Raw genomic sequence first — 115,343 nt, forward strand, 5'->3', positions numbered from 1 at the left:
CTACAGCGGCGGGGCACCACCTCTTCCCATTCCGAACAGAGAAGTTAAGCCCGCCAGCGCCGATGGTACTGCGTAACAGTGGGAGAGTAGGTCGCTGCCAACTTTATTAAAACCTGGTTCCTAAAGGAGCCGGGTTTTTTTATGCAATAAACTTTGTTTAGGAATAACTCCTTACGTACAGCTTGTAATTATCATGTCTGGTTCGGTTAATAAATGCAAAAAGTGCCTGTTCAATGGCACTCGCTTCAATGCTTTTCTTAGTTTTGTGCTGTTAACGTTAAGTTATATGCAAAAGATACTTATAGCTTTTTTTATTATATGTGTTTTCCTGTTAACGTCCGTAAGTACGTTTGCTCAGTCTGATTTGGATTTTCGCTCTGGCAGTGGAGCGCCGCAGGAAAGTAAGACCAAGACTGATTCGATCAAACCCGAAATCGGACTCTGGTATTTAAAGGGATACGGAGCGTTTATCGACTCTACCAAATTGGATACGCTGCAAGATTATGTACACATATTTCACCCGGTTTATAAAAACAATGTAATTACGGCTTCTTATGTGGGGAACTATGGTACACCCGCATTGGATAACAATTTCTTTAATCGTAACTACAAAACGAACTTCTTTTTTGCACAAACCAGGGATGCTTATATTTTGTCGCCGTCAAAGCTGCAATACATCAATACCCACACACCTTATACGCGGCTTGATTATACGCAGAGCGAGAATAAGTCGAAGAATAACGAGACAAGGTTTAATGTGATTCATTCCCAAAACGTAAAGCCGTGGTGGAATTTCACATTTAGGGTCGATCTCGCAAAATCAGACGGACAGTACATTTCGCAGGAAGCTAAAAACAACTCAGTAGCATTGTATTCGAGTTATACCAAAGATAATTTATTTGTGCATGCGGGTTTTATTACCAACTCGATGGATAATAACGAAAACGGTGGGTTGACCTCCGACTCGTTGCTCCTAGATGAACAAGATGCAGAGTACTGGAACGTTAACCTAAACTCTACCCAATCGCATTTTGCCAGTAGCTATTTCTTTGCCAACGGCGAATATCGTTTAGGAAAGTTTATCGAAACCGAAGAAGATGGGGAAGAAGTATTTCGTCCGATATTGGGGGCGATGTACAATTTTGAGTTGAACTTTAACCGGCAGGAGTTTGTCGAGGACGAGAAGCTTAGCAATACATTCTTCCCGGTTTCTTATTATCCCGACACTTATACAAAAGATTCGATTCGCTACAACCGGTTGACGAATATATTTCAACTGAAACAGTACGAAAATGCCAACAAAAAATACAGCTTTGGCAAGCGCGCCTTTTTGGGAGTTGAAATCAACAGAGGTTCAATGCCGGGGGTATATGATTTTGTAGAGCGTAATTCACAATGGGAGTATCCGTCTCACCTTTTGGGAACGCCGGTTCCGGATAGCATGGTTTATCGAAACGACATTAAATATTCAAACACTTTTGTGGGTGGTGGAATCTTTAGGGAAACCGGTAAATTCTGGAAGTGGAATGCGGAAGGGAGGATCTACTTAACCGGAAGAAACGCCGGACAGACCGAATTGAGGGGGATTATTTATAAGCCGATGAATTTTATGGGAGATTCACTGGCTTCGATAAGTTTTTCCGGGGCCATCGAGAATTTGGAGCCCGATTACTTTCAGGAAAAGTTTTATTCGAACCATTACCGTTGGGACCAGAATCTGAAAACGGAGCAACGCTTAACCGCCGGTGGAACCTTTAAAATGCCCGGGAGAAAGCTGGAACTCGGAGCAAAATACGCTGTAATTAACAACTACATATACAACGATACGCTGGGGATTCCGAACCAGACTAGTAACGAAATCCTGGTTCTGTCGGCTTACATCGATAAAGACTTCAATTACCGGAATCTGCATTTTCGTACACGGGTGTTGTGGCAAAAGGCTTCGGAAGAAAAATACATTCATTTGCCCGAATGGTCGGCTTTTGTGTCGGCGTATTACCAGTTTACCATTTCAAAGGTGCTGTTAACGCAAATTGGATCTGATGTTCGTTATAACACCAAATATTACGCAGATGCTTATGCTCCGTCAACCGGAATGTTTTATCTGCAAAATGAAAAAGAATACGGCAATTACCCTTACATCGATGTGTATGCAAGCCTTCGCCTAAAACGAACCCGTGTGTTCTTTAAATTTGTGAACATCGGAACAAGATTCCTGAATGGAGAATACATGACTGTGCCGCATTATCCAATGAATCAGTCAACATTCAGACTCGGGGTTTCGTGGGCGTTCTACGATTAAATGTGTTTTTCTTCTGCAATGTTCTGAAGTACATCGTAGAATTCCGAAAGAATCATGGCTGTGGCTCCCCAGATAATCTCATCTTTATAAATGATGCAGGGAACATCCAGCTTCCCGGTTAACGTTTCCAGTTGAAGTTGCTGATAAGGAGGCCGGAAAAGTTCGATGGGGAAGTGAATGATCTTTTCCACTTCTTCGTTGCAGAGCCGACAGGTGGGCGTTTCGTGCAACCAACCTACAATGGGCTTTATCTGAAAACGACTTACTTCCACATAAAACTCCGATAGTTCTCCCAGTATCTCAATGGCTCCCTTTTTTATCCCGATTTCTTCCCATGTTTCACGCAAAGCTGTATCAACAGCAGTTTCGCCCGGTTCAATTCTTCCGCCCGGAAGAGCCATCTGGCCGGCATGGTGTTTCATGTGTTGCGGGCGTTTTATCAGCAGCACATTTAAACGGTTTTCTTCCTCAAAAAGCAGGAGCAAAACACTGCTGTCCTTTATTCTGCTTTTGTCTTCCGGAGCTGCCTTCAGCGTGCGGTTGGGAGGCAGCAATTTGTAATGCGATCCCAGGCCCGGAAGTTTCTTGTGCAGTGCATCTTTTATATTGTCTTTTAGGAAGTTCATAGAGCAAAAATAATCAAATCAGCTTCATTTGGGCAATTATAAAGTACGCTTCTTACTTTTGGCTACTGATCAAATATCCTTCGGTAAATTTTGCTTTCAATTTAGTGGTTAAACCACTGCAAATTTGCCTGCCTCTCGTCTGGTTTTAGGGTAACCTGATAGTTTTTATAAGTTAGAATGCCGGACAATGAATGAAGAGACACATTTTTTCCCAACTGTTTTTGTACAATCTACAATCGTTAGTCAATATTCATCATTCATCTTGCACAGAAACCTGACTTGCCCGCATTAATCAAAACGAATGGTTTTGTCGGGCGAAATACGGCTGATCAGCCAGCTCGGAATAATCAGAATTAGCGAGGTGATGGTGATGGTTCCCAGGTTCAGCAACACCAAATGCAGTACCGAGAAATTCATGGGAACATAATCAACATAATAAGCGGCAGGATCGAGTTTGATGATGTGAAAAATGCCCTGAAGCAGCACAATCGAAATTCCGATGACATTTCCCCACAACATGCCCCGGCTTGTCAGAAATACTGACAGATAAATAAACACCTTCCGGATACTCCAGTTGGCACTTCCCATGGCTTTTAATACCCCAATCATTGAGGCCCGTTCGAGGATCAGCACCAGCAAGCCGGAAACCATATTAAACGAGGCAACAATTACCATTAATAAAAGGATGATCCAGACATTCATATCAAGAACCGAGAGCCAGTCGAAGATTTGCGGATACAGTCGTGTGATACTCTCGGTGCGCATTATATCCGCGTCGGCATCCCGAAACTGGATGACGCTGTTACGGATTTCCTGCTCAATATTATCAATCTGGTTGAAATTATTGATGCCCACCTCAAAACCACTGATCTGGTCGCTTCGCCAGTCGTTAAGCCGTTGCACCTGTTTCAGATCACCGAGAATGAATACTTTGTCGAATTCCTCAAAACCACTGCGGTAAACACCGCAAACGGTGAATTGCAGCAAGCGCGGGATAGCATCTTTTTCGTTGATAAAATAAACAACCACCCGATCGTTCATTTTTATATTCAGGAGTTTGGAAAGGTGTTCCGAAAGGATGATCTCGTTTACCCGGCTGCTGTCGTTAAGATTGGGAACATGCCCGGCCACCAGGTTTTTGGCAAAAAAATCCCAGTTGTAATCTTTGGTTACCCCTTTGAAAATAATTCCCTGGTGATACTCGTCGGTTTTGATCATCCCGGGTTTTGTGGCAAAAGGCTGAACATATTTTACTCCTGCAAGGGAACGAACGGTTTCAAGAAATGGCTGATCGGCTGATACCGGACGCGTTTCGTACGAATTATTCGAGTCGTAATTAATGATTTGTATGTTGGAGCCAAAGCCGATTACCCGGTCGCGGATCTCTTTTTTGAAGCCGGTCACCACGGCTACAGAAACAATCATTACAGCCAGACCAAGGGCAATCCCTATTAAGGCAATGCGAATAATACGCTGCGAAAGCAACTTACGTGTAGCCTTATCCGAAAAAAGGCGTTTTGCTATAAAAAGCTCGGTATTCATGGGGCTGAATTTACATTTTTATCAGCACAAAATCCTTGTTTATATCTGTACTTTCTGAATTTCCATCACATCCTTCCTACGGTTTATAAAGGGCAAAACCAGCAGCGAGATAATGCCGATAAAAATGATCATAACCGTCATGGATGTATGCGCAACAAAGGCGAAAATAATACCGTTTTCGTTGGCAACTCCATACAACGACAGCGCTTCTTTGGCCATAAAATGCCAGGCTCCGATACCTCCCTGCACGGGTGCAACCATTCCGAAACTGGCCAGTACAAAGGTGGTCAGCCCGGCAATCGGAGTTAGGTTCGACGTAAAATCAAATGCAAAAAAGATCACATAAAGCATCAGGTAATACATAAACCAGATAAAGGCCGAATGAAAAAAGAACCAGCCCTTTTGCTTGATGTTACGTATGGAAATAAAGCCTTCCTTAAAGTTTTGGATCACTTCCATCATTTTCCGGAAGATAGCTGTATGCTTAAATGCTTTTCGGAACACAATAAACAAAATAACGGCAACTACCAACGCAATAAGCAAAACAGGTGAAGTGATCACCGCCATCAACTTATCTTTAATCTCCGGGTTTGCCTCAATAAAATGAAGCATTTTCCCAAATTGCGAGAAAATGACGACACCCAGTAAAATCAACAGTGAAATCATGTCGACCAATCGCTCGGCCACCACTGTTCCTATTAGTTTTGTAAAAGAAATCTTTTCATAGCGAGCCAGAACCCCGCAACGCGACACTTCTCCCATGCGCGGAAAAGCCATGTTCATCAGGTAGCCGACCATAACTGCCAGAAAGGTATTGATAAACCTGGGTTTATGCCCAACCGGCTCTATCATAAGCCCCCAGCGCAGGGTGCGGCTGATGTGGCTAAGCAGTCCCATAAAAAGCGACAGCCAAACCCAGCCGTATTTAACATCGTTTTTTAAGACCGATTTAATGTGTTCAATATCCTGATCTTTGTAGATGAGCCAGAAAATAAAAGCTCCCGCTGCGAAGAAGGCCAGAAACTGGAGAATCTTTACAATCGTTTTTTTCAAAATACAGATTTTTTAAGCTTTCTATTGCTAACAACCCATACTCCTTAAATTTTTACTACTTTTGGGCTGCAAATTTACCGTCTGGTAATAGCTGTTCGTAGCGAACAAAAATAAAAATTTGTTTTATTAATCGACGAAAAAAAGAACAAGAAGTATCGAATAGAAATGGACGACACGGAAAGTAATGAGTTTTGTCAAACCCAAAAAAGGTCTGGGTCAGCACTTTTTGACGGATCAGAATATTGCCCGTAAAATTGTTGACAGCCTGGGGAGCGATGTTCCGGATATCTTGGAAATCGGCCCCGGAATGGGAGTACTGACTCAATATCTCTTGCAGCGTCCCGAACTAAATGTTCATGTTATCGAGATCGACCGGGAATCGGTCGCCTATCTTCAGCAGCATTTTCCTACACTCCAACATATTTGGTCCGAAGATTTTCTGAAAGCGGATGTAGCCGGCAGGTTCGATGGGAAATTTAACGTGATCGGAAACTTTCCTTATAATATTTCCTCGCAGATATTTTTTCGTGTTCTGGCCTGGCGGAACCGGATCCCGGAAACGGTTGGGATGGTGCAAAAAGAGGTGGCAGAACGAATTGCAGCTTCGAACGGCTCCAAAGTTTATGGCATTTTAAGTGTTTTGCTACAAGCATTTTTTGATATCGAGTACCTGTTTACGGTTTCTGAAAACGTATTTAACCCGCCGCCAAAAGTAAAATCAGCAGTTATTCGTTTACGGCGAAACCAGGTAGAAACACTTCCCTGTGACGAGAATTTATTCGTCCAGGTAGTGAAGGCAGCTTTTAACCAGCGGCGAAAAATGTTGCGGAATTCGTTAAGGGATTTTTGCGAAGCACTGCCCGCCGAATTTGCCGAAAAACGCCCCGAACAGCTTAGTGTGAGTGATTTTATCCGGCTGACCGGAATGATTGAGAACCTTAAAAACAATAAGGCATGAGCTTCGAAAATACAAGAGAATTTGTAGATCGGCTAAAGACTCTTATTGAAGAGGACAACCAACAAGGCGTAGCTGAATTACTGGAAGATCTTCACCCGGCTGACATTGCCGAGATGATGGAAGACCTGACGATGGAAGAGGCGAAGTTTATTTACCGTTTGCTGGACGGTGAAACCGCTTCTGACGTGTTGGTGGAGATGGACGAAGCTGACCGAAGACGACTTCTTCGCGAACTGCCTTCTGAGATTATTGTTAGCAAGTTTATTGAGTTCATGGATTCGGATGATGCCGCTGACGTGGTAGCCGACCTGGACGAAGATCAACAGCGCGAGGTTCTTAACGAAATCGGGGACATTGAGCAAGCCGGCGATATTGTCGATCTGCTGGAATACGACGAAGATTCGGCCGGTGGTATTATGGCAAAAGAGCTTGTGAAGGTGAACGAGAACTGGAACGTTGCCACTTGCCTGAAAGAGATCAGCAAACAAGCCGAAGAGGTTGACGAGATATTTTACATTTATGTGACCGACGACGATGATAAACTAAAAGGTGTATTGTCGTTGAAAAAACTCATTCTGAGCAACACCAACACTAAAATTGCCAATTTATACAATCCCGAAATCAAAAAAGTGATTACGGATACACGCCAGGAAGAGGTGGCTGAAATCATGGACAAGTACGACTTGGTTGCGATTCCCGTGGTAGACGATATTGGCCGTTTGAAAGGAAGAATTACCTGGGACGACGTGATCGACATTGTTCGTGAAGAAGCCGAACGCGACTATCAGATGGTGTCGGGTATTACCGGCGACGTGGAGTCGAGCGACAAGGTTTGGCCGCTGATCCGCGCACGTTTCCCCTGGCTGATGGTGGGTTTGTTGGGGGGAATTGTGAGTGCTACCATTTTGAAAACACACGGAGATTCGCTTTCGAAAGTGACCCAGCTTGCCTTTTTTATTCCCTTAATTGCTGCGATGGCGGGGAATGTGGGAGTTCAGTCATCGTCGATTATTGTAAAAACTATCGCCAGCGGGGTGAAAGACATGGAAACGCCCACGCGTAAATTGCTGAAAGATATTTCGGTAGCTTTTCTTACCGCTACGGCTTTTTCATTGCTTATTTTTATTTATAATTTCTTTACCGCAGGAGACTTGCGCTTAACGTACGCTGTTTCCATTTCCCTTTTTATTGTGATTTTGTTTGCTTCGTTGTTTGGAACGATTATTCCTTTGGTTTTGCACAAGTTCAAGATAGATCCGGCTTTGGCAACAGGACCGTTTATCACCACCATGAACGACATTTTGGGAATGTTTATTTACTTGGGGGTGGCAAGCCTGTTTTTTAATCTTGGTTAAAGCGAATTTATGGCGATTACCGGGTCGAGCCGGGCAGCCGAACGAGCCGGCATAAATCCGGCGAGAAATCCGATAACACTTGAGATTACAAGTCCTTTGATGATGTTCACTACCGTGAGTGTTATTTCAAATTCGGTGGAATAGGTAATGATCAGGGTGCCGATGTAGATCAGCAGCAATCCCACAAGCCCTCCGATTACGGATAAAACAATGGCTTCAAATATAAATTCAAGCAAAATGAAATAGCGTTTGGCTCCCAGCGATTTCTGAATACCGATAATTTTGGTACGCTCTTTTACCGAAACAAACATAATATTGGCAATTCCAAAACCTCCCACCAGGATGGAGAAGCCTCCAATGATGGCGCCTGCCATATTAAATACTTTAAAAAACTGATCGAAGCGTGACGAGATCAGGCTTACTTCATTCAGTGCAAAGTCGTTGTCTTCCACTGGTTTTAAACGGCGAAGTGTGCGCATAATGCCTTCAATTTCAGCTTTAAAACGTTCGCTGTCTACATTGGGGCGGGCTTTGATGCAAATGGTTTGCCCGATGTCGCGGTTGCGAATGTCCACCATGTTCATGGATTTCATCACCGATATGTGAATGTTTTTGTCCATGGTGTTTCCAAAGGCATCCTGTCCCTTTCTGCGGTAAACGCCAATAACCCGGAATTTGTGCCCCTGGATTTTCATTACCCGGTCCAGCGCATTCATTCCCGAAAACAACTCTTTTTCAATGTCGGCGCCAATAACGGCAACCGGTGTACCGTTTCGCATTTCCGATTCAGTGAAATAGCGGCCTTTTTCCACATCCAGGTTCCACACATCGTACATAGCATGCGTAGTGGCCATAACGGTAACGTTGTCCATGTTGTCGCTTCCGGCCTGAACGGTACGCGAAAAACCAAACAAAAATGCTGCATTTTCAACCGTATTGGCGCGACGTACAATTTCTTCGGCTTCTTCCAGTTCGGGAGAAGGGCGGTTCATGTATCGCCACCAGGGATACTCGGTTTCTCCTTCGGGAGGTGTCCATGGCCACTTGGCAACATAAATCATGTTACTCCCCAGGCCTGAAAGCGATTCGCGGATGCCCCGTTCCAGCGAGTCGATCACTGTGAAAACCGAAATAATCGCAAAAATACCGATGGTGATGCCCAGTAATGACAAAAGAGTGCGAAGCTTGTTGGCCCGTAACGAATTGAAGGCAAACGATAAACTCTCAAATGTGAGGCGAATCAGCAGCATCGATTTAATTTATTTCTGTAAAAATAGCACTAGTTTTTTTATAAAAACGTTTACACCTAAAATCCTTTGGCATGTTTTATTAGTGTCGAAATAAATAAATGATTACACTTTTCGTTCTAAATAAGAATTGCCGTATAATAATATTTTTAAAGTACTGTTATAATAGTAAATAAACGGTTTTTTTTATCTTTGCGAGCGAATCCGAAAAATCCAATAAATGGCTGATAATAAAAAAATTAAGACTGCGTTGGTTTCAGTCTTTCACAAAGAAAATTTAGATAAGATTATTTATAAACTAAACGACTTGGGTGTTAAGATTTTAAGTACCGGGGGGACAAAAAGTTTTATCGAGTCGTTAAATGTAGAGGTAACTTCGGTAGAAAGTTTAACAGGTTATCCGTCTATTTTGGGGGGGAGAGTAAAGACTTTACATCCGAAAGTATTTGGGGGGATTTTGTCGCGCCGTGATAATCAGGGCGATGTGAGCCAGCTGAACGAATACGAGATTCCGGAGATCGACCTTGTAATTGTAGACCTTTATCCTTTTGAAGATACAGTTGCTTCGGGAGCCGATGAACAGGACATTATTGAAAAAATAGATATAGGCGGGATTTCGTTGATCCGTGCCGCCGCCAAAAATTTCAAAGACGTGGTGATTGTTCCTTCGCAAAAGGAATACCAGCCGCTGTTGAATCTTTTGGAAGAGAAAAACGGAGAGTTTTCGCTGACGGATCGTAAGTGGTTTGCCAGCCGGGCTTTCGGGGTTTCTTCACATTACGATTCAGCGATCTTTGGATATTTCAACGAAGGAATTGGAGAAGCTACCGAGCGCGTTAGCTTGAACAACGGGCAGGTTTTGCGTTACGGCGAGAACCCACACCAGGCGGCTTCGTTCTATAAATTCAACAATGGCGGAAACTCGGCAACCTTGGCCGACGCCGAAGTTTTACAGGGGAAAGCGCTTTCGTACAACAATATGTTAGACGCCGATGCTGCCTGGAAATCAGCCAGCGATGCTTACCATGCGGTTACACATCTTGAAAATAAAGTGGCCGTTTCGGTGGTAAAACACCTGAACCCTTGTGGTTTGGCAGTGACCAATAACATTATGGAGTCGCTGGAACTGGCATGGGCCGGTGATCCGATCAGCGCTTTTGGTAGCATCATTTGTTTCACCGATACCGTAACGGGAGAAGTAGCTGAATGGTTTGGGAAAAAGTTTGTGGAGATTTTAATTGCTCCGGCTTATACCGACGAGGCGCTGGAAGTTTTGGGCAAGAAAAAGAACCTGCGTGTATTGGTGACACCCATTCGTGAAGCAGTTCCGGGGGAGAAACTGTACCGCTCAATCAGCGGAGGTATGTTGGTACAGGACGAAGACGAAGGTTTGGATCAGGAGTTCAACACCGTTACCGAAAAAGAATTTGAAGGATCAAAAATGAACCTGGCGAAATTTGGGACCATCGCCTGCAAACACCTGAAAAGTAATGCAATTGCAGTGGTAACTGAAAATGCTGACGGAGGATTCTGGTTAACCGGAGCAGGAATGGGACAACCCAACCGTTTGGATAGCTTGCGTTACCTGACCATGCCGCGCTTCGAGTTAAAAGGAGGGCTGGACATCTCCAGTTCAGTGCTTATTTCAGATGCATTTTTCCCGTTCCGCGACAGCATTGAAGCAGCCAACGAATACGGTGTGAAATACATTGTTGAGCCGGGAGGAAGCATCCGGGATGATGAAGTGATTGCAGCCTGCAACGAATTTGGCATTGCCATGGCATTTACAGGAAGAAGACATTTCAGACATTAATATTAATTATATCTTTATAACATCAAAACCACATAGATAAACAGCAAATTAATGGGTTTATTTTCATTTTTAACACAGGAAATTGCCATTGACCTTGGCACTGCAAATACCATTATCATACATAATGATAAAATTGTAGTGGACGAGCCCTCGATTGTTGCCATCGATCTGAAATCGGAAAAGATGGTTGCAATTGGTGAAAAGGCACGGCAAATGCAGGGGAAGACACACGCCAACCTGAAAACAATCCGGCCTTTACGCGATGGTGTAATTGCGGATTTTAACGCGGCGGAACAGATGATTCGGGGAATGATTAAAATGATTAACCCAAAACCGAGGATGTTCTCGCCGGCGCTAAAGATGGTGGTTTGTATTCCTTCCGGGAGTACAGAAGTGGAGATCCGTGCGGTACGTGACTCTTCGGAGCATGCCGGCGGACGCGAAGTGTATATGATTTATGAACCTTTGGCTGCTGCCATCGGGATTGGCTTGGATGTGGAAGCTCCCGAAGGAAACATGGTGGTGGATATCGGTGGCGGTACCACTGAGATTGCGGTTATTTCGCTCGGAGGTATTGTTACCAATAAATCGATACGCATTGCAGGAGATGACCTTACGGCCGATATTATGGAGTACATGCGTCATCAACATAATATTAAAATCGGGGAACGTACAGCGGAGGAAATCAAAATTCACGTAGGATCGGCACTTTCTCAGTTGCCTGAACCACCACAGGATTTTGTGGTACAGGGGCCGAACCAGATGACCGCTTTGCCGATCGAGGTGCCGGTGTCGTACCAGGAAATTGCGCACTGCCTGGAGAAATCGATTTCAAAGATTGAAACAGCAGTGTTGAGTGCCCTGGAGCAAACACCTCCCGAATTGTATGCCGACATTGTTACGAAAGGAATCTGGCTGGCAGGTGGTGGAGCGCTGTTAAAAGGTCTCGACAAACGTTTAACCGATAAAATAGGAATTCCGTTCCACATTGCAGAAGATCCGTTGCGTGCGGTGGTTCGTGGAACCGGTATTGCCTTGAAAAACGTAGATAAGTTCTCGTTCCTGATTCGATAAAGCCTTCTTGATACCGTAAATGCGAAGTTTATTCAGACTACTGGTTAAAAACTATCCGTTTCTTCTATTTCTTTTTTTAGAGGTTGTATCAGTTGTGTTTATCGTAAACTACAACAGTTTTCAGCGGTCAAGGTTTCTGAATACGTCCAATGCTGTTAGTGCATCGCTTTATAGTTCCTATAGTGCGGTGGTGCAGTATTTTGGGTTGAAGAAAGTGAACCGGCACCTGATGGAGGAGAACTCCTTTTTGCGGAATCAGCTGGATCGTTACGAAAATGTGTTACCAGACTCGATACCGGGACTCGTGCCCTCCGACAGTACTTTCCATTACATTTCGGCAAGGGTGATCAACAATTCGGTGAACCGGCAGCAAAATTATATTACGCTTAACCGGGGGCGAAAACACGGGGTGAAACCCGACCAGGGCATTATCACCACTACCGGGATTGTAGGGATCATAACTTCGGTTTCCGAATCATATTCGATGGGATTGTCGGTTTTGAACCCGCGGTGGAGTGTTTCTGCAAAGCTTAAAAAGAATGGTTACTACGGATCGTTGATTTGGGATGGGAAAGATCATAAGTTTGCCGATCTTAACGAAATCCCGTTTCATGTGGATGTAGCCGTTGGCGATACCATTGTAACCAGTGGTTATTCGTCGGTTTTTCCTGAGGGAATTATGGTGGGAACGGTGAAATCGTTCACTCAACCTCCCGGCGAGAATTATTACGTGATCAATGTGGCGCTTTCAACTGATTTTAAATCGGTGACCTGGGTGGAAGTAATCGATGGCCTCAAATCGGAGGAATTGGAAAAATTAAAACAGGCAACATTAAATGGAGAGGCTGGGATTTAGATATTTTGTAATGTTTATTGTGCTGCTGGCAGTTCAGGTATTGTTCCTGAACCAGATTCAGTTCAGTGGTTACATAAATCCCTACATTTATGTGCTTTTCATTATGCTGCTTCCGGTAAATATGCCAAAGTATGCACTTATGCTGCTGGCGTTTGCACTCGGAATCAGTGTCGATATTTTTTCCAACAGCCTCGGAGTTCATTCGGCGGCATCGGTTTTTGTAGCCTATTTGCGGCCGGTGATTATCCGGGTGATTACCAACCGCGAAGAAGATTTGAGCGAATATCCCGGATTGGCACAAACCGGTTTTCAGTGGTTCCTGGGTTATGCGGTCATTATGATCCTGTTGCATCACCTTGCTTTGTTCTACCTCGAAGTATTTACCTTCGCTAATTTCCTAAACACATTGTATCGTGCAATTTTAAGTTCTGTATTTTCGTTTTTTGTGATAGTTTTAAGTCAGTTTATCATTTTTAGAGAGTAGGGAACAAAAAGTGAACGATTATTCGAGAAGGAGTTATATAATCATTCTGGTTTTTATACTTGTAGCATTGGTATTCCTCATCAGGTTATTCAACTTACAGGTAATGGATTCCACGTATAAACAATACGCTACCAACAACGTATTGCGCGAAGTGGTGCAATATCCTGCACGCGGACTTATATACGACCGTAACGGCGAGTTGCTGGTGTACAATAAAACCGCTTACGATTTATTGGTCACTCCGCGCGAGGTAAAACCGTTTGATACCACGTTGTTTTGCCGTTTGCTGGATATTACCCGTGAAGATTTGGAGGCCGGGATTCAAAAAGCCCGGAAGTATTCGTCGTACAAACCTTCTATTCTGGTGAAGCAAATTTCGCCTGAGAATTATGCCATACTTCAGGAGCAACTGTATAAGTTTGAAGGATTCCATTCACAAACCAGGACCTTGCGCGAATATTCTGCGCCGGCTGCGGCTCACGCTTTAGGGTATGTGGGCGAGGTTACCCAAAACGACATCAACAAAGATGCATATTACAAACCCGGTGACTACATCGGGGTTAACGGAATTGAAAAAACATATGAAGAACAACTCCGGGGGACCAAAGGGGTGAAGAAGAACCTGGTGGATGTTCACAACCGGATTCAGGGCAGCTACCTGGAAGGGAGCGAAGATGTTCCGGCGCAAATAGGAAAAAACTTAACGACTACGCTCGACCTCGACCTTCAGTTGTATGCTGAAAAACTATTCAAAAATAAGAAGGGGGCAGTGGTTGCGATTGAGCCGTCAACCGGCGAGGTTCTGGCCATGGTAAGTGCTCCGGTTTACGATCCCGGTTTGCTGGTGGGAAGGGTGCGTGGTGCCAATTACAAGGCGCTTGAGTCCGATTCTTTAATGCCTTTGTTTAACCGGGCACTTCAGGCAAAATATCCACCGGGCTCTACGTTTAAAACCATAAATGCGTTGATCGGTCTGCAGGAGCGCGCCATTACGACTGAAACCCGTTTTTCCTGTGCAGGCAGAGGTTCCACCCCGATTCGTTGTACGCACGATCACATCAGCCCGGCGAACGTGGTGGAGGGGATTCGCGAATCGTGTAACCCTTTTATGTGGAACACTTTTCGAAGTATAATTGGCCGCGCAAAGACTGCTGCCGAAGGATTCAGAACATGGCGCCAGTACGTTCAGAACTTTGGGCTTGGAACCATATTAAGTGAAGATTTTGCCAATACGCTGAAAGGTGATTTACCCAGCGAGGAACTTTACAACAGGATCTACGGAAAGGGTCGCTGGAATGCACTTACGGTACGTTCGTTGTCAATCGGACAGGGCGAGCTGGGAGCTACTCCGCTGCAAATGGCCAATGTGGCCGCCATTGTTGCCAACCATGGTTTTTACTACGAGCCGCACATTGTAAAGGAAATAGAAGGCGACACGATTCGGAGTTCGTACAAGAAAAAGCACGAGGTGGGTATCGACGAAAAATATTTTGCCCCGATTATTGAAGGAATGCGGCAATCGATTAAAAATTATTATTACATCCCGGGATTGGAATATTGCGGCAAAACCGGAACGATACAAATTGGACGGGGACTGGAACACGGAGCCTTTGAGGCTTTTGCACCTAGGGAGGAACCTAAAATTGCGGTTTTTACCTATGTTGAAAACAGTAAGTGGGGGTCTCAGTATGCAGCGCCCATTGCAAGTCTTATGATCGAGAAATACCTGAATGATACCATAGCCAGTAACCGGCTTCATATTGAAGAACGAATGTTGAATTCCAATCTTTTGGATCCTAACAAAATTGTAATTACAGATGGTGCAGCGGAGTAAAATATGGGCAAATATCGACTGGGTGACCGTACTCTTGTACCTGGTGCTGGTTTTTATGGGCTGGTTCAATATTTACGCGGCTGTCTACGATTCTGATCATCAGAGCATATTTGATATTTCGCAACGGTATGGTAAACAGCTTTTATGGATTGGTGCAGGCGCTGCGCTGGCAATAATCATCATGTCGATAGAAACCAACTTTTATGTGTTTTTCTCTTATGTTATCTATGGTGTAATGGTTTTTTTGCTGCTGCTTGTGCTGTTAATTGCCAATGAAGTAAATGGTGCCCGGTCTTGGCTTGAGATAGGCGGATTTAAAATACAACCCTCCGAGTTTGCCAAGTTTGCAACGGCCCTGGCATTGGCGCGGTACATGAGTACCTTCGACTTTAAATTAAAGAACTTTAAGTCGCTGGCAATAATGGCCCTGATAATTTTTACACCTGCCGCACTTATCCTTTTACAAAACGATACCGGCTCGGCGCTGGTATATTTTTCGTTTGTGCTGGTCTTGTTCCGCGAAGGACTTTCGGGGCTGGTGTTGTTTCTCGGAACCTTGATTGCCACTTTGTTTATCCTGGCATTGATCCTGTCTAACTTCACGCTGATATTGGTATTGTTGGGTGCCGGAATTTTGATGTACCTGATCCTGAATCCCAAGTTTAACCAATTTCTTCGGGTTCTTATGTTTTTTGCAGGTGGTGTTTTGTTGACCTTTCTGCTAAATGCAATTATGGGGAGGAAGTACGAGAGTGCGGATGTAGTTATTTTCGGAACTGTTTTGGGAGCACTGGGAACTTTGGTGTATTCGCTTCAAAAGAAATTTAAAAGCTATGTAGTTATATCGCTCTTTTTTATTGGTTCTGTGGCGTTTACCAATTCGGTTGGCTATGCTTTTGATAATATTCTCGAACCACACCATCAGGTCAGGATAAAAGAACTTTTGGGGATCGAATCCAATCCGTATGGAGCTGGCTACCACGTAAACCAAAGTAAAATAGCCATTGGCTCGGGTGGAATGTGGGGGAAAGGTTATTTGAACGGTACACAAACCAAGTTCAACTTTGTGCCCGAACAAAGTACCGACTTCATTTTCTGCACGGTTGGTGAAGAATGGGGCTTTGCCGGGACCTTTATCGTGATTGCCCTGTTTGTATTTTTTCTAAGCCGGCTGGTTTGGCTGGCCGAACGACAACGATCCGTTTTTTCGCGGATTTATGGTTACTCCGTGGCGGTAATCCTGTTTTTTCACTTCATGGTGAACATTGGGATGACCGTCGGCATCATGCCCGTTATCGGGATTCCCTTACCTTTTTTTAGCTATGGAGGTTCTTCTCTGTGGTCATTTACCATTCTGCTTTTCATTTTTATCCGGCTGGATGCAAGTCGTTTAGAAAACTTCCGAGACAGTCGAAATGCCTGATTCATTGTGAGTTCTTGGTCGTCTGCCTGTTTTTTGTTATATTCGCTGGGCTTTTTAAAAATCGAAAGATTTTTAATCTTATTAGGGTAATATAGACAAACAGATATTATAGAGTAGTTCTTCTTTGATCCTGAGGGAAATGCAGAACCACTTTTTTTCTAACTTTTTTGTGGATACTTTTTGAGTGTTCCGGATTTGAACGCTTGCAGGTGTGGTATCCCATTAAACTAAAATTTAATGCGATGATATACAAACCTTATTCTCTTCATAACTTCAGACAAATACCGCAAATGTCGTTTTTGACAGATGAGCAAAAGCTGGAAATTGAGGTGGTGGGAACAGTGCTCCCGTTTAAAACAGATAACTATGTGGTGGATGAACTGATCGATTGGTCGAATTTTGAGAAAGATCCGTTTTTCCATCTTACTTTTCCGCAGCGGGAAATGCTTCATGAAAAAGATTTTAGCCGGATTGCATCTCTGCTAAGAACGAATGCATCAAAGGAGCTTGTCAAAGAAGAGGTAAACAAGATTCGGCTGAAATTGAATCCCAATCCGGCCGGACAGGAAAACAATGTTCCTGTTTTTAATGGAAAGCGTTTAAACGGAATTCAGCATAAATACAGGGAAACCATGCTTTTCTTCCCAACCCAGGGACAGACCTGTCATGCCTATTGCACGTTTTGTTTCCGGTGGCCTCAGTTTGCCTTAAACGAGTTCAAGTTTGCAATGAAAGAGGCCGATCAAATGGTAGAATACCTAAAAGCGAATCCTCATATAAGCGATGTTTTGTTTACTGGCGGCGATCCGGCAGTAATGAAAACACGGTTTTTTGAAAGTTACTTCAACGCTTTGCTGGAAGCCGATATTCCGCATCTGAAAAACATTCGGATCGGTACAAAATCGTTGGCGTACTGGCCTTACCGTTATACTACCGACCCCGATGCAGATGATTTATTGCGTTTATTTGAAAAGGTGAAAAAGCGTGGAATAAATGTGGCATTGATGGCACATCTTAATCACCCGGGCGAGTTGAAAACAAAGGCCGTTCAGGAGGCCGTGCAGCGTCTGTTGAATGCGGGTGTGCAGATACGTTCGCAATCGCCGGTAATGCGCAACATTAACGACCGGGCCGACATTTGGGCTGAAAACTGGAAAGAACAGGTGCGGCAGGGAATTGTACCCTACTACATGTTTGTGGCACGCGATACAGGTGCGCAGGATTATTTTGCCGTTTCGTTGAATCGGGCCTGGCAAATATTCAGAGGTGCCTATAATCAGGTGAGCGGAATTTGCCGGACGGTGAAAGGACCTAGCATGTCATGTAGCCCGGGCAAGGTGCAAATTGTGGGTGTTTCCGAGATTAAAGGACAGAAAGTGTTTGTGCTGAACTTCCTCCAAGGGCGCGACCCGTCGTGGGTTGGAAAGCCGTTCTTTGCGAAGTTTGATCCCAAGGCAGTTTGGTTTGATGATCTGGAGCCTGCATTGGGCGAATCGGGATTCTTTTTTGAAGAGGCTTATCTCGAAATGCTGGCTTAAGGATTTTGTTGCCCCGAAGCCAGGGGCAGTTCCAAAGTCACATCGAATTCTGTTGTTACATAGTGGATCAATTCCTGCATAAAAGCTTTGAAATTGAGGCCAAGTGTTTCGTAGTTTGCACGTAAAATGCTTTCGGCAACGGGAGCTTTCGAAGGTAGCGATGAATACTTGCCCATGATGTGCATCGACTGTATGATTCCATCTATGGTGGCGTACGACTCCAGTCTCCGGTTTTGAATAAGGAAGGGCAAAAAGCCTTGTACCCGTAGTGGGAGATGTTTGAAGTTCGACAACAGTACAGAATGCGAGCGTTTGGCAAACCAGCGGAGTGATGTATCGGAATAGCTGGTCCAGTTGACGGCCAGAAAATGGTCGTAAATAAAATCGACTACAATTCCGGCGTAATGCCCAAAATCTTCACGAAACAAAATTTTTGCTTCTTTGTGCAAAGGGTGAATATCGGTAAAATGATCGATGCGGCGATGCAAAACAATCCCTGCAGCAATTTCGTCCGGATAGCTTTTGTATTGCCTGCCTTTTACGTAGTCGCCGATAAAGTTGCCAACCAGCATTTTTTCTGATTCGCCCGATAAATACAGATGTGCCAGATAATTCATATGCAATAACTCTCAAACGAATACACTCCCGAAAAGTTTTGGATGATCGCCTTTACTTTGGGTGAATAAAGAAAGAAAAATAGTTTTTCGAGCCCGTTAAAAATCCTTTAAAATTATGTTGTGTCCGAACTTTGATGCCGATTTATTAATCGTTATTTTAGCGGCCGAATTACAAAAGCTATGGCAAAACGGATTGTGGCATTTGGAGAGATCGTTTGGGATTTGCTACCTCACGATCGGGTTTTGGGAGGAACTCCTCTGAACCTTGTTTTCCGTTGCAATTCGTTTGGGGAAGAGGGGCATCTGCTTTCAAGGGTAGGCGACGACGAACTGGGAGAGGCCGCATTGGATAAGCTTGTTGAGCTTAAAATATCGGATAAAAATGTGCAGGTTGATTCTGAATTTCCGACCGGAGTTGTCCGCGTAACCTTCGATAAAAAAGGGGAAAGCCGTTACGAAGTGAAAGAAGACGTAGCTTTTGACCACATTGAATTCACTGCCGAAGCATTGATTCTGGCCCGGCAGGCCGATTGTCTGTTTTTCGGGCTTCTGCCGCAGCGATACGGCCTTTCCAAAAATACCATTCGCGAACTGATTAAGGAAGCACCCGATTCGCTTCGTTTTTTCGACCTGAAATTGTTTGAACACTTCTTCAACGTGGAAGTGGTAGAGCGTTTGCTTAACTGTGCGCACATTGTCCGAATCAAAGAAAAGGAGATGGAGTTTCTGGCAGACAAGTTGAAAATGAACTACACCGGCCTGGATGATTTTGCCGAACAGTTGTCAATAAAATACAAGATCGATCTGGTAATCATTACCCGTGGCGACAGTGGTATTTCTGCTTTTCATACTAAGAAAGGGCAGTTTTACGATCCTGGTTATTTGGTTGAAATGGAAGATAATATCGGTTCAGGAATGGCTTTTTCTGCCGGTTTTCTACATTACTACCTCAACGGAAAGTCGATGGAGGAATCAATTCATTTTGGAAACGCAGCCGGAGCGCTGAATACCACCAAACGCGGAGCCACCGAATTTTTTGATAAAAATGAGGTGCTGGAGTTCATGAAAACCACTTCTCAGCAAGGCTGATTATTTACAAAGTTTTTCTTAACAAAACAATACTTTTAAACATCTGCTTTAAAGTAACTTAAATGCCTGTTCGGGTGTTTAATATTCAAAAAGAGCAATTCAGCAGAGCCTGATTTGCCGTAGATAAAAATCATACTGTTCAGTGCATATCTCGTCTGGAAGCAGAACTTTGATGGAATTCAGCAGGTGATGAAAGTTGAGGAAATCAGGCGTCGATGATCAATTCTATCATAAGAAAGGGTTAAAAGTGAGTAAACAATAAAAGTTGTAGAGATGAAAATGAAAACAAACGAAATTACGGCCATGTTGCTGGAGAACCTGTGGAACAGATATATTTCAAGGGTTTCTTATGCGAAAAAATATGTGGAACTGGTGCTGGAAAAAGGAGGGAGAGTTGTAAACGACCATATTGCATTAAGAACATTTAATACGCACACGGGCGAACAACCAGGGGGAATCAGGGCTATTAAGCACATTCTGAATTATTTGGGGTATGTACCGGTTGGAAAATACGAATTCAAAAAGAAGAAGCTGACTGCCATTCACTTTGAGCATCCAAACGAAACATTTCCCAAGATCTTTGTGAGCCAACTGGAAGTGGAGCAACTACCAACGTGGGCGCAGCAGGTCATTAACCAGACAGTGGTGGATACGCCTTATCTCATTTCTGACCGAAGCCTTGAGTTGTTGGCTGTACTGAAAGAAGAAGGGGAAATACCTAAGGTAGCCGCAGAGGCTTTGGTGCTCGATCTGGCGCAATATTTCAGGCGCCCCTGGAACGCGCCGGTAAAAGAAGATGTGTTAAAGATAAACGACGTTTCGCAATATGCTGCCTGGACGCTTTTGCACGGAAATTCGGTGAATCATTTTACGGCTTTTATCAATCACCAGGAAGTAAAAGAATGGCTCGATCTGGAAGCAACCTGCACGGCTTTGGAGGCCGCCGGAATTCCGATGAAAGACAGCATTGAAGGTGAAAAGGGGAGTAAGTTGAGGCAATCGGCAACACAGGCAGTAAAAGAAGATGTGGAAGTGATGGGAGAGGATGGCCCCGAGAAAATTACCTGGACCTACGCTTATTATGAACTGGCCGAGCGAAATTATGTGGAGGAGGATGGAGTGCGCAAACTCTTTTCCGGATTCCTGGGAGAACAGGCTTCTCATTTGTTCGATATGACAAGAACCCGGGATAACTGATTTTATTCTGCGATTTCTTAATAAACCGAAGGTACAAAGGTCATTTCTGAAATGGGGGGGCGGACATAGCCTTTGCTGTCTTTTCGTGGCGGTAGTTCTATTGTTTTGTATTCAAGTTCTTTGTACGGAACCATTGACAGTAAATGATGAATGCAGTTCAGCCGGGCGCGTTTTTTATCATCGGCATCCACCACATACCAGGGACTGATCTTGGTATCGGTGTAAGCAAACATATCGTCTTTTGCTTTTGAGTATTCCACAAAAAGCTGCATCGATTTTATGTCCATCGGGCTGATTTTCCATCGCTTGGTAGGGTCTTCGATGCGCGACCGGAAACGTTTTTCCTGTTCGTCTTCACTAACCGAGAACCAGTATTTTACGAGGATGATTCCGGAGCGGATCAGCATTCGTTCGAAATTGGGGCACGAGCGCAGAAACTCCCAGTATTCGTCAGTGGTGCAAAAACCCATTACTTTCTCCACCCCGGCGCGGTTGTACCAGCTTCGGTCAAAAAGAACCATCTCGCCGGCTGCCGGCAAATGGGGAACGTATCGTTGGAAGTACCATTGTGTTTTTTCGCGTTCGGTGGGAGTTCCCAGTGCTACTACCCTGCAAATTCTGGGGTTCAGGTACTGTGTAATACGCGCAATGGTTCCGCCTTTTCCGGCAGCATCGCGGCCCTCAAAAATAACGACTACTTTAAGGCCTTTGGCTTTGATCCATTCCTGTAGTTTTACCAGTTCAATTTGCAGCTTGTTTAGTTCTTTTTCGTAGAACCGGGTGTTGATTTTCTTCCTTTTAGGTTGCTCGTTTGATTCCATTTTGTAGCGTTTGCAAACATTTAAAGGTAAGAAAAATCGAGTAATTCCGTATTGGCAGGTTTTAGGGCGCGATAATATAAGCGCCAAATTTGCTGTCGTTGTCGACATCGGTGAGTGCAAAAAAGCCGGAAGCAATTTTATCGTTTTTTAGAACAAGCGGATGTTTTCTCTCCATCTCAGACTGAAACTCCAGGAAGCTTTTTCCGCCGCCATACCAGGTTTGGTACAGTGCCTTTTGTCCGGGCACCAGAAGCTTTTCTAAATGAAGCGAAAGCAATCCCATGTTTTGCCGTAAGTTAATTTCAAGGCAGGGATTAACGGCTAGTTGATTACCGGAAGTTTTAAAAATCAGGGTATCCACCCCTAAATTTCCTTCGTATGCTAAAGCCAGTTCGCTGTTCTCCAGTATGCGGATGAGCGGAGAAATGATTCTGTCGGGAAGGCTTTCCGCAAATAGTTTTAGTTCCGGATCCATATCATCGGGAAGGCCGTTCAGCCGATTGCCGGTATATTGTCCTTTGCTGTCGGTCATAAAATTGCTGATCCCCAGAAACGTGACTTTGCGGTTTCTTAGCTCAAACTGAAAGGCGATATCCAGCTGCTTGTCAAGAAGTGGCTCAACAATTACGTAGCCCTGGTCTTTGATGATTCCCAGGATTTTCTCCCATACTTTTGGGTGAACCGGTGTTTTGGTAATGGGTTGAAGTCCTCGTCCGGAGCTACTCCATGGAGCTTTTATCATCAGCTTTCCCCAACGGCTGAGCAGGGACTCAATCTGTTGCTGCCCGTAGCAAACTTGTCCTGAAAGTTCTTTCGGAATAAAAATCGTGTCAGGAAATTCCCGGATCATTTGTTGAAGAATGCCGAGCGCAAATTTTTTGGAATACAAATCCCGTATTTCCTCCGACCAGTTAAAAACAGGCGATTTTTGAAATGCCTCCGAACATCTTGTTTTTAAAGGAGCCAACAATTTATGTGTTGCCGGACTCCAGCCCCAGGGCTTTAGTGAATTTATGCTGTTGAAAGGATTGGTTTCGGCATTTAAAGCTTTTTGAAGCTTCATAAGAGCGGGGATGTCTATATTCTGCTTTCCAATGGATTTCAAATAGTTTTCAGAAGGAAGCTGTTCTGTTAAAACAACATCTTTTGAAGTTCCCAAAAACAGAGGGAGTATACTTAAATCGGCCTCCATCTTTTTTAGCAGCTTATTGGGTTGCCAATTGGGACTTCCGTTGCCAATTGCCAGGTCGCAGGTGGGGTTGAAAAGGTATATGTCGGGAAAATATTCCAATTGATATGCGTTTAGAAAATGAACGAAAAAAGTTACTTTCTTCTCTTGAAAACCCCCGCCTGTGCCATTGCCATAATCAGAACACCCAGAACAGTTATAAAACCGCCAATCAGCTGATGGCGGAGTGGAAGCGTTCCAAAAAACAGAAAGGCTCCGAGCAGCACACAAACACCCTTCGTGCTTTGTACAATGGACGAACGAGATGCTTCAATGTAGCGGAACGAGTAATAAACGGTTAAAATGGCGGTAAATTCCAGAACGGCTCCAATCATTGTATTTTTGACGGCCGTTGCTGAAAAGACGGTAGATTCTCCCATCACAAAAAACATAATAACAGAGAAGGCAAGGAGCCATATCGAACGGTTCAGGTTCAGTAGCTCGGGACTAAGTTTTTGCACGTGGACTTTTACAACAAGCGTTGTGATGGTGGCAAAAATGGCATTGAAAAAAACCACTCCCGTACCTTTGATGAAAATGGTTTCGAGTGTGGTGCCGCCGCTGTAACTAATTACAAAAGCGCCGGCCAGTGCCAGAAAACCACCCAATATTTCGATAGGCCCAAAACGTTCGTGCAAAATAAAAATGCCGCCGAGCATCACCATCACCGGGTAAAGGTTTCCAAGAAAAGAGGTGACTGACGGATCGGGGATGATATGAATGGACAGGAAAAACAGCGTAGTAGTGGCAATTTCAAGCAGACCGAGCGTTAGCAGGGTAAAGGCCTGTTTACGGGATAAGTGTGCCACTTGCGTTAGCTTTTTGTTGAAAAGAGCAAACACAAAACAGGAGAAGGCAACCACCAGGTACCATAAACTTCCAAACTGCGCCAGCGGTATTTCATTCAACGCCGCCTTGCTGAAAATGTAAACATTCGAAAAGGCCAGGGTCGCAATCAGTGCAAAGAAATAGCCCTTAATGGTGTTCGACTTCATTTGGTAAGAATTGAGGTGATAAAGATAGAAAAAATGAATTCGGGGTGACTCCGGGAATTTTGATTGGGGGCGACAAATTTCCTTTTTGTTTCAGAACATTAGAAATAGATAAAACTCCGTGTGCCTCTGTGATAAACTCCGTGTCGTCCGTGGTTAAAAGTCAAAAAAAACACAAAGTAAAACAGAGCGAAAAAGAGATTCAGCAGGGAGTAAGATTTGCCATACTCTTCCAATTGTAGTAGGTGAGCTTAATTTGACCGGCTGATTTTAAACTGATTTTTAAACCTTCAGTAAGCCGGGGCTTGTATGTAGCAGTAATTTTCAGATTACATTATCTTTGTTGGAAATTAGAAGTGGGAGCAACTTTCGTTTGTGACTCCTTTAATCCTGATAAATAAATCATTATGTTACCGAAAATTAATCCGATAGAGACAAAAGCTTGGCAGAAACTCGAAGAAATGTACTTTGATTTCGAAGGCACGCATATGAAAGACCTGTTTGCCAAAGATGCCGGTAGGTTTGAAAAATATTCACTTAGGTTTGAAGATATCCTGGTTGACTTTTCCAAGAACATTTTGGACGAGGAGGTAAAAGCAACATTGATCGAACTCGCAGAAGAGTGTGGTTTGAAAGATGCAATTGAAAGCATGTTTGCCGGAGAGAAAATCAATGCAACAGAAGATCGTTCGGTGTTGCATGTTGCTTTGCGCAACCGGAGCAATACTCCTGTTCTGGTTGACGGAAAAGATGTGATGCCCGAAGTAAATGCTGTGCTCGACCAAATGAAAGCTTTCTCTGAAAAAGTAATTTCGGGAGAATGGAAGGGCTATACCGGAAAAACAATTACGGATATTGTTAACATTGGTATCGGCGGTTCAGACCTGGGCCCGTTGATGGTGACCGAAGCCTTGAAGCCGTACAAAAATCACCTGAAGCTGCATTTTGTTTCGAATGTGGATGGGACGCACATTGCCGAAACCCTGAAAGCGGTTGACCCGGAAACTACCTTGTTTATTGTGGCTTCCAAAACTTTTACCACGCAGGAAACCATGACCAACGCCAATTCGGCCAAAGACTGGTTCCTGGCATCAGCAAAAGATATTTCGGAGGTGGCAAAACATTTCGTAGCGGTTTCTACCAATGCCGAAGCTGTTGCTGCTTTTGGAATTGATACTGCCAACATGTTCCGTTTCTGGAACTGGGTAGGAGGCCGTTATTCGTTGTGGTCGGCAATTGGTTTGTCGATCGTATTGGGTATTGGTTTTGATAATTATGTAGCTTTGCTCGAAGGTGCACACGCGATGGATAATCATTTCCGTGAAAGTGATTTTGATAGAAACATTCCGGTAATTCTGGCTTTGATAGGCATTTGGTACAATAATTTTTACGGTGCCGAAACCGAAGCTATTTTGCCTTATGATCAGTATATGCACCGTTTTTCAGCTTATTTCCAACAGGGAAATATGGAAAGCAACGGAAAATATGTTGACCGAAACGGTGAGCAGGTGGACTACCAAACCGGACCAATCATCTGGGGAGAGCCCGGAACAAATGGTCAGCATGCTTTTTACCAGTTGATTCACCAGGGAACCAAGCTGATTCCTTGTGATTTTATTGCTTCGGCTATCAATCACAACCAGTTGGGTGATCATCACAAAAAATTGCTGGCAAACTTCTTTGCACAAACCGAGGCGATGATGGTGGGCAAAACCGAAGAACAGGTAACGGCCGAATTAAAAGCTGCCGGGAAATCGGACGCAGAAATCGCTGCATTGTTGCCATTCAAAGTGTTCCTGGGGAATATCCCAACCAACTCAATTCTGGTGAAAAAACTGACGCCGCATGTGTTGGGCGCTTTGATTGCCATGTACGAACATAAAATATTTGTACAGGGTGTTATCTGGAACATTTACAGTTTTGATCAGTGGGGAGTGGAGCTAGGCAAGCAGTTGGCCAACGCTATTTTACCGGAGCTCGACGGTGATAGCAAAGTTACCGGACACGATGCTTCTACCAACGGTTTGATCAATGCATGGAAAGCTATGAAATAAGTTTCTGAACAGAAACGTTTCAAAATATATGGAGACTGGCTAATATTTTTAGTCAGTCTTTTTTATTTCCGCCAAAGAGTTGTTGCTTAAGCAAGTTTTGTAGTCAGCTTTTCAAATGTCTTTTTACAGGACGCGCCTTCGTATAAAATTTCATAAACCGTTTCTGAAATTGGCATATCTACCTTGTATTTCTGATTGATTTTATGAATGGAAGCCGCACCATAATAACCTTCTGCAATCATGTTCATTTCCCATTGCGCTGCTTTTACCGAATAACCTTTCCCGATCATGGTTCCGAACATACGGTTGCGGCTAAACTGCGAGTAAGCAGTTACCAGCAGGTCACCTAGGTAAGCCGGACTTTTAATGTCGCGGTTAATGGGATGAACGGCGTCTACAAAGCGTTTGATTTCCTGGATGGCACGCGAAATAAGAACTGCATGGAAATTATCGCCATAGCGTAATCCGTGGGCAATTCCGGCAGCAATGGAAACCACATTTTTTAGTACCGACGAATATTCTGTTCCCCAAATGTCGTCGGAAAGGGTAGTGAAAATGTATTCGCTTTGAACCAGCTGCGCAAATTTCTCGATGCGCTCGTCATCGGTTCCGGCAATGGTCAGATAAGATAGTTTTTCAAGCGCTACCTCCTCGGCATGGCATGGGCCGGTTATCACGCCCATCATGTCGAAAGGCACGTCAAAGTGCTTGTTCAGGTATTCAACAACCAGCAGGTTTTCTTCCGAAACAATTCCTTTTATGCCCGAAAGAATGTATTTATCGCTGAGGTCGGTTTTTAAGCCTTCAAAAATAACGGGTAAGAAGGCCGACGGAATGGCCAGCACCAGAATGTCCGATTCGTCAGTGATTTTATTGATGTCGCTGTAAAAGGTGATTCTTGAAGTGTCAAACTCCACATCTCGTAAATAACGCGGATTGTGACTGTATTTTTGAAAGGCTTCGATGGTTTCTTCTTTTCGGATAAACCAGTTTATCTCCCCCACATTTTCCAAGAGCATTTTAGCAATGGCAGTAGCCCAGCTGCCGCTCCCAATAACGGCAACCTTGTCTGTTTTAATATTCATCTCTTATTCCCTTTGGCGCAAAAGTACAATTTGTAACGCCAAATCAAGAATGATTGCAAGGAAACAACCTCGTTTTATTGATTAATAAACCACGAGTTGTTAAGAAAGAAATCCCGCCGGGTGGCTTGAATTACCTCATAAAATGTATATTAACGGTCCGAAAATAACGCCAATAAATAATCACCTATGGAGAAATATATTTTGTCGCTCGATGCGGGTACCACCAGTAGCCGGGCCATCCTTTTTAATCATTCCGGAGAAATAATAGAAGTCGCGCAACAGGAATTCGAACAGATTTATCCAAAGCCGGGCTGGGTAGAACACAATCCTGAAACCATTTGGGAAACGCAGCTGAAAGTGATGAAGGAAGTGATCGGGAAAGCTGCGATACAAGCAGAGCAGGTGGAGGCCATCGGGATAACCAACCAGCGCGAAACAGCGGTTGTTTGGAACCGCGAGACTGGGAAGCCAGTGTGCAATGCGATTGTTTGGCAAGACCGCCGCACGGCTGAATTTTGTGATGAACTAAAAGCAAAGGGATGGGAGAAAAGCGTGGCCGCGAAAACCGGGCTTGTAATCGATGCCTATTTCTCGGGGACAAAAATCAAATGGATTCTTGACAACGTAGAAGGTGCGCGTGAACTGGCAGCCAGCGGAAAACTGGCTTTCGGAACCGTTGACACCTGGTTGATTTGGAAACTTACAGGCGGAACACAGCACATTACCGATGTGAGCAATGCCAGCCGAACCATGATCTACAATATTCACGAGCTGAAATGGGATGCAGAATTACTGGAGTTGTTAAACATTCCCGAAAGCATTTTACCCGAAGTGAAACCGAGCAGCCAGGTTTACGGGAAAACGTCGGTGGATTGTTTGGGGATTGAAATTCCGATTGCCGGAATTGCCGGCGATCAACAGGCGGCCATGTTCGGGCAAATGTGCATGAACGAAGGGATGGTGAAAAATACCTACGGCACCGGTTGTTTTGTGATGATGAATACCGGGGAAAAGCCCATTGCCTCCAAAAACAAACTGCTGACCACCATCGGTTGGCAAATAGGCGATAAAGTTATTTATGCACTTGAGGGTAGTATCTTTATTGGTGGTGCCGTGGTTCAGTGGCTGCGCGACCAGTTGGGAATTATTAAATCTTCGTCGGAAATTGAGGCGCTTGCCCGTGAGGTGGATGATAACGGCGGAGTTGTATTTGTGCAGGGATTTGTCGGACTTGGAGCACCGCACTGGGACCAGTATGCCACCGGAGCCATTATTGGGCTGACACGCGGTACCGGAAAGGCGCACATTGCGAGGGCGGCGCTCGAAGCCATTGCTTTCCGCTCCATGGAAGTAATCAATACCATGGTGCTTGATTCAGGAATTGCCCTGAATGAACTGCGCGTGGATGGAGGCGCTGCGGTGAACGACCTGCTGATGCAGATTCAGGCCGATTCGATCTCAACAACTGTGGTGCGCCCGAAAGTAACCGAAACAACAGCCTTGGGTGCTGCTTACCTGGCCGGCCTGGCAACGGGCTACTGGAGCGATATCGAGGAGCTGAAAAATCAATGGCAGGTGGATAAAAAGTTTGTCCCTTCCAACGACACGCGTTTTATGGAAAAGACCATAAGGAACTGGAACAAGGCTGTGGAGCGCAGCAAATCGTGGAGCATGGAATAATTGCTATTGACTATTAAATTTGAAAACTATTAGAACCAATTTATATGTTAACTGAACTTTTTGGCGAGTTTCTCGGAACAGCCATTCTTATTCTGCTCGGAAACGGAGTGGTGGCCAATGTTAATCTGAAAAATACAATTGGAAACGGCAGTGGCTGGATTGTTATAACCACGGGATGGGCGCTGGCCGTTTTTACCGCCGTTTTTATGACGGCCGATTTAAGCGGCGCACATCTGAATCCCGCTGTAACCATAGGCCTGGCAGTTGCCGGTCAGTTTGCCTGGGTAAAGGTGCTTCCTTTTATTCTTGCACAAGTGGGCGGAGGTATGTTTGGGGCGCTGATGGTGTATTTGTTTTACATCGATCATTTTAAGATAACCACTGCTCCCGGAATGAAAAGGGCCTGTTTTTGCACGGCTCCGGCCATTGCCAACACCAAAAGCAATTTCTTCTCAGAGGCTATCGGAACTTTTGTACTGGTGCTGGGGGTGTTGCTGATTACCGTTCCTCAATTCCAAATGGAGGGAATGAACGCCACAAAAGTGGGGTTGGGATCACTGGGAGCCATGCCGGTTGCCCTGGTGGTTTTTGTTATTGGCCTTAGTTTGGGAGGAACCACCGGGTATGCGATCAACCCTGCCCGTGATCTCGGTCCGCGGATCGTTCACGCTCTATTGCCCTTGAATGTAAAAGACGACAATGGCTGGAAATACGCATGGGTACCAATAGTGGGACCGGTTGCCGGATGTTTCCTGGCCGCTTTTACACATATGTTGATATTATATTTGCTACGGTAGTGAGCTTTTTTCATCCATGGTTGTTACTGTGTTAAACTTAGAGTAAAATAATATGCCACACAATTTAAGCGACAGTTCGATTCGTTTGAGAGAAATGATCGAAAAAGCGATTGAAGATCACAAGATCACCCGCGATGAGTACGACAAGATCCTCAACATTGCCACAGAAGATGGTTTTATTGATGCGCACGAACAAGCCCTGCTCAACGAACTCCAACAGATGATCGAAGACAAGGTTGTGCGTTTCGTAATCTGACAACAAGTATGAAGCGTTTTCTGAAAAGAATTGGAATTTTGCTGACATTGCTGATGTTGGGTGTATTGGCTTATACCTACATCAGCTTTAATTTTTATGCCCCAAAAGATCCGGATGTAGAACCAGATGCGGGTAGCCTGGCTTATTACCAGGATTCGTGGGGTGAATGCCGCGATGCGTTTCGTCAGCAGGCAGAAAATCTGAAAAGCCGTTTCGATAGTGTTGAGGTCTTTTCTGTTTCTTTGGAAAGCGCTACAGACGACGATCTCACGATCGATTTTTGCTATGTTCCTCCCCGCGATACTACCGAAAAACTGGTGGTGCTTGTTTCAGGTACACACGGTATTGAAGGTTATGTGGGCAGCGCCGTTCAGCAAATGTTAATGTCCGAATTCTTTCAGCCTGAAATGTTTTCGAATACGGGTCTCTTGCTCGTCCACGGGCTGAATGCCTGGGGTTTTAAACATCAACGGCGCTTTTCGGAAAACAACGTAGACCTGAACCGGAACTTTAGTCTCGATCGTTCGTTGTTCGAAACGCAAAACGGTGGCTTTGTAGCGCTTTACGATATGCTGACCCCCAAAGGGGAGCTGGATATGAACAGCATCGGCAATCGCTTTTTTATGTTGAAAGCCATTCGTAAGATTGCGCAAAAAGGAATGCCGGCCTTGTTGCAGGCTTTTGCCCAGGGGCAATACCAGTATCCCGAAGGAATTTATTTTGGCGGGCAGAACTTTGAACAACAGGTGGAAATTCTGACCCGGGTTTTATCTGAAAAAGCAAGTCCTTTCCATATGCTTCTGAATCTTGACCTTCATACCGGTTTTGGCGAGCGTGGCGAATTGCATCTTTTCCCAAATCCGGTGGATGATTCGGTGCTCAAACACAGCATGGAGAAAGTGTTTGATGGTTACCGCATCGATTGGGGAGATTCCGATGATTTTTATACGGTTCACGGACAGATGGTGGAGTACATCAGCAGTTTGTTTCCCGGGAAATTATCGATGCCGATGCTGATGGAATTTGGAACGTTGAATACGGGAAGCACCGTGGGAGCTGTTAAATCGGCACATATTTCCATTGTCGAAAACCAGGGGGCACATTATGGTTACAAAACACAGCAAGACAGTTTAAAGGCGAAAGCCGGCTATTACGAAATGTTCTATCCGCCGTCGGAAAAATGGCGTACCAATGCACTCCACGTTTCCAAAGCAATGATGGGAAATATCTGGAAAAACTTCCAGGAATTATAGGGACTGTTTTCGTTTTATTGGATTGTAAGGAGATTTGACATTCTAAGTTTTGACCCTTTTCATCTGGATAAAAGCATACCGATCAGCAAGAGAATTAAGCCTTGATTTCGTTAGACTCTTAAAACTCTTCAATTGTTGTCGACATTACTTTCAGTATTTCAGCATGCTTTCATCGTTTTGCTTAAGGCTCACCCTGAAAAATAAATGATATAATTTAAATCGAACTAACTTTACTGTTGTGTTATTGATATAAGTTCTATCGACCAGTTATTGTTATTCTTCCCCTTTCGCAATACCGAGAGTTCGGTGCCCTCATTGTTCGAGAAAACATAATGTGCCTCAACTTCATATGCTGCTGCTTCTGTATCGGGTTGATAGAAATCATCATACACGTAGGTTGTTACAACTGTGTAATCATTATCTTCAAACTGGTAAATAATGGAAGAGGTGGTTCCATAGTCTTGTTTTGTTAGTCCAAAAATTGAATGAATCGTATGGCAATAATCAATCCAAGGAATTGCATAGTAGTTGTAAGAGGGATATTGTAATTTACCAATTGTGCTAATGTATTCCGGATTTCTTCCGGAAGGAGTAACAACTGCACTTGTTCTGTACACATTTCCACTAGACTCAAACATGTATTCTCCGTCAGACGAAAACCAATAATCTCCGATGCTTTGGTGCCGATAGTTTTTTTCCAACTTAGTATCAATATCAAATACAGTTATTCCTGAAGGGCTACTATATCTTCTGGCGGCAATAACATATGGCTGGTTAGTTACCTTTTTCAAGTAAGTGCCTTCGTCCATTTCGTTGTCGTCGCTTTCTGCTGTTTCCGAAGTTGACGTATTTATCCAAAGTAAATTGTTCATATAAGTCCCTGCTTTTGTATAGCAAAACCAGTCGTCTTTTGCCCACTCCATGTCGTAAATAGTATAACCATATTCAAAGGTTTTCACAACAGAATAACTATTCAGGTCTATTGCGCTAATCATTCCGCCATGGCCAACAGCTGCTTTTGTATAATCTTCTGAGATTGCCAGACAGGTAGGGGCTTTTCCCAACTCAATTTCATGAACAACACTTTTGGTTGCCACATTGTACGCTATTAACTTATTGGGTTGACTGGTTGCATAATACAGGGTATTTGTATTTTTATCAAACATTGCATCAACAATATTCCCTTCCAGCGCACTAACGTTTGCATTGCTTCCTGGTGTACGAACTTTAATGCTGATGGGATAGGAAGGATTGTTCGGATCATTGGATTTCAGATAAACAGTTGCCATGTTTAGGCCGGGCTCCAGCTTGCTACGATCACAGGTAAAGTTGATTTCATGCCCTGAATAGCTATAAGTCATCCCACTTTGTGGCGAAACCGTCAGCCAGTCAGGAAGGTCTTCGAATCGCCAGGAGAGGATTCCGTTTCCGTTGTTGTAAAAATGCAGTGCTTTGCTGGATGCTGAAGTCCCAAAATCTACCGGCAAATTATCTGAATAGATTTCCAGATTCGGTGTCCCCAGGTCAGCTGAAACGGCAATTTCAATCATTGGCCTGTTTTTATCATTCGTTATTAAAATGATCGTGCCATTCGGGGTACTTTTTATTGCTGTTTCTGCATTTAAGATAAAAGGGATTACGGCCTGCGCTCCTTGTCCCAACATAATGGAGGGAGCATAGAACTGGTTCATATCGACCGAAAGCCAATCAGGCAAGCTGTAAATGTCCCAAAGCAAAATTCCATCACCCGAATTTGAAAGTTGCAACTGGTTGTTATAATTATTGAAAGTGATTTCTAATGTTTGGTTTATTTCAATTTTTGGCTCTCCTTCCACAATATAATAAACGGGGACAGCATATTTTTTGCTTTCGGAAATTACGATCATTTGATCGGTGTATATGCCTGTTTTAGAGTAAAGAGAATTGACCTTAGCTTTGCAGTGGATAGTGGCAATTGTATTTGCAAAGCTGCCCGACAGATTTTCAATCTCCATCCATTCGGGGTGGCTTTCGATCTTAAAATGATTGCTTCCCGTTCCTTCACATTGAAACTGGTAATCATCAGGCTCCCAATCAGGAGAGATAATGACCGCTGAGGCAGCTACCCCGGAAACATTGATTTTGTCATTTACAAATTCGTCACTGCAGGAAAATATAAGAAGTGCAATTACCCAAAGGGAGATATATTTTTGAAATTGTTTCATAGTGAGCAGTTTAATAGTTGGGTTAATTAGAAGCTGAAACGGAAAATAAAGCCATAATCAATATGTGATACATCAATATCGTTTTCAAGTTCCTGATCATTAATTTCATTGTCGGAACTTTTGATTGATATTTTGCGAAGTTTTGCCCATGTGTAATTGCATGTTACACCTGCAGAAATTTGCGGAGTAAAGCAATACTCTGCAGACAAACCACCTTTTACCGCAAATGTTTTACTGTGGTTTAATGTGTTGTAATAATCGAGGTAATAGGGTGGTTCTCCTTCGTAAGAGGTATTGTTACCCCAATAAATCTGGTAGGTGTTGCTTCTGCTTTCATTACGGAATAAAAGGAGTCCGGGAGCTATTGATTCCGAGATTCTTAGGACTCCTTTGTTCCCTATTGATTGTTTGAACAGAAGAGAAGCTCCAATGAAATTAGAGAATGTTTTATCTCCTTGATTGTAACGTACATAAGCCGGAACATTCATCGGAGAATATCCCATATTCATAAAATCATCTTCTGACGAAGAATACATGAACGAGTAATCAATACCAACACCCATGTAGCTGTTAAGTAGATAATGGATACTGGTGTTAAAGAAATACCCGTTTTTAAGTTTCTTAATATAATCGTCGGCTGCTGAGGCGGAATTGCCCTGACTGGTGAGAAAGGTCTTAAAGTTTCCGTAATCGGTAAAGGAATGGGAGAGACCACTTTGTACAGAAAAAAGAAAACGATGTTCCGGAATTTGATTGGGGCGCCTTAGTTTGTATGCGGCCAGAGCTGTCTGCTGCGTATCGGAGCGGAGGTATTGCAATACCTCGGAAGTTGCTATCGTTCTTCCGGAAACTTTGTTGTTGCCGATCTTTTGTTCGTAACTTATTCGGTCGGCATTAACCGATATAATTCGGCACTCTATGGTGTCTTTTTGTGTTGTAATAATTTTGTCTTGCGCGTAAGTGGCACAAAAAGAAATTAGTAGTATTAAGGTTAATAGTAGGTTTTTCATCGGGAATGTGTTCTAAAGTTATTCTTTGTGAGGGCCGAATATAGTGCAATGCCGTCTATAAATGTGCAATGTAGTAGCTGTTTAAAAGCATATATGATAATAAGTTTAAACTGCATCTGGTATCAAAAATACAAGTAATACCAATTCAAATTATTATTGGGAGTCTTCCACTCTTTTGAATGTGTGCTTTGAAAAAAATGTTCTGGCGTTAGCGGTATTTCAATTTCTTTACCTGCCTGCATCCAAAATCACCTAAGCAATTTATTTCTCGGTGGTATGCCGGAACCCGTCGAAACTTTTTTGTCGGTTGGTTGATGTGAGGTTTAAATGCAATGGTATCCTGATGATAATGAATAACCGAATCTTCCTATTTGTGGTAAAAATACTGTTGAAAAAGAATCTTTATCGATGGACATAGTAGGATGAGGATCCGAAAAAAGGGAATGGGTAAATATTATGTATGATGGGAAATATCTGGAAAAACTTCCAGAAATTGTAATGTTTCTGATTTCTACTTGAGAATATAAGCGACAATTACACCCAGGTAGTTTCCTACGGCATAACCCGCAATCCCTACAAACATACCGGTTAAAATTACTTCCCTGTTTTTAAGCGCGGTGGCTACCACCGGAACAAACGGAGGCGAGCAGATCAGTGCACTTCCGGATATGATCACCGTGTCGGCATCGATCTTAAAAATACGGGCAATGGCGGCGTGGAGGAAATGCGAGCCAAACATGGCAATTCCCACGTAGTAAAACAAGGAGATCGAAATATCGGCCAGCTTGCTAATGTCGGCCATGGATGCAACCGCCACACAGAAAATAAGGATGAGGTACATGCCCAGCTGAAAGGTTTTTTTGATTTTTCGGATACGCGGAACAAACGACAGCGCAATTCCAAAAGTGGTGACAAAAATAACCACGGCGGCATTGGCAAAATCGTCGGAGAAAAGCTTGCTAAGCAGAAAACTTACGCCTAAAATAGCGACCGAAATACCAAAGGCACCCAGCAAAGGCCAGAAAACGTCTTTCTTAAAAAATCCGTCGTATGATTCGTAATCTTCTGCAAGATCGATTTCGCCAACTTCTATCTGTCCTGTATTCTGCGATTTATAGGGTGGAAGAAACCACAAAAACACCTTTTGTCCAATGGTGAAAATGAATATCAGGTAAATGGCGCCAAGCGTCATTTCGTAGGTATGTGTGAGGATGTAAATTTCCTGTGAAACATTAAGGGCAGTTTTTATGGCTGCCATGTTGGGCGTTCCGCCTGTATACACACCTACGAGCATTCCCGAAACTTTCCAGATTTCTTCAATACTTCCCCTGAACATCCAGAACCCGACAAAAACCATCAGCAAAACAGTAAACAAGCCGATGAGCAGCGAGCCTACCGCATCTTTTGCCTGGCGCATCCATTTTTTTACATCCAGCGAAAACAGGATCAACGGCAGACAAAGCATAATGGGGATACTGGAAAACAGGTCCTGTAAAAACGAGATGGTATTTCTGGACATATCCTGCCGTGTCACCAATCCTTCGGCCAGGTATTCGCGCATTTTGCCAAAGGGGATATAAATCGATCCTTCCACCAGGGCATGGTAGGCTGGAGAAACTTCGGGGAGTATGCCCACATTTCCGATAAAAATCCCGAGCCCGTAGCAAATCAAAACGGCTCCGATTTTTTTGGCCAGCGAATAGTTACTTTCCAGGTAAATAATAATGACGGGGGCTACAACAAACAGAAAGATGATCAGAAAGAAATGTGTATCCATCCTAAAACGTTCAGTTTAATGGGGTGTAAAGATATTAGAAAGAGTGATTCGCACAAATTTTTATCACAGAGAGCACGGCTATTACTTGTTTGAAAAGTATTACTAATTCACGGTTTTCAATATCCAGTCGCTTATCGATTTTAAAACTTCGGGATCTATGGTTTCTTCAATCTGTGCATATTCGGACGTTGCCCCGCTTGTACAATGCTGAAACAAGTGATTGTGCGCTTCAAAACGAAGCGTATCCACCTGCGTGTTTCCGCCCGAAGTGATTGCCCCGTAGATTTTGGAAAGGTTGGAAGTCGGCACCTGAACATCTTTGCTCCCGTTCAGTGCCAGCACGGGGCATTTAACCCTGGCAAGCGTTGGTTGCGGATCGTAGGTCAGGAAATAACGGAACCAGCGGGAATTTACATAGGCAATCTGATCATCCACCTGTCTTTTCAGACCATCATTCATTCCTGCATACATTCCCTGGGTGAGTTTTGTGCGCAATTGTTCGGCGGCTTTGCCCTCGTCGGGTTCATTTTTGAGCACATCGAACATCAGTTTCTGCACCATTTTATTTTGCTGAATCGAAAAATCGGGCATGCCTTCCGCTTTTAACGAGAGGTCGTTTTGCTCGTACAGAACTTGTTCTCCCGTGATTCCAGGTGCTGCCAGCAGAACGATAAAAGCTACATCGTTGGAAGATGTTGCCGCCATGGGGGCGATCAATCCTCCTTCGCTGTGACCTATCAGCCCGATTTCTTTTGGATTGATTTCTTTTCTGCTTTTCAGGAAATAAACGCCTGCCAGGGCATCGGTGGCAAGCTCCTGACTGGTGGAAGAAAGGATATCTCCTTCGGAGCCGCCCACTCCGCGGTCATCTACCCGCAAAACGGCAATTCCGTGCCGGGTGAGGTAATCGGCAATTACCGCAAAGGGTTTGTGCCCAAGAATCGTTTCATCGCGGTCCTGTGCTCCTGTTCCGGTAATCAGCACTACTGCCGGATAATTTTTTTCATTCCAGGGCAGCGTGAGAGTCCCGGCCAGTTTTAACCCCGTTCCCGGATGCGTGTATTCAACTTCTTCCGAAAGATACGGGTATGGCGGAACGGGTGTTTGCGGCCGCTTTGGTTCTGCAACTTCCCCTGCTTTTTTCAGATTCAGGTTGAGCGAGAGCCCGTTTTGTTGCCACTTGCCGGTTATGGAATCAGCAGAAACAAACTTCCCGGTGTAATTACCCCGAATGGTGGGGATGTTCATTTCAATGCTGTCGCCTTTGGTGGTGATTTCACCCTCAATGTTGGCTGCCCCTTGAAGTGGAACATCCATCTTTACATCGTATTTTCCGTCGGCCTGGCTTATTTTGAAAATAAGTTCTAGTTTTCCGGTTGGCAATGACAGTTTTCCCGACCAGTTTCCGGAAATATCAGAACCCTGTGCCTCAACCGTTTTGGTGAAAACGATGGTAATTGCAATGGGGAGCAACAGACAAAGGAAGCGTTTCATCTGTAAAAAGTTTTTGCTGATTATTGTTTTTTCAATGATTTTATCTCCTTAAGCAGAAGTTCGAGGGCCGGAGAAGCCATGCCTCCGTGATCAAATCCATCCAATTCCAAAAGCTTGGTGTGTTGATGTCCGGCCACCTTCATCATGCGGTACATATAGGCATTTTCCTCGTAACGCCCGAGCATTTCCAGTTCGCGGTCGCCGGTGATTAGTACCAGCGGTGGAGCGTCGGCACGAACAAAATAAAGCGGCGCCAGTTCGTCAACAACGGGCTGGGTTCCCTCAATTCCTCTTTCTTTTCGCACCGTAAAATGCGTGATGGTATGCCCGCTAAAAGGCACCAACAAAGCAATATCATTGGCGTCGATGTTGAACTTTGCCAGGTAGTGCTTGTCCAGTCCGATCATTGAGGTGAGGTAACCTCCGGCCGAGTGCCCCGAAACAACTATCTTCTCTTTACTTCCACCGTATTTTTCAATGTTGTTGAAAGTCCAGGCAACAGCCGCCGCAGCATCTTCAATGTAAACCGGGCTTTTTACTTTGGGTGACAGACGGTAATTTACCGCTACCACCGCAATGCCTTTTTCTTTTAATGTTTTGGGAATCGATTTTTCGCCGCCTGTTAATCCGCCGCCGTGAAACCACACCACGGTAACAAAGTCGTTTTGGTTTTCTGGGAAGTACAGATCCAGTTTACACCGTTCGGCAATGTAGCTATTCGAATTTTGTTCCTCAATTGTTCGGTAAGGAATGTCTTTTTCTGTTTTATAAGTTGTTTGCGCGTAGCTGGTGTAACTGCCCGCGTTGATCAGCAGAACCAGCAGAATGTAAAATAATTGTTTCACTTGTATTGATTTTAAAGAAGAATAAAGATACATGAATTTGTTTCAAGGCAAGAAAACGTAGGGATATTATCGGTTTTGCGATAAAAAAAGAGGTTACAGCAACTGCAACCTCTTTTCTGTGTTAAATGCAAAATTCTTTATTGTGTAAGTCTTTCCAGACGTTTCATGATCGTAAAAATGAAAGCGGCCGAGAGCAGACAGCAAACCACAAAAATGGCCCACAACTGCCAGATCTCGATTTTGTCCCAGAAGAAACTTCCGATTCCAAGCAGTTTGTTCCCAACGGCGGTGGCAAGCAACCAGCCCCCCTGCATCAAGCCCTGGAAGCGTGGAGGAGAAACTTTGGATACAAACGAAAGTCCCATCGGGCTCAGGAATAATTCTGCCACGGTAAGGATGAGGTAACTGTTCATCAACCAGTAAGGCGATATTCTTGAAGAATCAGGAACCGGGCTTCCATTCAGTTCAAACGGCGAAACAATATCTAATGATCCCACTACCATTAACAGGAATCCGAAGGCAGCAATGATCATTCCGATACCAATTTTGCGCGGTGTGGATGGTTCTTTGCCACGGTCAGAAAGCCAGGTGAAAATACCCGAAACCAGGAAGGTCAGCGAAACAATAAATAACGGGTTAAACGATTGGAATACTTCGGGTTGAATGTCGTTGTTTCCTGCTGCTTTGTTGTAGAGGAAAAAAGCAAGAGCGCCGAATGCAATGGTCATTGCCAGCCCTATCATGCGTTGTTTGGAAGTGCCTTTGCGAACCAGTAGCACAATACCGGCGATTAAGCCAATAACTGACAATATATTTTCGAGTTCGAAAAACAAATAAGTAAATGGTCCAACTGCTTTAACTGTGTAGTCGCGGGCAAAGAAGGTCATCGTAAGTCCGTTCTGGTGGAACGACATCCAGAAGAAGATCACCACCCCGAAAACCAGCAACAACGCTGTAATTCGCGGTCTTTCCTCTTTGGTTGAGATACTCACAATCCAGGTAATAAAGGCAGCAAATAAACCCACTGCAAAGCCAATTCCGGTGTCGATTCTCAGGATAAAGAACAACGAAGTAACCGCCGCCATAACTGCCAGTGAAAGGAAGACCTTCAATAAGCTAACATTGGGCTCGTTTTTGTTTTCTGATTTCACCACTTGCTTGTTCGGAAGAAGACGGTTAAAGAAAATATAAACCGCCAGCGAAATAAGCATGGCACCGGCAGCAACGGCAAAAGCATAATTATATCCTTTTGCGAAAACATCGATGTAATTTTGGGCAAAAGCCGCAAGATCGGTAACCGGTCCGTTTATATTGGCCGCGTTGGCAAGCTGCTGAAAAGTTTCGGTATCTTTAATCGTACCGTTCAGCATTTGGTGACACATGGCCGGTAAGCTTCCATCGTGATGAAGACCGTTTGTTTTTAACCACCAGTTACGGGCTGCATTGGCTGCAAAGGGGGCAAAAAAGGCACCCACGTTAATACCCATGTAGAATAACAAATAGGCTTTGTCGCGTAACTTTTCGTACTGCGGATTATCGTACATCTGGCCTACAACAGCCTGCAGGTTACCTTTAAAAAGGCCGTTCCCCAAAGCGATGGTAAACAGGAAGATAACGGTGGTGGTCAGACTCATTCCGGGAATCGCCATCATAACGTAGCCCAGGAACATAACCACAATCCCCACCATAATAACCAACTTGTAACGTTTGGTTGCATCGGCAATAATACCTCCCAGCAACGCCAGTGCATAAATGGCGAAATAGAACCAGCTGTAAATACTGCCGGCTGTTTCTGCATTTACATCGTATTTCGCCTGGAGGAAAAGGACCAGGATGGCCATCATGGTATAGAATCCAAAGCGTTCTCCCATGTTGGCAAAAAAGGCTACAATAAGCCCCTTAGGATGATTTTTGAACATATAGGTATGGTTTTTGATTTTTATTACAACTTTTCAAAATCGAACAAATATAAAACTCTTTTTAAGTTGATACACTGGGTAAAGGTCAGCTTCCATAAATTTCCTGAACCTGATGCCTATATTTTTGTAATTTTGATAAAAAAGCCGTCGATGAAACTTTTCTCCACAAGACAAATTGCCCAACTGGATCAATACACCATTCAAAACGAACCCATTGCTGATATCGATCTGATGGAACGTGCCTCGCTGCAAATTACCAACTGGATTGTTCATCGTTTTTCCACCGAACAAAGGATGATGATTTTTGCCGGGCCGGGAAACAACGGAGGCGACGCGCTGGCCATAGCCCGTCAGCTGGCCGGGTTGGATTACAATTGCGAAGTTTATTTACTCGATTTTGGAAAGGAACTCAAAGGTTCTCGGGCGATTAATTGGCAGCGGCTTGAGGAACAGGGCCGGGTGAAATTGTCGCACATTCGGGAAGTGGAAGATTTTCCTGAGTTGCAGGAAGCAGATGTGATTTTGGACGGTTTGTTTGGCTCCGGGCTGAGCCGCCCATTAGAAGGTTTTCCTGCAGAAGTTGTTGATTTCCTGAATCAGACCACCAACACCATTATTGCCATCGATATTCCCAGCGGATTGATGGGAGAAGACAATACCGGCAATACGGAGCATATTGTCCGGGCCGATTTTACACTGACCTTTCAGTTTCCAAAAATCAGTTTTTTGCTGGCTGAGAACGAGCAGTACGTGGGGCGGTGGAAAGTGTTGCCGATTGGTTTACATCCCGATGGAATTGAAAAAGAAGAATCCCTTTTTCATTGGCTGGAAAAAGAGGAGGTGCAGGAAATGATCCCGGTGCGATCAAAGTTTGAGCATAAGGGAACCTTGGGGCATGCCTTGCTGATTGCCGGAAGTTTTGGTAAAATGGGGGCAGCTGTGCTGGCTTCAAAAGCCTGTTTGCGGGCGGGCGTTGGTTTGCTGACCACGCATATTCCTCGGTTGGGGTATTCCATTTTACAAACAGCGGTGCCCGAGGCAATGGCCAGTGTCGATCAGCACGATTCGGTTTTTACCGAGTTTCCCAAACTGGAACCTTATTCTGCCATTGGTGTGGGGCCCGGGCTCGATCAGAAACAAAACACGTGGAAAGCTTTGTGTGCCTTGCTCGAAAGTGCAAAAGTTCCCCTGGTGATAGATGCCGATGCTTTGAACATCCTTTCCCTGCAAAAGGAGTGGTTGGAGAAACTTCCCGAAGGTTCAATTCTGACACCGCATCCGGGAGAATTTCGAAGGTTGGTGGGAGAAGCTGAAAACTCATACCAATATATTCATAAGCAGCTGGATTTTTCAAAAAAGTACCGTTGCGTGGTGGTTTTGAAAGGCGCCTGCACATCGGTTTCACTGCCCGACGGTCGGCTGTTTTTTAATTCAACCGGCAATCCCGGTATGGCTACCGCTGGCAGTGGCGATGTGCTCACGGGCGTAATTCTTGGCTTGCTGGCCCAGGGAATGTCGCCGGAAGAAGCTGCCCTGACGGGCGTTTTTCTTCACGGTCTTGCAGGGGATGTGGCTGCTAAAAAACGAACCGAATTTTCGTTGATTGCCGGAGACCTTGTTGAAGAAATGGGGGAGGCTTTCCGGAAAATAATGGATTGAAAATATATTATTTTTCCCCCTTCCGCGTTTAACAATAAAATTGTGAACAATACTTAATCGATATATTTAAAACTTCTAAAAATGCAAAAGCAAGGCGTTGTATTCGACTTTAACGGGACACTTTTCTGGGACACCGAACTTCAGAACCGATCGTGGGATGAATTTCTGGTCAATTACGGATTGGAACTTAGTGCTGAGGAAAAAGATACCTGGATGCACGGAGTAAATGCAAAAGATACTTTCGAGTACCTGTTTAAACGCCCTTGCAGCGAAGAAGAAGTGGATCGTTTGACCGAAGAAAAAGAGGTGATTTACCGCAGAATGTGTCTGGAAGAAGGCATGGAATGGGCACCCGGAGCACTGGAGCTGATTCACTTTCTGAAAGAAAACAATGTGCCGCTAGCCATTGCCACGGCATCGGCCAAAAACAATGTCGAGTTTTTTATTCAGCACATGGGTTTGCTGGATTATTTCAGCCGCGATCGTATTATTTTCAACGACGGCACCAGTCGCGGAAAACCGCATCCCGATCTTTTTAACAAAGCCATTCATGCACTGGGACTCTCGGCTCCCGGTGTAACCATTTTCGAAGATTCAATATCGGGTGTGGAGGCTGCCCGCAATGCCGGGGCTGGCAATGTTGTGGTGGTAAACGGCACGTCCGAACGATTCGGTAAATACAATTATTCCATCATTACGCACTTTGAACAGGTTGACCGGAATGTTTTTATGAATTAGGGCCGGTCGCAAACTTGCCTGATAGCAGTTAAGTTTTGTTGCATTCAGGAAAAAATGAACCCAACTGAAAAGAATGCATCCTTCGACTTCGCTCAGGATGACTGTCATACATAGCGGAGTCGAAGTTTGTCACCGCTTTTCAATCTGCAATCGTTAATCGGTATTCATCATTCATCGCTCCTTTCTGATTCAACAGACTTCAGCGGTTTCGTTCATCTTTCTCGAAGATGATTTTTGTATGTTGCTTTTGCTTACATTTGCCTCTCTGTTAAGCAGAACATGAACGATAAAAATTACATAGCCAAAACCCGGGCTGCCTGTTTTTACAGGGAGAAGATGCTCATGTTCATGTTTATCTTTTCCGAACTCTGATTTCCCGGTTCCATTTTCTTACCCCCATTTTTCATTCGTTCATTCTTAAATACTGAACTGTTTTTATGGAACCTTATTACAACTGGTTGAATTCGCTGGTGAACAGGAACAAAACCGAATTTGCTGCGTGGAGTGACTTGAAATGGCTGAATACCTACAACGCCCGCGAAGCCCAGGAAAAAAGAGATGAACTTACCGCTAAGCTGAACGGTAACCTGCTTTTCAAGGACACAAAACCTTACTACAACCGGATTTCGGGTGGTTGCAAATTGTGCGGCCTGGGGCAGTGGAGTTGTTTGTTTATAACCGGCAAGTGCAATGCTTCGTGTTTTTACTGTCCGGCCTCGCAGCTTTCTGATGATGTACCCACCACCCAGAATCTGACATTTGCAAATTCGCAGGCTTATGCTGAATACATCAATCATTTCAATTTTAAAGGTGTGAGTTTTAGCGGGGGAGAACCTCTCTTGTTTTTCGACCGCACGCTGGAATATTTAAAACAGGTAAGAAAGAGGTGCAAGCCCGAAGTTTACACCTGGATGTACACCAACGGTATTTTGGGTGAAGCGCAGAAGTTCAGGAAACTGGCGGCAGCCGGGATCAACGAGGTGCGTTTTGATATTGGAGCTACCGGATTCAGCCTCGACAAGCTAAGGTTGGCCAAAGGGATCATTCCCAATGTTACCATCGAAATTCCGGCGGTACCGGAGCGAAAAGACCAGCTGATAAAGTTGCTCCCGCAAATGATCGAAGCCGGGGTGACCAACCTGAATCTTCACCAGTTGCGTTTAACTACGCACAATGTGAAACATTTGAGCAAGCGGAACTACAGCTACATTCATGCTGAGCATCCGATTGTGCTGGAATCGGAGTTAGCCGCACTTGAAATACTAAATGCTGCGCGCGAAAAGAGCCTGGATATCGGTATCAATTATTGTTCATTCTATTTCAAAAACCGCTTTCAGAAAGCCGGTTTCAGAACACGGCTGGCGCATGCTTTGGCCGGTCCCGATGAGGTGCTCACCCAAAACGGTTACATTCGAGAATACGACGGGAAAGCTATTTCCTACAAAGCTTTCAGAATATTTGATGTGAAGCCCGAAACAAATACCGTGACTGAATTTGAACTGGCAGGGAAGAAATATTTCTACTTAAAAGAGCGAGTTCTGAAACCTACTTTGATTGACGATGAAGACCGAAAGGCGGTAGAAGATTTACTGGCCCGTGAACCGGAACAAATTCCAACCGATCCTTTGTTGTTCCGAATCTGGCAACTGGAATACATCGAAAAAGGGCTCAGAGAATATTGATTATTTATTCGGGTGTGCGTTTTAATGCATGCTTGTCTCTACACCAAATCGGTCCATTTGCCTTGCAGTGATTCTTTCTGACTGGCAACTTCCAGCATTTCGAGGAAGTCTTTTCGGGGAATGGGTCTGGCTCCCAAGCTTGCTAAATGATTGGTGGGTTGCTGAGCGTCGATAAAAGCAAACTGGTGTTTCAGGACAAATTGCACCAGGTGATAAAAGGCTACCTTGCTGGCATCGGATTTGGTGAAAAACATCGATTCTCCAAAAAAGCAGTTGCCAAATGAAAGGCCGTATAAACCACCTGCCAACTCTCCTTCAAAATAGCTTTCAAAGGAATGGGCGTACCCCAGCTCGTGCAGTTTTACATAGGCTTCAATAATGTCGTTCGTGATCCAGGTTTCATCCTCGTGACTTCTTTTGATCTTGCTGCAGCTGGTAATCACTTCCCTGAATGCGGTATCAACCCGCAATTCAAAAGTTCCTTTATTGATGACTTGCCGCAAACTTTTATTGAGCTTAAACTCCTGGGGCAGCAATACCATTCGGGGATTGGGCGACCACCACAGAATAGGTTCGTCTTCGCAAAACCACGGAAATATTCCCTGGAGGTAGGCGGATAGCAGGAACTCGGGCGTGAGTTCTCCGCCCATGGCTATCAGTCCTTCATCATCGGCTAAATTCGGATCGGGAAATTCTATCATCATGCGCAAATATAGGAAATCGGGCTGCCAGTAGGTAGCGCAACCGCCTGGTTTTTGCTTTTAACCGTTGTCGCTTTGAATTTTCGTGGCCGCATCAAAATAATTTTGATATTTTTGGTGTTCTACTACAACATATCTTGTCTCGGCGTTAAACGGGTGAGATAAAGTAAGGTAGCGTAAACCGAAGTTCAGATAACAAAAAATGACAGAGATGTACAGAATGAATGCAAAGAAATACCTGGTGCTCGCGCTGGCACTGCTGATTGTTATTCCGTCTTTTGGACAGAAAAAGAAGAAAGAAGATGAAACAGGCGTAACGCCTTATTTTGTGGAAGGAATTACCTACGCTTTGCCGCGTACCGGTATAAAGTTGCAAATAGAGGCTGTGCGCGAAAAGTTCGAGCCGGGGCCTTATGCTGCCTATGCCGAACAACTGCTGGGAATTAAAGATGCCCAAACGCGTCCTTCTACCAAATGGGTGATTTCGGAAGTGAAAATCAAAACTTTTTCAGAACCCGATCCGGAGCAGGTACACAAGGCAATGGGAGATGGCGCTTTGTTAGTGAGCTTAGCTGCCAACGGTTGTATTGCCGGTATTAACTCCGCTAACACAGAAGCACTTCCCGAGGTCTGCATGTCGAACAAAGCGGCTCAAAAACCCGATCGTGAAGATGGTTTCTCTTTTGATTATTTTTCCGATACGCCTTTTGTGATCCAGGGAGATTCGTCGAATAATTTCAGACCCACAAAGGTGAGTGTGGAGCAGAAAGCAGCCGAAGCTGCCCGCCGGATCCTGAATGCCCGCATGAACCAGTACGACCTGGCAGCATTGCGGATCGACGGTGAATACCCGGACGGGAAAGCCTACGAGGTAAGCCTGAAAGAACTGAAAAGAACAGAACAAAACTACATTACGCTGTTTGTGGGAAGAACCACGTATAAAAAAGAAAGCTTTAGTGTTGACTATGTTCCCGGGACAAAAGACAAAAATCCGGCGGTGGTTTTCCGCATTTCCGATGAAAACGGGGTGGTTCCTGCCACCGATTTATCCGGAAAACCGGTGATGATCGAGTTGGAAGCTGTGCCCGGTTTGGCCGAACAGTATACAAGCAATGCAAAATCAGATAATCCCGATGCAGGAAGCAGCGGTGTTTATTACCGGATGCCGGGTGTGGCCAACATCAAAGTTTCTTACGAAATGAATACGCTGGCAACCGCCCGCGAAACCATCGCACAATTGGGCGTGGTGGCGCCTTTGCCCGAGGAACTGCTAAACGGCGCTTATGCAGTCAGTTTTCATCCCGAAACAGGAGCGATCAAATCAGTTGAAAAGAAATAAGAACAACAAAGGGTAGTCGGAAGGCTACCCTTTTCTGTATCGTCATTTTGGCGGTATTTAATTTTTCTTATTTTTATCTGCTCAGAAAAATTCATTTAAAATTATAGGTATGACAAATGCGATTAAGCAGACTCTTCGCGATTCGAAGAAGGCAAGATGGACTGCCCTGGTAATATTGTCGTTTACAATGTTCGCCGGGTACATGTTCACCGAGGTAATTTCGCCTCTTAAACCAATAATGGAGCGTACGCTGGCCATGAACAGTTCCGACTTTGGTTTTATAACCAGCGCTTATGGTTTATTCAACGTATTTCTGATGATGTTGGTGATCGTCGGTATTTTACTCGACAAATTCGGAATTCGTTTTAGTACCATTAGCTCGGCACTGATCATGATCATTGGTGGGGCCATTAAATTCGCCGCCTTTAAAGGATTGATCGGAAGTCCGGATGAGATCATTCATATTCCGCTTGTGGATCTGGATTTAACCACCCAGGTTTTCTGGGCCGGATTTGGATTCGCCGTTTTTGGCGTGGGTGTGGAATATGCCGGGATCACCGTTTCGAAAGCTGTGGCCAAGTGGTTTAAAGGAAAAGAAATTGCCCTTGCGATGGGTATGCAGGTAGCGATTGCCCGCGTAGGTTCGTTTGCTCCGCTCGCATTTGGTGCCAAAATCGCCAATACATACGATGTGCCTACTACCATTCTTATTGTGGTGGTGTTCCTGATTTTAGGCCTTGTCGGTTTCTTCTATTACAACATCATGGATAGAAAACTCGACGCAGAAATTGTGGAAGAAGACGGCGCTCACGGCGATGACTTTAAATTCTCTGATTTGCTGGTGATCGTTGGAAACTGGGGTTTTTGGCTGATTGCACTACTGTGTGTATTCTTTTATTCCACCGTTTTCCCGTTTTACAAATACGGTCCCGATTTGATGGTGAACAAATTTGGCGTTAGTGAAGACTGGGCAGGGTTCTTGCCAAGTTTGGTGCCTTTCGGAACCATGTTGCTGACACCGATCTTCGGAAGTATTTACGACAAAAAAGGAAAAGGTGCTTCGATCATGATTCTGGGAGCTGTTTTGCTGATCATCGTTCATGGAATTTTCTACCTGCCTTTTATTACCAACGTGGTTGCTGCCTTCTTTAACGTAATTCTGTTGGGTATTGCATTTTCGCTGGTGCCTTCTGCTATGTGGCCATCGGTTCCGAAAATTATTCCTGAAAGACAATTGGGAAGTGCTTATGCCTTTATATTCTGGGTACAAAACTTTGGTTTGTGGGGAATTCCGCTGGCAGTAGGTATTGTGCTCGATAAAACCAACCCGGGAGTAGCCGAAGCAAAAGCCGCAGGCGAAGCTATCAATTACGATTACCAGACTACCTGGACCATTTTTGTGGTGCTGACCGTTTTGGCACTGATTACCGCGCTTCTGCTGAAATTGGAAGATAAACGCAAAGGCTACGGATTAGAATTGCCCAACATCAAACAATAATGAATGTTGGAGGTTTTAGATAGACAAACATTTTAAATTACAGTTTACATGACACAAATTAAGGATATACAACCCACCGAGGTTTGGAGTGTTTTTGACCAGATGCTGCAAATCCCTCGTCCGTCGAGGCACGAAGAAAAAATTCAGGAATGGGCGGTAAAATTTGGTGAAGACCTGGGACTGGAAACCATCAAGGATGCAGTCGGAAATGTGATCATCAAGAAACCCGCAACACCGGGAATGGAAAACCGGAAAACGGTAGTGATACAGGGGCACCTGGACATGGTTCCGCAAAAAAACAGCGACAAGGAACATGATTTTGTGAACGACCCGATTGAAGCCTACATTGATGGCGAGTGGGTAACCGCTAACGGAACCACTTTGGGAGCCGATAACGGAATCGGTGTTTCATCGGCGATGGCGGTGCTGGCCTCGACTACGATCAAGCACGGGCCCATTGAAGTGTTGCTGACTGCGACCGAAGAAACCGGTATGGACGGAGCCAACGGTTTAAAAGCCGGCTTGCTGGATGCCGATATACTGATTAATACCGATACCGAAGACGAAGGCGTTTTTAGCGTTGGATGTGCCGGAGGTATCGATGTAACCGCTACTTTCAAAAACAAAACAAAAAAGGCCGACAAGAAATACGCAGCCTATAAACTGAGCATTACCGGATTAAAAGGCGGGCACTCGGGCGTGGATATTCACCTGGGCCGCGGAAATGCCAACAAGGTATTCTTCCGTATTTTGAAAGCTGCCGGTGAGCAGTTGGGCGTAAAACTGGCCGATATTCAGGGCGGAAGCCTGCGCAACGCCATTCCGCGTGAAGCCTTTGGTGTGGTGCTGGTTAAACCGAAAAAAGCCGAGGCACTGGCTGCCCTGGTGGCCGAAATCGGTGAAGCGGTAAAAGCCGAACTGATCAACGTGGAGCCGGGCTTGTCGGTAGCGCTGGAAGAAACAGAGTTGCCAAAAACAAGAATGGCCGGATCGTTGCAGAAAAAGCTGACCAACGCTGTGTGGGCGGCTCCTAACGACGTGGTTCGGATGAGCGACACCATGCCCGGAACCGTGGAAACATCTACCAACCTGGCCATTGTGAAGTCGGATGATCAGAAAGTGGTGGCTTCCTGTCTGGTTCGCAGTTTCTCTGAAACCGCAAAACTGGCGCTGGCTACCCGTTTGGAAGCTGTATTCTCACTGGCAGGTGCCAAGGTAGAGCTGACAGGCAGCTATCCGGGATGGCAACCCAATGTGAATTCGGAAATCCTGGAAGAAATGAAAGGCCTGTACGAAAAACGCTTTGGCAAACAACCGCAGCTGCTGGCGATGCACGCCGGACTGGAATGTGGTATCCTGGGGGCTACTTACACCAACTGGGACATGATTTCGGTGGGGCCAACCATCAAGTATCCGCACTCTCCGGATGAAAAAGTAAACATCGAAACCGTACAGAAATACTGGGATTTTCTGGTGGATACACTGGAGAACGTTCCTGTAAAATAAGGAGATTCGATTTTCAATCGCATCCGATTTGGTGACTTAAAACCGCCAAATCCTAAAAAAGATGTCATTCGTCAAGCGATGAATGACATCTTTTTTGTTTGCCTACCCGCTTCTCATGCATGGCGACGAGTCATTTTTGCGTTCCTACAGGGCATTTTTGCATTCCTTCAAGTCACTTTTGCATTCCTACGGGGCATTTTTGCGTTCCGACCGGCCTCTCATGCGTTCCGCCGGGTCGCTTTTCAATTCCGCCGGGTCGCTTTTGTATTTTTTGCCGTCGATCGCGCGTTTTTTTGCCCCTCAGCCAGTTTTACGGAAGCGTTTGCCCGCTTGATTCCCCGAAAAGTACGGTGCCCTGCGAAGGAATCAGCACTCCGAGGTTTTCGTCGCGCCCCTGCAAAAGGTACGTGGCGTTGTTGTGCTGGTAGCTGTCAACCGCATTTTCCGACAGTTTGCCCAGGAGTTTTTCTTTTCCTTTCAACCGGTTAAAAATCAGGCCGGCTTTCAGGTCTTCAAAGTCTGCCAGCATGTCCTGGTCGCCTTCGCTGTCACCGGCAATAAGCACCGGCCCGTAGCCGTACCTGCCGTTTTCGCCTGCCAGGAAACGCGTAATGGCAGCTGTTTTTCCACGCCCCTGTGTTTGAAAATAGTCCTTGCGGAATTCCGGTAAAATGACCCCGGCCGAGTCGCGCTCCAGTTCCATGGCAATCACATGCGAGGCATCGAGGTTGTACCCGAATTCAGGAAAAGAAGCAATTCCTTTCACCACATCCACAAACGAGGCCGAGCATACCCAAACATCAAAACCTGCATCCCGCAGCTGGTGATAGAGCTCCTGCATTTCGGGTACCAGCCGCAACCCGTTTTTCCAGGTTATTTTTACCTGCCCGGCCGATTGCCCCGCGAGTTCTTCTGCCCCGGGACTTACCCAGCTTATTTTTTCGATGGGCTGGTTTTGCTGCCACTTAACGGTTTCAATGGTCATGTTTGTAACACGTGCCGAATCGAGCCCGGAAAACAGGTAGGTCACCCATGGATACGAAACATCGGCGCTGAAAGTATTGTATATGGCGTCGTAGAGAAAACGTACTTTGGTGGTGAAATTCGCATAATGCGGGTTTTCTTTTACCTGTTCGAGCGAAAGCGAACCGCTTCCTCCCAGCTCCGCGTAGTTGGCAAAAAGCCAGTTGTAACTGGCAAGAATATCCGTAATAACCTGCTCGGCAGTGATGCTTTCTCCCGCTTCGTTCTGGTCGGCAAGCGCTACCTTGGTGTCAATGCCGGTGCGTAACGCTTCTTCAAGAACCTCCGGCGTACAGCCAAAGTGAAAGTGCTCGAGCTGATAGATCAGCGTTGCCTCCTGTATGTCGAGAAAGATCGAAGTATTGTCCCAGTCAAAAACCGCATAAGGCGGTTGGTCGGGATTGTAATCGCCGGAGTTTTTCCCGTATTGATTGATCAGGTTTTCCAGTTGTTGCCGGTTAAAGGCATCCCAGTTGCCGCCCAGTTTGGCCGATTGTTTTGCTGGCTGCGAGCAGCCAAAGTTGATCGCAAAGGCGGCAAGTAAAAGATAGAATGTGAAAGTTCTCATTCGATTAGTATTTTTTTGGTTTAAAGTTTCAAACTGCCTTGTTCATCAAATTCCCAGAACGGCGCCCAGGCTATTTCCCACGAATGCCCGTCGGGATCGGCAAAGTAGGCATCGTAGCCACCCCAGAAAGTCTCGCGGGGAGCCACCAGCACTTTGGCACCGTTTTTTACGGCTTGCTCAAATACTGTATTAACGGCGTCTTTCGAATCCTGGTTAATGGCCAGCGTAACACCCGAAAAACCGGATCTTTCAGCCGGAATTTCAGCGTCTTCGGCTAATTTATCGAGCGGGTAAAGCGCCAGGACGATTCCGCCGTGGTTGAAAAAAACGATGTTTTCGTCGCTGCCGGTAGCAGGCTCCCAACCCAATGCATTTCTGTAGAATGACCGGGATTCGGGCAGACTTTTCACCCCAAGTGTGACGATGTTTAAGCGTGGTTTCATTTTATCTCTGCTTTTTTATGGTGGTTTTGCCATCTTTTGAATTACGAAGGCTGCTTTCAAAAGTAAGAAATCCAGCGTAATATGGAGACTATATTCTTTTATATCCCTATTAAAATAAGAATAATCTGCATCAGTTCTAAATACATCCCCGTACCTCGCTTTTCTGCAGGATACATTTTTGTTTTGCCTAAATTTTTGGTTATTTAGTCTGCCTGTCCGAAGAGTTTATGGAAAGAAAAACATGTGTGCTTTTTTGCCGGTGTAAGGCCAAGGTGATATCCTCCGAATCGTTGGATAAAATGGCTGAAGGCTTGCGGAATTTCGATACCGATGTTTTTGAATTGCAGGATCTCTGTGCGATGACGATCCATGAAAAGGATGTGCTGAATACGATCGGAAAAGCGTTTCAGCAAAAGATCGTCGTGGCTTGTTATCCGCGTGCTGTCCGGAATATGTTTCGTCAGAACGGGATTGAAATGGGCGATGTTGAGGTGCTGAATTTTAAGGAACTGTCGGCTGAAAAGATCTTTGCGAAGCTCGAAAATGACTACCAGATTCAAAAGGGAGAAGCGCGCTACCAGGTACAGATCACTGATTTGAATGTGCCCGCGTGGTTTCCGGTGATCGACGAGTCGCTGTGTACGCTTTGCGGGAAATGTGCCCGTTTTTGCTTATTTGGCGTTTACAGTTACGACCGGAAAAGCCTGAAAGTGGTGGATCCGCTGGCGTGCAAGGATCAGTGCCCGGCTTGCGGACGTACGTGCCCCACTTCGGCCATTATGTTTCCGCGGCTGGCTGAAACCACGGTGTTGGCCGGCGACGAACCCAACGGACAAAAGATTGCCATCGATAAGGGAAGCCTCCTTATGACCCTGAATGCGCGCAACCAGAACCGGCGCAACATTTTCAGACAGGGAGTTGTTGAACAGGCGGAAGAGGAGCGCAGAAAAGCCCTGGAAGAATTTAAAACGGGACTGGATTTTACACGGAATGATAAAAAGGATTCTTAAAAATACCGACAGAAAGTGCCTGTACAAGTTTGTGTACAACATGGGGGTGAAGGGCTCGCTTAGTTTTGCGCGTTACCAGCGGCGACTGAAAAAAGGCGATTTCTTTCCGGCGTTTCATTTTATTTCGGTTACCGACGACTGCAACCTGAATTGCCAGGGCTGCTGGGTGACGCATAAAAAGAAAAACGCCCGCATGTCGCCCGAAACACTGAACCGGATCATTGAAGAGACGAAAGCAAAAGGTTCGTATTTCTTTGGAATACTGGGTGGTGAACCGCTCACCTACAAACCGCTTTTCGAAGTGTTGCAGAAGCATCCGGATTGCTATTTTCAACTGTTTACCAACGGAACTTTGCTGACTCCGGAAGTGGCCAACGAGCTTCGGAAACTGGGGAATGTAACGCCGCTGATCAGTTTTGAAGGCGATGAAGTGGTGGCGGATGTCCGCAGGGGCGGAAAAGATGTGTTTCGCCGTACGGTGGAAGCCGTTGAAAATGCAACCAACGCAGGTTTGATCACCGGTGTGGCCATGAGCGTTTGCAAATCAAACATCGATCTGGCCCTGTCGGCCGATTTTGTGAACTCGTTGATTGAGAAAAATGTGGCTTACCTCTGGTACTACATTTACCGCCCGGTGGGAGCCGATTCAACGGTTGAGTTAGCTTTGGATAAAGCGGAAATTCAAAAGTTGCGGCAGTTTATGGTGGAGGCCCGTTCGCAATTCGATATTGCCATCATCGATGCCTATTGGGATCAGGACGGCAACGGACTTTGCCCGGCTGCTACCGGATTAAGTCACCACATCAATGCTTCGGGTTTTGTGGAGCCTTGCCCTGTTATTCAGTTTGCAGCCGAGAATGTAAACGATAAACCGCTGGAAAATATATACAGGGAATCTGCGTTCTTGCAGACTTTACGAAATGATATTCCGCACAAAACCTCGGGTTGTATTGTGATGGAAGATCCAAGCTGGCTGGTGGATGTGGCAGAGCTGCACAAGGCGGCTGACTCTTCCGGCAGGGAGAACGAAGCCGCACGTTTACGGGCAATGCCGCCGGTTCCGAGTCACGGCTCGGGAGTCCCGGTGCCTGAAAAAGGATGGATTTACCGCTTTGCCAAAAAACGCGCCTTCTTTGGATTGGGCGCTTACGGTTAAAAGATATGACAGCAAAAAAACGCATATTGAAAGTCCCGACGGACAAGCGAATCCGTGAATTATTGCGGAAGGAAGTCGTTTTGTTTGCTGAACGGAATAGAATCTTGCCACCGGCTTCTTTTGAATTGCTGGAGGCAAAGTCGAGGGAGCTGCTTTTTCTCCTTAATATGGATGAGGAGTTTCTTGATTTTACCATCGTTTTGCTGGGCAACGAAACCTGGCGCGAGGTAGTGAATGCGACGCCTTTTCACCGCCGTTTGCTGTTGCTGCCGCAGTGTTTGCGGAATAACCTGCAGTGCAAAGGCATTTTTGATGAACTGGGGTTGATCTGTGCCGGGTGCAAAGGTTGTCAGATTGACGATATTATTGGAAAAGCCGAAGAACTGGGCTATTCAACACTGGTGGCCGAGGGAACAACGGTTGCCATTGGCCTGGTGGAAGAAGGTTCGATCGATGCAGTAATTGGCGTGAGTTGCATGCCGGTTTTGCAAAACTCGTTTGAGCCGGTTTCGCGGGCTGCTGTTCCGGTTATTGGGCTGCCGCTGTTGTACAATGGTTGCAGCAATACTTCGCTCGATTACGACTGGTTGTTTTCCGAGATTGATCAGATCACAGATAAAGCCGAATCAAGGCCTCTTTCGGTTTCGGTGATTCGAAACCAGGTGGAAGAATACTTTACGGAAGAGAAGCTAAAAAAATATTTTTGCGGTGATACCGAAACCGAACAACTCGCCCGGACTACCATGGCTTTGGGCGGGCAACGGATGCGTCCTTTGCTGGCGCTGCTTGCGTATCAATCCTATTCAGGCGAGATTCTGGAGGAAGTGCAGCAGGCGCTGGCAGTGATCATCGAGTGTTTTCACAAAGCTTCGCTGGTGCACGATGATATTCAGGACGATGAGGATTTTCGTTACGATCAGCCTGCGTTGCATAAAACGGCCGGAATCCCGGTGGCTATTAACATTGGTGATTACCTGATCGGTAAAGGTTACCAGTTGTTGGCAGGTGCTCCGTGCGATTCAAAAGTAAAGGCCGAGTGCCTGAAAGTGGTGGCCAACTCGCACCTGAATTTGTCGGAAGGACAGGGCGCTGACATTCTTTTGTCGCAGAATATCGCGCAAAAATCGGTGGAGGATATTTTGAAGATTTTTGAGCAAAAAACCGGGGAAGCCGTGAAAGTGGCGCTGCTAACCGGTGCCATTGCCGGGAATGCCCCGGAAAACGAATTGGCAGTTTTGGCGCAGTTTGCCGAGTGTTTTGGCATTGCCTACCAGATCCGCGATGATCTGAATGAACTCCGCGAGGTTAACGACCGGAAGCACGCTTTTGATTTTCCCTTCCTGTTGTCGTTGCTAAAGCAAAGTATCAACGGGCATTCTCCGTCGTTTTCAGAGATCATTCAAAGCGGTAATTTTGAGGTGCTGCTTGAGCGTTTCAATACTCATGAAACGGAAACAAAGGCAGATAAATACCTGGACAAATATGTGCAAAGGTGTTACGCCGAGCTTAATCGGCTGGAGAACCGGAAGCTGCGGCTGAGTTTGTACGGAGTGATGGGTAAAGTATTCAAATCGTAGCGTGACCGGAAAACAAGCATACCAACCTGTAATTCATCAGTTTAACTCTGAAGTTGAAAATGGATTTTTACTGCTCGATGAAACCAGCCGGGCTGAGGTAATAGCGTTTGTAAAATCGCAACAACACAACTCCGGGGCTTTTTCGAACCGTGCCGGAAATCCCGACTGGTATTATTCGCTGTTTGGAAGCTGGCTTTCGGTGGCCTTAAAGCTGGAGGAGCAGCAGAAAAATCTGGGGAAGTTTACATCCGCTGTTCAGCCAGGACCTGAAAAAGTAGTCGATAAATTTTCTTGCCTGCTGATCAACCGGATATTGGGAAACGATGTTAAAAAACCATCCCTTTTTAAGTTGATCGGATGGATTCGAAAGGGCGGGAGAAACCTGAATACAGCTTACCAGTTTTTTCTTTTTATGCTGAGTTTTGATGCGCTTTATGGAAAAAACCGGCTGGCTTATGGGGGAGTTCGGCTTTTTCTGAATTTTTACAAACCCACCGGAAACCTGCCGTGCAGTTTTTTTGCCTCCCTGCTTTTTGCCCGTTTCCTGACCGGAAAAAAACTGAGCGGGGAAGTAGCTGTTTTGATGGATTATTTTGAAAACGGAAAAGGGTTTAAAGTGTTCCGCGAGCAGGAAAATGCGGATTTGCTTTCGACCGCTGTGGCACTTTTTGTTCTGAAAAAAGTGGGCGCTGATCTTCGGCTGGTGATTCCCGATTGTTTGAATTTGGTGCAGGATAACTACGAAAAAGGAGCTTTTTTGTCGGGCGATGGTGATTCTTCCAAAGATTTGGAATATACTTTTTATGGATTGCTAACTTTGGGATTGCTTTCATAAAATGGACAAAAAGAAGATACATCATCAGCTAAATGAAGTAGGCCGGATGCTGGCCTCGAAACTCAACCCGGAGGGATATTGGGAAGGCCGGCTTTCTTCCAGTGCGCTGGGAGTGGCGGTGGCGGTGGCTGCCCTGCATTTTGACGATCCGCAAAAGAATTCGGATGCCATTCAGCGTGGAATCCGGTGGCTCCAGCAGAACATTAACAGCGATGGCAGTTACGGCGACACCCCGGAGAGTCCGGGAAATGTAAGCACAAGTTTGCTGGTTTATGCGGCGTTAAACCTTTATTCGGCAAAGAAAAAGGCGGTAAGGGAAACGCAGCAGAAAACTGCGGGCTATTTGAAGGCCCTGAAGATTGATGTGAATTCTCCGCAAGTGGCTGAATTTATTTTGGAACACTATCAGAAGGACTATACGTTTTCGGTGCCGATCCTGGCGATGTGCGGATTGTGTGGTGTGCCCGGAGAAGACGCGTTCCGGCATATCCCGCAACTTCCTTTTGAACTTTCTCTGTTGCCGCGGCCTTTTTATCGGTTGCTGAACCTGAGCGTGGTGAGTTACGCCATTCCTGCGCTGGTGGCAGTGGGGATTGTTATCTTCAAAAAGAAAAAATCCAATCGTTTCGGGCGCTTTGTCCGGCGATTTTCCATCCCAAGAGCGATGCGGATTTTGCACCGGATGTTACCCGAAAGTGGCGGTTTTTTGGAGGCCGTTCCTTTAACGGCTTTTGTTGCGCTGAGTTTGATCAATTCTGGTTTTGCCGATACCGAAGTGGTTCGGAAAGGCGTTCAGTTTTTAAAACGTACACAACGCGAAGACGGTGGCTGGCCCATCGATGTGGATCTTTCAACGTGGGTGACATCGCTTTCGGTAAAAGCTTTTCGCTCAAATTTAAGTGGCTTTCTGACCACCGATCAGGAAGACGATATTGCCGATCATTTTAAACTGATCCAGAACGACCGGGTTCATCCGTTTAATGGCACTGCTCCCGGAGGCTGGGGCTGGACCAGTTTCTCGGGCTCGGTGCCTGATGGGGACGACACGCCTGGGGTGATACTGGCATTGCTGAATCTTGAGCCCGAACGGCAGGTAAAAAATGAAATTCTGAACGGAGCCCGGTGGCTGAAGAAGCTGCAAAACAGCGATGGCGGATTTCCGACTTTTTCGCGCGGATGGGGGAAACTGCCCTTTGATCAGAGTTGTTCCGATTTAACCGGACACTGTTTGCTGGCGGTATCCGCAGTGTTGGAAACCTATCGGGATGAAATAAGAAACAAGGATGTGCGTGCGTTGAAAACCATTTTTGAACGTGCCTTAAAATACCTGGAACATAAGCAATCGGGAGATGGAAGCTGGGTGCCGCTTTGGTTTGGAAATCAGTCGGCAGGAGATCACTCCAATCCCGTGTACGGAACGGCGAAAGTGGTGACTTATTTAAAAGATGCCTTAACGCATAACTGGCATTCAGAAGCCGTCCAAAACAGGCTTAAGCGTTTGATTAAAAGCGGGCAGACTTTTTTGATGTCGGTGCAAAACGAAGACGGAAGCTGGGGTGGCGGAAAAAGTATTCCGGGGACCATTGAAGAAACTTCGCTGGCTATGTCTGCGCTTGTTTCAAAAGAAAATACAGCCGTTTGCATGAACGGGCATCGCTGGCTTGAAACGTATATTCAGAAAAACGGGTTTAAACCTGCGCCTATCGGGCTTTATTTTGCCTCGCTTTGGTACGACGAAGCGTTGTATCCCGTAACTGCTTATCTGGAAGCGCTCAGCAGAACCTGTGAACAGTTCGCTGCTGAAACCGTTACAACCTGAAAGTTATAGAGGAGATGAAAGAACGGGCGGTTATAGCAGAAGCTGAAAGCATCGGATTCAGTACAAATCACAGAACCATTCTTCAGCCTGTCAGCTTGAAAATAAGAGTTGGAGAGGCCTTTGTAATTACCGGTGCTTCGGGGAGTGGAAAGACCACTTTGGCCCGGCTTCTTTCCGGTGATTTGCACCCGACGCATGGAGTGATACGCAGGAATGAAAGCAAGAGCGTGGTTTTTGTTTCGCAACAAGACCGCTTTATTGCATCTGCCGGTTTGCGCACGACGTATTACGGTCAGCGTTATGAAAGTGCCAATGAAGAGGGAATTCCGACCGTGTACGAATTTATTACGCGTAGGGTACCCGGTCTTCAGGAAGAAGCGTTTGCCGAGGTTCTGGAGGAGCTTGAAATTGGGTATTTACGCGAGCGGCGCATATTGTCGTTGAGCAACGGCGAGCGAAAAAGAGTGCAGTTGGCAGTGGCTTTGTTGCAAAAGCCTGACTGGCTGATTTTAGACCAGCCTTTTGTTGGGCTGGATGTTCATGCACGGGAAACACTTTCCTCGATCCTGGAAAAACAGAAACAAAAAGGCTTGACCCTGCTTATTGTGAGTGATCCGGCGTTGATCCCGGCGTTTACCGATTTCGTGGTGGAAATGAATGACGGGAAGACAAAACCGGCGGTATATGCAAAAGATTATGTGCATTTCAGTGAAACAAATCCATTAGAAAACCATTTTAACCTGGATGTTTTAAGGGAATTATCGGAAGAAAAAAAGAGCTATCGGCAGGTGGTGCGCATGAAGAATGTGCGGGTTGCTTACGGTGGTAAAAAGGTGCTGGATGGGATTGACTGGAAAGTAAATACGGGTGATAGGTGGGTGTTGAGTGGGCATAACGGTGCGGGAAAAACTACACTGCTTAGCTTGATAACGGCGGACAATCCGCAAGGTTATTCCAACGATCTGGTTCTTTTTGACCGCCGGCGGGGAAGTGGCGAAACAGTGTGGGAGATAAAGAAGAAAATTGGTTTTGTTTCGCCCGAATTGCATTTGTATTTTCTTCGGCACCGCGGAATTTATAAACCAGCTTCGGGAAGTGAGTTAAGCTACAATTCGATTACTTGCGCCGATGTGGTTTTGTCGGGTTTTAAAGATGAGGTTGGATTCAATACCACGTATTCGAAAGTACAACTGGCAAAGGCTCAAAAGTGGCTGGGAATGCTGGGAATGAAAAACCTCGAGAAAGCTTCTTTTTTACACGCTTCGTTGGGCGAGCAGCGAACCATTCTTTTGGCCCGGGCGCTGGTGAAATCTCCCGATCTGCTGATACTCGACGAGCCTTGCCAGGGACTTGATCCCGAACATACCGAGCGGTTTATCTACTTGCTTGATGAAATTTGCCGGAACGACCCGACCACCCTGATTTATGTTACGCACCGAAAAGAGGAAATTCCGGGATGTGTGACCCATGCACTGGAACTGGAAAACGGGCAGATCAAAAGCCAGGGGAAAATTCTTTAACCCGGATATCTCATTTTGTTTCGCTTTCCTTCTGAAATCAGGTATTTGCAGTAGAAATTTCTTCTCCCTCTGTCGTCAGGTAGGTTTTGGCCAGGTTCGCGGTTAAGCACGAATGCACGGGAATGACTTCCATTAAATCGCCCACATTGATCTCCCGGAGATTGGTGGGTGTCATTTTGATGACGCCGTGCTCCTGCGACAGCCTGGATAAATAGTTGTTGGTATCGAGGAGTTGCTTTTCTCCGTCTTTTTCAATTACGATCCTGCCATAGAGCGGCTTACCGTCTGTGTTGAGAATACTTTCTTTGGCGAAATGAACCGCGCCTCCGTAAATCACCACTTCATTTCGGGAAACGTGTTTGGCCACTACGGGGCAAACCATCCGAACGGCAATGTCTTTCATGGAACAGGCGCCCAGGCTTTGCTGCATCAGGTCGTAAAAGACAAAATTCCCGGGACGAAGCTCATCAACTCCGCCAAAATTATTGCAAATGCTTGCCGAAGGGGTGTCTCCCATGCTAATCTCCACATTGGGGAACCGTCGCTTGTAGGCGGCTTTCAAACTTCTCAGTTTCAGGAGCGCATCAAACTGACGGCTAAATATTTCGTTGGTCGAACGTGCTTCGTAGGTGTGCCCCGTATGTGTCAGAAATCCTTTAAACGTTATTTTCGGGTTGGTGGCAATAATCTCGAGAATGGAATCAATGAGTCCTGTTCGGGTCGAAGGAATTCCGGTACGGTTATATCCTGTATCTATTTTTAGGTACACGCCGATCGGGGCCTTGGCCTGGCTTGACAGTATTTCTGCTGCCTCGCGGTTTTCAAGCAACACATTTAGCTTTACCGAAGCGGCCAGGCGGTTAATGTTGCCCATTTCCAGGATATTCAGCGAAAACGCGATGGTGATATCGTCCCATCCGTTCATGGCAAAATATTCGGCCATGCTGACCGACGAGACGGTGATGGCATCTACTCCAAACAGGCGAAACCATTCGCCAATCTTTGCTGATTGATGGGTTTTAAAATGAGGTCTGAAACGCAGGTTGTGCGCTTTGGCTTTTTCAGCCATTTTCTCAATATTCTGCAGACAAACTTCTTTGTCGATAACAAAAGTGGGTCTGATAATTTCAATCATTTATTCTCGCGGTGTAATGTTTTTAGTTTAGTTGTGAGTGCGTTACGGGCACTCATCAGTTTTTCGGATATTCCAACCTTGTAAATATGAGGGCTTATAAATCGTTTGTGTTCTTCGGGCAGCTGTTGTGATCGTTGTTCGAGGAAGCGGTAAATTTCCTGCGGGCTTTTTCGGGGGATCAAAACCTCTCCTTCCGAGAAAACAAGCTCTAGCAGGGATTCTTTTTGATGGCCGGCAACATCGGTGTTTTTTTCCGGATAAACGCGGTGATAAATTTTAGGTAGGTTGTCCGGATCCTCTTCCTCCAGTATAATTCCGTCGCGAAAGAAATTGCCTTCTTCATCCAGGTAACGAATCACCTGTTTTCTACCCGGGAGTGTTATTTTTTCGGTATTCTCCGAGAATTTCATTTTTAGTTCGCTGTCAATGGCCGAAAGTTTGTACACTCCGTCCAGGGCCGCATTGTCTTTCCCGGTGATAAGCTCGGTTCCGATTCCGAATCCGTCGATTGCAGCGTTCTGGTCGCGCAAAAGTGTCTTGATTACGTATTCGTTCAGCTGGTTGGAGGCAATGATCTGAACATCGTCAAGACCCGCCGCGTCCAGCATCTTTCGGGCTTTTTTACTCAGGTAAGCAAGGTCGCCGCTGTCGAGCCGGATTGCCTTTAAGCGTGTTCCTTCCGCTTTCATTTCGTGTCCTACGGTGATGGCATTCGGAACCCCGGAGTGTAAGGTGTCGTAGGTGTCGACCAGCAAAACCGTATTGTCGGGATGTGTTTTGGCATACGAACGGAAAGCTTCCAATTCGTTGTCGAAGCTTTGTACCCAGCTGTGCGCCATGGTGCCGCTTACCGGAATATTAAAAAGTTTAGCTGCCAGTACATTCGATGTAGAACTGGCCCCGCCGATAACCGCAGCCCGGCTGGCATGTATGGAGCCAAGTCCTTGGGCGCGTCTCAAACCAAAATCGGCAAACAGTCTTTCGCCTGCAATAAGTTTGATCCGGAAAGCCTTTGTGGCAATCAGCGACTCAAAATTCAGGATATTGAGCAACAGGCTTTCGATCAGCTGGCATTCGATGATGTTTCCTTCAACTCTTACCAGTGGTTCGTTCGGAAAAACAATTTCTCCTTCTTTTACACTGAACAGGCGCCCTTTAAAACGAAAATCGCGCAGGTAGTCCAGAAAAGCAGTTTCAAAACCCTGAGTGCTTAAATATTCGATGTCAGATTCCGAAAAAGTAAAATCGCCCAGCATATCGAGCAAATCCTGAAGCCCGGCAAAAACCGTAAATCCACCTTTGTAAGGATTGGTGCGGTAATAATAGTCGAAACAAACCTGTTGATTTTGTTTGTGGCAGGAGAGATACCCCTGAGCCATTGTCAGTTCATAGAAATCGGTGTAAAGTCCCAGTTTTTGATCACTCAATTGCATTTTCCCCCGAATTATAGCAGTGCATTAAATATAAACAAGAAATTCTGTAATAAAAACAGAACGGGGAGTATTAGCTTTTATTTGAAGGAAAATGTTAACGAAAGAGAAAAACGGAATCAATGTGGTTTCGTTAACGCTGACAGACTTCGACTCTGCTCAGTCTGACAATCACCCAGAGCCAGGTTGAAGGGTGGATTATTTTCAGTTTGTTTCATTATCTTTTTAATGGAACGACATTGAAACAGGCGCATAAAAAAAACGTTCCAACGCAAAGCGAAGGAACGTCTTCTGTATTTTATAAAAATCTTCTGCTGATTATTGTTCCATGATGATGGTTTGCTCGCGGTTCGGACCCACTGAGGTAATAGTAACCGGAACGCCCATTTCATCTTCAATAAAGTTGATGTAGTTGTTCAATTCTTCCGGGAATTCATTCTGATCTTTAATTTTGGTAAGATCAGCTTGCCAGCCGGGTAATTCTACATAAACAGGTTTTACGGTGTCGTTCAGTTCGAAGGGGAATTGCTCTACCACTTCTCCGTCGATTTCATAACCCACACAAACTTTTATGGTTTCGAAATCATCCAACACGTCGGCTTTCATCATGATCAGTTCGGTTACGCCATTCAGCATTACCGAATATTTGAGGGCTACCAGGTCGAGCCAGCCGCAACGGCGCGGACGACCGGTGGTTGAGCCAAACTCGTGGCCGGCGTTGCGCATTTTGTCGCCCGTTTCATCCATCAGTTCGGTAGGGAAGGGGCCCATTCCAACGCGTGTGCAATAGGCTTTGAAAATGCCAAATACTTTGCCGATGGTTTGCGGTGCAATGCCAAGCCCGGTACAAGCTCCGGCACAAATGGTGTTAGAGCTGGTTACAAAAGGATAGGAGCCAAAATCAATGTCGAGCAGGGTTCCCTGTGCGCCTTCTGCTAAAACAGATTTCCCTTCTTTCAGGGCATCGTTGATCATGTGCTCGGTATCTACAATGTGGAACGACTTTAATAGCTCAACGCCTTCAAACCAGTCTTTTTCACAGTCGTTCAGCATTTGTTCGTAATCGAATTTAAAGAACTCGGTCAGCATTACTTTGTGGTTGTCTACCCGTGCTGTGTACTTTTCGTCAAAGTTGTGCAACAGGTCACCCACGCGTAATCCGTCGCGGCCTATTTTGTCTTTGTAAGTTGGGCCAATTCCTTTTAAGGTCGATCCGATTTTAGTATCGCCTTTTTGTTGTTCCGAAGCTGCATCCAGAATTCGGTGAGTAGGCAAAATCATGTGTGCCTTTTTCGAGATGTAAAGGTTCTCGGAGATATCAACGCCAATTTTGTCGAGCGATTCAATTTCTTTTTTGAAAACCACCGGATCGATTACCACGCCGTTTCCGATAATGTTGATCTTGTTTTCACGGAAAATGCCAGAAGGAATGGTATGAAGCACATGTTTGATGTTGTTGAATTCAAGTGTGTGACCTGCGTTTGGACCACCCTGGAACCTGGATATAACATCGTACTTTGGAGTGAGTACATCCACAATTTTTCCTTTTCCTTCGTCTCCCCACTGGAGGCCCAGCAAAACATCTACCTTCATGATTTTGATTTTTATTTTACATACAAAACCGTGAAAATTAATCTTTGACGACGAATTTTCACGGCTTTCGATTTAAGCATTTAAAAGTAGTAATAATTTTATTTGCACACATAAAAAAATCCTTCGCATAGAAGGATCTTAATATTTTTTAATGAAGCGGTAACTTCACTTATTTATCATGTTCGCCATAAATATACAGCGTGTGATGCGAGAGTTTGAAATTATTCTTTTTACAGGCATCTTCAATGATTTCTCTGATACGCGGATCATAAAACTCCATCACCGTTCCATTGGCCATGTCAATCAGGTGATCGTGCTGAAGCGTGGCAAAAGCTCTTTCAAACTGAGCAATGTTTTTTCCAAACTGATGCTTTACCACCAGTTTGCAATCCAGTAACAGATCGATGGTGTTGTATAGTGTAGCACGGCTAACCCGGTAGTTATTGTTTTTCATGGAAATATACAGCGACTCGATATCGAAATGTCCGTCGCGGCAATAAATCTCATCTAAAATAGCAAACCTTTCCGGTGTTTTTCTGTGTCCGTTCTTTTCCAGGTATTCGGTAAACATAGTTCTTACTGTTTCCCGCGTTTTCTGGTTATTCATAATTAAACCAATTTTAAATAGGTCTCAAAAATATAAATTTTTTTGATTCTTTTAGAATGGATATAAATTATTCGTTCAGGTTTTCGACCCTTGTTACATTTTCAATGCCTTTGATGTTTTTAAGGCGTGAAATTAAACTCTTCAGGTCTTCTGCATTGTGGATGTAAAGGAAGAGGTCGCCTTTGAAAATTCCGTCGTGTGTATCGAATTTTACTGAACGCATGTTTATGTTTAGCCCCTTGGAAATCACTGTAGTTACTTCGTGCACAATGCCCAGTCGGTCAAAGCCTTCGAGGTTGAGGCGGGTAAGGTAGGACTGTCGTTTAAATTTGGTCCATTCGGCACGGATGATATTCTCTCCCTGGTTGGTGAGCAGTTTGGCCACTTCGGGGCAATCAACCTTGTGGATGATCACGTGTTCCTCGTTGCTCAGGTAACCTACCACGGGTTCGCCGGGTATGGGGTTGCAGCATTTGGCCAGCGAAAAAGAGGTGTCGTCCTGTGTTTCTTTCAGTAGGAAAGGTTTTTTCTGGTCGATTTTCTTGACGGGAGCTGCCTCCGGTGTACTTTTATTGCCGCCCCAAAAAGTAATGTTCCAGTATTTAACCAGCTTGTTTTCCGATTTTTTGCCAATAATGTCTTTTATGTCCTTCAGATCGATAAAACCCATTCCAACTTCGGAGTAAAGCTGATCGCGGTTGTTCAGGTTGTGATGGGCTACCAGTTTTTTTATGTTGTTGGCCGAAGCAGGCTCTTTTATATGGTTAAAAGCGTCTTCGATAAGTTGTTTGCCTTTTTCTGTGCGTTTGGCCTTTTCAATTTTAAAAGCATCTTTTATTTTCCCGCGTGCTTTTGCGGTGTTGGAGAACTTCAACCATTCGAGTTTGGGAACCTGGTTTTCGGATGTGAGAATCTCCACCTGATCGCCATTTTGCAAAACGTGGCTCAACGGAACCAGTTTCAGGTTAATTTTGGCGCCAATGCATTTATTTCCGAGGTCGGTGTGAATTTCGTATGCCAGGTCAACCACGGTCGATCCCTGCGGCAGGGAGATCATGTCGCCTTTGGGTGTAAAAACATTGATTTCGGAAGAATACAGATTGAGTTTAAAATCGTCCAGAAATTCAAAGGCGTCAGAGTCGTTGCTTTGCAGCAATTCCCGGATCTGCTCAATCCACGGGTCAAGTTCGTTTTCGAAAGTGCGGATGTCTTTGTAGCGGTAATGTGCGGCAAATCCATGTTCCGCAATGTCGTCCATCCGGTCGGTCCTGATCTGAACTTCCACCCAATTTCCCTGTGGCCCCATTACGGTAACATGCAACGATTCGTATCCGTTGGCTTTGGGTGTTGTTATCCAGTCGCGAATCCGGTCGGGCTTTGGTTTGTATATGTCAGTAACAATGGAAAGAACATCAAAACACTGCCGTTTTTCCGAAATATCGTGAACCGATTTGATAACAATCCGAATGGCTAATATGTCGTATATTTCGTTGAAAGTCACTGACTTCTTTTGCATCTTCCGCCAAATGGAATAACAGGTTTTTAAACGGTGTGTAACCGCGCAATCAAAACCTTCGTTTTTCAATTTTTCCACTATGGGGCGGATGAATTCGTTAACCAGGTAGTTTCTTTTTTCTTCCTGGTTATGAAGCATCAGTAAAATCTGGTTGTATTCGTCGGGATGTTTGTGTTTGAAACTGAGGTCTTCGAGTTCGTTTTTGATGGCGTACAAGCCAAGGCGGTGCGCAAGCGGAACATAGAGGAAAAGCGTTTCTGCAGCAATCTTGATCTTTTTATGTGGCTGCATCGAATCCAATGTTCTCATGTTGTGGAGCCGGTCCGCAATTTTGATGAGAATGACCCGTACATCGTCCGACAAAGTCATCAGCATTTTCTTCAGCGTCAGGGCGTGCCTGGCATCAAAATCTCCCGATAGTTTTGTCAGCCCGTCAACAATACGGGCCACGCGCTCTCCAAACATGTTTTCGATGTCCGAAAGGCGGTATTCGGTGTCTTCAACTACATCGTGTAATAAAGCTGCTACAATGGAAGTGGCTCCCAGACCCAAATCTACCGCTACAATTTTTGCAACGGCAATCGGGTGAATGATAAAGGGCTCGCCTGATTTTCGTTTGATCCCATCGTGCGCCGCATTGGAAAAGCGAAACGCTTTCTCAATCCGCGCCAATCTTCCTTCGTCGAATTTTCCCTTGAGAACTTTCAGAAAATCCTGGTAGCGGTCCTCAATGTATCCTATTTCTGCCTGTGTAAAATGTTGCACGTTTCAAATTTTAAACGAATACATGCTAAAAAACGCCCTTTTTCAAGAGCGGTTGAATATATAAATTCTTTCCTATTCCGGCATTTTGTCCGGCTAAAATATCTCTTTCTTTGTCACCTATCAAAACTGAACGTTCCGGATCGATAGGGTATTCTTTCAAAGCCTGAACAATCAAGCCGGGCTTTGGTTTTCGACAGGTGCAAGAACCTGTTATTTCAGGATGATGCGGACAGTGGTAAACTTTTTCAACATGTATTCCATTTATTTGTAGCTGCTCTGTCATCCATTGCGTTAATTGAAGGTAATCGTTTTCGGTGTAATAACCGCGGGCAATGCCTGATTGATTGGTAATAATAAAAATTAAATAATCCTGATCGCTGTAGCTGCGGATAAGGTCGAAAATTCCTGGCTGAAATTCAAAATCTTCGATGCGGAACAAATAATCCTTGTCTATATTAATGGTTCCGTCCCGATCCAGGAAAAGAGCCTTTCTTTTTGACTTTTCTTGCATTTTCAAATCATACCCTCTCTACTTATTCGCAACTAAAACGGATCGTTCATAAATTGTCTTCCTCTTTTCGGCCAAAACTTTGAACGGTTTTACTCCGGAAACGTTTGTTTTAATTTCCCCACAACAAATTTATCAATCGGGAAAGTAATATCTTCTTCTTTTAGCTCATTTATTTTTACCCATCTGAAACTTTGGGTGACCTGGCTTCCGATTTCAAAATCAAATGCTTTCTCCGAAACCGAAAATTGGAGCGGGAGTTTTAGATTCACAAGGAAGTAAACACTGATTAGCTGGGCGTTTTCAAAAAACAGGGCTTTCTGGTAGAAGTCGGTGGTGTAAAAATGACGAAGGTTTTCAATCTCCTGTCCGTTGCATTCTTCCGCAAATTCCCTGATCAGACCATCTGTTAAGCCTTCTCCGAATTCGAGCCCTCCTCCGGGGAACTTGGTCATTTTTATTCCCAACTCAAATTCATCGGAAATCAGCACTTCTTTTTGTTCGTTTACCACAAGTCCGTACACACGGAGAATGAATTTATTGGGTGTCATTTTGCTGAATTGTTTGAGAAATGTACGAGATAATTTCCTGAGTTTGTGTGGGCTCAAACCATTGTACGCTTTCGTCTCTGCGAAACCACGTTAACTGTTTTCTTGCATACCGGCGCGAATTTCTTTTAATCAGTTCAATGGCTTTGTCGCGGGTGATTGTCCCGTCAAACCAATCAAACAATTCGCGGTAGCCCACGGTGTTGAGTGCATTCATGTGTTTTTTCGGGTAGACGCTTCTGGCTTCTTCAACCAGCCCGGCATCTATCATTCGGTCTACACGTTGGTTGATGCGTTGGTGAAGTAATTCGCGGTCACAGTTCAGACCGATTTTTATAATATTGAATGAGCGTATTTTGGCGGGGTTGGTTCGGAACGAAGAATAGGGTTTGCCTGTCATCAGGCTGATTTCCAATGCATGGATAATCCGGGTGGGGTTTTTCAGGTCAACGGTTTCGTAGTACTCCGGATCCAGCTTTTTTAGCTGAAGTCGTAAACTTTCCAGTCCTTCAGCTTCGAGGCGTTGTTTCAGAGCTGCCCTTATTTCCGGATCGGCATCGGGCATTTCATCGATTCCCTTGCACACAGCATCCACGTACAACATCGATCCGCCCACCATTAAAACAAGGTCATGCTTTTTGAACAACACTTCCAATAATTGCAGTGCTTCGTTCTCGTACCTGCTGGCGTTGTAATTTTCTTCTATCGAATGCGACTGGATGAAATGATGCGGGATAGTCGCCAATTCTTCGGGTGTGGGAACTGCCGTGCCAATGTTTAGTTCTTTGTAAATCTGGCGCGAATCGCAGGAAACGATTTTGGTAGTAAAGTGCCGGGCAATTTCAATTCCCACCGAGGTTTTTCCAATTCCGGTAGGGCCGGTCAGAACAACAAGTGTTTTTTGCATAAAAGATGGTGTCTTTTTCGCAAATTAAGGGCAAAAAAAAGACTGTTCAAAATAAGATGAACAGTCTTGGAATTTCTTAAAAATAATTCTCATTTACCACCGTGGATCAGAAATCATCCATCTCCCCAAAGATTTCGGTGTAGTCATCCAACTCGCCAAAATCCATGTACACTTCTTCTTGCATTAGGTCAAGTTGTTCATGGTGAGCAACTTCTTCTCCAAGAACTTGTACGGGGGCATCTCCTTGTTTAAGAGTGATAAATGGTTCATTAAGATTTTTTCCCATAATAATACCAGTTAGTTCTATTAAAAATGATCTGTCATTCAAGAAGTCGAAAGTATAAATCAACTGTTGTCGTTCGGTATGCAGCAAGTCGCTTAACTTTGTTTTTTGCATAATAAAGAACGCAGCACCATTTATACCTAAGTCGAGCATCGATATCTCAACCAGCTTTTTCCACCTGTTCTCCGAGACGAAAAAAGATGCCAGTTGGTGCGACTCAAAACCTACACTTTTCTGAATAATAGTATGAAAATCGAAAAATGAATGTTTTGCATCGAGAGTAACCTCCAATCGGAAGTTTTGGGATTCTTGTGAATTGATCTGAAATTGAAATATCATAAACCTTCACCTTGAATTACACTCAAATTTTACGGATATATTTTCAAAATCCAAGATGAGAATTACTTGTTCGATAGAAAATATCTATCACAAAAAACGAATAGTTAGATTCACTCTCTGTGATTTTTTCTTCTCAAGCCATTGGTTTTAAACTTGTTTAAAGGAAGTTTTGCATCAAAAGATTAGCTGATTTTTGTCACGAAAAAAGGTGTTTTAAAAAATGTTAAAAAATATTAAGCATAATTTTCTGTCGAACAATCGGCTATAATGTTCAGATTTTTTTGATTTATTTTATTGTTTTTGTAGCAAAATGTCATTATTTCTTTGTTCCTCTTAGCATTTGTCTTTTTCCGGGAGGCCCGGGAAGACGCTCCATTGAGAAGCCGCAAGCCGCGAGTTTCCGTCTGATTTCGCCTTTTGCGCTGTAGGTTACAAAGATTGCATCTTGATGGCAAGCATGGTGAATTTTTAGAAAAATGTCGTTTTGCCACATATTGGGCTGTTTGTCGGGGCCAAAGGCATCAAAATAAATTACATCGAATTTTTGCTCTTCGGTGAAATCGTATTCCGTGAGGTCGGCGTGTATTTTCAACAGCGAAAAGTAGTCGGAAACAGGAACCTCCTTGTCCCATTCTGCTGCGTGTATTTCCTGAAACAAATGAACGGCTTCTTCCGAGAAAAGATTGCCGTAGTCAAGTGCTTCTATTTCATCCGGCGTAACAGGGTATTTCTCGATGCTGACAAAACGGGTACTTCTTTCGCTTTTGCTGGCTTCAAGGGCAGTAACCAGCGCGTTTAGCCCAGTTCCGAACCCAACTTCAAATACGGCAGGCGATGCTGAAGGATGGGCGCGGTAGCCTTGCTGAAGAAAAACATAGTCAGATTCGGTGAGGGCCCCGTTCACCGAGTGATATTGCTCATCCATTGCCGGTATAAACAATGTTTTTGAGCCATCTGCTGTATCTATTAAACGTCTTTCCATTGGTACTATAAAATACGGGTGGTTTGAATTACGATTGAAAAAACTAATTTTGAGGTTCAAAAGTAGAAAATATGTTGGTAAGGTTGTATAACGAGAATCCTAATCCACGAGACATTCGGGATGTTGTTGAAATATTGCGGCAGGGAGGAGTGATTATTTACCCGACCGATACTGTTTACGGAATGGGGTGCGATATCACCAATCAGAAAGCCGTTGAAAAAGTCGCGCGTTTAAAAGGAATAAAGGTCGAAAAAAGTAACTTTTCGTTTATTTGTAGCGATTTTAGCCATCTTTCTGATTTTACGAAGCCAATACCCAACCACATTTTCAAACTGATCCGGAAAAATCTTCCGGGGCCCTTCACTTTTATTCTGGAAGCCAATAACAATGTTCCGAAATACTTTAAAGGAAAGAAGAAGACGGTTGGCATCCGAATTCCGGACAATAATATTATTCGTGCGATTGTAGAAGAACTGGGTAATCCTATTATGTCCACTTCTATTCATGACGAGGACGAAATTATTGAATACACTACAGATCCGGAGTTGATTTACGAAAAATACCAGGATGTAGCCGATGTGGTAATCGATGGCGGGTATGGTGAACTGGTTCCGTCAACCATTGTTGATTGCTCCGGCAATGACATTGAAATTGTACGGGAAGGTAAAGGTATTCTGGAGTATTAAGATTTTGGGATCCTGCGTTGATTTTATTCTTTCCAGAAAGACGGCGAGAAAAGTACCAGTACTGTAAACAATTCCAGACGGCCCAATAACATCAGAAAGGATAAAAACCATTTTCCAAGCGGCGATATGTGGTAGAAGTTCTCGGCAGGTCCTACGCTTCCGAGCCCCGGGCCAATGTTGCCCAAGCTTGTCGCAACGGCTCCCATCGATGATTCCATGTCGGGCTCAATCAGGGTGAACAGAATGGTGCTGACAAAGAAAATTACCATGTACAACATAAAAAATGCAAGCACATTGGTTACGATTTTAGAATCAACCGAATGGCGATTGAATTTTACCGGAATTACTGCGCGCGGGTGTACCAGGCGCTTTAGTTCATAATATCCGTTTTTGGCCAGTATTACAATACGCATGATTTTGATGCCTCCCCCGGTTGATCCGGCGGAGCCTCCAAAGAAAAACAATGCAAAAATAAGCATGGTCAGGAAAGGTGGCCAGACCAGGTAGTCGGCGGTGGCGAAGCCTGTTGTTGTTACAATGGATACCACCTGAAACAATGCTTCACGAAAGGCACCTTCAAAATTGAGGTGGGAAGAGAGTAATAATCCGCCTGTAATTACTGCTGAAAAGCACAGGGTTATTAAACTATAGTATTTGAATTCCTCGTCTTTAACTATGGACGAAAAACGACCGGTTATGGCCATGTACGACAGGGTAAAATTGGTGCCTGCCAGAAACATGAAGAAAGTGATAACATATTGGATGAAAGGCGATGGCCAGTGCGCGATACTTGCCTGTTTGGTAGAGAAACCTCCGGTTGCCATGGTGGTAAACGAGTGGCAAATTGAATCGAAAAAAGTCATGCCTCCAATCCAGAGCAAAATGGTTTCAAGCACGGTGAACAGGATGTAGATTCCCCAAAGTGTTTTGGCTGTTTGCGTAATCCGGGGACTAATTTTATCCGGTGTAGGACCGGGCACTTCCGCCATAAACAGCTGCATTCCACCTATTCCAAATACCGGTAAAATGGCCAGTGAGAGAACGATGATTCCCATTCCTCCAAGCCATTGCGTAATGCTTCGCCAAAATAAAATTCCGTGCGGAAGAGCTTCAATGTCGTTTAAAATAGAAGAACCGGTGGTTGTGAACCCCGATATGGTTTCAAAAAAAGCGTCGGTAAAACGTGGAATGGAACCACTCAGAATATAGGGAAGCGATCCGAAAAAGGAGAACACCAGCCATACCATTGTTACAATGATAAAACCTTCGCGTTTCCCTATGTCTTTTTTTGCTTTCCAGGTGGCAGCAGTGATTAATGCACCGATTCCGAGATTGATCCCGGCAGAGATCAGGAATGCGACAGTGTCGTTGCCTCCGTAGATTAGTGCTACCACGGACGTCAAAAGCATTGCAAACCCTTCAACAACCAAGAGTAAACCAAGTACTTTAAAAATGATCTTGAGATTCATCCCAGATTGGTTTTGATCGCTTATTTGAAGAACTTCTCTATCTTTTTAATTCCTGATGGCAGGGTAAATACCACCACTTTATCGCCTTCCTGTACTTGCGTGTAACCATGTGCAATATAGCCCATATTTCCACGAATGACACCCCCGATTTTGGCTTCGGCTGGAAATCCGATATCTTTTACCGGTTTCAGGGTGATTTTAGCTCCGGGTTTGGCAATAAATTCAAAAACTTCTGCTTCAGAAGCTGTCAGACATTTCACTTTAGATATTTCGGCATTCAATGTAAAACGGTAGATGTAACTTGCAGCAATCAGCTTTTTGTTGATAATGCTTCCAATTCCTGTGTTGTCAGCCAGTTTCATGTAAGCCAGGTTCTCAACCTCGGCCACTGTCCGGCGAACGCCCAGTGTTTTAGCGAGGTTACATCCCAGTATGTTGGTTTCTGAATTTCCGGTAGTAGCCACAAAAGCATCCATTTTGTCGATGCCTTCTTCTTTTAGGAGATCCAGGTTTCTTCCGTCTCCGTTAATTACCAGTACATTGCTGAAGCGGTCGGCGATTTCCTCGCATCTTTCCCTGTCGCTTTCAATGATTTTTATCCGGTAACTTTCGCCCAGTTTTTCAACGGCTTTTTGGGCAATACGGCTACCTCCCATAAACATGATGTTTTTGACCTCAAACTGTTTTTTCCCGGTGAGTTCCAAAACATTGCTTTGTTCTGATGGAGTTGTGACGAAGAAGACCACGTCGTCGTTTTGAATCGAATCGTGTCCGTTGGGAATGATCGTTTCGTTGTCGCGTTTAATCGCTACAACCAGCAAATGCTGATGTTCGATGGCCAGTTCTTCAAACGTTTTGTTCAGAATAGGTGCATTGTCACGAACCTTGATTCCCAGAAGGAGCAACTTCCCATTGGAAAATTCGATCATCTGCCGGGTTACTGTTTGTTTGACGGAAGCAACAATTTCTTTGGCAGCCAGACTTTCAGGATAGATCAATTCGTTGATCCCCATGTCGTTTAATTTGGCCCGGTATTTTTCCTGCAGGTATTCCTGGTTGTTGATACGTGCAATGGTGCGGCTTACCCCAAGGTATTTAGCCATGGCACAAGCCAAAACATTTCGTTCTTCGAACGGTGTTACCGCAATAAACAGATCGGCTTTTGCCAGGTCTGCTTTTTTCAGGTCTGAAAAAGAGTGCGCTGAACCAATAACCGTCATCAGGTCTACTTCACTGCTTATTTTGGAGAGTCGCTCCTGCGAATCGTCCAAAAGCACAATGTCGTGATCTTCTTTGGATAACATCCTTGCCAAATGTGTCCCCACTTCGCCGGCACCGGCAATTACAACTTTCATCGTCTGCTGTCTTTGTAAATAATTCGCAACAAATTAATGTATTAACTTCTACAATTCCATGTAAAAAACTGTTTTTTAATTTTTTACCTCATTCAAATTTAACATACCCGGCTGCAAAAAACAATACAAGTATTTGAGAGTCAAGAAGTATTTTTGAAGGCCTTATTGCTGTAATTTGTATTCAATATAATTAACTCATTACTGCCACTGAATACGGAATGCACCCATTGCCGGGAGCGAATGAATGGAGCTGCTTTGCGGCTGTATATTTCTCGTGGTTATTACACTGGTTTGATCATTAATTTGGTATTCTTCAGGGATAAAATAAGAATTCAGAACCAAAACATCTGGAGTCAATTCTTGCGGACTGTTTTTGGTCAATCCAATTTGAATGATTTTGTCATCGAAACAAATAAAGCTACTGTTGAGAAACAGGTGCTTGTCTTCAAATAAAGTTCCGTACTCCAGAAATACGGGTTGATGGAGGTTCTTTTGTGTTGTTACATTTTGTGCTATCTGACGCGTGTAAGCTGATGAATCGATAGGGAATTGGGTTATAATGTAGTTTTGACGACCCTTAATTAGTTGCAGGGTGAGGTTGTCGCGGTTGTTGAATACGATCAGTTCTTTTTGCTGATACTGCCGGAACTTTTGTCCGGTTGAAAGCAACATTACCAGCGAGAATAGGAGGAACGCATATTTCAACTGCCGGGCACGCCGGAATTCGATAAAAGCAAAGCAAAAAAGCAAGGCCAGCGCCAAACTTATGGATTGCGACCCGCTGAAGGGAATTTTTAAAACGGAATGAGATAAATTTTCAATCCATTGGAGTAAGGAGAACAAATTGCCGATCACTTCTTTTATCACGAAAGCCAGTCCTGTGGATAAGTATGGAACTCCGGATAACAGAAGCAGTAAAACACCCAAAATGATTAACACGAAAACCGCCGGAATGATGACTACATTTGTTAGCAGAAAATAAGTGGGAAATTGATTGAAATAATACGACGTGAGAGGAAAGGTTGCGATTTGGGCGGCTACTGAAACGGTCATTAAAACCCAAAAATAGTGCATTATTCTGTTTTTTATTTTCCATAGTTTTTCCAGTTTGGGTTGAAGAAACACAATGCCAAATACGGCAGAATACGAAAGCTGAAATCCAACTTCAAAAAGATTGTTGGGATTCAGCAATAACAGAATAAAGGCAGAAGTGGCCAGTGTGTTGTAAATATTGGCCCGCCGGTTTAAACTGGTGGCAATGCTTACCAGCGAAAACATGGTGGCAGCCCGCAGCACCGATGGCGAAAGACCGGTTAAAAGAGCATAACTCCACAACATTATAATGGAAAAGATAACAAACAGAATGCTTCCTTTTTTACTTTTTTTCAGAAAGCCAAAAATCAACACAAACATCCCGAAAATAATGCCGACATGTAAGCCTGATACGGCCAACACATGCATGGCTCCAGCGGCCGAAAATACTCGTTTGGTTTCCGGATCAAGCCCTCGTTTATAGCCCAGTGTAAGTGCAGAAAGAATAGCCGTTTCATTTTCTCCCAAATTTTGATGCCGGTAAATGGTCAGTAATTTATCCCGAAGTTTTTCAGCCATTATAACCGGGCTATTTATTTTGATGTTTGTCGGCTTCCACTTTTCATCGGCGAGGTATAACTGGCGGTATATTTTTTGGCGGTTCAGGTACTTTTGGTAGTCAAACTCATAAGGATTGCCATTGTTGGTAACAATGCGGGGATTCTCCTTAAATAAAATAACTGTACCCGGAACGAGGTCTGCCGCATGGCTGTCCTTTCCGAAATAGGCCAGTATTTTTTCGTTTGCCTGAAATGTTGAATCTGCTTCGGTAAAGGAGTTTATCTTGAGGACCGTTTTGTAAGAATTGGGTTTTTCTTCCGGTTTTTCAAGAACGATTGCCGAGAATTGGCCGTTCAGATAGAATGCCGGTGGTTGGTTGTGTTGATTGAAGAATACGATTCCGAGCAAAAAGAACAAAACGCTTGTTAATGCCCCAAAAATACCTTCGAATGAAAATCGGTAGCGAATGTTTAGCAGAATTAATACCAAAAAAAGAATACCCGCACTCAGAAAAAACAGGCTGCTTTCCTGTTTTAAGAAAGCGGCTGCAAGCACTCCTGTGCCGTATGATACGGCAATTCTGAGAATGGGTATTTTTTGAAGTAGTTTTTCCAAGGTTATTGCCTGAAGGATATATCCGCTCAAACGAATCCCCTGAAAAAAGGTTGCTATTTGGCAGGAACTTTTATCCGGTATGCTGGAATTACTTTGCCCTGGCTAATGCTGATAAGTTTACTTTTCAGGAGTCGTTTCCGGAGCGGAGAGAGGTAGTCGATAAACAACTTTCCGTCCAGGTGGTCGTATTCGTGTTGGATAACCCTGCCTGCAAATCCTTTGAAGGTTTCTGTATGCTCTTCAAAGTTTTCGTCGAAGTAGCGAAGCGTAACTTCGTCGTGGCGCGAAACGTCTTCCCGTATTTCCGGAAGACTCAGGCATCCTTCGTTCATAACCCATTTTTCTCCGTCAACCTCCAGGATTTCAGGATTGATAAACACTTTCTGGAAATTTTCCAGTTCGGGTTCATCATCAGCGCCCGAGCTGGCATCAACTACAAACAAACGAATTGACATGCCTACCTGTGGCGCTGCCAGTCCAACTCCGTCAGAATAATACATGGTTTCCCACATGTTTTCAATTACTTCTTTCAGGTTGGGGTAGTCTTTATCTATTTCTTGTGCGCGTTTTCTTAAAATAGGATCGCCGTAAACTGTTACCGGGTATTTCATTCGTCTGTATTTTTTATTTTCAATCGGCACAGGTTTTTTAATGGCTTTCAAATGGTGAAAATCACTTTTGCTGGGCCGAATTCCCTGTTCTCTTGCTTCTTTTTTGTTTACTTTTTTACTGCAAATTTCTTCGCTGCTCTAAATAGTTCTGCAGAATGATGGTAGCACTAATTCCGTCTATCATCTCTTTATTCTGTCTTTGCTTTTTTTTCAGCCCTCCATCAATCATGGTTTGAAAAGCCATTTTCGATGTAAAGCGCTCGTCGTATAGTTCCAACCTGATCTCCGGATAAACTTGTTGGAATTTGCGGAGAAAAGGATTAATGTAACGAACAGCTTCAGAGGCTTCGTTGTTCATTTGGCGAGGATAGCCCACTACTACGGTTTCCACCTTTTCCTTCAGAAAATACTCTTTCAGAAAATCCCAGATGGTGTGAGTAGGTATTGTAGTAAGCCGGGTTGCAATTATTTGCCCGGGGTCTGTAACAGCCATTCCCACACGCTTTCTGCCGTAATCGATGGATAGAATTCTTGCCATAATTTTAAATCGCTGCAAAAGTATAGAGAATTGATTAGAAAAAAAAGAGCTGGTTAAACGGTTTGTTTTCAGAGAATTCAGGTAAAGTGTAAAACTGGCGTTTCATTTTTGGCACGTGCTTTGCAATTTCATTTGCAATTACCGGTTTAAACAAGGCGCCAAAAGAGCAATGCAAACAATTTGTTGAATTTTAAAATAAACGTCATGAAAACGATAAAATTCAGACTGTTTGCCACGATATTTACTCTGGCGGCAGTTATTACAGCAACAACATTTGAGGCGAACGCACAACGCAGATCCAGTCAGGAAGGCAACGAATCCAGGCGGAGTACTCAGGAAACCCGAAAAAACGTAGAGCGGAAAAGTACTTACAAAGAGTACGATAAGGTTCAGCGAAAATCGGTTGATCCAAAACTGAGAAGTACACGTAGCGAGGGTAGCCGTTCGTCTGTAACCAAGTCGGGTAACAACCAGAATCGTTCGCAGTCAAATAGCTCACGCAATTCTTCTTCAAATTATCAGAAGCGGGAGTCAAACAGAAATGTAACAAATCAGGGAAATAACAGAAGTGTTCAGAAAAGCAGTCAGGCAACTCCCAGCCGGAATTCGAATTCCACTTATCGTACTTCACGGGAGCAAGACCGGAATACCGTTCGCAGCCGGGAGAATGACAACCGCAATGTGCGGGTAGGTACTTCTACCAGCGAAGGACGCCGGAATACCGGAAGAACAGTTAACGAAAACCGAGACTTCTACCGGGTTGATAAAGCGGACAGACGCTATTCTCCAAGTGAAAATTACCGGGGAAGCAGTAATTACTGGAAAGGGAACTACCGTTCTGAGCGGATGAACTACAATCATAAAGACAAAAGGTATTATTCTAATTACAATTATTCAAAGAGGAATCACTGGGATAGAAAGTGGGAAAACTACCGCTGGAATTACAATAGCTGGCGCGATTATTACAGCGGCTATAACCCGCGGTCTTACACCTACTCAAGGTATTATTTTCATCACCCGCATTACGGGCACGTTCTTTCCAGGTTTGATTACCGTCCGGTGGTTTTCGTTCACAACCATCATCAGTATTATTGTTACAACGGACATTTCTTCCGTTACCGTCCGGGAGTAGGTTACATACTGGTTGATTTGCCTTACGGATTTACCTTCCAGTATTTGCCGAAAGGACATTACGAACGGGTTCACGTAAACGGTTACCTGTATTTCAGAATCGGAAACTTGTTCTTTGAAGCATCAAACTACGGGTTTAACCTGGTTCATTATCCGGAAAGATATTATGCCTATGACGACGGATTTGAGCGTCCCGGATATTATTACGACGATATTTATTGGTAGTAAGTGATTACTAGACCTTCGAGATATATTGTTTCTTGTTCCACTACCTGCACTTTGGGTGCAGGTAGTTTTTTATGGGGAGAAAATGAAAGATGTCAGATGAATAAATGTTTTTAATTTGCCGGAACATTCATTCGCTGCATTTTTTTATCTATTTTTAAAAAACCAAATGCGATGTCAAAAATGTCTATGAAACTGAAAAGAGATCAATTGCCGCCCAAAAAGGCTGAGAACTGGAGAAAAAGTTTTAAAGAGGAGTCGAAACTCACCTTTAATCTCAAAGTTCCAAAGATTATCCTGCAAAAGGAAACGTATAAATCGCTGATTGGCGAAAACGAAAACCGGGTGCGGGTATATCTTGGTCTTGAACCGGAAAAGAACGAGGGTAAGTATGAGCTTTGTGCTTATGCTGTATCTGCTTTTTTGCTGGGAAGTGGCGATGTCTATGCCGATTATGAAACTCCGGTATTCAAATTATCCAAGAAAAATGTGAACCTTTCGGATAATAACAAGATGGTGATTGAAAGCATCAGAATGTATCGCAAGTGGCGTTCGGGCGAACTCGATCCGGAGGATGAAGGAGCACCGTTCAGGCAATACATATATCCCAATGCCTATTTGTTGACCAAGTTTGAGTTGCATGAATTATTCAACGCACAAAACAGGGCCGAGATACAACTTGAATTTGGTATTGCAAAAACCATGGATGTAATCATCGGGCCGGTGAGAACGATGGAAATGCAAACGTCAGGAGAAGATGACGACGTTTTTAACCATGCTGGTGTATGTCCTCCTTATTGTGACGAGAGAAGCATTTACAACTCATAATCCGGTGCTTTGAACCTGCTGTATTTCAACTGGACCCCCATCCTTATCCCTTTTATTGTTGGAATAATAAAGTTCCGTAACCTGGACACTGCATTAAGGATTCTATTCCTTTTTGTAGCAATGGGTACCGTTAACGAGCTTGTTGGCTTGTACCTGAGGTACGTTGTGTGCGTAAAAAATACCATGCCGCAGGGAAATGTCTACTACTTGGGGGAATTCCTTTTGTTGGGGCTGTATTATCGGCAACTGTTAAAGGACCGGTTCAAATCGTGGGTGTTTTTAATTATTATTTCTCTGTTTATTACCGTAAGCCTGGTAAACTTGGTGCTTTTTAAATCCTGGTTCGAATATCCGGCGGTGCTACAAACCGTAAGCAAAATATTTCTGATGGGGTTCTCTCTTCTTTATTTCTACAAGGTAATGGACGAGGCAAAAATCGAGAATCTCTGGAAAGAACCAGTCATTTACATTAACGTTGCGGTTCTTGTCTATTATGCGGGGAATCTGTTTTACTCTTTGCTTTTCAATTTGATTCTGGAATATTCGCGGACATTTTCGCGAATCACGGTTCAGTATTTTTCAATTCTAAATGCAGTGTTTTATTTTTTGATTGCAATTGGCTTTTGGCAGGTGAAAGCCAGTAGTAAAAAACAGCTTTCCGGTACAGGCGTTAAAACTTAATGCCTTGAACAAAATATGGATTTTGTTCGCTAAATTAGTAGCGGATTGAACATTTTTTGAGTGGGATCAGGGAATACAGATATTACATTGATTTATTTTCTGGGCACGGTAGCTATGATTTTACTTGCCGGCGGTTTGTTTTTCTTTTTTGTGTTTTACCAGAAACGATTGTTGCAGAAGCAGCTGGAGTTGAACAAGGTCAGACAGGATCAACAGGAAGAGATTTTAAGAAATACAATTCAGGCCCAGGAAAACGAACGGAAACGAATTGCCCAGGACTTACATGACGAGGTGGGGGCGATGCTTTCGGTGGTAAAACTGAATGTTGGTCGTATTGACCGCCAATCGGAAGATAAGACGCTTGTGCTGGCATCCGAGACCAAAACTTACCTTGATGATGTGATTACCCAGGTTCGGAGGATTTCGCGTGCACTTTTGCCACCATCTTTGGAAAAACTGGGGCTTTATCCTGCTTTGGAAGAATTGGCAAGCTGGGTAAATAAGTCAGATCAGCTTTTTATAGAAATCAGAAAATCAGGAGAGCCTTTTCGCTTTGATATCAAAAAGGAATTGGCGGTTTTTCGCGTGGTTCAGGAAGTGATGAATAATGCCATAAAGCATGCAGATGCTTCGCAATTGTCACTGATATTGAGATTTGGAGATGGTACGCTAGCAGTTCTCGTTCGTGACAATGGAAAAGGATTTGATCTGAAAGAAAAAATGGGAGCCGGACTGGGATTGAGAAACCTCGAGAGTCGTATGGAGATGGCGGGTGGTAAATTTAGACTCAAATCGAAAATCGGTTTTGGGACTTCAGCGCTTTTGTATCTCAGTGCCCTTCGTGACAAGAGTAGGGATTCGGCTTAAAGTGAATTGTGTTCGCATGCGTTTTTAGATATACAGTGTTTTGACTTAACTAGGACCGAATGAATACTACAGGATTAAAAATAGTGGTAACCGACGACCATAAACTTTTTCGGAAGGGTATGGCAGCGCTTCTCTCCGATTTCGAGGAGGTAGGAGAGATCTCAGAAGCCGGAAACGGATTAGAATTGCTGGATTTAATAAGTACAATGCCTGTTGAACCAGATGTGGTGCTGCTTGATGTTAACATGCCAGAGATGGATGGCGTGGAAACTACCCGCCGTTTAAAGTTGGAATACCCGTCGGTCCGGATCATTATTCTGAGTATGGAAGACGATGTGCAGTTGGTGTCTCATTTGGTCAGTGAAGGAGTGAATGGATATTTGCTAAAAAATGCCGATCCGGACGAATTGGAGCTTGCTCTGAAAAAAGTAATGAAGAACGATTTTTATTTCTCTGCGAGTCTTACCTCAGCGGTTTTGAAAAGTTCAACAACAGTGGTGAAGCAGGCAAGCTACACGTCGGAGATCGATCTCTCCGAGCGGGAGAATCAGGTACTTCAGTTGATCTGTGAAGAACTTACTGCAGCTGAAATCGCCGATCGTTTATCTTTGAGTGCCCGAACGGTAGAGGGGTATAAGAGGAATTTACTGGAAAAAACAGGGACACGAAACATGGCGGGTCTGGTGATTTGTGCCATGAAAAACAATCTTATTCAGGTTTAAACAGCAGTTCGCTAGTCGGCTTTCTTCTTATTTCAGACGTATAGATAAAATCTAAAGCCAGGAACATTCCCAAACGATTTTCTGTAATTTTTATGCTCAGTATGGAAAGAAAAAAGGGGTACTGCAATAGCACCCCTTTGGAATCGTTTACCTTACTTTTTACCACCACCGCTTAGGGAAAATGGGACAGTTACTTGAGAGGGATTGAATGTGTAAAAGGTGTGATGACGTGTAAAAAAGGTAACTGTGTTTTGTTGGGTGGTTATCAGCTAGCTTTGTATTGAAAGTTATAATATGTTCTGTTGTTTTGCTCATTTCTTATTATTGACATTGCAAATTTCAGAAATAAGCTTTAGCTGTAAAAGAGTAATTCTACGTGAAGTGGATACGTAGTTCTACGTGAAGTGTGTTTTCGAAAATATTTCCTGCAATTTTCAGCACAAAAAAATCATGATTCCCGGGAATCATGAACAGAAATGAAAGTTAAGATGTGTACCCCTATCCGGGATTAGTTTTTATTTTTTAATACAGAATATCCAATGTAAAATTCCCAATGTTCAATTTTCCGGATTTTGTTGGATCTTTTACATTCAAAATTGAGAATTAGATATTTTTTAAAACTGACTCTCAGAAAAAAAAAGAGCTGCCCCAAGGACAGCTCTCGTATAAATTATGCTTGAATTTTTTTATTTCAAGTTTGCTTGTGCTGCAGCAACGCGTGCAATTGGCACACGGTAAGGAGAACAACTAACATAGTCCATTCCTACGCTGTCGCAGAACATTACAGATGATGGCTCGCCACCGTGCTCACCGCAAATACCAACTTTCAGGTTTGGTTTTGTGCTGCGGCCTTTTTCAACACCCATTTTTACAACCTGTCCAACACCTTCCTGGTCAAGAACCTGGAACGGATCGTTTTTCAGAATGCCTTTTTCGATGTAGATCGGCAGGAATTTACCGGCATCGTCACGCGAATAACCAAAGGTCATCTGGGTAAGGTCGTTGGTACCGAATGAGAAGAATTCAGCTACTTCGGCAACCTTGTCAGCCGTTACAGCTGCACGTGGAATTTCGATCATTGTACCTACCATGTAATCTACGGTAGCACCTTTTTCTTCGAATACCTTTTTAGCAGTTGCGTGGATGATGTCAGCCTGCAGTTTCAATTCTTTTACAGTACCAATCAGCGGAACCATAATTTCAGGACGTGCGTCAACACCTTTTTGCTTCAGATTTACAGCAGCTTCGATAATGGCGCGAGCCTGCATTTCTGTGATTTCAGGATAAGTGTTTCCTAAACGACATCCACGGTGACCCAACATCGGGTTGAATTCGTGCAGGTCTTCAACCAATGCTTTCACTTCCTCAACGGTGATTCCCATTTCAGTTGCCATTTCCTTCTGGTTGGCTTCTTCGTGCGGAACAAATTCGTGCAACGGCGGATCAAGCAAACGAATGGTTACTCCGAATCCTTCCATGGCTTCCAGAATTCCTTCGAAATCTTCGCGTTGGAAAGGCAGCAGTTTATCCAATGCTTTGCGACGGGCTTCTTCTGTTTTAGCCAGAATCATTTCGCGCATAGCTTTAATTCTTTCGCCTTCGAAGAACATGTGCTCGGTGCGGCATAAACCAATACCCTGGGCGCCAAAATCGCGGGCAACCTTGGCATCGTTTGGAGTGTCGGCGTTGGTACGAACTTTCATGCGGGTGAATTTTTCAGCCAGGTCCATAACCTTACCAAAATCGCCGCTCATGTCCGGATCCATCGTAGCTACTTTACCTTCATAAACTTCTCCGGTAGAACCATTCAGCGAAATCCAGTCTCCTTCGTGGAATTCGTTGCCGTCGATAGTCATTACACGGGTTTTGTAGTTGATTTTAACGCTACCTGCACCCGAAACACAGCATTTCCCCATACCACGAGCTACAACAGCTGCGTGCGAAGTCATACCGCCGCGGGCAGTAAGAATACCTTTGGCAATGTGCATACCTTCCAGGTCTTCAGGAGAAGTTTCAACACGTACCAGAACCGATTCGGGGTATTTATTGGCTTCGTCAGCAAAGAAAACGACCTGGCCGGTGGCAGCTCCCGGAGAAGCAGGCAAACCTTTTGCCAGTACGTTGGCCGATTTCATAGCTGCTGTATCAAATACCGGGTGAAGAAGTTCGTCCAGTTTGGCGGCGTCGATGCGTTTCAAGGCTGTTTTTTCGTCAATACGGCCTTCGTTCAGCATGTCCATGGCAATTTTAACCATCGCAGCACCGGTGCGTTTCCCGTTACGGGTTTGCAGCATCCACAATTTACCTTCCTGAATTGTGAATTCGATGTCCTGCATGTCGCTGTAGTGGTCTTCCAATTTTTGTTGAACAGTGTTTAACTGTGCATACATTTCCGGCATAGCTTCTTCCAGTGAAGGATATTTTGAAGCTCTGTCTTCTTCCGAAACATTTTGAAGAGCAGCCCAGCGTCTTGAACCTTCAAGGGTAACTTCCTGTGGTGTGCGGATACCTGCAACAACGTCTTCACCTTGTGCATCAATCAAATATTCACCGTTGAAAATGTCTTCACCGGTAGCAGCATCGCGGGTAAAACAAACACCTGTACCAGAGTTTGAACCCATGTTGCCAAACACCATTGCCTGAACGTTTACAGCAGTTCCCCACTCATCCGGAATTTGCTCCAGACGACGGTAAAGTATAGCACGGTCGTTGTTCCAGCTATTGAAAACAGCCGCAACAGATCCCCAAAGTTGTTCCCATGGATCGGTTGGGAAATCCTTGCCGGTTACTTTTTTAACCGCTGCTTTAAAACGGCTAACCAATTCTTTTAAATCATCGGTTGTGAATTCAGTATCGAGTGCGATTCCTTTTTCTTCTTTCAATCCTTCAATGATTTCTTCAAAAGGATCAATTTCTTCTTTGCTTGCGGGTTTCATTTCCATAACCACGTCACCGTACATTTGTACAAAGCGACGGTATGAATCCCAAGCAAAACGCGGATTGCCTGATTTTTTGGCGATACCTTCAACTGCCAGGTCGTTCATACCCAGGTTCAGTACGGTATCCATCATTCCCGGCATAGAGGCGCGGGCACCCGAGCGAACTGACATCAAACAAGGATTCTCCTTGCTGCCAAATTCAGTTCCGGTCAGTTTTTCAACCAAAGCAACAGCGGCTTCTACCTCCGGCTTAATCAAGTTGAATGTAGCTTCCTTACCCTGCTCGTTGTACATGGTACAGACTTCTGTTGTAATAGTGAAGCCCGGAGGAACCGGAACTCCAATCAGGTTCATTTCAGCAAGGTTTGCACCTTTTCCTCCCAGGAGGTTCTTCATGCCTGCTTTACCTTCTGCTTCTCCAGCTCCAAAGGTATATACATGTTTTGCCATAAAAGTACTTTTAAGTTATAATATTTAGAATTAGAATCGTTCTTGGAAACGGGCTGCTAAAGTAGTTTTATTTTTTAAAAATTGAAAGTTTTTGATTGGTTAAGTTCCTGTTTGTTAGATCAGAATAAACTTGTATGAAAATATTGCACTTATTGAATATGAGTGCTTCATTTCAAAGAAGTTGACGAATGTTCGTTTCTTTTTTTTGTGAGGATTTTTCTGATTTTTGCGGGAAAAATATCATTAACCGAATGTTGGAACATCTGATTTGTATTTTGGAATTTCTTACTTGCTTTTAATCCTTAACATTCTTTAACTTCCGTTGATACGAGTTAACTATTTTCCGCCTTACTTTTGTAATAAGAAATTTGAATAGTTTTAGTGTTTTTTCATAGAGAATAGATTTGGTTAGGTTAGGAAACAGAGGTAATAGTGATTATCTCTGTTTTTTTATGCCCCAACTGCCATATTTGCTGTTAGATTCTCATTTTTCTGAAATTTTTTCCAGTTTTAATTTTTTAGTCCGACATTCTGTCTTTCAGTTGGTTGTGGCTTTAGTTTTGCGTCATGGAGCAGGAAATTTATATAATACAATACAGCCATGAATCTGAATAATTTTACAATAAAATCGCAGGAAGCCATTCAAAAGGCTTTTCAAATTGCGCAAGGGAACAATCAGCAGGCCATTGAAACCGGACACCTGATGCGTGGATTGTCGCATTCGGCCGAGAATGTAACTGAATTCCTGTTGAAAAAACTGGGAGTGAACACCGGGATATTTCAGCAAGCTTTAAACAAAATTGTTGAATCGTATCCAAAAGTTTCCGGAGGGGAGCAATACCTGTCATCCGGTGCAAACCAGGCTTTGCAAAGAGCGCTGGGGCTGGCACAGGAAATGGGCGATCAGTATGTTTCGGTGGAGCATATTCTGTTAGGACTGCTGGATGTGAAAGACTCGGTAAGCAGCCTGATGAAAGACAGCGGAATTACCAAAAAGGAACTAAAGCTGGCGATTGAGGAATTGCGAAAAGGATCGAAGGTTGACAGTCAGACCGCCGAAGACAAGTTTAATTCGCTGAGCCGCTTTGCGATCAACCTGAACGAACGTGCCCGTTCGGGGAAACTGGATCCGGTGATTGGCCGCGACGATGAGATCCGGAGAATTCTGCAAATTCTTTCGCGGCGCACCAAAAATAACCCGATTCTGTTGGGAGAACCCGGGACCGGCAAAACGGCAATTGCCGAGGGACTGGCGCACCGGATTGTGCGGGGCGATGTGCCTGAAAATCTGAAGTCGAAACAAGTGTATTCGCTGGATATGGGGGCACTGATTGCCGGGGCCAAATACAAAGGTGAGTTTGAAGAACGCTTGAAAGCTGTTGTAAACGAGGTGGTGCAGTCGAACGATGAGGTGATTCTGTTTATTGACGAAATTCACACCTTGGTGGGTGCCGGGAAAAGCGAAGGCGCCATGGATGCTGCCAACATTTTAAAACCCGCATTGGCAAGGGGTGAATTGCGCGCCATTGGCGCCACAACTTTAAGCGAGTATCAGAAATACTTTGAAAAAGACAAAGCGCTGGAGCGTCGTTTCCAAATTGTTCATGTGGATGAGCCGGATACTTTGAGTGCCATTTCCATTTTGCGTGGAATCAAGGAAAAATATGAGAATCACCACAAAGTAAGAATCAAAGACGATGCAATAATTGCTTCAGTGGAGCTTTCGCAACGTTATATTTCTGACCGTTTTTTACCCGATAAAGCCATCGACCTGATGGACGAAGCGGCTGCCAAGCTACGTTTGGAGATTGATTCGGTTCCTGAAGAACTGGATGAGATTGAACGCCGGGTAAAACAGCTGGAAATTGAGCGCGAAGCAATCAAACGCGAAAACGATCAGAAAAAACTTTCGGGGCTGAACGAAGAGATTTCGAATCTGAAAGAAGAACAATCGCGGCTGAGAGCCAAATGGCAGTCCGAAAAATCGGTGGTGGAAGCGATCCAGCAGAAAAAAGAAGAGATTGAAACCTATAAGTTTGAGGCCGAGCAGGCTGAAAGAAGAGGAGATTACGGACGGGTGGCCGAGTTGCGTTACGGCAAAGTGAAAGAGGCCGAAAATGAGATTGAGAAACTGCAAGCCGAATTCAACGAAATGAAAAAAGGCGAAAGCCTGATAAAAGAAGAGGTGGACACCGAGGACATTGCGGAAGTGGTAGCCCGCTGGACCGGGATTCCCGTTTCGAAAATGTTACAGAGTGAACGCGAGAAACTGCTGCACATGGAAGCCGAATTACACAAGCGTGTAGTGGGGCAGCACGAAGCCATCACGGCCATATCGGACGCGGTAAGGCGTAGCCGTGCAGGCTTGCAGGATGAAAGACGCCCGATCGGTTCCTTCATCTTCCTGGGAACTACAGGGGTTGGGAAAACCGAGTTGGCCAAAGCGCTGGCGGAGTACCTGTTTAACGATGAGAATATGATTACACGGATCGATATGTCGGAATACCAGGAAAAATTCTCGGTAACCCGTTTGATCGGCTCGCCTCCCGGATACGTTGGCTACGACGAAGGCGGTCAACTGACCGAAGCAGTACGCCATAAGCCCTATTCGGTGGTTCTTTTCGACGAAATCGAAAAAGCACACCCCGATGTGTTTAACGTGCTTTTGCAGGTATTGGACGACGGCCGTTTGACCGACAACAAAGGACGTACGGTGAATTTCAAGAATACGATCATTATCATGACCTCTAACCTAGGCTCTCATATTATTCAGGAAAACTATGGGAAAATGAGTGCCGCCAACCAGGAGGAAGTGCTTGAAAGGACACAAAACCAGTTGATGGAATTGTTGCGCAAGACCATCCGTCCCGAGTTTTTGAACCGGATTGATGAAACGATTGTGTTTACACCTTTGTCAAAAGATGATATTCACGAAATTGTGAAACTTCAGTTTAAACAGGTGGTAAAACGTTTATCGGGCGTCGATCTGAAAATGGAAATTACCGATGCCGCCATCGATCTTTTGTCGAATGCCGGTTATGATCCGCATTTCGGAGCCCGGCCGGTAAAACGTGTTTTGCAGAAATATGTTTTGAACGAACTTTCAAAACGAATTCTGGGCGGCCAGGTTGACAAAGAAAAGCCGATTGTGGTGGACGCCGAAAACGGTCAGCTGGTATTTAAAAACTAGCTGGCTCAGCTAACCGGATACTTTTTCGGATAGTAATATTTGGCAAACAACAGGTAAGCGGCCATAAAAATGTTTACCATGTAATTGAAATAGAGCGGGAAATGGGCAATGCCTGTTTCCCAGTCTCCCAAAACAATGTAGATAAACGTTAGTATCTCTCCCAAAAACCACATCCAGAGAAACAGAATGCTGAGATCTTTTACACTTTTGGTTTGAAAGGTTTTTACAACCTGGGGCAAGCCGCAAATGGCAAACAAAATATTGCCAACCCAGCCAATGGTCTCGTTGATCATGCGAAAATGGTATTAAAGCGAGTTTTTTAATTCCTGCAATTCCGGAACAGCAGCTTCCAGGTTTTCGATGGCTTTATTCACCAGTGCAGGTAGTGTTGCAAGTTCATTATTCTCAGCAAGTAGCTGTATTTCTTTCAAAAGAGCACCGGTTTCTTCCATGCCAAAAGTAAGTGCCGACGATTTGGCGGTATGTGCCTCACGCGCCAGTACCTGCCAGTTTTCTTCCTGCATGGCCGCTTTCATTTTGTGGGTGAAATCCGGTATCTGGATCAGGAAAATATCGATGATCTCCAGGTAAAATTCGGTGTCGCCTGCGGCTAATTCTTCAATTCGATTGGGGTGAATATGTTTAAAGAGCTTGTCCATAGTATTTATTTACTGCAAATTTGCAAATTATTGAAGGATTTCGAAGTGATTGAATGATAAATTTCATGGTAGTGTATGCTTTGAATCCATAGTTTTGCAATTTAAATATCGATAGGAAGAAAATGAAAACAACCGCATTTAATAAAATACACAGAGAAGTTGGAGCGAAATTAGTTGAGTTTGCCGGGTTTGAAATGCCCATCGAATACAGCGGGATTAAAGACGAACACATGACTGTGCGCGAAGGCGTAGGTGTTTTTGATGTTTCGCACATGGGCGAGTTTTGGGTAAAAGGCCCCAAAGCGCTCGATTTAATCGCTTACATTACCTCCAACGATCCAGGAGCTTTAGCACTCGGACAGGCACAATACAGCTGCTTTCCAAACGGGAAAGGTGGCATTGTGGACGATTTGCTAGTGTATCACTACGAGCCTGAAAAATACATGTTGGTGGTAAACGCTTCCAATATCGACAAAGACTGGGACTGGGTGAGCCGCCAGAATGAAGCCATTGGTGCCGAAATTGAAAATGCGTCGGACCACATTAGTCAGTTAGCTATTCAGGGGCCAAAAGCTACGGCTACTCTTCAAAAACTTACGGACATCAACTTGTCTGACATACGTTTTTACACTTTTGTTACCGGGAAAATTGCCGGTGTAGAAGATGTGATTATATCAGCAACCGGTTACACCGGAGCCGGTGGTTTTGAGCTTTACTTCCGAAACGAAGTGGCCGAACAAATCTGGAATGCCATTTTTGAAGCCGGTGAGGAATTTGGAATCAAACCAATTGGTTTGGGAGCCCGCGATACTTTGAGACTCGAAATGGGCTACTGCCTGTACGGAAATGATATTGATGATACCACTTCGCCGATTGAAGCCGGCCTGGGATGGATCACCAAATTCAACAACGGACGCCGGTTTATCGACCGCGAATTCCTGACCATGCAGAAAAACGAAGGAGTTTCACGCCGTCTGAGAGGTTTTGTGCTGACCGATCGCGGAATCCCCCGTCATGGCTACGAACTGGTAAATGCTGAAGGCGAAGTGATTGGTGAAGTAACTTCAGGAACCATGTCGCCGGTGTTGAACAAAGGAATTGGGATGGGTTACGTTGCCAAAGAATATTCGGCATTCGGAACCGAAATTTTCATCAAAATCCGGAACAAAAACATTCCGGCAGAAATTGTTAAGCTACCATTTATCTAATCAATAAAACAAATCGATTACCTTGAGCCGCTTTTTAGCGGCTTTTTTTATGTGTTTTTGGGAAAATTTTCTTGTCGGGGGATGTCGAACTCCTGTTGTTTTTGGCGTAATTTTATACGAGTGAATCAGGATTGTAAGTAGTTGTTTTTAAAATCAAAAGCCATGTCAAAGTTTCATGAAATATTGAAGAATGTGAAAAAATCTCCCCAAAAAAGTGCAAAAGAAAAAAGAGCTGAAAAACGAGAGCGAAGGGCCATGAAAAATGAATCGGTTAACCTTAAAAAAGTTTTTGAAGAGAAAGAGAAGTAAGGAAGTGTCTGATATTTTCGTAATCCCAAAATCCGATAAATTACTGCTGTTTAATCCGATTTGTTGGATTGAATTGAGTGATGACCATTTTATTTTATGAGCCCCGGTGATTGATAAGGTTGACGAAAAAGGTTAGTACATATGGTGCGTTAAAATCAGGATTCCGGTTGATTTCTCTTTGCGTCTATTTCTTCGCACTTTAAATTCTTTTTAAATAATAAAGAAAAATACAATTCTATCTGAAAGATTCGACTTTCTTGTTTGGAATCAGATAAATTTGTGTTGAATAATCATTTGATAGATAAAATGTTATCCTGCTCGTGATAATTAAAATGACTTCTATCACTTGTGTGCCTTGTAAATCAATGTTTTAAAACTCATAAAAATAAAAATAAACTTGACTTTTCTCATCTGGAATCGATCCGTGATTCATGACCTTTGAGCAAGGGTGTTTTCAGAAGAAGAAAATGAATTATTCACCTTAATTGACGTATTTTATGAAGAAGCACAATTTTTATGCAGGACCATCCATTCTGCCGGAGTATACAAAAGAAAAAACTGCTGAGGCAGTACTTAATTTTGCCGGAACAGGGCTTTCGGTAATGGAGGTTTCACACCGGAGCAAGGAATTTGTGGCCGTAGTGGACGAAGCCGTTGCATTGGTAAAAGAACTGTTGAAAGTTCCGGAAGGCTACTCGGTGCTTTTCTTACAAGGTGGCGCCAGCCTCCAGTTCCTGATGGCTCCTTATAACCTGATGGGTTCGAAAGCAGCATACTTGAACACCGGTGTCTGGTCGAAAAAAGCCATGAAAGAAGCCAAATTTTTTGGTGAAGTGGTAGAAGTTGCTTCTTCAGCCGACGCCAATTTCAATTACATTCCGAAACAATTTGACACTCCGGCCGATGCCAGTTACCTGCACTACACCAGCAACAACACTATTTTCGGGACCAAAGTAGATGCTCCGGAAGCCAATATTCCGTTGGTGGCCGATATGTCGTCTGATATTTTCTCTCGTCCGGTTGACGTGGCAAAACACGACCTGATTTACGCCGGAGCTCAGAAAAACCTGGGACCATCGGGTGCAACACTGGTTATTGTAAAAGACGAAGCGCTGGGCAAGATCGACCGCTTAATTCCAACCATGTTGGATTACCGCATTCACATCCAGAACGAATCGATGTTTAATACACCTTCTACATTGCCGGTTTTTGCTTGTTTGCAAACCTTGCGCTGGTTAAAAGAGCTGGGTGGTGTTGAAGCCATCGAAAAAGTAAACATCGAAAAAGCAGCGGTGCTTTACGACGAGATCGACCGGAATAAATTGTTCCAGTCAACTGTTCCGAATAAAGAAGACCGTTCGCTGATGAATGTAACGTTTGTTATGGCTCCGGAATTTGCCGAGCTCGAAAAAGAATTCCTTGATTTTGCCACCGCAAATGGAATGGTCGGAATTAAAGGACACCGCTCGGTTGGCGGATTCAGGGCCTCGACTTACAATGCGATGCCGATCGAAAGTGTACAGGCACTGGTCGACACCATGCAGGAGTTTGAAAAGAAGCACTAATCAAATAAATCAGGAAATGCAGGGTGTTTATCCTGCATTTCTTTTATAGACAGGTTTCAAGTTCCTGTCGCGTACCTAAATTTTTATGAGCTATGACTAAAGTATTAATTGCTACTACCAAACCATTTGCGCCGGTTGCAGTGGAAAAAATCACTGATATTCTGAAAACAGCCGGTTACGAAGTTATATTACTGGAAAAATATTCAGAAAAAAAAGCACTGCTGGAAGCTGTTGCAGATGTTGATGCAGCGATTATTCGCAGCGATATTTTTGACCGCGAAGTACTGGAAGCCGGGAAAAACCTGAAGATTGTGGTTCGGGCTGGTGCCGGTTACGACAACGTGGATTTACCGGCCGCTACCGAAAACAACCAGGTAGTGATGAACACTCCCGGGCAAAATGCAAACGCCGTGGCTGAACTGGCAATAGGCATGGCCATTATGGGACTTCGTGAAATGTTCTCCGGAAAACCGGGCGGCGAAATGCGTGGCCGTACGCTGGGCTTACACGGATTCGGTTTTGTGGCTCGCAACGTATTCCGTATTGCACGTGCCTTGGGCATGGAAGTGATCGTTTACACCCGCTACAGCAAGGCGGCGGCCGCTGCCATTGGCTTGAAGGTTACACATTCGCTGGAAGAGTTGTACGAGAAGAGTGATATTATCTCCATTCACGTTCCGGCACGCAGCGAACACCTGAAATCGGTAAGTTACGACGTGTTGCAACACCTGAAAGACGGAAGCATTATCGTAAACACTGCCCGGAAAGAAGTGGTGAACGAGCCCGATTTGGTGAAAATCATGGAAGAAAAGCCGGGTATAAAATACATGTCGGATGTTACGCCCGATTGTGCTAATCTGTTTGAAGAAAAGTTTGGCGGGCGTTATTTCTTTACCCCTAAAAAAGCCGGGGCTCAAACCGCCGAAGCAAACCTGAATGCGGGGGTTGCCGCCGCCGAGCAAATCGTTGCTTTTTTTGAAAACGGGGATAAAACATTTCAGGTAAATAAATGATGTTGCTGTTAATCTCTTTTAAAGAGAGGTATTTTTAGTAAAGATTGTTTTAAATCCTATCGCGAATGGTTTTAGATTCCTATTTTTGAGGCTCTAAAATCATTTGTCAATATTCAAAATCTATTAAGATGGCAATTATAAAACCATTTAAAGGGCTTCGGCCTGCTGAGGATATAGTGGAAGAACTGGCTTGCCTTCCGTACGATGTAATGAATTCGGAAGAGGCTGCGCAGATGGCAGAAGGAAAAGAAAGATCGCTGTTGCGCATCACTAAAGCTGAAATTGAATGTCCCGAAGTGGAGGATATTCACTCCGAAACCGTGTACAACAAGGCGGTGGAGAATTACAATGCTTTCCAGGAGAAAGGTTGGCTGGTGCAGGATGAGGAGGCCAAATACTACATTTATGCACAAACCATGAACGGGTTAACCCAGTACGGGATTGTGGGTGGCGCAGCCTGTGCCGATTACGAAAACGGCATCATCAAAAAGCACGAGCTTACCCGCCCTGAAAAGGAAGAAGACCGCATGGTGTTAACGCGTTACCTGAACGCCAACATCGAACCGGTTTTCTTTGCCTACAAAGCGGTTCCCGAGATTGATGCCATTGTTGAGAAGATTGTAAAAGAACAAAAACCGGTATACGATTTTACGGCGGAAGATGGTTTCGGACACCATTTCTGGACCATTGACGAGCCTGCAACCAATCAGCAGCTCGAACAGCTTTTTGCCGAAAAAGTTCCGTTTACGTATGTTGCCGACGGGCACCACCGTACTGCGGCAGCGGCCCGTATTGGACTGGAAAAAACAGCCCAGAACCCTGGTCATACCGGAGATGAAGAATACAATTTCTTTATGGCTGTTCATTTTCCGGATAACCAGTTGCAGATCATTGACTACAACCGCCTGGTGACCGATTTAAACGGTTTGTCGGATGTTGATTTTCTGGCGGCACTTTCCGAAGGTTTCAACGTGGAAAACATGGGGCCCGAAATTTACAAACCGGCTGGTTTACACGAGTTCAGTTTGTATTTGGGTGGAAACTGGTACAAACTTACCGCCAAGGAAGGTACGTACGATGACGCTGACCCGATCGGAATTCTTGATGTGACCATTCTTTCGAACCAGGTGCTGAGTCCGATCCTGGATATTCAAGACCTGCGAACTTCGAAACGCATCGACTTTGTGGGAGGAATCCGTGGTTTGGGTGAATTGAAACGCCGTGTTGATTCGGGTGAAATGAAAGCAGCTTTTGCTTTGTATCCGGTTTCCATGGAACAGCTGATCAATATTGCCGATAGCGGAAACATTATGCCTCCAAAAACTACCTGGTTCGAGCCCAAGCTCCGATCAGGCCTGGTAATTCACAAACTGGATTAAGAAAGTATCGAAATAAAATAGAAAGTCCCGGTCTGTCGTTTGACAAACCGGGACTTTTTTATGATCGGTTGCGAAATTACTTCGCGGCAATCTCTCTCAGAAACTTTGCCGTAGCTGCCGGAATATCGTCCGGAACATAGGTGATTTTCTCGGGGCTCATGCCAAACAACTTTCCAAACCAAACACACCCGGCAAGGTAGCAGCCATTGGCGCTCGCGTGGTACCGGTCGCTGGGGCTCCAAAGGTCAACGTCTTTGTCTTTTTTTTGGGAAAGAAAAAAGGCATCGCCCGACTCCAGTTTGGGCGCGTCGTAGCGCTTAGCCAGTGTTTTGTAGTTCTTGTTTAGCTTTTTATACATTTCCTTGTAAGAAATACTGTATTCGCCCAGCCTTTTGCAATCCGGCGCATAAGGCCAGGTTTCGTGCACATAAATCTGAGCACCGGGCGCGTATTCCTTTACATGGTTGACAATTTGATCGGCATAAGGCTGAAAGGTTTCTTTCCGGAAACTGTTTCCACTAACCTGTTGAATGGTTACCACGTCCCAATCGTTGCTTTGCAGCAGGTCTTTTAGCGATTGTCCCTTGTAGGGCTTTTCGTTGGGATCTTCAGTACTTTTCTCAATCAGTCCGGCATGTCTTTCCAGCGAACAACCGCCCAAGTTTGCTTTTTCAATCAGGATGTTGCATCCTTCCACTGATTGGGTGATTTCATTCAGGTAATGGCAGGCGTTGTCGGCAAAACTATTACCGATGGTTAGAACTTTGATCGTGTCTGATGCTCCGTTGCTGCTTCCTGTTACAGCAAAAGATGGTTGGACGGAAAACGCCAGAATGCTGCAAAAAACAAGAATATGCAGAAAAAATAATTTTATCTGTCTCATAATAAGGGAAATAATTTTAAAGGCTTAAAAATTGCCTGTTGTAGGTTTCACAATACTCCCAAATGTATGGATTTATTCCGGCCATTTAATTTCCACGCCTTGTTTTTGAATGAAATCCTGGAACTCATTTAAGTATTTCCGGTTTTCCCAAACCTGGCGGGGTGTTACGTTATTCTTTCCTGAAAACTGTACCAACATCCCAACCACTTCTCCAATGTTCCATTCAACCGGGTGCAGACGGTAGCAGCCGTTGGTAATGTGTGTACTTCCAATGTTTTTGGCAGCCGGCAGCAGGTTCTCCATCCGTTGCGGAATTAAAGAACCGAGCGGAATTTCAAACGGCAGCGACGGCAAATCGATGTAGTTGTCGCCCTGGGTGGTCGGGTGCAGATCGAGGTAGTAAGAGCCAACGCCAATACTGTCGTAGAAACTTTCCGATTTTTTGGAAGCAGCTTCTCCTTTTACCAGTTTTCGGTTTTCAACGCCCACATGTTCCTCCAGAATGGTAAACATGGCTTTTATGCGTCGTCCTTCCCTGATGTACGGATATTTTGCCATCCCGTCTTCGGTTCCGAGCATGTCTTTTCGCAAGCGGATACCCGCCCAGCCTGCGCCGCCATCGGGGCGTTCCACTTCGGTTTGCAGCCAGTAAACCAGTGAACGGTTTAACTCGCGTGCGCCTTCCACGTGTTGCTTAAATTCTTTCTCGCTTACATCCACCAGGTTGCCCAGCATGTAGTCGTTTTGCGGCCAGTTAATAATGGTAATGTCACCCGAATAAAGGCCCGGAGTGAAATTATGCCGGTTGATGATTTTCCGGTAGTTCCACAAATTCAACACACTGCCCGTGGCACCTCCCTCCGGATGAAACCCGAGTTTTTTGGGGTCCAGGGTTGACGGAGTGGAGTAGGTGAGATCGAGTAAACGCCCCGGCCACGAGGGCGTCAACTGTGGAATATAGTTTTTCCAGAAATCGTATTTCTCCGGTTTGTCGATTACATGGTTTTCGCCGGGGCAATAATCCAGCGCAAAGCAAAGTGTAAAAGCCTGCTGGTTTTCGGTGCTGCCTTTTTCGGGAGCGTGAAGTTCTCCTGTTTCTGCTTTTGATTCAGTTCCGAGGTAGTATTCGGTACCAGAAAGTGGCAGAAGTTCCCCGGTTTCGGTGGCGTCAGCAAAATAAGGTGCTTTCAGCCAGTATTCGTTTCCTGATTGCAGGTTCCGGACCGCGAATGCCTGAACTTTGTTACCGCTTACTTCTGCTTTGCTTACTTTGCTGTTCAGCAATATCGTCAGCTTGCCTGTGCTGATGTAGGGAGCCAGCATTTCGTACAAAACGGCCAGTCCTACACGTGGTTCCACGCATAAACGAGAAACGGCTCCGTCGCCCGGATTCAGGTTTTCGCGGGCTGCTGCATCGGTTGTTAGCGGATAATTTTTTCGGTAGTAATTCCGGAGTGCCGTACGAAAATCGCGGTACAATTGGGTAGCACCGTGTGTTTCAATCCAACGGTGTTCATCAAAAGGCACGCCTTGCTGGGTCAGCTGTCCGCCAATCCAGTCGGTTTCTTCGGTCATAATTACGGAAAGCCCGTTACGGAGCGCGCCTAAAGCACAGGCGCAACCGCCCATTCCGGCGCCGGCAACCACCAGGTCGGCAGTTATTTCCGAATGTCCGATTCGTTTTTTAGCAGCAGGGCTGGCAGCCGAAGTGGCTGGTATGGTGATAAAAGGAGCCGCAGCCAAAGCACTGCTGCCTGCTCCCAACATTCCTATAAAATTTCGTCTTTTCATGTTTAATTTTTCAAATTTTCCAGAATTTCATCCAGCGAATAATTCCAGTCGAGCATGGTGCCCAAAACCGGGATAAGCATGTGTGCTGATTTTAACTGTCCGCGGTAGGAGGGGTGCCAGTCAGATCCCAGGTCGTCTTCCCTGTTAAGCAGGTTTCCCGGTATTCCCACAAAAACGATCTGCAAAGCTTCCAGTTCAGTCCGGAGCTCTTCTACCATTTTTTTTGTGTAGGAAAAACAGGGTTCGTTGATCATTGGGCCGGTTACGCAAACGATTTTCGCATGCGGAAATTCCCGGTGTAGTTTGTTGACCAGCTTTTTCCCGGCGTTAATAAAATCGGGCTCGTCAGGAAATGGCTGAGTGCTAAAATCGTTTGTTCCCAGGTTGATAACAATGGCATCCGGGACATAGTCTTGCAAAGGATAGGTTTGTGTGGAATCTTCATCGAGCAGATACTCCAAACGGGCGGGCATCGGTGCCAGCTTGGTGGAGATTTTTTCTTTGTCGCCGTAGTTGCGAACCATTCCAAGCCCCGAATGCGAAATCAGATGATATTGAGAATCAAATGCCCGCGCAACGATGGTTGCATAGGATTTCTCGCAGTTTTCGGTGGCGGGTTTAAAGCGCTCCGATTTGTCTTTTCCTTCGGTTCCGTAACCACAAGTGATCGAGTTTCCGATAAACAGGAGTTTCCTGTCGGGAAGCGGCGCCGGTTTCAGAAGACTTTCTTTTGCACCCACATAAATGCCTGTAAATTCAGCGATTCCCATTCCTCCTTCGGTTCGCTTTACAATTCTTAGCTGGTGAGTTCCTTTTGATAATTTTCCGGGGTACCACCAAACGGTATCGTTTACTGCGTACACAACCTGCTCCGGGCGATCATCCACCCAAACATTGAAATAGTTACTGTCTCCGCCTTTTATTTGAATGCCCAGTTTTTGTCCGGTAAAAGCCGTAAAAATGCTTACTCCCGGCCAGTTGTATTTTACCGCATCATCAGTTTGCTGAACACGGCCCATGTACTGGAACGCATCGTCGTCGGCCGGATAAAATTTTGCATCGGTTTGTACCTGAGCCGTGGTTGGTACGGCGCAAATAAACAGCAGAAGCAGAAGTAGGGTGATTCCCGTATTCTTCATAATTATTGTTTTAGTTGGTCAATTTTTTCGAGGGTTTGCCAGCATTGGTAAAGACCGCGTGGTACGTGGAAGCATCCTTTCCATTTACCGCCTTTTAATGGTAGCAGCACTTCGCCGCGACGGTTCAGGTAGCCAAACCACTCGGGATGTTCTTCGTCTTTAAAATGAGTCCACGCGTAGTTGTGTACTTTTTTAAACCACTCCAGGCTTTTCTCCGAACCGGTAAGCTGGTAGCCTTTTAGCATGGTAATCAGTGTTTCGATGTGTACCCACCACAGTTTTTGGTCCCATTCTAACTGTTGTGTCGGGTGTCCCAAACGATCCATAAAATAGAAAATACCACCGTATTGCTCGTCCCAGCCGTATTCCACCATTTTTATTGCAATATCGTTGGCTTGCGTAACAAGCTCCGGACGGTTGAGCCGAACTCCCAAATCCATGATGAACCACATGGCTTCGATCGCATGCCCGGGATTGAGCAGGCGCCCGTCGAAAGTATCCGACAAACTGCCATCCGTATGTAAATTCTCGACTACCAGGCCCAGTTCCGGACGGTAGAAAACATCCATTACCTCGTGGATACAGGTTTCCATGGTCTGTTTCAAAAACTCTTCATTCAGAAGATGCTCGATTTCAAGTGCCAGGTTGCACAAAATCATGGGTAAGGCAAAGTTTTTCAGGTTGCGTGTACCCGGGTAAGCTTTGTTCCAGTGTCCCTTCGGGTTCTCCGTTTTCGACAAAATAATATCGAAGGTTTTCAGTGCAATGTCGGCATATTCCTGGTTGCCGGTTGCTTTGCTAAGCTGTCCAAAAGCCATGGTGGCAAAAGTGTACGAGAAGATGTTGTACGGCTCAATCAATGGTTTGCCTTCGCGTGTCAGCGAAAAATACCAGTTCAGATTGCCGTCGTGCCCGTATTTTTTTAGGAATTCAGCACCTTGAATTGCCGCATCAAGCCATTCCTGTTTTTTCTCCACCTGGTTGTAAAGCATCGAAAACAACCATACTTCACGTCCCTGTAACCAGATAAATTTATCGGTGTCAAAAACTTCTCCTTCGCGGTCGAGGCAGGTGAAAAAACCGCCAAAATCCTGGTCTTGCGACTTATTCAACCAGAACGGAACCACGTTGTTTAGTAGTTCCGCTTTGTATTGTTCAGCTAAATTTTTAAAATTCAGTGTTTCCATGTTATCCTTTTAATGCTGCCAGGTATTCCTGGTAACGGTTGTACAAATGCCCGGCTTGCAGGTAGGCCGATTGCGGGCTCATAAAGTGTGAAAATTCGAAAGTAATGGCCTGCTCCATTCCAATTCTTTGGGCAGCTTCCAGCTTCATCAGCAGTTTTTCCCATTTAATGGGTAAAAATTTGATGGGCATATCGCGGTCGAAAGTTTCGGAGTTGGTCCAGCTGCGGATGCCGTATTTGTCGGCCAGTTGTTTGTTGATACGCAGAAAATCGTCCAGCTCGTCAAATTCAATATGGCCATCCTGGAAAGCTACAATGTCGATGGCATCTTTAATTCCGTCAAAGATTTCATCCCAGTCCTGCTCGTGTTTTTTCAGGCTAACTCCCAAATCGCGGCTGGTCTCGTTGTTGTACTGGCTGATGTTTTTAACCCCGTCGATATACGGCGATATCAGCGTAGTGAGGTTTCCGGAAGCCGATTTGCAATGCTCGCCCAAACCACGGTACATGTCGATGATGGCCCCCGTTTTACGGCTGCATTCCTGCGAAATATACCAGCCTTTGAAGGCGTTCATGGTTCCGTACTTCGACCATACTTCGTCGATTACCAGTTTATTGAGATCGAGTTCTTGTTGGAAGTCGCCCTTTTCCCAATATTTTCCTGAATCGTACAAGCCGAAATAGAAATCCATCTGATGCTTCTCGCTCAGTTCCAGGAACATCTGAACAAGGTCAACCGGTGGTTGGTATGCTTTTTCTCTTTCCAGCAAAATTTCGGAAGGATATGTCAGCCATTTCCTGTAGCCACTCCTGATTAAAATGACCGTGTTTATACCTACCTGCTTCATATAGGCAAAATCCTGGTCCCATTCTTTCCTACCCCAGTTCTGATGCGGGATATCATGACTTATTTCGTCTAAGAAAGTGCCTTTAATTTTCATTTGATTCAAAATATCTTTTAAGTCTGTTTGCTATTCTATAATTTAATTCCCTCTTGCTGAAATACTTCGCGCCATTTCAGGTATCCGGCAGCAGTCAGGTGAATACCGTCCGCTGTATATTGAGGTAAAAGTTGTCCGTGCTCGTCAGCAAATTCTGAATACAGGTCCAGATAGGGAATACGTTCCTCTGCCGCAATTGGTTTTAACTGTTCGTTCAGCAAAGCAATTTTGTCCGATTTGTTTTTCATGTAATCGAACCAGATAACTTTTTCGTTGATAGGGAGCACGCTTTGCAGGTACAGCTTTGTTTTGGGCGATTGGGTTTTAACCGTCTGTATAATTTCCCTGATTTTCCCGGCAATAACCTCTACGGGAACGCTACGCCCAATGTCGTTGATCCCGATCATCAGAAAAATGGTTTTGGGTTTTGAAGCCAGCACCTCGTCAATGCGGTTTAACACGCCGAAGCACACATCGCCGCCAATTCCGCGGTTAACGATGTTTTTGTTTTTGAAAAGCTCGTTCCAGTTGCCTCTTTCGGTTATGCTGTTGCCCAGAAATACAATTTCATTCCTGGAATTGGGCAGACTCTCATAAAAGGCGCGCAGCTTTTTGTAATGGTCGAAAGTATAAGTTGTATCGTAGGGCAGCGGGTTTTGCGCTGTGCTTGTTTCAGAAAACAAGGTGCCTGCTGCGAGCATTATTCCAAACAGGAGGAATGCAATGCGTTGGGTTTTAAATTTCTTCATAATCTTTGATTTTATCCAGCCAGTTGAATTTGAGTATTACGGAAGTGACCGCGAAAAGGATCAGCGAGATGATCAGCCCGTTGTAGTGCCTTACCACCAGGTAAATAGGAGCCACGATGAGGGTCATTTGCCAGACAATTCCCACCACTACGTTGAAACTGTCGCGAGCCAGGTCTTTGTTTTTGGTAAGGTTCGGGTATTTTTTCAGGGCTTTTTTATGTATTGGTCCCCACCAGCCCCACGGGCGTACATTTTTGTAGAATTCAATCAGTATCTCATCATCCACCGGTTTCGACAGGAAGCATCCGAGGAAACTCCCGGCAGAAGCCATCACTAGGATGAGTGGAAAAAGGTAAATGTCGGGCGTGTGTGGGAAGAACAGGAATTTTAGGGTAGAAGCCAGCAAACCGGCCAGCATTCCCCAGAAATATCCGTAGCCGTTAAAGCGCCACCAAACCCATTTTAACACGTTGGCTGCCACGTAACCGCCGTAAAGCGATGAGGTGATCCACAAGGTGAGCGAGTTGATGGAGGCCGAGAAAAATCCGAAAATGATTCCCACAACCACAATCCCGATGGAAGCGATGTAGCTGATTTGGATGTATTTTTTACTGGTAGCATTCGGGTTGATGTACTTTTTGTACAGGTCGTTGACGATGTAGGCGGGCGCTGCGTTCACAAAAGCCGAGAAGGTGGACATAAAAGCAGCCAGCAGTCCGGCCATGATAATTCCTTTCAGTCCAACCGGAAGCAGGTTGTTAATCACATACGGAAGGATCTTTTCAAAGTCGATCTCTCCGCCACCGGCTTTCATCATGGGCGCCACCAGCACAAGGCCGAGTATTCCAAGTCCGGCAACCATTAAGTAGCGGGGTGGGTAAAGCACCAGCGAAGTAAGTCCGCTCATTTTGGCGGCATCACGCGGCGTTTGTGTGGAAAGTACACGTTGCATGTCGTAACCGGGTACAGGACCGGCCAGGCTCGAAAAAATGCCTTTGAAAAACATCATCATTACCAAAGCGCCCAGCATCCCAAAACCATCCTGGGCGATTTTGTCATTTACTTGATCGAAAATTCCCGTCCAGTCGAGACTTGTTTTCCAGCTTGGTATAATGTCGAACCATCCAACTGGCACTGCCGCGTTAATTTCTTCGGCCGAAACCTTGTTCATGGCAAACCATGCCACTGCAATACAGGCGATGGTCATCACAAAAAACTGCATCACTTCGGTTGCTACCACGCTGTACATCCCGCCTTTGATCACATAGATGGTTGTAAGTGACAGCAATATGGTTGCATATACGTATTCAGAAATAAAATGAAAGGAACCCACATAAAACGAGAGGTCCCAAGGGAAAATGGTGACGGCAAATTTTCCGATTCCCACAAAGAAATAAGCGATAAACCCGATGGCACTGATGATGGCAAAAACCACCACAATAATGTGCGAAAGTTTTCCGCCCTTTTGATCGCCAAAGCGGGTAATGATCCACTCAGCGCCGGTCATAACATTGGATCTGCGGAGCCAGATGGCCATAAAAATCATAATGAATATCTGGTTCCAAACCGGCCACAGCCAGGGAATCCAGACACTTTTCAGTCCGTACACAAAAAAGATGGTTACCGTCCACGTAGTTCCGGAAATATCAAACATTCCCGAGCCGTTGGAAAGTCCCAGGTAATACCATTTTAATTTGTTTCCTCCGAGGAAATAATTCTGAAGACTTGTGCTGGCTCGTTTGGATATCCAAAAGCCAATAAAAATACTGAGCAGTATATACCCGATAATAATGGATATATCGATTATGTCAAAGTTCATTTTTTGTTTTTTTATATATGTAGAGCTGTGATTTGCTAAGAAATCATACCCTCCAAACTATTTTCTTTCTTACCATCCGGTTAACAATTACCATAATCAGCATAACGAGGCAAACTGCCCTTAATACACCGATCCATGGATAACCAGAGGGATACAGTACGTTGTAAAAGCCAATTAAAAAACTGATGTGAAGCAGGGGAAACATAAACCATGTCGACATTACATAGGCCATCAGCGGATTGCTTCCGGCTCCTTCAAATAATTTTATCCACCGGCTGTTTCTGAAATACGCGATCACATAGTCGAGAAACATTAGTAGGTTAATCGAAATGCCTGCGGTTATCAGTAAATACGAAACAGTTACGTGATCTTTTTTTATACCGCCTTCTACCGGTTCAACCATCAAGCCGATAATAATCAGATAGGCCGCCAAGGTAAACATCTGCCGGTATCCCGGAAGGTATTTCGCTGCGAGCACATAAAGGAAAATCAAGGCTGCGGGAGTTGCGATAAAAACGGCGGTGGTCCACCTAGCAAAAAGTGAGATGGTTAACCATACCGATACTAGCATTACCCCGGCAAAAAACACATGTTTCGAATTTCCAGTGCTTACCCTTTCTCTGAATTCTTCAGAAGATTTGAGGCGTTTGGCTATCATGTCGCCAACCATGGTTGCAGGAATCAGCAGGAGCAAATAATAGCTCATGCTTAATCTGAAAAACCAAGAGATGGGTTGATAATTATCTACGATACTTCCAAGCCCCGTGTACTTACTGAGTAATTGCACCGCTGCCCAAAAAATAAAAATAGCCAGGCGGGCGGTTGTATTGCCACGAGTAGTCAGCCAGCTGACAGCTCCCAGCAAATACACATCCGCAAGCAGTAAAATAATAATATTGCTGCGGTGTAGAGAAAATTCCTGGCCGTAGAAAAAACGGAAACACAATAGCAAAATTACTGCCCCTCCCCACCCGGCAATCCGGTAAATAATTTTCTTTTTGGAGTCGCGAATTACGGCAAACATCGGAAACATTAGCAAGAAGCCCAAAAGGGTAAATATCTGCAGATCGTAACCGTTTACCTCTGTTCCCAGCAGATTCAGATTCCAAAAGCCTTTGCCAATAGCACGAGGCATAATGTGTGCAATGTAAATCGCAAAGAGTACCAGTACCGAAAAGCGTGTAAGAACCTGTCGGGTAATTTCTCTGATGGTTTGTCCTTTTTCCAGTTTTTTTCCCAGTGCCAGCGGAATCGCAGCTCCCATGCAAAATATAAATACGGGTAAAACCAGATCAACCCACGTAATTCCGGCAACTTCCGGATTGAATGCGTGGCTAGGTGGCGGGCATTGCGCGTGGTACATCCAGGCAGGAAGAACACTCCCAAACGGAATTGTTCCTGAAAGAATCATCCCAAAGATTGAGAGGCCGCGTAAAACGTCCAAAGAAACGGCTCTGTTCATGTTATTTTTTTACAAATCCTTTTTAAATGTGTTGCCAAAGCGGTCAATCACTTCAACTGTAATTTTTGCGGAAGACGAATGTGGCTTTGCGCGGAACAAATGTTTGGTGGGAAGTGCACTAACCCACTTGTAAGCCAGTTTATCCTTATCGGCGTAAGCTTTTACCGCTGCCGGGTCGGTTCCGGTGTAGGCTTCCATTTCTCCCATTCGGGTACCGTTTTCATACCAGTAAACCTTCCATTCCGGGTCCCAGTTCCAGATGTTAGCTGTAATAAAACCGGGCTGTTCCTGATTTTCGCCCACCGCATAGGCGTTGAACTGATAATCTTTGCTGAAGCCGGCACTTTTATAATACCAACTCAGGTTTAGGCCGTCGGCTTCAAAAACTGCATAGCCTTTGGGTGTACCATCAAGGGCATAGGGTCCCTGCCACCAGGCACCGCAAACCGATGAGATGTTGTGTTCAAAAAGTTTCGAAGATATTACAACATTATTGGAATAATGCATATGCCCCGAAATAATGTGTGCCTGAAACGGTTCCAGAATTTTGTACAAAGCGTTTTTGTTTGACACCGATTTGGAAATGTTGGAATACGAAAATTGCTTTATATCCTGTTCGTCTAAAGCGGTGGGAATGTGTAAAACAACCACCACCGTTTTTCCATCTTCCACATACGACAAGTCCTTTTCCAACCACGATAATTGCGTTTCGGGCAAATACCCGATGTAGAAATAACTCCTACCTATGTAGAAAATGTCGTTCAGAACCACGTAGTGAACATTGCCGCGGTTAAAGGAGTAATAAGTAGGTCCGAAATGTGATTCGTAAACATCGGCTGAAGCTTCGTTCGATCTTGAATTGTAGTGCAGGTCGTGGTTGCCGATGGATTGGTAAAAAGGGATTTCAAGCGGAGTGAGCATGTTTTTTATGCTGTCGAAAAGAGACGGGTTGTCGCCAACAATGTCGCCGCAACCCATCCCGTGAAATGAAAAACTATCGTACTTTTTCAATAACTCCTTTACATCGTTGGCCACTTCCTTTGCTTGCTCTGCCTCCGCTGCCGATTTTATCTGCGGATCGGCCCAAACAACAAAGCCATGTTGGGTATCATCCGCTGTCTTTTTTAGCTGAAAGTCAAGCGTGCTGTTTTTTTCGTTGCCCGATGGAACCGCCTGAAAAAAACGCGGCACTGAATTTTCTGTTTCAACCGTATATCCGGCAGGAGATGAGAGGTAAACAAAACGGCTTTCCGGATCGACATTCAGCGAGTATTTCCCTTTGTTATTGGTGAGGCATACTGAATAACCATCGGTAACTGCCACGCCGGCAACTGCTTTTCCGTTGCAACTAACACTACCTTTTACCACACGGTTTGTTCCCGGTTTTTCGATTGCCGACGAATACAACGCCAGGCCAATCAGCAATAACAAGAAAATACTCCTCTTCATGTCTGTTTTATTTCTCTTCCTCTTGTTTAAATCGATTTTTACTATTCTTTGTCTTTTTTGAAGTAATCAGGATCAGCAGCCATTTTAAATCCATCTTCAACTTCTTTCCACATATTCTTTTGGATAATATGAACGATGTCAAATACCATCAAACCATCAGAAGCCTGAAAGTTCATTGCAATAGAGCGAGATAGTTGCGGACGCTTGTCGTAAAACTGATCTACCAGAATACCGCCGTAAAACGGATGACCGTTCAGAATGCCTTTTATCTTTTCGCACGAGCCTTCTACACAATACCATGTGCCGCGGGCAGCTTTACTATCGGTTTCATTTTTTACCAGGTTGTTGTTTTCCAGGTACTCATCCATTGTTACGTTGGTGTAATAGTTTCCAACGGTGAATAAGTCTAATACCTCGGCATAACCGTAATTTTTATATTCGGGTGTTGCCCAGTTAAAGTCTTTTGAAACATCGTATTGGTTGCTTGCCCAGTTAACACCTACTTCAAAATAGGATGGATACCAAGCTCCGGTATAAGTCCCAAAGGAGATATTCGGGTTTACCTCTTTAACGGTTTGTGCGGCCAACGACATGAAGTTGTAGATGTTCATTGCGCGCCATTCCAACCATTTTTTGAAATATTTGCCAGGCACATAATCGCTTTTCCCATTCTCGTCGGTTTTCCACTCATAAATATCTGTTGGGAAATTTTGGATTTTTTCTCCCAAGTGCTCTTCAAATTTTTGTCTTGTGTAATCCGAAAAGTCAGCCATAATTCCGTCGTATCGAACGCGGTCGAGAATAATACCATCGAGTTCAGGGTATTTGGTAACCACTTCCTTAAAAACATTCAGGATATGTTCCTGGAAATCGGGATTGATCGGATTGATCATCGCTGAGTACTTTTTCTTTTGTGTCATTATGGAAACAATCCCTTCAGTGGGAGTATAAACCATACTTGCCCATTCCGGATGGTCTGTGTAAACCTGACCGCGGTCAAAGAAATTGTGCCCGCCAACAAAGGTATTCATTGATACCTGTACCCGGATTCCCAACTCGTGTGCTTTTTTGATAAAATACCCCAAATAATCAAAATCGGGACGTTCAAAACCGTCCCATTCTGTCATTTGCGGAGCATAGTCGCTTTTGTACAGTACTTCGCCGGTAATCGGTCTGATATCAACCACTGCGTCGGTAAAACCGATGCTTTTAATTTTTTCCAGGTAGAAATCAATTGAATCAGGATAACTGAAACGTTCAAAATTGGCTTCTGCATCGAACCACATCAAGGATGGTTTGCCAATTGTAACAGGGGTTTCTTTTTTTTCTGCCTTTGGTGAACAAGACGAAAAAAGGATAATGGAAGTTAAAAGGACGAATATTATTGAATTCTTCATTGGATTTATTTTTCTTTTAATGTTGATTTTTAATATTTCTCTCAATCACAGGTATATGTTTCTTTCTTTTTTATTCTGAAATGGCCGCATCAATTCCATCTTTTACATAATCCCATTGGCTTTTTTGTTTCAGATGGATCATGTCAAAAAGAAAATAGCCATCGCAGGCACTCATCGCAGCGTCAACAGATTGGATAATTGCCTGGCCGGTGATGTCGTTACTTGAAGTCGCCCAGTCTCCATTTCCTACATCGGGTCCTCCGATTACAAGGGCATCGCCCTTGATCTTATCAGCTGCCAGTGAACAGAATCCCTGTACGGTCCATTCCGTTGAGCCAAGAATTCGTGTTGGAGCAGCATACGCTCCAATTATTATGATATCCATTTGATCAGCATAACCGTAGTTTTTGTATTCTGAGGTAGCCCATAGCGAATAGCTCGAAGAAACGTTGTATCTGGGGCTTGCCCAGTTAACGCCAACACCGTAATAGCTACCGTACCAGCCCCCAACGTAAACTCCAAACTGGATTTCAGGGTTAACTGCCTTAACTTTGTTTCTGGCTTTCTCCATAAAGTCGTGAATGACCTTAGCTCTGAATTCCAGCCATTTTTTCAGATAGATGGGTTGGGGATTTGGTAAACTTCCAACAGCTGTTCCGGGAGTCATCACATCATCAGGAAAATTGGTGACAGGATGTCCCAGATAGTTCTCAAACTTTGTTCTGGTGTAATTTGAAAAATCACTGTCAATTCCGTCAAAGCGTCCTCTGTCGAGAATAATCCCGTCAAGATTTTCGTATGAAGCAAGATCGGCCAGCATATCGCACAGGTAATTTTGTACGTCCTCGTTTACCGGATTGAAAAATTTAGCTCCCGAAGTATTTTGATCAAGTGTATTTACAATTCCGTTTCCAGTTAACAATGAAGTTGCCCATTCTTTTCTGGCGGAATTGCGAAATAACATTCCTTCCGATCCGATCGAAGTTGTATTTCCTCCGGAAAAAGTATTTACTCCGGCGTATACCTCAAGGCCAAGACTATGCCCGGCATCGATAAATGCCTGCAAATAATCCCAGGTAGCGGTACGTTCAATTTTTGTGTAGCCTCCGGGTAACCACGCTCCCAGCCATGAAACCTGATTCTCTACATTGGTTTGGAAGAGAACATCGCCGGTTGTTGGTCTTACGTCTACCACAACTCCTGTGAATCCGGCATCCTTGGCCAAAGTCAGATCCCTAAGGATGTTTTCTTTGCTGTTGGCAAAGTCAGGGAAGTTGGCAGCAGCATCAATCCAGATAAATCTGGGTTTGTCTGCATTTGGAACACCATCATCCCATTTCCATTCCGGAGTTTCAGAATCATCTCCTCCACATGAGGTCACGCTAAATACCATAAATGCCATTAGTGACCAGAAAATAAAAGATTGCATTTGTTTCATTCTTTACATCGCTTTAGTTAAGAGCCACTGCTGTTACAACTGAACGTTGTTTTCCATCGCTTGGCTTAATTGTTTCTTTTCCATTTATAATCATGCAACTTGAACCTCCACCATCGAGGTTTAATGCCTGTGTGCATCCAATTTCCAACAATACCTTTGCAACATCTTCAAGTGTGAGCCCTTTTACTCCTTCGGTCATGTGGCGTCCTTCACAAACAAAAAATATCAATTGTCCTGTTCCTGTTATGGCTACGGCAGATCTTGGATTATTGCTGGTAGGGCCAACTCCACTGTTGGCGTCAAACAGTTCCTCTTCATAGGTATTCACCACGGTACTGTCTTTGATCAATACAGGGCCTCCGCCAATTCCGTTCTGGGCACTCCACAGAATTCCTCCTTCTGGGAATGTTGCTGAAGGTTGGGGGAGAGGTGCTGATCCTGAACTATTATGGGCCGGAGCGGGGTATGCATAGGTACTGCCATTTACGTTATACACCCAATCAACTTGAAATTTTCCGTTTTTCATTTCAGCAAACGCACCCTTGGTCGGATAGTAAACAAGTTCTCCGTTTTGGCGCCAAACATAGGGACTGTTGGGACACAAGGTTTCTCCCTCTTTACACAACAAGCTGACCGAAGCTCCGTCCCAGAAATATCCTCCGTTTAAGATGACCGTCTCTTTTCCTGTATTATAAAAGTCATTGGGAGTGTGGTAACCTGTAGCATTACCCAGAACTTTAAAACTTGTTTTATCGAGCTCAGCAACGGCTATATAGGCAACAGCCATCTTGTTTTGATGCAGATTTGCCGATTTGTACACCCGAATATATTCTGGTAGATTGCCAAAACTCGTTTGCAGGGTCCACCCATTTTTTATGATCAAAGAATCGGAAGAACCGTCAGTTTTAGCGGGGTCCTCCCATTCCCAGTCGTATTCTTTTGTTTGGCTTCCACATGATGTCATTGCAATTACGCATATGACACTCATTATCAGCAGGAGAATTATACGGCTTGTTTTTATCTGCATCTTTTTGATGAAGGAAAAATTGGCAACGCTGATAGCAGCGTTGCCAATTGGTTAAAATGCTGTTTTAAATATCGATACAGTCGTATTGTACACAGACAACACAGCCATTGGTGAACATGAAGTACAGGTACATGTAGTATCCGTCACTGGAAACCTTCAGAATTGCGTCACCCGTACCATTTGCATTGGTTCCGCCATTGTCCTTGCCTCCATAAGTGCCGATGGGCGTCGTCCATATCGGTTCTGTGAAGGTAGTCGCAGCATTTGCATCGTGCAGATAAACTTTATCGTCACTGCCCCAGGTGAAGGAGTTGATTGACATATTAACGGCATATGGATTGCCGTTAAAGACAGTATAGTCAGTTGCATTTTGAATCCAGTTACCACTGATCTCCGGTCCGAATGCTTTAACCGTGTTGGTCTTTCCGTTAACCCAAGCAAATTTTCGGGGAAGCGCATAATAGGAAACGAAATAGTCGCCTGTAGGATCGGACGGATCGGTGGCAACCACATCGGCATTGTTCCACCACGCACCGTCAATTCCGGTTATTGCGATAATTTCCGGTGTTTGTGAGAGCAGTACACCGTCTTTTACCTGCCAGCGGGCAAAACTTTTTGCATCACCCATCAGTGCTGCAGTAATGATCGCGTCTCCCTCAAGACTTCCCTTAACAGAGAGTTTGCGCCCGATAGCAGGGCTACTCGTCCAATCAATATAGACTTCAGGTGTACCGTTGACTCCCCTGATTCTCCAAACTTTGTAGCTGCCGGCATTAGGCGAAAGGTTGCTTATCAGGATGTTGTCTCCATCATCGGCTGTTGCAAAGAAATTCGTAAGACCTCCTACAATTGATCCCATGTTTGGCATTGTGCCTACCGTTGCACCTGTTTTGCGGTCCAGATAAAGTCCGGCCTCATTTCTTGTGTTCACAACCACATAATCTTTCGTAACCGCAAGGCTGGTAGTCAGATGTAAGGTGCTGATTCCAAGATCAGACTGGATCTTCTTTGACCAAAGAATCTTCGCACTTCCGTTACGTAGACCCAGTTCAACCTTATTGGGCACATCTTTTTGGACGGTGTAGATTGCTTTGTCCACTCCGTTTTGAGCGGTTACAGTCAAGGTAACTTCCTGGTCGTAATTTAGGGCTATTACTCTTGGGTCTGGACTGATGGTGGCGCCGTGAGAAATGCTTGCTTCCGCTATTGCTTTTCCGATCGATTCAATCGAGATAAGCGAAATTGTTTTGGCCTCTTCATCGATTATTCCGGAAATGCCTAGTGTACTAATGCTGAAGTCAGTAATTTTCGTTTCGGCACTTTTCCGAATCTCAGCCACGATCTTATAGGTATTTTTTGTCTTTGTCTGATCTATGACTGTAATGAAGTTTTCTTTTGTCAAATCGAGGTAAAGCAGTGAAGGAGATATCGTCACATTATCATCGACATTTGCTTCTACCCTTACCTGGCTCAGCGCTTCCATTGTAAGCACGTGGTCAGAGGTGCGGGGATAGTTGTAAGGAAATACAATGGTGATGATTTTGTTCTCGTAGTCAATTTCGCTCGTAAAACGGTTTTCCGAGCTCTCATCGCCGTAAAACGATGCGGTTATACTATTAATTCCTTGTCGTGATACCGATGGAGTAAGGTCCTCTACCTGTTGGCATCCGGCTAAAATCAGCATAGCTGAACAAAGGATCACAAGGATTGAATTTATATTTCGTTTCATTCGTAATATTTTTTATTTCAATGATATCGTATAAGACTCGCATAAATCATGCTCTCATGCTCGTTTCATACGTTTACCGGTTATTTCCAGCTGTCGTACTGTTCAATCAATGAATTGTTTGCCAGTTCGGCGTCAGGTATCGGTAAAATATAATTCTTAGCAGAGAACTTTCTGTCCTGGTAGTCCACATCAATGTATTCATAGTTGTCGCCGGTGATCTTAAATCCGTGGCAACGATAGTTGTTGTATTCAATGTGAGCCAGTTTCCATCGTCTCATGTCCCAGAATAGATGACCTTCGTAGGCCAGTTCCACGTTTCTTTCGTTTCTGTAGTCGGAAAACCATTCGTTGCCGGAAGAATTTTTATCCGGAAGGCCTACTCTTTCACGTACTTCGTTCATTGCAGCCCTTGCTTCGCTCATCTTGTTGAGTCTGAATGCAGCTTCAGCTTTATTGAGAAGCACCTCTGCATACCTGATTTCTACCCATGTTTGGGTGCTAGGTTTCCCTTTGATGTCGATAAGCGATTCATCCATGAGTTTTCGCAGAAAATAGCCGGTAGTGGTGAGCCCATAGCTGTATGGTTGTTCCCGGTAGGCCATGAACGTTCCATAGGTACCATTTACTGAATTCTGCATCACATTACCTTTCCAAACACTTCCCGGATAAATAACCGTTGCCTTAAAGCGAGGTTCCAACTCTTCGTAGGGAGGGCGGGTTGCATTGGCGGTATGGTAAGGTGTCCAGTCCATCTTTGTCCCGTCGGCCTTCTCATAGCTTTCTACCATCTCCTGGGTAGGTGTTCCCAGCCCGCCGAATTCATAGCCATCGCTTAACGGCACGTAATCTTTGTCGAAAGTGTGGTATGGTCCTATCTTATCGTATTTAAACTCGAGAATGGCTTCACTGTTGTTGCCTTTCCACGACTGGGCGTAGTCGTCTACCAGATTAAATTTGTTTGAAATCACAACAGAGTCAGCGGCATTATAAGCCGACTGCCAACGCTCAGCAAAAAGCATAGCTCTTGATTTTAACGCAAGAGCAGCATATTTGGTCAATCTTCCCTGATCCTGCCCCGGCCACGATTCAGGCAGGTTAGCTATAGCAAAGTCCAGATCACTTTCAATCAGATCCCAGGTGTCCTCATTCGAACTGCGGGCTTTGTCTTTTTCCATTTCTGCCAGTGAGGAGTAAAGAATGACTCCGTCATGTCTTCTTGCCAGCTGAAAGTAGATAAATGCGCGGAAGAAAAGTACCTGTGCTTCCCATTTCTTCGTCACCTCTTCCGGAAACTGGCCATACTGTTCCATAGAATGGAGAAACTCATTCATCCTGCGGATCTTATTGTAAGCATCGGTCCAAACACTGTAGAAGCCTCCGGTTGAAGAAGTAATCAGCGTAGGGTCAAAAACATAATTATTGGGATGGCCAGCTTTGTGACCGGCCGCATAAGACCCATACTTAAAGGTATTGGCAAAACTTTCCGTCAGGTTACCGCTAGCCTGAGCCGATCCAAACTGACTATACTGGTTCAGGTAAGTATAAAAGCCATTGACATAGAGATCAACACTCGACTCATCCTCCCAAATCACTTTGTCGGTCAGTTTGTCCGTAGGAGTCAGGTCCAGCCAGTCTGAACAACTGCTGAGCAACAACACAGCAGTGGTAACATAGAATAGTGTCCTAAATATTTTTTTCATTTTTCAGTCAATTTAAAATGATTATAATGAGAAGCTAAGTCCTAATGAAAGGGTTTTCTGCTGCGGATAATATCCGTTGTTAACCCCTGGCTGCTCAGGGTCGATATTGTATTTTGTAAGTCCGCTGAATGTAAGCAGGTTTGATCCCTCCATAAAGATTCTAATCCTGTCGAAGCCTGATTTGTTGATGACAGAGGCGGGGATTGTGTACCCGATCTGGAACGATTTTACACGGAGATAGTTTCCGTTCCTGTACCAGAAGGTTGAAGAGTAGGCATTGTTTGTACTTACCGTTACCAAAGACAAACGAGGGAATTCCGCATTCTGATTGTCCGGTGTCCATGAATTTTCAGGTACAAATTCCGGAGTGTTACCCCCATGATAGAACATTCTGGTAAAGACAGTGTTATCCATTACACCTGAAGGATAAACCCCAGTCAATGCAACTGTACGCCCCAATCCTGATTGCAACAGGATATCAAAGTCGAACCCTTTCCAACTTCCGTTGAGGTTGAGAGACGTTTGGAATTTTGCGTAGGGGCTTTTTCCTACATATCCCATATCCTGTGCATAAGAGATTTTGCCGTCACCATTGCGGTCTTTATATTTGATATACCCAGGCAGTACTGGCGATCCAGTAATTGTAGCAGAGTTATCGATCTCTTCCTGTGTCTGGAATAAACCTTCAGCAATGAACCCGAGCTGTGCGCCTACTTCCTTGCCCGTCAATTTGCGGTAATCAGGAGTGTTCTCCGAATCGCCGGCATAGTAGAGCCATCTGCGTTTGGCCAGGGTTCCAATCCATTTTACGCCATAGTTGAAATCTCCAATTTTATTATTGTGCGTGATGGTAAAGTCAAAACCCTTGTAGTCAATCTTGTTGACGTTGTCTGTACTGAAATAGTATCCGCCCATCGACGGAGGATAAGCTCCTCCCACACTGCCCAGCAAGTCATACTGGTATTTATAGAAGACATCTAGTTCCACACCAAGTAATCCTTTCCAGGCCATAAGCTCTGCACCCAAGTTATAGGTAATGGCTTTCGCCCAGGAAAGGTTCGGATTTCCCAATGTTCCCGAATAAATCATACTCTGGCGCTGGTCACCCATTATCAGTGCATTCGACTGAAGGTTCATTAAGTTGAGGTATTGGAAGGCACTCACGGCAGATGTCGCGGTCTTTCCGATTCCTCCTCTTAATTTAAGGTTATCTACCCAGTCCGCTTGAAACCATTCTTCGTTGTTTACTCTCCATCCGGCAGATACAGCCGGTAGATTGACCCATTGAGATCCGGCCATTCCGCTGAAAAGGTAGCTGCCATCGCGGCGGAGAGAAACTTCTAGTAAATAGCGGTTGTCATAGTCATAATTGAGCCTTCCTACAAAGCCGATTACCCTTGATTGGTTGCTGCCTCCCGAGATAGAAGGTATTTTCTCCTCTCCATTTCCTGTAGTGTTGGTGATCATACTCAGTTCATCCAGACTCAGGAAGTTAAGCCCGTAACCGGTCGCTCCCAAGCTGTTTGAGAAGGCATTACGGGTTTCTGCAAGCCCGAAAAAGTTGATCTTGTGTACGCCGAACTGACGATCATACGTGATGCTCGATTGTGTAACCACATTTGTTGAGTTGTATGCGCTTTCTGTCAGAGATGTATTTCCCGAATTGTTCTCGAAAGGCACATAGCTGATCTCCTCCGTGGTAGCTCCCGGCAGCGCACCCATCATCGTCTTAAATGGTATGGTAAGTGATTTGTTGAACTGGAAAAATTTATCATAGGCTCCCATAAACTTTAGGCTTAACCCTTTCATCCATGGAGCATCATAATTGAGCGAGAAATTGGTTTGGATGGTAGTGTTCCTGGTTCGGGCATAACCGGATTCATAAATTGCCGCCAACGGACTTACAGGAGAAGAGGCGGTGCGTGTGGAAGTATAATACTCTTTTCCATCTTCGGCTGTAATCTTCTTGGGAATATATGGTAATGCACGAACAGCCTGCTGCGGGATATTGTGCCAGTCGCTGGGGTTTGCTGAGTAATTGGGGCGGTCATGTTCGTCGAGACGTCCTGCCACGTTCATGACCATGGTGATTTGATCTGTAAGCTTCGCGTCAATATTGGCCCTCATGTTGTAACGGGTATAGTTGAAGTTATCAACGTTTCCCTTTTGTTGAAAAGTACCTAGAGACGAGAAAAACTTCACTTTCTCGGATCCGCCTGTGGCGCTAATGTTGTGATTTGTTGTTGATCCAATTCCAAATACTTTATCGTACCAGTTGGTGTTACCCCAACCGTCTACTCCAGCTTTCATCTTTTCTACCTGTTCTGAAGTGAATACAGGCTCGTCTCCATCCATCTCCCGAGCCATGTTGTACCAGTAGGCATATCCCGGACCATCAAGCCATTTAATTTGATTGGTATTTTGACTTATGCCGTAATTGCCGTTGTATGAAATGCCTAGCTTTCCGTCTTTGCCTCTTTTGGTAGTGAC

At 44.6% G+C, this 115,343-nt stretch carries 92 protein-coding genes and 1 rRNA gene (1 of these 93 running past the window's edge); 42 read left to right on the forward strand and 51 right to left on the reverse strand.

All coding sequences use genetic code 11. The features are described 5' to 3' along the window. Together rrf and INQ51_RS13955 are read left to right on the forward strand one after the other, a co-directional pair. Positions 1-103 (forward strand): 5S ribosomal RNA (gene rrf, locus INQ51_RS13950); the annotation flags it as partial. 183 nt (positions 104-286) lie between these two features. After that, positions 287-2,302, forward strand: coding sequence for a putative porin (locus INQ51_RS13955; RefSeq protein WP_233378587.1), 2,016 nt, complete (start codon positions 287-289; stop codon positions 2,300-2,302). Here the strand turns inward: INQ51_RS13955 and INQ51_RS13960 are convergent. From INQ51_RS13960 to INQ51_RS13970, 3 genes are all read right to left on the reverse strand, one after another. After that, positions 2,299-2,928, reverse strand: coding sequence for an NUDIX hydrolase (locus tag INQ51_RS13960; protein WP_233378588.1), 630 nt, complete (start codon positions 2,926-2,928; stop codon positions 2,299-2,301). The genes INQ51_RS13955 and INQ51_RS13960 overlap by 4 nt on opposite strands. 288 nt (positions 2,929-3,216) lie before the next feature. Continuing rightward, positions 3,217-4,470 (reverse strand): ABC transporter permease, encoded by a 1,254-nt coding sequence (locus INQ51_RS13965; RefSeq protein ID WP_233378589.1) that lies wholly within the window; start codon positions 4,468-4,470, stop codon positions 3,217-3,219. A gap of 39 nt (positions 4,471-4,509) precedes the next feature. Then, positions 4,510-5,523 carry a lysylphosphatidylglycerol synthase transmembrane domain-containing protein gene (locus tag INQ51_RS13970; protein WP_233378590.1) on the reverse strand — a complete coding sequence of 338 codons (1,014 nt, stop codon included), beginning with the start codon at positions 5,521-5,523 and terminating at the stop codon, positions 4,510-4,512. 184 nt (positions 5,524-5,707) lie between these two features. Between INQ51_RS13970 and rsmA the strand changes: the two genes are divergently transcribed. Beyond that, positions 5,708-6,481 (forward strand): 16S rRNA (adenine(1518)-N(6)/adenine(1519)-N(6))-dimethyltransferase RsmA, encoded by a 774-nt coding sequence (gene rsmA, locus INQ51_RS13975; protein WP_233378591.1) that lies wholly within the window; start codon positions 5,708-5,710, stop codon positions 6,479-6,481. Then, positions 6,478-7,836 carry a magnesium transporter gene (gene mgtE / locus INQ51_RS13980; protein WP_233378592.1) on the forward strand — a complete coding sequence of 453 codons (1,359 nt, stop codon included), beginning with the start codon at positions 6,478-6,480 and terminating at the stop codon, positions 7,834-7,836. Before rsmA ends, mgtE begins: the two co-directional genes overlap by 4 nt. Here mgtE and INQ51_RS13985 read toward each other — a convergent pair. Beyond that, positions 7,833-9,086, reverse strand: coding sequence for an ABC transporter permease (locus INQ51_RS13985; RefSeq protein WP_233378593.1), 1,254 nt, complete (start codon positions 9,084-9,086; stop codon positions 7,833-7,835). The genes mgtE and INQ51_RS13985 overlap by 4 nt on opposite strands. A 217-nt stretch (positions 9,087-9,303) precedes the next feature. Between INQ51_RS13985 and purH the strand changes: the two genes are divergently transcribed. The 7 genes from purH (at position 9,304) to INQ51_RS14020 (ending at position 18,105) form a co-directional block, all read left to right on the forward strand. Then, positions 9,304-10,896 carry a bifunctional phosphoribosylaminoimidazolecarboxamide formyltransferase/IMP cyclohydrolase gene (gene purH, locus INQ51_RS13990; RefSeq protein WP_233378594.1) on the forward strand — a complete coding sequence of 531 codons (1,593 nt, stop codon included), beginning with the start codon at positions 9,304-9,306 and terminating at the stop codon, positions 10,894-10,896. Positions 10,897-10,947: 51 nt separating this feature from the next. After that, positions 10,948-11,970 carry a rod shape-determining protein gene (locus tag INQ51_RS13995; RefSeq protein WP_119439792.1) on the forward strand — a complete coding sequence of 341 codons (1,023 nt, stop codon included), beginning with the start codon at positions 10,948-10,950 and terminating at the stop codon, positions 11,968-11,970. 19 nt (positions 11,971-11,989) lie between these two features. Then, positions 11,990-12,826, forward strand: a complete 837-nt coding sequence (mreC, locus tag INQ51_RS14000) for a rod shape-determining protein MreC (RefSeq protein WP_233378595.1) — start codon at positions 11,990-11,992, stop codon at positions 12,824-12,826. Next, positions 12,807-13,310: a rod shape-determining protein MreD gene (gene mreD, locus INQ51_RS14005; protein WP_233378596.1), complete on the forward strand. Its 504-nt coding sequence runs from the start codon at positions 12,807-12,809 to the stop codon at positions 13,308-13,310. Before mreC ends, mreD begins: the two co-directional genes overlap by 20 nt. 10 nt (positions 13,311-13,320) lie before the next feature. Next, positions 13,321-15,144, forward strand: coding sequence for a penicillin-binding protein 2 (gene mrdA, locus INQ51_RS14010; RefSeq protein ID WP_233378597.1), 1,824 nt, complete (start codon positions 13,321-13,323; stop codon positions 15,142-15,144). Continuing rightward, entirely contained in the window at positions 15,128-16,567 is a 1,440-nt protein-coding gene (gene rodA / locus INQ51_RS14015) for a rod shape-determining protein RodA (protein ID WP_233378598.1), read from the forward strand. Before mrdA ends, rodA begins: the two co-directional genes overlap by 17 nt. 242 nt (positions 16,568-16,809) lie before the next feature. Beyond that, on the forward strand, positions 16,810-18,105 hold the full coding sequence (locus INQ51_RS14020; RefSeq protein ID WP_233378599.1) for a KamA family radical SAM protein: 1,296 nt from the start codon (positions 16,810-16,812) through the stop codon (positions 18,103-18,105). On the opposite strand, the gene INQ51_RS14025 is transcribed toward INQ51_RS14020, so the two are convergent. Then, complete coding sequence (locus tag INQ51_RS14025; RefSeq protein ID WP_233378600.1) at positions 18,102-18,722, reverse strand: ACP phosphodiesterase; 621 nt, start codon at positions 18,720-18,722, stop codon at positions 18,102-18,104. The two genes, INQ51_RS14020 and INQ51_RS14025, sit on opposite strands and share 4 nt — an antisense overlap. Positions 18,723-18,902: 180 nt before the next feature. Here INQ51_RS14025 and INQ51_RS14030 point away from each other — a divergent pair, with 180 nt between their 5' ends. Together INQ51_RS14030 and INQ51_RS14035 are read left to right on the forward strand one after the other, a co-directional pair. Next, positions 18,903-19,811 (forward strand): PfkB family carbohydrate kinase, encoded by a 909-nt coding sequence (locus tag INQ51_RS14030; RefSeq protein WP_233378601.1) that lies wholly within the window; start codon positions 18,903-18,905, stop codon positions 19,809-19,811. A gap of 273 nt (positions 19,812-20,084) precedes the next feature. After that, entirely contained in the window at positions 20,085-21,008 is a 924-nt protein-coding gene (locus tag INQ51_RS14035; RefSeq protein ID WP_233378602.1) for a DUF1338 domain-containing protein, read from the forward strand. Positions 21,009-21,025: 17 nt separating this feature from the next. Here the strand turns inward: INQ51_RS14035 and ppk2 are convergent, their stop codons facing one another. From ppk2 to INQ51_RS14050, 3 genes are all read right to left on the reverse strand, one after another. Continuing rightward, on the reverse strand, positions 21,026-21,829 hold the full coding sequence (gene ppk2, locus INQ51_RS14040; RefSeq protein WP_233378603.1) for a polyphosphate kinase 2: 804 nt from the start codon (positions 21,827-21,829) through the stop codon (positions 21,026-21,028). 61 nt (positions 21,830-21,890) lie between these two features. Then, positions 21,891-23,120 (reverse strand): hypothetical protein, encoded by a 1,230-nt coding sequence (locus tag INQ51_RS14045; protein ID WP_233378604.1) that lies wholly within the window; start codon positions 23,118-23,120, stop codon positions 21,891-21,893. Positions 23,121-23,152: 32 nt separating this feature from the next. Then, positions 23,153-24,052 carry a DMT family transporter gene (locus tag INQ51_RS14050; protein WP_233378605.1) on the reverse strand — a complete coding sequence of 300 codons (900 nt, stop codon included), beginning with the start codon at positions 24,050-24,052 and terminating at the stop codon, positions 23,153-23,155. 404 nt (positions 24,053-24,456) lie between these two features. Here INQ51_RS14050 and pgi point away from each other — a divergent pair, with 404 nt between their 5' ends. Beyond that, positions 24,457-26,103 carry a glucose-6-phosphate isomerase gene (pgi, locus tag INQ51_RS14055; protein WP_233378606.1) on the forward strand — a complete coding sequence of 549 codons (1,647 nt, stop codon included), beginning with the start codon at positions 24,457-24,459 and terminating at the stop codon, positions 26,101-26,103. Positions 26,104-26,189: 86 nt separating this feature from the next. On the opposite strand, the gene INQ51_RS14060 is transcribed toward pgi, so the two are convergent. Beyond that, positions 26,190-27,188: an NAD(P)H-dependent glycerol-3-phosphate dehydrogenase gene (locus tag INQ51_RS14060; protein ID WP_233378607.1), complete on the reverse strand. Its 999-nt coding sequence runs from the start codon at positions 27,186-27,188 to the stop codon at positions 26,190-26,192. A 186-nt stretch (positions 27,189-27,374) separates the two neighbouring features. Here INQ51_RS14060 and glpK point away from each other — a divergent pair, with 186 nt between their 5' ends. From glpK to INQ51_RS14080, 4 genes are read left to right on the forward strand one after another with little or no spacing between them, the layout of a single operon-like run. Then, entirely contained in the window at positions 27,375-28,868 is a 1,494-nt protein-coding gene (gene glpK / locus INQ51_RS14065) for a glycerol kinase GlpK (protein WP_233378608.1), read from the forward strand. A 44-nt stretch (positions 28,869-28,912) separates the two neighbouring features. Continuing rightward, complete coding sequence (locus INQ51_RS14070; protein WP_233378609.1) at positions 28,913-29,665, forward strand: MIP/aquaporin family protein; 753 nt, start codon at positions 28,913-28,915, stop codon at positions 29,663-29,665. Between the two features lie 52 nt (positions 29,666-29,717). After that, entirely contained in the window at positions 29,718-29,921 is a 204-nt protein-coding gene (locus INQ51_RS14075) for a hypothetical protein (RefSeq protein WP_119439808.1), read from the forward strand. 8 nt (positions 29,922-29,929) lie between these two features. Beyond that, entirely contained in the window at positions 29,930-31,174 is a 1,245-nt protein-coding gene (locus INQ51_RS14080; protein WP_233378610.1) for a M14 family metallopeptidase, read from the forward strand. A 230-nt stretch (positions 31,175-31,404) separates the two neighbouring features. Here INQ51_RS14080 and INQ51_RS14085 read toward each other — a convergent pair whose 3' ends face one another. The 6 genes from INQ51_RS14085 to INQ51_RS14110 form a co-directional block, all read right to left on the reverse strand. After that, positions 31,405-33,378: a BACON domain-containing protein gene (locus INQ51_RS14085; RefSeq protein WP_233378611.1), complete on the reverse strand. Its 1,974-nt coding sequence runs from the start codon at positions 33,376-33,378 to the stop codon at positions 31,405-31,407. A gap of 26 nt (positions 33,379-33,404) precedes the next feature. Next, complete coding sequence (locus INQ51_RS14090; protein ID WP_233378612.1) at positions 33,405-34,388, reverse strand: hypothetical protein; 984 nt, start codon at positions 34,386-34,388, stop codon at positions 33,405-33,407. 511 nt (positions 34,389-34,899) lie between these two features. Beyond that, the gene (locus INQ51_RS14095; RefSeq protein ID WP_233378613.1) at positions 34,900-36,165 is read right to left on the reverse strand and encodes a DUF819 domain-containing protein; all 1,266 of its coding nucleotides are present in this window, start codon (positions 36,163-36,165) and stop codon (positions 34,900-34,902) included. Between the two features lie 102 nt (positions 36,166-36,267). Beyond that, positions 36,268-37,659, reverse strand: coding sequence for an alpha/beta hydrolase family protein (locus tag INQ51_RS14100; protein WP_233378614.1), 1,392 nt, complete (start codon positions 37,657-37,659; stop codon positions 36,268-36,270). Between the two features lie 20 nt (positions 37,660-37,679). Beyond that, a complete protein-coding gene (locus tag INQ51_RS14105; protein ID WP_233378615.1) occupies positions 37,680-38,504 on the reverse strand; it encodes an alpha/beta hydrolase in 825 nt (274 codons plus the stop codon). Between the two features lie 137 nt (positions 38,505-38,641). Next, positions 38,642-40,423 (reverse strand): peptide MFS transporter, encoded by a 1,782-nt coding sequence (locus INQ51_RS14110; RefSeq protein ID WP_233378616.1) that lies wholly within the window; start codon positions 40,421-40,423, stop codon positions 38,642-38,644. Positions 40,424-40,573: 150 nt separating this feature from the next. Between INQ51_RS14110 and INQ51_RS14115 the strand changes: the two genes are divergently transcribed. From INQ51_RS14115 to INQ51_RS14125, 3 genes are all read left to right on the forward strand, one after another. After that, positions 40,574-42,082 carry an NAD(P)H-hydrate dehydratase gene (locus INQ51_RS14115; RefSeq protein WP_233378617.1) on the forward strand — a complete coding sequence of 503 codons (1,509 nt, stop codon included), beginning with the start codon at positions 40,574-40,576 and terminating at the stop codon, positions 42,080-42,082. 81 nt (positions 42,083-42,163) lie between these two features. Beyond that, complete coding sequence (locus INQ51_RS14120) at positions 42,164-42,820, forward strand: HAD family hydrolase (protein ID WP_233378618.1); 657 nt, start codon at positions 42,164-42,166, stop codon at positions 42,818-42,820. A gap of 437 nt (positions 42,821-43,257) precedes the next feature. Continuing rightward, positions 43,258-44,502 carry a radical SAM protein gene (locus tag INQ51_RS14125; RefSeq protein WP_233378619.1) on the forward strand — a complete coding sequence of 415 codons (1,245 nt, stop codon included), beginning with the start codon at positions 43,258-43,260 and terminating at the stop codon, positions 44,500-44,502. A 38-nt stretch (positions 44,503-44,540) separates the two neighbouring features. Here the strand turns inward: INQ51_RS14125 and aat are convergent, their stop codons facing one another. Then, complete coding sequence (aat, locus tag INQ51_RS14130) at positions 44,541-45,206, reverse strand: leucyl/phenylalanyl-tRNA--protein transferase (RefSeq protein WP_233378620.1); 666 nt, start codon at positions 45,204-45,206, stop codon at positions 44,541-44,543. A gap of 208 nt (positions 45,207-45,414) precedes the next feature. Between aat and INQ51_RS14135 the strand changes: the two genes are divergently transcribed. From INQ51_RS14135 to INQ51_RS14145, 3 genes are all read left to right on the forward strand, one after another. Further along, entirely contained in the window at positions 45,415-46,542 is a 1,128-nt protein-coding gene (locus INQ51_RS14135) for a DUF4831 family protein (protein ID WP_233378621.1), read from the forward strand. 109 nt (positions 46,543-46,651) lie between these two features. Further along, positions 46,652-48,040 carry an MFS transporter gene (locus INQ51_RS14140; protein ID WP_233378622.1) on the forward strand — a complete coding sequence of 463 codons (1,389 nt, stop codon included), beginning with the start codon at positions 46,652-46,654 and terminating at the stop codon, positions 48,038-48,040. 48 nt (positions 48,041-48,088) lie between these two features. Further along, positions 48,089-49,546 (forward strand): aminoacyl-histidine dipeptidase, encoded by a 1,458-nt coding sequence (locus INQ51_RS14145; RefSeq protein WP_233378623.1) that lies wholly within the window; start codon positions 48,089-48,091, stop codon positions 49,544-49,546. A 310-nt stretch (positions 49,547-49,856) separates the two neighbouring features. Here INQ51_RS14145 and INQ51_RS14150 read toward each other — a convergent pair whose 3' ends face one another. Then, entirely contained in the window at positions 49,857-51,137 is a 1,281-nt protein-coding gene (locus tag INQ51_RS14150) for a haloacid dehalogenase-like hydrolase (RefSeq protein WP_233378624.1), read from the reverse strand. A gap of 20 nt (positions 51,138-51,157) precedes the next feature. After that, positions 51,158-51,580, reverse strand: a complete 423-nt coding sequence (locus INQ51_RS14155) for a VOC family protein (RefSeq protein WP_233378625.1) — start codon at positions 51,578-51,580, stop codon at positions 51,158-51,160. A 227-nt stretch (positions 51,581-51,807) separates the two neighbouring features. Between INQ51_RS14155 and INQ51_RS14160 the strand changes: the two genes are divergently transcribed. Genes INQ51_RS14160 through INQ51_RS14190 form a run of 6 tightly spaced genes read left to right on the forward strand, consistent with a single transcriptional unit; the run spans position 51,808 to position 59,497 of the window. After that, positions 51,808-52,590, forward strand: coding sequence for an ATP-binding protein (locus INQ51_RS14160; protein ID WP_233378626.1), 783 nt, complete (start codon positions 51,808-51,810; stop codon positions 52,588-52,590). Beyond that, a complete protein-coding gene (locus INQ51_RS14165) occupies positions 52,571-53,746 on the forward strand; it encodes a radical SAM protein (RefSeq protein WP_233378627.1) in 1,176 nt (391 codons plus the stop codon). Before INQ51_RS14160 ends, INQ51_RS14165 begins: the two co-directional genes overlap by 20 nt. Before the next feature lie 5 nt (positions 53,747-53,751). Further along, a complete protein-coding gene (locus INQ51_RS22635) occupies positions 53,752-55,323 on the forward strand; it encodes a polyprenyl synthetase family protein (RefSeq protein WP_317207963.1) in 1,572 nt (523 codons plus the stop codon). A gap of 1 nt (position 55,324) precedes the next feature. Next, complete coding sequence (locus tag INQ51_RS14180) at positions 55,325-56,158, forward strand: hypothetical protein (protein ID WP_233378628.1); 834 nt, start codon at positions 55,325-55,327, stop codon at positions 56,156-56,158. Between the two features lies 1 nt (position 56,159). Beyond that, entirely contained in the window at positions 56,160-57,977 is a 1,818-nt protein-coding gene (locus INQ51_RS14185) for a prenyltransferase/squalene oxidase repeat-containing protein (RefSeq protein WP_233378629.1), read from the forward strand. 14 nt (positions 57,978-57,991) lie between these two features. Next, on the forward strand, positions 57,992-59,497 hold the full coding sequence (locus INQ51_RS14190) for an ATP-binding cassette domain-containing protein (protein WP_233378630.1): 1,506 nt from the start codon (positions 57,992-57,994) through the stop codon (positions 59,495-59,497). 37 nt (positions 59,498-59,534) lie between these two features. Here the strand turns inward: INQ51_RS14190 and INQ51_RS14195 are convergent, their stop codons facing one another. From INQ51_RS14195 to mnmD, 10 genes are all read right to left on the reverse strand, one after another. Next, a complete protein-coding gene (locus tag INQ51_RS14195) occupies positions 59,535-60,632 on the reverse strand; it encodes an alanine racemase (RefSeq protein WP_233378631.1) in 1,098 nt (365 codons plus the stop codon). Further along, positions 60,629-62,065 (reverse strand): nicotinate phosphoribosyltransferase, encoded by a 1,437-nt coding sequence (locus INQ51_RS14200; protein ID WP_233378632.1) that lies wholly within the window; start codon positions 62,063-62,065, stop codon positions 60,629-60,631. The genes INQ51_RS14195 and INQ51_RS14200 overlap by 4 nt, the downstream gene beginning before the upstream one ends. Positions 62,066-62,380: 315 nt before the next feature. Further along, positions 62,381-63,655, reverse strand: coding sequence for an adenylosuccinate synthase (locus tag INQ51_RS14205; protein ID WP_233378633.1), 1,275 nt, complete (start codon positions 63,653-63,655; stop codon positions 62,381-62,383). Between the two features lie 169 nt (positions 63,656-63,824). After that, entirely contained in the window at positions 63,825-64,262 is a 438-nt protein-coding gene (locus tag INQ51_RS14210; RefSeq protein WP_119439835.1) for a Fur family transcriptional regulator, read from the reverse strand. Between the two features lie 67 nt (positions 64,263-64,329). Continuing rightward, a complete protein-coding gene (locus INQ51_RS14215) occupies positions 64,330-66,543 on the reverse strand; it encodes a RelA/SpoT family protein (protein ID WP_233378634.1) in 2,214 nt (737 codons plus the stop codon). 25 nt (positions 66,544-66,568) lie between these two features. After that, positions 66,569-67,054, reverse strand: a complete 486-nt coding sequence (locus tag INQ51_RS14220) for a D-glycero-alpha-D-manno-heptose-1,7-bisphosphate 7-phosphatase (protein ID WP_233378635.1) — start codon at positions 67,052-67,054, stop codon at positions 66,569-66,571. 89 nt (positions 67,055-67,143) lie between these two features. Then, the gene (locus INQ51_RS14225) at positions 67,144-67,602 is read right to left on the reverse strand and encodes an NUDIX domain-containing protein (RefSeq protein WP_233378636.1); all 459 of its coding nucleotides are present in this window, start codon (positions 67,600-67,602) and stop codon (positions 67,144-67,146) included. Next, positions 67,589-68,506 (reverse strand): tRNA (adenosine(37)-N6)-dimethylallyltransferase MiaA, encoded by a 918-nt coding sequence (gene miaA, locus INQ51_RS14230; RefSeq protein WP_233378637.1) that lies wholly within the window; start codon positions 68,504-68,506, stop codon positions 67,589-67,591. Before miaA ends, INQ51_RS14225 begins: the two co-directional genes overlap by 14 nt. 106 nt (positions 68,507-68,612) lie before the next feature. Next, entirely contained in the window at positions 68,613-69,128 is a 516-nt protein-coding gene (locus INQ51_RS14235) for a plasmid pRiA4b ORF-3 family protein (protein ID WP_233378638.1), read from the reverse strand. Positions 69,129-69,444: 316 nt separating this feature from the next. Next, positions 69,445-70,110: a tRNA (5-methylaminomethyl-2-thiouridine)(34)-methyltransferase MnmD gene (mnmD, locus tag INQ51_RS14240; RefSeq protein WP_233378639.1), complete on the reverse strand. Its 666-nt coding sequence runs from the start codon at positions 70,108-70,110 to the stop codon at positions 69,445-69,447. Positions 70,111-70,181: 71 nt separating this feature from the next. On the opposite strand from mnmD, the gene INQ51_RS14245 reads away from it, so the two are divergent. Next, a complete protein-coding gene (locus tag INQ51_RS14245; RefSeq protein ID WP_233378640.1) occupies positions 70,182-70,796 on the forward strand; it encodes an L-threonylcarbamoyladenylate synthase in 615 nt (204 codons plus the stop codon). A gap of 23 nt (positions 70,797-70,819) precedes the next feature. On the opposite strand, the gene INQ51_RS14250 is transcribed toward INQ51_RS14245, so the two are convergent. The 5 genes from INQ51_RS14250 to ruvX form a co-directional block, all read right to left on the reverse strand. Then, positions 70,820-72,265 (reverse strand): TrkH family potassium uptake protein, encoded by a 1,446-nt coding sequence (locus tag INQ51_RS14250; protein WP_233378641.1) that lies wholly within the window; start codon positions 72,263-72,265, stop codon positions 70,820-70,822. 20 nt (positions 72,266-72,285) lie between these two features. Continuing rightward, the gene (gene trkA / locus INQ51_RS14255) at positions 72,286-73,620 is read right to left on the reverse strand and encodes a Trk system potassium transporter TrkA (protein WP_233378642.1); all 1,335 of its coding nucleotides are present in this window, start codon (positions 73,618-73,620) and stop codon (positions 72,286-72,288) included. A gap of 198 nt (positions 73,621-73,818) precedes the next feature. Beyond that, positions 73,819-75,828 (reverse strand): ComEC/Rec2 family competence protein, encoded by a 2,010-nt coding sequence (locus tag INQ51_RS14260; protein WP_233378643.1) that lies wholly within the window; start codon positions 75,826-75,828, stop codon positions 73,819-73,821. A 53-nt stretch (positions 75,829-75,881) separates the two neighbouring features. Then, positions 75,882-76,439: a peptide deformylase gene (gene def, locus INQ51_RS14265; protein ID WP_119439876.1), complete on the reverse strand. Its 558-nt coding sequence runs from the start codon at positions 76,437-76,439 to the stop codon at positions 75,882-75,884. 115 nt (positions 76,440-76,554) lie between these two features. Further along, positions 76,555-76,977 carry a Holliday junction resolvase RuvX gene (gene ruvX / locus INQ51_RS14270; protein ID WP_233378644.1) on the reverse strand — a complete coding sequence of 141 codons (423 nt, stop codon included), beginning with the start codon at positions 76,975-76,977 and terminating at the stop codon, positions 76,555-76,557. Positions 76,978-77,181: 204 nt separating this feature from the next. Here ruvX and INQ51_RS14275 point away from each other — a divergent pair, with 204 nt between their 5' ends. The 5 genes from INQ51_RS14275 (at position 77,182) to INQ51_RS14295 (ending at position 81,431) form a co-directional block, all read left to right on the forward strand. After that, complete coding sequence (locus INQ51_RS14275) at positions 77,182-78,333, forward strand: hypothetical protein (protein WP_233378645.1); 1,152 nt, start codon at positions 77,182-77,184, stop codon at positions 78,331-78,333. A 189-nt stretch (positions 78,334-78,522) separates the two neighbouring features. Further along, positions 78,523-79,161, forward strand: a complete 639-nt coding sequence (locus INQ51_RS14280; RefSeq protein WP_119439848.1) for a hypothetical protein — start codon at positions 78,523-78,525, stop codon at positions 79,159-79,161. Positions 79,162-79,170: 9 nt separating this feature from the next. Further along, complete coding sequence (locus tag INQ51_RS14285) at positions 79,171-79,842, forward strand: hypothetical protein (protein ID WP_233378646.1); 672 nt, start codon at positions 79,171-79,173, stop codon at positions 79,840-79,842. A gap of 60 nt (positions 79,843-79,902) precedes the next feature. Further along, positions 79,903-80,709 (forward strand): sensor histidine kinase, encoded by an 807-nt coding sequence (locus INQ51_RS14290; protein ID WP_233378647.1) that lies wholly within the window; start codon positions 79,903-79,905, stop codon positions 80,707-80,709. Positions 80,710-80,768: 59 nt separating this feature from the next. Further along, positions 80,769-81,431, forward strand: coding sequence for a response regulator transcription factor (locus tag INQ51_RS14295; protein ID WP_233378648.1), 663 nt, complete (start codon positions 80,769-80,771; stop codon positions 81,429-81,431). Positions 81,432-82,117: 686 nt separating this feature from the next. Here the strand turns inward: INQ51_RS14295 and ppdK are convergent. Next, on the reverse strand, positions 82,118-84,820 hold the full coding sequence (ppdK, locus tag INQ51_RS14300; protein ID WP_233378649.1) for a pyruvate, phosphate dikinase: 2,703 nt from the start codon (positions 84,818-84,820) through the stop codon (positions 82,118-82,120). A 601-nt stretch (positions 84,821-85,421) separates the two neighbouring features. Between ppdK and clpB the strand changes: the two genes are divergently transcribed. Continuing rightward, positions 85,422-88,010, forward strand: a complete 2,589-nt coding sequence (clpB, locus tag INQ51_RS14305; protein ID WP_233378650.1) for an ATP-dependent chaperone ClpB — start codon at positions 85,422-85,424, stop codon at positions 88,008-88,010. A 5-nt stretch (positions 88,011-88,015) separates the two neighbouring features. On the opposite strand, the gene INQ51_RS14310 is transcribed toward clpB, so the two are convergent. Beyond that, the gene (locus INQ51_RS14310) at positions 88,016-88,303 is read right to left on the reverse strand and encodes a PQ-loop repeat-containing protein (protein ID WP_233378651.1); all 288 of its coding nucleotides are present in this window, start codon (positions 88,301-88,303) and stop codon (positions 88,016-88,018) included. Between the two features lie 12 nt (positions 88,304-88,315). Beyond that, positions 88,316-88,669, reverse strand: a complete 354-nt coding sequence (locus tag INQ51_RS14315; protein WP_233378652.1) for an Hpt domain-containing protein — start codon at positions 88,667-88,669, stop codon at positions 88,316-88,318. 122 nt (positions 88,670-88,791) lie between these two features. Between INQ51_RS14315 and gcvT the strand changes: the two genes are divergently transcribed. From gcvT to INQ51_RS14340, 5 genes are all read left to right on the forward strand, one after another. Continuing rightward, complete coding sequence (gcvT, locus tag INQ51_RS14320; protein ID WP_233378653.1) at positions 88,792-89,877, forward strand: glycine cleavage system aminomethyltransferase GcvT; 1,086 nt, start codon at positions 88,792-88,794, stop codon at positions 89,875-89,877. A 162-nt stretch (positions 89,878-90,039) separates the two neighbouring features. Continuing rightward, positions 90,040-90,186: a hypothetical protein gene (locus INQ51_RS14325; RefSeq protein ID WP_233378654.1), complete on the forward strand. Its 147-nt coding sequence runs from the start codon at positions 90,040-90,042 to the stop codon at positions 90,184-90,186. Between the two features lie 497 nt (positions 90,187-90,683). Next, positions 90,684-91,751, forward strand: a complete 1,068-nt coding sequence (gene serC / locus INQ51_RS14330) for a 3-phosphoserine/phosphohydroxythreonine transaminase (RefSeq protein ID WP_233378655.1) — start codon at positions 90,684-90,686, stop codon at positions 91,749-91,751. Positions 91,752-91,843: 92 nt separating this feature from the next. Next, positions 91,844-92,764 (forward strand): NAD(P)-dependent oxidoreductase, encoded by a 921-nt coding sequence (locus tag INQ51_RS14335; protein WP_233378656.1) that lies wholly within the window; start codon positions 91,844-91,846, stop codon positions 92,762-92,764. Positions 92,765-92,892: 128 nt separating this feature from the next. Beyond that, positions 92,893-94,143, forward strand: a complete 1,251-nt coding sequence (locus INQ51_RS14340) for a DUF1015 domain-containing protein (RefSeq protein ID WP_233378657.1) — start codon at positions 92,893-92,895, stop codon at positions 94,141-94,143. 76 nt (positions 94,144-94,219) lie between these two features. On the opposite strand, the gene INQ51_RS14345 is transcribed toward INQ51_RS14340, so the two are convergent. From INQ51_RS14345 to INQ51_RS14415, 15 genes are all read right to left on the reverse strand, one after another. Continuing rightward, on the reverse strand, positions 94,220-95,026 hold the full coding sequence (locus INQ51_RS14345; protein WP_233378658.1) for a DUF4886 domain-containing protein: 807 nt from the start codon (positions 95,024-95,026) through the stop codon (positions 94,220-94,222). A gap of 72 nt (positions 95,027-95,098) precedes the next feature. After that, a complete protein-coding gene (locus INQ51_RS14350; protein WP_233378659.1) occupies positions 95,099-96,817 on the reverse strand; it encodes an FAD-dependent oxidoreductase in 1,719 nt (572 codons plus the stop codon). A 2-nt stretch (positions 96,818-96,819) separates the two neighbouring features. Continuing rightward, the gene (locus INQ51_RS14355; RefSeq protein ID WP_233378660.1) at positions 96,820-97,956 is read right to left on the reverse strand and encodes an SGNH/GDSL hydrolase family protein; all 1,137 of its coding nucleotides are present in this window, start codon (positions 97,954-97,956) and stop codon (positions 96,820-96,822) included. Between the two features lie 2 nt (positions 97,957-97,958). Next, positions 97,959-99,143 (reverse strand): AGE family epimerase/isomerase, encoded by a 1,185-nt coding sequence (locus INQ51_RS14360; RefSeq protein ID WP_233378661.1) that lies wholly within the window; start codon positions 99,141-99,143, stop codon positions 97,959-97,961. A 1-nt stretch (position 99,144) separates the two neighbouring features. Next, complete coding sequence (locus INQ51_RS14365; RefSeq protein WP_233378662.1) at positions 99,145-100,083, reverse strand: DUF4434 domain-containing protein; 939 nt, start codon at positions 100,081-100,083, stop codon at positions 99,145-99,147. Between the two features lie 35 nt (positions 100,084-100,118). Next, entirely contained in the window at positions 100,119-100,832 is a 714-nt protein-coding gene (locus INQ51_RS14370) for a GDSL-type esterase/lipase family protein (RefSeq protein ID WP_233378663.1), read from the reverse strand. Then, entirely contained in the window at positions 100,819-102,651 is a 1,833-nt protein-coding gene (locus INQ51_RS14375; protein ID WP_233378664.1) for a sodium:solute symporter family protein, read from the reverse strand. Before INQ51_RS14375 ends, INQ51_RS14370 begins: the two co-directional genes overlap by 14 nt. 43 nt (positions 102,652-102,694) lie before the next feature. Further along, complete coding sequence (locus INQ51_RS14380; protein ID WP_233378665.1) at positions 102,695-104,113, reverse strand: DUF5009 domain-containing protein; 1,419 nt, start codon at positions 104,111-104,113, stop codon at positions 102,695-102,697. 9 nt (positions 104,114-104,122) lie between these two features. Then, a complete protein-coding gene (locus tag INQ51_RS14385) occupies positions 104,123-105,562 on the reverse strand; it encodes a calcineurin-like phosphoesterase C-terminal domain-containing protein (RefSeq protein WP_233378666.1) in 1,440 nt (479 codons plus the stop codon). A gap of 41 nt (positions 105,563-105,603) precedes the next feature. After that, positions 105,604-106,959 carry an alpha amylase family protein gene (locus INQ51_RS14390; protein WP_233378667.1) on the reverse strand — a complete coding sequence of 452 codons (1,356 nt, stop codon included), beginning with the start codon at positions 106,957-106,959 and terminating at the stop codon, positions 105,604-105,606. Between the two features lie 70 nt (positions 106,960-107,029). Beyond that, positions 107,030-108,397: an alpha amylase family protein gene (locus tag INQ51_RS14395; RefSeq protein WP_233378668.1), complete on the reverse strand. Its 1,368-nt coding sequence runs from the start codon at positions 108,395-108,397 to the stop codon at positions 107,030-107,032. A 13-nt stretch (positions 108,398-108,410) separates the two neighbouring features. After that, entirely contained in the window at positions 108,411-109,361 is a 951-nt protein-coding gene (locus tag INQ51_RS14400) for a phosphodiester glycosidase family protein (protein WP_233378669.1), read from the reverse strand. Between the two features lie 127 nt (positions 109,362-109,488). Beyond that, positions 109,489-111,153, reverse strand: a complete 1,665-nt coding sequence (locus tag INQ51_RS14405) for a DUF5018 domain-containing protein (RefSeq protein ID WP_233378670.1) — start codon at positions 111,151-111,153, stop codon at positions 109,489-109,491. Positions 111,154-111,233: 80 nt separating this feature from the next. Next, positions 111,234-112,853: a RagB/SusD family nutrient uptake outer membrane protein gene (locus INQ51_RS14410; RefSeq protein ID WP_233378671.1), complete on the reverse strand. Its 1,620-nt coding sequence runs from the start codon at positions 112,851-112,853 to the stop codon at positions 111,234-111,236. Between the two features lie 21 nt (positions 112,854-112,874). After that, positions 112,875-115,343 carry the 3' portion of a SusC/RagA family TonB-linked outer membrane protein gene (locus INQ51_RS14415; RefSeq protein WP_233378672.1) on the reverse strand. 657 nt of this gene lie beyond the right edge of the window, so only the last 2,469 of its 3,126 coding nucleotides appear in the window; the start codon falls outside the window, past its right edge; it ends in the stop codon at positions 112,875-112,877.

Source organism: Maribellus sp. CM-23 (assembly GCF_021354595.1).
Lineage (GTDB): Bacteria > Bacteroidota > Bacteroidia > Bacteroidales > Prolixibacteraceae > Draconibacterium.

Bases quoted from the DNA above. Each gene is read 5' to 3' on its own strand.
- INQ51_RS13955 (WP_233378587.1), top strand. From the start codon at position 287: ATGCAAAAGATACTTATAGCTTTTTTTATTATATGTGTTTTCCTGTTA.
- INQ51_RS13960 (WP_233378588.1), bottom strand. From the start codon at position 2,928: ATGAACTTCCTAAAAGACAATATAAAAGATGCACTGCACAAGAAACTT.
- INQ51_RS13965 (WP_233378589.1), bottom strand. From the start codon at position 4,470: ATGAATACCGAGCTTTTTATAGCAAAACGCCTTTTTTCGGATAAGGCT.
- rsmA (WP_233378591.1), top strand. From the start codon at position 5,708: ATGAGTTTTGTCAAACCCAAAAAAGGTCTGGGTCAGCACTTTTTGACG.
- mgtE (WP_233378592.1), top strand. From the start codon at position 6,478: ATGAGCTTCGAAAATACAAGAGAATTTGTAGATCGGCTAAAGACTCTT.
- INQ51_RS13985 (WP_233378593.1), bottom strand. From the start codon at position 9,086: ATGCTGCTGATTCGCCTCACATTTGAGAGTTTATCGTTTGCCTTCAAT.
- purH (WP_233378594.1), top strand. From the start codon at position 9,304: ATGGCTGATAATAAAAAAATTAAGACTGCGTTGGTTTCAGTCTTTCAC.
- INQ51_RS13995 (WP_119439792.1), top strand. From the start codon at position 10,948: ATGGGTTTATTTTCATTTTTAACACAGGAAATTGCCATTGACCTTGGC.
- mreC (WP_233378595.1), top strand. From the start codon at position 11,990: ATGCGAAGTTTATTCAGACTACTGGTTAAAAACTATCCGTTTCTTCTA.
- mreD (WP_233378596.1), top strand. From the start codon at position 12,807: ATGGAGAGGCTGGGATTTAGATATTTTGTAATGTTTATTGTGCTGCTG.
- rodA (WP_233378598.1), top strand. From the start codon at position 15,128: ATGGTGCAGCGGAGTAAAATATGGGCAAATATCGACTGGGTGACCGTA.
- INQ51_RS14020 (WP_233378599.1), top strand. From the start codon at position 16,810: ATGATATACAAACCTTATTCTCTTCATAACTTCAGACAAATACCGCAA.
- INQ51_RS14025 (WP_233378600.1), bottom strand. From the start codon at position 18,722: ATGAATTATCTGGCACATCTGTATTTATCGGGCGAATCAGAAAAAATG.
- INQ51_RS14030 (WP_233378601.1), top strand. From the start codon at position 18,903: ATGGCAAAACGGATTGTGGCATTTGGAGAGATCGTTTGGGATTTGCTA.
- INQ51_RS14035 (WP_233378602.1), top strand. From the start codon at position 20,085: ATGAAAATGAAAACAAACGAAATTACGGCCATGTTGCTGGAGAACCTG.
- ppk2 (WP_233378603.1), bottom strand. From the start codon at position 21,829: ATGGAATCAAACGAGCAACCTAAAAGGAAGAAAATCAACACCCGGTTC.
- INQ51_RS14050 (WP_233378605.1), bottom strand. From the start codon at position 24,052: ATGAAGTCGAACACCATTAAGGGCTATTTCTTTGCACTGATTGCGACC.
- pgi (WP_233378606.1), top strand. From the start codon at position 24,457: ATGTTACCGAAAATTAATCCGATAGAGACAAAAGCTTGGCAGAAACTC.
- INQ51_RS14060 (WP_233378607.1), bottom strand. From the start codon at position 27,188: ATGAATATTAAAACAGACAAGGTTGCCGTTATTGGGAGCGGCAGCTGG.
- glpK (WP_233378608.1), top strand. From the start codon at position 27,375: ATGGAGAAATATATTTTGTCGCTCGATGCGGGTACCACCAGTAGCCGG.
- INQ51_RS14070 (WP_233378609.1), top strand. From the start codon at position 28,913: ATGTTAACTGAACTTTTTGGCGAGTTTCTCGGAACAGCCATTCTTATT.
- INQ51_RS14075 (WP_119439808.1), top strand. From the start codon at position 29,718: ATGCCACACAATTTAAGCGACAGTTCGATTCGTTTGAGAGAAATGATC.
- INQ51_RS14080 (WP_233378610.1), top strand. From the start codon at position 29,930: ATGAAGCGTTTTCTGAAAAGAATTGGAATTTTGCTGACATTGCTGATG.
- INQ51_RS14085 (WP_233378611.1), bottom strand. From the start codon at position 33,378: ATGAAACAATTTCAAAAATATATCTCCCTTTGGGTAATTGCACTTCTT.
- INQ51_RS14090 (WP_233378612.1), bottom strand. From the start codon at position 34,388: ATGAAAAACCTACTATTAACCTTAATACTACTAATTTCTTTTTGTGCC.
- INQ51_RS14095 (WP_233378613.1), bottom strand. From the start codon at position 36,165: ATGGATACACATTTCTTTCTGATCATCTTTCTGTTTGTTGTAGCCCCC.
- INQ51_RS14100 (WP_233378614.1), bottom strand. From the start codon at position 37,659: ATGAAACGCTTCCTTTGTCTGTTGCTCCCCATTGCAATTACCATCGTT.
- INQ51_RS14110 (WP_233378616.1), bottom strand. From the start codon at position 40,423: ATGTTCAAAAATCATCCTAAGGGGCTTATTGTAGCCTTTTTTGCCAAC.
- INQ51_RS14115 (WP_233378617.1), top strand. From the start codon at position 40,574: ATGAAACTTTTCTCCACAAGACAAATTGCCCAACTGGATCAATACACC.
- INQ51_RS14120 (WP_233378618.1), top strand. From the start codon at position 42,164: ATGCAAAAGCAAGGCGTTGTATTCGACTTTAACGGGACACTTTTCTGG.
- INQ51_RS14125 (WP_233378619.1), top strand. From the start codon at position 43,258: ATGGAACCTTATTACAACTGGTTGAATTCGCTGGTGAACAGGAACAAA.
- aat (WP_233378620.1), bottom strand. From the start codon at position 45,206: ATGATGATAGAATTTCCCGATCCGAATTTAGCCGATGATGAAGGACTG.
- INQ51_RS14135 (WP_233378621.1), top strand. From the start codon at position 45,415: ATGTACAGAATGAATGCAAAGAAATACCTGGTGCTCGCGCTGGCACTG.
- INQ51_RS14140 (WP_233378622.1), top strand. From the start codon at position 46,652: ATGACAAATGCGATTAAGCAGACTCTTCGCGATTCGAAGAAGGCAAGA.
- INQ51_RS14145 (WP_233378623.1), top strand. From the start codon at position 48,089: ATGACACAAATTAAGGATATACAACCCACCGAGGTTTGGAGTGTTTTT.
- INQ51_RS14150 (WP_233378624.1), bottom strand. From the start codon at position 51,137: ATGAGAACTTTCACATTCTATCTTTTACTTGCCGCCTTTGCGATCAAC.
- INQ51_RS14155 (WP_233378625.1), bottom strand. From the start codon at position 51,580: ATGAAACCACGCTTAAACATCGTCACACTTGGGGTGAAAAGTCTGCCC.
- INQ51_RS14160 (WP_233378626.1), top strand. From the start codon at position 51,808: ATGGAAAGAAAAACATGTGTGCTTTTTTGCCGGTGTAAGGCCAAGGTG.
- INQ51_RS14165 (WP_233378627.1), top strand. From the start codon at position 52,571: ATGATAAAAAGGATTCTTAAAAATACCGACAGAAAGTGCCTGTACAAG.
- INQ51_RS22635 (WP_317207963.1), top strand. From the start codon at position 53,752: ATGACAGCAAAAAAACGCATATTGAAAGTCCCGACGGACAAGCGAATC.
- INQ51_RS14185 (WP_233378629.1), top strand. From the start codon at position 56,160: ATGGACAAAAAGAAGATACATCATCAGCTAAATGAAGTAGGCCGGATG.
- INQ51_RS14190 (WP_233378630.1), top strand. From the start codon at position 57,992: ATGAAAGAACGGGCGGTTATAGCAGAAGCTGAAAGCATCGGATTCAGT.
- INQ51_RS14195 (WP_233378631.1), bottom strand. From the start codon at position 60,632: ATGATTGAAATTATCAGACCCACTTTTGTTATCGACAAAGAAGTTTGT.
- INQ51_RS14200 (WP_233378632.1), bottom strand. From the start codon at position 62,065: ATGCAATTGAGTGATCAAAAACTGGGACTTTACACCGATTTCTATGAA.
- INQ51_RS14205 (WP_233378633.1), bottom strand. From the start codon at position 63,655: ATGAAGGTAGATGTTTTGCTGGGCCTCCAGTGGGGAGACGAAGGAAAA.
- INQ51_RS14210 (WP_119439835.1), bottom strand. From the start codon at position 64,262: ATGAATAACCAGAAAACGCGGGAAACAGTAAGAACTATGTTTACCGAA.
- INQ51_RS14220 (WP_233378635.1), bottom strand. From the start codon at position 67,054: ATGCAAGAAAAGTCAAAAAGAAAGGCTCTTTTCCTGGATCGGGACGGA.
- INQ51_RS14225 (WP_233378636.1), bottom strand. From the start codon at position 67,602: ATGACACCCAATAAATTCATTCTCCGTGTGTACGGACTTGTGGTAAAC.
- miaA (WP_233378637.1), bottom strand. From the start codon at position 68,506: ATGCAAAAAACACTTGTTGTTCTGACCGGCCCTACCGGAATTGGAAAA.
- INQ51_RS14235 (WP_233378638.1), bottom strand. From the start codon at position 69,128: ATGATATTTCAATTTCAGATCAATTCACAAGAATCCCAAAACTTCCGA.
- mnmD (WP_233378639.1), bottom strand. From the start codon at position 70,110: ATGGAAAGACGTTTAATAGATACAGCAGATGGCTCAAAAACATTGTTT.
- INQ51_RS14245 (WP_233378640.1), top strand. From the start codon at position 70,182: ATGTTGGTAAGGTTGTATAACGAGAATCCTAATCCACGAGACATTCGG.
- INQ51_RS14250 (WP_233378641.1), bottom strand. From the start codon at position 72,265: ATGAATCTCAAGATCATTTTTAAAGTACTTGGTTTACTCTTGGTTGTT.
- trkA (WP_233378642.1), bottom strand. From the start codon at position 73,620: ATGAAAGTTGTAATTGCCGGTGCCGGCGAAGTGGGGACACATTTGGCA.
- def (WP_119439876.1), bottom strand. From the start codon at position 76,439: ATGAAATACCCGGTAACAGTTTACGGCGATCCTATTTTAAGAAAACGC.
- ruvX (WP_233378644.1), bottom strand. From the start codon at position 76,977: ATGGCAAGAATTCTATCCATCGATTACGGCAGAAAGCGTGTGGGAATG.
- INQ51_RS14275 (WP_233378645.1), top strand. From the start codon at position 77,182: ATGAAAACGATAAAATTCAGACTGTTTGCCACGATATTTACTCTGGCG.
- INQ51_RS14280 (WP_119439848.1), top strand. From the start codon at position 78,523: ATGAAACTGAAAAGAGATCAATTGCCGCCCAAAAAGGCTGAGAACTGG.
- INQ51_RS14295 (WP_233378648.1), top strand. From the start codon at position 80,769: ATGAATACTACAGGATTAAAAATAGTGGTAACCGACGACCATAAACTT.
- ppdK (WP_233378649.1), bottom strand. From the start codon at position 84,820: ATGGCAAAACATGTATATACCTTTGGAGCTGGAGAAGCAGAAGGTAAA.
- clpB (WP_233378650.1), top strand. From the start codon at position 85,422: ATGAATCTGAATAATTTTACAATAAAATCGCAGGAAGCCATTCAAAAG.
- INQ51_RS14310 (WP_233378651.1), bottom strand. From the start codon at position 88,303: ATGATCAACGAGACCATTGGCTGGGTTGGCAATATTTTGTTTGCCATT.
- INQ51_RS14315 (WP_233378652.1), bottom strand. From the start codon at position 88,669: ATGGACAAGCTCTTTAAACATATTCACCCCAATCGAATTGAAGAATTA.
- gcvT (WP_233378653.1), top strand. From the start codon at position 88,792: ATGAAAACAACCGCATTTAATAAAATACACAGAGAAGTTGGAGCGAAA.
- INQ51_RS14325 (WP_233378654.1), top strand. From the start codon at position 90,040: ATGTCAAAGTTTCATGAAATATTGAAGAATGTGAAAAAATCTCCCCAA.
- serC (WP_233378655.1), top strand. From the start codon at position 90,684: ATGAAGAAGCACAATTTTTATGCAGGACCATCCATTCTGCCGGAGTAT.
- INQ51_RS14335 (WP_233378656.1), top strand. From the start codon at position 91,844: ATGACTAAAGTATTAATTGCTACTACCAAACCATTTGCGCCGGTTGCA.
- INQ51_RS14340 (WP_233378657.1), top strand. From the start codon at position 92,893: ATGGCAATTATAAAACCATTTAAAGGGCTTCGGCCTGCTGAGGATATA.
- INQ51_RS14345 (WP_233378658.1), bottom strand. From the start codon at position 95,026: ATGAGACAGATAAAATTATTTTTTCTGCATATTCTTGTTTTTTGCAGC.
- INQ51_RS14350 (WP_233378659.1), bottom strand. From the start codon at position 96,817: ATGAAAAGACGAAATTTTATAGGAATGTTGGGAGCAGGCAGCAGTGCT.
- INQ51_RS14355 (WP_233378660.1), bottom strand. From the start codon at position 97,956: ATGAAGAATACGGGAATCACCCTACTTCTGCTTCTGCTGTTTATTTGC.
- INQ51_RS14360 (WP_233378661.1), bottom strand. From the start codon at position 99,143: ATGGAAACACTGAATTTTAAAAATTTAGCTGAACAATACAAAGCGGAA.
- INQ51_RS14365 (WP_233378662.1), bottom strand. From the start codon at position 100,083: ATGAAAATTAAAGGCACTTTCTTAGACGAAATAAGTCATGATATCCCG.
- INQ51_RS14370 (WP_233378663.1), bottom strand. From the start codon at position 100,832: ATGAAGAAATTTAAAACCCAACGCATTGCATTCCTCCTGTTTGGAATA.
- INQ51_RS14375 (WP_233378664.1), bottom strand. From the start codon at position 102,651: ATGAACTTTGACATAATCGATATATCCATTATTATCGGGTATATACTG.
- INQ51_RS14380 (WP_233378665.1), bottom strand. From the start codon at position 104,113: ATGAACAGAGCCGTTTCTTTGGACGTTTTACGCGGCCTCTCAATCTTT.
- INQ51_RS14385 (WP_233378666.1), bottom strand. From the start codon at position 105,562: ATGAAGAGGAGTATTTTCTTGTTATTGCTGATTGGCCTGGCGTTGTAT.
- INQ51_RS14390 (WP_233378667.1), bottom strand. From the start codon at position 106,959: ATGAAGAATTCAATAATATTCGTCCTTTTAACTTCCATTATCCTTTTT.
- INQ51_RS14395 (WP_233378668.1), bottom strand. From the start codon at position 108,397: ATGAAACAAATGCAATCTTTTATTTTCTGGTCACTAATGGCATTTATG.
- INQ51_RS14400 (WP_233378669.1), bottom strand. From the start codon at position 109,361: ATGACATCATGTGGAAGCCAAACAAAAGAATACGACTGGGAATGGGAG.
- INQ51_RS14405 (WP_233378670.1), bottom strand. From the start codon at position 111,153: ATGAAACGAAATATAAATTCAATCCTTGTGATCCTTTGTTCAGCTATG.
- INQ51_RS14410 (WP_233378671.1), bottom strand. From the start codon at position 112,853: ATGAAAAAAATATTTAGGACACTATTCTATGTTACCACTGCTGTGTTG.